Source organism: Aeromonas diversa CDC 2478-85 (genome assembly GCF_000819805.1).
In the GTDB taxonomy this organism is placed as follows: domain Bacteria; phylum Pseudomonadota; class Gammaproteobacteria; order Enterobacterales; family Aeromonadaceae; genus Aeromonas; species Aeromonas diversa.
The window spans coordinates 171,638-282,035 of the sequence record NZ_CDCE01000029.1; the positions used below are offsets into that span (position 1 = coordinate 171,638).

Annotated in this window: 114 protein-coding genes and 2 riboswitches (2 of these 116 cut by a window edge); of the genes, 57 read left to right on the forward strand and 57 right to left on the reverse strand. The window is 63.5% G+C overall.

Going from position 1 to position 110,398, the window contains the following annotated elements:
- Positions 1-487: the 3' portion of an alpha/beta fold hydrolase gene (locus BN1121_RS10235; protein ID WP_005355518.1), read on the forward strand. It extends 314 nt beyond the left edge of the window; the window shows 487 of its 801 coding nt (coding positions 315-801); its start codon lies off the left edge, out of view; it ends in the stop codon at positions 485-487.
- 75 nt (positions 488-562) lie between these two features.
- Here the strand turns inward: BN1121_RS10235 and BN1121_RS10240 are convergent, their stop codons facing one another.
- The 3 genes from BN1121_RS10240 to BN1121_RS10250 all read right to left on the reverse strand — a co-directional run bounded on the left by BN1121_RS10240 (position 563) and on the right by BN1121_RS10250 (position 2,718).
- Positions 563-1,357: a MipA/OmpV family protein gene (locus BN1121_RS10240; protein WP_005355516.1), complete on the reverse strand. Its 795-nt coding sequence runs from the start codon at positions 1,355-1,357 to the stop codon at positions 563-565.
- 62 nt (positions 1,358-1,419) lie between these two features.
- Entirely contained in the window at positions 1,420-2,484 is a 1,065-nt protein-coding gene (locus tag BN1121_RS10245; RefSeq protein ID WP_005355513.1) for an AI-2E family transporter, read from the reverse strand.
- A complete protein-coding gene (locus BN1121_RS10250; protein ID WP_005355511.1) occupies positions 2,485-2,718 on the reverse strand; it encodes a sulfurtransferase TusA family protein in 234 nt (77 codons plus the stop codon). It abuts the gene before it with no gap.
- A gap of 113 nt (positions 2,719-2,831) precedes the next feature.
- Between BN1121_RS10250 and bepA the strand changes: the two genes are divergently transcribed.
- Positions 2,832-4,289 (forward strand): beta-barrel assembly-enhancing protease, encoded by a 1,458-nt coding sequence (gene bepA, locus BN1121_RS10255; protein WP_005355504.1) that lies wholly within the window; start codon positions 2,832-2,834, stop codon positions 4,287-4,289.
- A 43-nt stretch (positions 4,290-4,332) separates the two neighbouring features.
- On the opposite strand, the gene BN1121_RS10260 is transcribed toward bepA, so the two are convergent.
- Positions 4,333-4,824 (reverse strand): TlpA family protein disulfide reductase, encoded by a 492-nt coding sequence (locus tag BN1121_RS10260; RefSeq protein ID WP_043597762.1) that lies wholly within the window; start codon positions 4,822-4,824, stop codon positions 4,333-4,335.
- Positions 4,825-4,891: 67 nt separating this feature from the next.
- Between BN1121_RS10260 and arsC the strand changes: the two genes are divergently transcribed.
- Together arsC and BN1121_RS10270 are read left to right on the forward strand one after the other, a co-directional pair.
- Entirely contained in the window at positions 4,892-5,242 is a 351-nt protein-coding gene (arsC, locus tag BN1121_RS10265) for an arsenate reductase (glutaredoxin) (RefSeq protein WP_005355499.1), read from the forward strand.
- Positions 5,239-5,622 carry a DUF2069 domain-containing protein gene (locus BN1121_RS10270; RefSeq protein WP_005355497.1) on the forward strand — a complete coding sequence of 128 codons (384 nt, stop codon included), beginning with the start codon at positions 5,239-5,241 and terminating at the stop codon, positions 5,620-5,622. The genes arsC and BN1121_RS10270 overlap by 4 nt, the downstream gene beginning before the upstream one ends.
- A 14-nt stretch (positions 5,623-5,636) precedes the next feature.
- On the opposite strand, the gene BN1121_RS10275 is transcribed toward BN1121_RS10270, so the two are convergent.
- A complete protein-coding gene (locus BN1121_RS10275) occupies positions 5,637-6,230 on the reverse strand; it encodes an acyl carrier protein phosphodiesterase (RefSeq protein ID WP_005355495.1) in 594 nt (197 codons plus the stop codon).
- Between the two features lie 343 nt (positions 6,231-6,573).
- On the reverse strand, positions 6,574-7,020 hold the full coding sequence (locus BN1121_RS10280) for a CBS domain-containing protein (protein ID WP_043157725.1): 447 nt from the start codon (positions 7,018-7,020) through the stop codon (positions 6,574-6,576).
- Between the two features lie 224 nt (positions 7,021-7,244).
- Here BN1121_RS10280 and queA point away from each other — a divergent pair, with 224 nt between their 5' ends.
- The 7 genes from queA to nlpI all read left to right on the forward strand — a co-directional run bounded on the left by queA (position 7,245) and on the right by nlpI (position 14,167).
- A complete protein-coding gene (queA, locus tag BN1121_RS10285; RefSeq protein ID WP_005355491.1) occupies positions 7,245-8,294 on the forward strand; it encodes a tRNA preQ1(34) S-adenosylmethionine ribosyltransferase-isomerase QueA in 1,050 nt (349 codons plus the stop codon).
- Positions 8,295-8,365: 71 nt separating this feature from the next.
- Positions 8,366-9,502: a tRNA guanosine(34) transglycosylase Tgt gene (gene tgt, locus BN1121_RS10290; protein WP_005355490.1), complete on the forward strand. Its 1,137-nt coding sequence runs from the start codon at positions 8,366-8,368 to the stop codon at positions 9,500-9,502.
- Positions 9,503-9,555: 53 nt separating this feature from the next.
- The gene (yajC, locus tag BN1121_RS10295; protein ID WP_005355489.1) at positions 9,556-9,891 is read left to right on the forward strand and encodes a preprotein translocase subunit YajC; all 336 of its coding nucleotides are present in this window, start codon (positions 9,556-9,558) and stop codon (positions 9,889-9,891) included.
- Positions 9,892-9,909: 18 nt separating this feature from the next.
- Positions 9,910-11,754 carry a protein translocase subunit SecD gene (secD, locus tag BN1121_RS10300; RefSeq protein WP_005355488.1) on the forward strand — a complete coding sequence of 615 codons (1,845 nt, stop codon included), beginning with the start codon at positions 9,910-9,912 and terminating at the stop codon, positions 11,752-11,754.
- An 11-nt stretch (positions 11,755-11,765) separates the two neighbouring features.
- Positions 11,766-12,713, forward strand: coding sequence for a protein translocase subunit SecF (secF, locus tag BN1121_RS10305; protein WP_043597769.1), 948 nt, complete (start codon positions 11,766-11,768; stop codon positions 12,711-12,713).
- Between the two features lie 54 nt (positions 12,714-12,767).
- Entirely contained in the window at positions 12,768-13,136 is a 369-nt protein-coding gene (locus BN1121_RS10310; protein ID WP_005355482.1) for a rhodanese-like domain-containing protein, read from the forward strand.
- 89 nt (positions 13,137-13,225) lie between these two features.
- Complete coding sequence (nlpI, locus tag BN1121_RS10315; protein WP_005355479.1) at positions 13,226-14,167, forward strand: lipoprotein NlpI; 942 nt, start codon at positions 13,226-13,228, stop codon at positions 14,165-14,167.
- A 16-nt stretch (positions 14,168-14,183) separates the two neighbouring features.
- Here nlpI and BN1121_RS10320 read toward each other — a convergent pair whose 3' ends face one another.
- Together BN1121_RS10320 and ubiU are read right to left on the reverse strand one after the other, a co-directional pair.
- Positions 14,184-15,053, reverse strand: coding sequence for a U32 family peptidase (locus BN1121_RS10320; RefSeq protein ID WP_005355477.1), 870 nt, complete (start codon positions 15,051-15,053; stop codon positions 14,184-14,186).
- 9 nt (positions 15,054-15,062) lie between these two features.
- Positions 15,063-16,058, reverse strand: a complete 996-nt coding sequence (gene ubiU, locus BN1121_RS10325; protein ID WP_005355475.1) for a ubiquinone anaerobic biosynthesis protein UbiU — start codon at positions 16,056-16,058, stop codon at positions 15,063-15,065.
- A 182-nt stretch (positions 16,059-16,240) separates the two neighbouring features.
- Here ubiU and ubiT point away from each other — a divergent pair, with 182 nt between their 5' ends.
- On the forward strand, positions 16,241-16,768 hold the full coding sequence (ubiT, locus tag BN1121_RS10330; protein WP_005355474.1) for a ubiquinone anaerobic biosynthesis accessory factor UbiT: 528 nt from the start codon (positions 16,241-16,243) through the stop codon (positions 16,766-16,768).
- Here ubiT and BN1121_RS20040 read toward each other — a convergent pair.
- Positions 16,709-17,140 (reverse strand): hypothetical protein, encoded by a 432-nt coding sequence (locus BN1121_RS20040; RefSeq protein WP_005355473.1) that lies wholly within the window; start codon positions 17,138-17,140, stop codon positions 16,709-16,711. The two genes, ubiT and BN1121_RS20040, sit on opposite strands and share 60 nt — an antisense overlap.
- A gap of 175 nt (positions 17,141-17,315) precedes the next feature.
- On the opposite strand from BN1121_RS20040, the gene trmJ reads away from it, so the two are divergent.
- From trmJ to pepB (BN1121_RS10385), 10 genes are all read left to right on the forward strand, one after another.
- A complete protein-coding gene (trmJ, locus tag BN1121_RS10340) occupies positions 17,316-18,041 on the forward strand; it encodes a tRNA (cytosine(32)/uridine(32)-2'-O)-methyltransferase TrmJ (RefSeq protein WP_005355470.1) in 726 nt (241 codons plus the stop codon).
- Positions 18,042-18,133: 92 nt separating this feature from the next.
- Positions 18,134-18,640 carry a Fe-S cluster assembly transcriptional regulator IscR gene (iscR, locus tag BN1121_RS10345; RefSeq protein WP_043597776.1) on the forward strand — a complete coding sequence of 169 codons (507 nt, stop codon included), beginning with the start codon at positions 18,134-18,136 and terminating at the stop codon, positions 18,638-18,640.
- A gap of 56 nt (positions 18,641-18,696) precedes the next feature.
- Positions 18,697-19,911, forward strand: a complete 1,215-nt coding sequence (locus tag BN1121_RS10350; protein WP_005346689.1) for an IscS subfamily cysteine desulfurase — start codon at positions 18,697-18,699, stop codon at positions 19,909-19,911.
- A 34-nt stretch (positions 19,912-19,945) separates the two neighbouring features.
- Positions 19,946-20,332 (forward strand): Fe-S cluster assembly scaffold IscU, encoded by a 387-nt coding sequence (gene iscU / locus BN1121_RS10355; protein ID WP_005346692.1) that lies wholly within the window; start codon positions 19,946-19,948, stop codon positions 20,330-20,332.
- A gap of 10 nt (positions 20,333-20,342) precedes the next feature.
- The gene (gene iscA / locus BN1121_RS10360; protein WP_005346695.1) at positions 20,343-20,666 is read left to right on the forward strand and encodes an iron-sulfur cluster assembly protein IscA; all 324 of its coding nucleotides are present in this window, start codon (positions 20,343-20,345) and stop codon (positions 20,664-20,666) included.
- A gap of 12 nt (positions 20,667-20,678) precedes the next feature.
- Positions 20,679-21,197, forward strand: coding sequence for a co-chaperone HscB (hscB, locus tag BN1121_RS10365; RefSeq protein ID WP_005346699.1), 519 nt, complete (start codon positions 20,679-20,681; stop codon positions 21,195-21,197).
- A 6-nt stretch (positions 21,198-21,203) separates the two neighbouring features.
- Positions 21,204-23,042, forward strand: a complete 1,839-nt coding sequence (gene hscA / locus BN1121_RS10370) for a Fe-S protein assembly chaperone HscA (RefSeq protein ID WP_005346702.1) — start codon at positions 21,204-21,206, stop codon at positions 23,040-23,042.
- Between the two features lie 2 nt (positions 23,043-23,044).
- The gene (fdx, locus tag BN1121_RS10375) at positions 23,045-23,383 is read left to right on the forward strand and encodes an ISC system 2Fe-2S type ferredoxin (protein ID WP_005346705.1); all 339 of its coding nucleotides are present in this window, start codon (positions 23,045-23,047) and stop codon (positions 23,381-23,383) included.
- Between the two features lie 146 nt (positions 23,384-23,529).
- Positions 23,530-24,813, forward strand: a complete 1,284-nt coding sequence (gene pepB / locus BN1121_RS10380; RefSeq protein WP_005346707.1) for an aminopeptidase PepB — start codon at positions 23,530-23,532, stop codon at positions 24,811-24,813.
- Between the two features lie 2 nt (positions 24,814-24,815).
- Positions 24,816-26,090, forward strand: a complete 1,275-nt coding sequence (gene pepB, locus BN1121_RS10385; RefSeq protein ID WP_005346710.1) for an aminopeptidase PepB — start codon at positions 24,816-24,818, stop codon at positions 26,088-26,090.
- Between the two features lie 45 nt (positions 26,091-26,135).
- Here the strand turns inward: pepB (BN1121_RS10385) and BN1121_RS10390 are convergent, their stop codons facing one another.
- The 3 genes from BN1121_RS10390 to asnS form a co-directional block, all read right to left on the reverse strand.
- Positions 26,136-26,453, reverse strand: a complete 318-nt coding sequence (locus BN1121_RS10390; protein WP_005346711.1) for a hypothetical protein — start codon at positions 26,451-26,453, stop codon at positions 26,136-26,138.
- Positions 26,454-26,696: 243 nt separating this feature from the next.
- Complete coding sequence (locus BN1121_RS10395) at positions 26,697-28,040, reverse strand: anaerobic C4-dicarboxylate transporter (RefSeq protein WP_005346714.1); 1,344 nt, start codon at positions 28,038-28,040, stop codon at positions 26,697-26,699.
- A 446-nt stretch (positions 28,041-28,486) separates the two neighbouring features.
- Entirely contained in the window at positions 28,487-29,887 is a 1,401-nt protein-coding gene (asnS, locus tag BN1121_RS10400; protein WP_005346717.1) for an asparagine--tRNA ligase, read from the reverse strand.
- 157 nt (positions 29,888-30,044) lie between these two features.
- Here asnS and BN1121_RS10405 point away from each other — a divergent pair, with 157 nt between their 5' ends.
- Positions 30,045-30,392 carry a hypothetical protein gene (locus BN1121_RS10405; protein WP_005346719.1) on the forward strand — a complete coding sequence of 116 codons (348 nt, stop codon included), beginning with the start codon at positions 30,045-30,047 and terminating at the stop codon, positions 30,390-30,392.
- Here the strand turns inward: BN1121_RS10405 and BN1121_RS10410 are convergent.
- Positions 30,342-31,172, reverse strand: a complete 831-nt coding sequence (locus BN1121_RS10410) for a HAMP domain-containing protein (RefSeq protein WP_005346722.1) — start codon at positions 31,170-31,172, stop codon at positions 30,342-30,344. The genes BN1121_RS10405 and BN1121_RS10410 overlap by 51 nt on opposite strands.
- A 96-nt stretch (positions 31,173-31,268) precedes the next feature.
- Positions 31,269-32,543, reverse strand: coding sequence for an adenosylmethionine--8-amino-7-oxononanoate transaminase (gene bioA, locus BN1121_RS10415; protein ID WP_005346724.1), 1,275 nt, complete (start codon positions 32,541-32,543; stop codon positions 31,269-31,271).
- Positions 32,544-32,654: 111 nt separating this feature from the next.
- Here bioA and bioB point away from each other — a divergent pair, with 111 nt between their 5' ends.
- The 5 genes from bioB to htpX all read left to right on the forward strand — a co-directional run bounded on the left by bioB (position 32,655) and on the right by htpX (position 37,364).
- Entirely contained in the window at positions 32,655-33,719 is a 1,065-nt protein-coding gene (gene bioB, locus BN1121_RS10420; protein ID WP_005346725.1) for a biotin synthase BioB, read from the forward strand.
- Positions 33,716-34,870 carry an aminotransferase class I/II-fold pyridoxal phosphate-dependent enzyme gene (locus tag BN1121_RS10425; protein WP_005346727.1) on the forward strand — a complete coding sequence of 385 codons (1,155 nt, stop codon included), beginning with the start codon at positions 33,716-33,718 and terminating at the stop codon, positions 34,868-34,870. The genes bioB and BN1121_RS10425 overlap by 4 nt, the downstream gene beginning before the upstream one ends.
- The gene (gene bioC / locus BN1121_RS10430; protein WP_005346729.1) at positions 34,867-35,658 is read left to right on the forward strand and encodes a malonyl-ACP O-methyltransferase BioC; all 792 of its coding nucleotides are present in this window, start codon (positions 34,867-34,869) and stop codon (positions 35,656-35,658) included. The genes BN1121_RS10425 and bioC overlap by 4 nt, the downstream gene beginning before the upstream one ends.
- Before the next feature lie 49 nt (positions 35,659-35,707).
- Positions 35,708-36,388 carry a dethiobiotin synthase gene (gene bioD / locus BN1121_RS10435; protein WP_005346731.1) on the forward strand — a complete coding sequence of 227 codons (681 nt, stop codon included), beginning with the start codon at positions 35,708-35,710 and terminating at the stop codon, positions 36,386-36,388.
- 103 nt (positions 36,389-36,491) lie between these two features.
- Positions 36,492-37,364, forward strand: a complete 873-nt coding sequence (gene htpX, locus BN1121_RS10440; protein ID WP_005346732.1) for a protease HtpX — start codon at positions 36,492-36,494, stop codon at positions 37,362-37,364.
- Positions 37,365-37,421: 57 nt separating this feature from the next.
- On the opposite strand, the gene BN1121_RS10445 is transcribed toward htpX, so the two are convergent.
- Positions 37,422-39,230 carry a hybrid-cluster NAD(P)-dependent oxidoreductase gene (locus BN1121_RS10445; protein WP_005346734.1) on the reverse strand — a complete coding sequence of 603 codons (1,809 nt, stop codon included), beginning with the start codon at positions 39,228-39,230 and terminating at the stop codon, positions 37,422-37,424.
- 106 nt (positions 39,231-39,336) lie between these two features.
- On the opposite strand from BN1121_RS10445, the gene BN1121_RS10450 reads away from it, so the two are divergent.
- The 3 genes from BN1121_RS10450 to nifJ all read left to right on the forward strand — a co-directional run bounded on the left by BN1121_RS10450 (position 39,337) and on the right by nifJ (position 45,489).
- Positions 39,337-40,098 carry a substrate-binding periplasmic protein gene (locus BN1121_RS10450; RefSeq protein ID WP_005346735.1) on the forward strand — a complete coding sequence of 254 codons (762 nt, stop codon included), beginning with the start codon at positions 39,337-39,339 and terminating at the stop codon, positions 40,096-40,098.
- A 175-nt stretch (positions 40,099-40,273) separates the two neighbouring features.
- A complete protein-coding gene (locus tag BN1121_RS10455) occupies positions 40,274-41,911 on the forward strand; it encodes an NAD(P)-binding protein (RefSeq protein WP_043597781.1) in 1,638 nt (545 codons plus the stop codon).
- Positions 41,908-45,489: a pyruvate:ferredoxin (flavodoxin) oxidoreductase gene (nifJ, locus tag BN1121_RS10460; protein ID WP_005346738.1), complete on the forward strand. Its 3,582-nt coding sequence runs from the start codon at positions 41,908-41,910 to the stop codon at positions 45,487-45,489. The genes BN1121_RS10455 and nifJ overlap by 4 nt, the downstream gene beginning before the upstream one ends.
- 109 nt (positions 45,490-45,598) lie before the next feature.
- Here nifJ and BN1121_RS10465 read toward each other — a convergent pair whose 3' ends face one another.
- From BN1121_RS10465 to BN1121_RS10550, 18 genes are all read right to left on the reverse strand, one after another.
- The gene (locus BN1121_RS10465) at positions 45,599-45,826 is read right to left on the reverse strand and encodes an HP1242/YdcH family protein (RefSeq protein ID WP_005346739.1); all 228 of its coding nucleotides are present in this window, start codon (positions 45,824-45,826) and stop codon (positions 45,599-45,601) included.
- A gap of 87 nt (positions 45,827-45,913) precedes the next feature.
- On the reverse strand, positions 45,914-47,362 hold the full coding sequence (locus tag BN1121_RS10470; protein ID WP_005346741.1) for an ATP-binding protein: 1,449 nt from the start codon (positions 47,360-47,362) through the stop codon (positions 45,914-45,916).
- Positions 47,359-48,030 (reverse strand): response regulator, encoded by a 672-nt coding sequence (locus BN1121_RS10475; RefSeq protein WP_005346742.1) that lies wholly within the window; start codon positions 48,028-48,030, stop codon positions 47,359-47,361. The genes BN1121_RS10470 and BN1121_RS10475 overlap by 4 nt, the downstream gene beginning before the upstream one ends.
- 80 nt (positions 48,031-48,110) lie before the next feature.
- Positions 48,111-48,716 (reverse strand): tetratricopeptide repeat protein, encoded by a 606-nt coding sequence (locus BN1121_RS10480; protein ID WP_005346744.1) that lies wholly within the window; start codon positions 48,714-48,716, stop codon positions 48,111-48,113.
- A gap of 2 nt (positions 48,717-48,718) precedes the next feature.
- Positions 48,719-49,516: an SDR family oxidoreductase gene (locus BN1121_RS10485; protein ID WP_005346746.1), complete on the reverse strand. Its 798-nt coding sequence runs from the start codon at positions 49,514-49,516 to the stop codon at positions 48,719-48,721.
- 10 nt (positions 49,517-49,526) lie between these two features.
- Positions 49,527-50,180, reverse strand: coding sequence for an iron-containing redox enzyme family protein (locus tag BN1121_RS10490; protein WP_005346748.1), 654 nt, complete (start codon positions 50,178-50,180; stop codon positions 49,527-49,529).
- Positions 50,177-51,655: an AMP-binding protein gene (locus BN1121_RS10495; protein WP_005346751.1), complete on the reverse strand. Its 1,479-nt coding sequence runs from the start codon at positions 51,653-51,655 to the stop codon at positions 50,177-50,179. Before BN1121_RS10495 ends, BN1121_RS10490 begins: the two co-directional genes overlap by 4 nt.
- On the reverse strand, positions 51,652-52,293 hold the full coding sequence (locus BN1121_RS10500; RefSeq protein ID WP_005346755.1) for a thermostable hemolysin: 642 nt from the start codon (positions 52,291-52,293) through the stop codon (positions 51,652-51,654). Before BN1121_RS10500 ends, BN1121_RS10495 begins: the two co-directional genes overlap by 4 nt.
- Before the next feature lie 120 nt (positions 52,294-52,413).
- The gene (locus BN1121_RS10505; protein WP_005346758.1) at positions 52,414-52,995 is read right to left on the reverse strand and encodes a hypothetical protein; all 582 of its coding nucleotides are present in this window, start codon (positions 52,993-52,995) and stop codon (positions 52,414-52,416) included.
- Positions 52,995-54,341 carry an MATE family efflux transporter gene (locus BN1121_RS10510; protein WP_005346761.1) on the reverse strand — a complete coding sequence of 449 codons (1,347 nt, stop codon included), beginning with the start codon at positions 54,339-54,341 and terminating at the stop codon, positions 52,995-52,997. The genes BN1121_RS10505 and BN1121_RS10510 overlap by 1 nt, the downstream gene beginning before the upstream one ends.
- A gap of 70 nt (positions 54,342-54,411) precedes the next feature.
- Entirely contained in the window at positions 54,412-56,178 is a 1,767-nt protein-coding gene (locus tag BN1121_RS10515) for a SulP family inorganic anion transporter (protein WP_005346764.1), read from the reverse strand.
- Between the two features lie 68 nt (positions 56,179-56,246).
- Positions 56,247-56,816, reverse strand: coding sequence for a nucleotidyltransferase family protein (locus BN1121_RS10520; protein WP_005346767.1), 570 nt, complete (start codon positions 56,814-56,816; stop codon positions 56,247-56,249).
- Positions 56,803-57,063, reverse strand: coding sequence for a GNAT family N-acetyltransferase (locus tag BN1121_RS10525; protein ID WP_005346769.1), 261 nt, complete (start codon positions 57,061-57,063; stop codon positions 56,803-56,805). Before BN1121_RS10525 ends, BN1121_RS10520 begins: the two co-directional genes overlap by 14 nt.
- 62 nt (positions 57,064-57,125) lie before the next feature.
- Complete coding sequence (locus BN1121_RS10530) at positions 57,126-57,425, reverse strand: DUF134 domain-containing protein (protein ID WP_005346770.1); 300 nt, start codon at positions 57,423-57,425, stop codon at positions 57,126-57,128.
- Between the two features lie 59 nt (positions 57,426-57,484).
- Positions 57,485-58,675 carry an iron-containing alcohol dehydrogenase gene (locus BN1121_RS10535; protein WP_005346772.1) on the reverse strand — a complete coding sequence of 397 codons (1,191 nt, stop codon included), beginning with the start codon at positions 58,673-58,675 and terminating at the stop codon, positions 57,485-57,487.
- Between the two features lie 10 nt (positions 58,676-58,685).
- A complete protein-coding gene (locus tag BN1121_RS10540) occupies positions 58,686-59,195 on the reverse strand; it encodes an SCP2 sterol-binding domain-containing protein (RefSeq protein ID WP_005346774.1) in 510 nt (169 codons plus the stop codon).
- Positions 59,192-59,764: a TetR/AcrR family transcriptional regulator gene (locus BN1121_RS10545; RefSeq protein WP_005346776.1), complete on the reverse strand. Its 573-nt coding sequence runs from the start codon at positions 59,762-59,764 to the stop codon at positions 59,192-59,194. Before BN1121_RS10545 ends, BN1121_RS10540 begins: the two co-directional genes overlap by 4 nt.
- Positions 59,765-59,772: 8 nt before the next feature.
- Complete coding sequence (locus BN1121_RS10550; protein WP_005346779.1) at positions 59,773-61,191, reverse strand: coniferyl aldehyde dehydrogenase; 1,419 nt, start codon at positions 61,189-61,191, stop codon at positions 59,773-59,775.
- Positions 61,192-61,425: 234 nt separating this feature from the next.
- Here BN1121_RS10550 and BN1121_RS10555 point away from each other — a divergent pair, with 234 nt between their 5' ends.
- The gene (locus BN1121_RS10555; protein WP_005346781.1) at positions 61,426-61,716 is read left to right on the forward strand and encodes a hypothetical protein; all 291 of its coding nucleotides are present in this window, start codon (positions 61,426-61,428) and stop codon (positions 61,714-61,716) included.
- Positions 61,717-61,756: 40 nt separating this feature from the next.
- Here BN1121_RS10555 and BN1121_RS10560 read toward each other — a convergent pair whose 3' ends face one another.
- A complete protein-coding gene (locus tag BN1121_RS10560) occupies positions 61,757-62,845 on the reverse strand; it encodes a ketoacyl-ACP synthase III (protein WP_005346782.1) in 1,089 nt (362 codons plus the stop codon).
- A gap of 145 nt (positions 62,846-62,990) precedes the next feature.
- Between BN1121_RS10560 and BN1121_RS10565 the strand changes: the two genes are divergently transcribed.
- The 3 genes from BN1121_RS10565 (at position 62,991) to BN1121_RS10575 (ending at position 66,630) form a co-directional block, all read left to right on the forward strand.
- Positions 62,991-63,923: a LysR family transcriptional regulator gene (locus tag BN1121_RS10565; protein ID WP_005346784.1), complete on the forward strand. Its 933-nt coding sequence runs from the start codon at positions 62,991-62,993 to the stop codon at positions 63,921-63,923.
- A 160-nt stretch (positions 63,924-64,083) separates the two neighbouring features.
- The gene (locus BN1121_RS10570) at positions 64,084-64,686 is read left to right on the forward strand and encodes a LysE family translocator (RefSeq protein WP_005346785.1); all 603 of its coding nucleotides are present in this window, start codon (positions 64,084-64,086) and stop codon (positions 64,684-64,686) included.
- 111 nt (positions 64,687-64,797) lie between these two features.
- Positions 64,798-66,630 carry a peptidase U32 family protein gene (locus BN1121_RS10575; protein ID WP_043157039.1) on the forward strand — a complete coding sequence of 611 codons (1,833 nt, stop codon included), beginning with the start codon at positions 64,798-64,800 and terminating at the stop codon, positions 66,628-66,630.
- Positions 66,631-66,707: 77 nt separating this feature from the next.
- Here BN1121_RS10575 and BN1121_RS10580 read toward each other — a convergent pair whose 3' ends face one another.
- Positions 66,708-67,166, reverse strand: a complete 459-nt coding sequence (locus BN1121_RS10580; RefSeq protein ID WP_005346789.1) for a GNAT family N-acetyltransferase — start codon at positions 67,164-67,166, stop codon at positions 66,708-66,710.
- A 171-nt stretch (positions 67,167-67,337) separates the two neighbouring features.
- On the opposite strand from BN1121_RS10580, the gene BN1121_RS10585 reads away from it, so the two are divergent.
- Entirely contained in the window at positions 67,338-68,174 is an 837-nt protein-coding gene (locus BN1121_RS10585) for a class I SAM-dependent methyltransferase (RefSeq protein ID WP_043157043.1), read from the forward strand.
- Here the strand turns inward: BN1121_RS10585 and BN1121_RS10590 are convergent.
- Both BN1121_RS10590 and BN1121_RS10595 read right to left on the reverse strand, forming a co-directional pair.
- Complete coding sequence (locus BN1121_RS10590) at positions 68,124-68,645, reverse strand: methylated-DNA--[protein]-cysteine S-methyltransferase (RefSeq protein ID WP_005346794.1); 522 nt, start codon at positions 68,643-68,645, stop codon at positions 68,124-68,126. The two genes, BN1121_RS10585 and BN1121_RS10590, sit on opposite strands and share 51 nt — an antisense overlap.
- Complete coding sequence (locus BN1121_RS10595) at positions 68,632-70,086, reverse strand: AlkA N-terminal domain-containing protein (protein WP_005346796.1); 1,455 nt, start codon at positions 70,084-70,086, stop codon at positions 68,632-68,634. The genes BN1121_RS10590 and BN1121_RS10595 overlap by 14 nt, the downstream gene beginning before the upstream one ends.
- A 137-nt stretch (positions 70,087-70,223) precedes the next feature.
- Between BN1121_RS10595 and BN1121_RS10600 the strand changes: the two genes are divergently transcribed.
- Positions 70,224-70,622, forward strand: a complete 399-nt coding sequence (locus BN1121_RS10600; protein WP_005346799.1) for a VOC family protein — start codon at positions 70,224-70,226, stop codon at positions 70,620-70,622.
- Positions 70,623-70,668: 46 nt separating this feature from the next.
- Here the strand turns inward: BN1121_RS10600 and BN1121_RS10605 are convergent, their stop codons facing one another.
- The 4 genes from BN1121_RS10605 to BN1121_RS10620 form a co-directional block, all read right to left on the reverse strand.
- Positions 70,669-72,150: a carboxypeptidase M32 gene (locus BN1121_RS10605; protein ID WP_005346802.1), complete on the reverse strand. Its 1,482-nt coding sequence runs from the start codon at positions 72,148-72,150 to the stop codon at positions 70,669-70,671.
- Between the two features lie 145 nt (positions 72,151-72,295).
- On the reverse strand, positions 72,296-72,877 hold the full coding sequence (smrA, locus tag BN1121_RS10610) for a DNA endonuclease SmrA (RefSeq protein WP_005346805.1): 582 nt from the start codon (positions 72,875-72,877) through the stop codon (positions 72,296-72,298).
- A gap of 90 nt (positions 72,878-72,967) precedes the next feature.
- Positions 72,968-73,117 (reverse strand): DUF3149 domain-containing protein, encoded by a 150-nt coding sequence (locus tag BN1121_RS10615; protein WP_005346809.1) that lies wholly within the window; start codon positions 73,115-73,117, stop codon positions 72,968-72,970.
- Between the two features lie 90 nt (positions 73,118-73,207).
- Entirely contained in the window at positions 73,208-74,086 is an 879-nt protein-coding gene (locus BN1121_RS10620; RefSeq protein ID WP_005346812.1) for a TraB/GumN family protein, read from the reverse strand.
- A gap of 57 nt (positions 74,087-74,143) precedes the next feature.
- On the opposite strand from BN1121_RS10620, the gene BN1121_RS20045 reads away from it, so the two are divergent.
- Complete coding sequence (locus BN1121_RS20045; protein WP_005346816.1) at positions 74,144-74,476, forward strand: DUF1904 family protein; 333 nt, start codon at positions 74,144-74,146, stop codon at positions 74,474-74,476.
- A gap of 4 nt (positions 74,477-74,480) precedes the next feature.
- Here BN1121_RS20045 and BN1121_RS10630 read toward each other — a convergent pair whose 3' ends face one another.
- On the reverse strand, positions 74,481-75,311 hold the full coding sequence (locus BN1121_RS10630) for an SDR family oxidoreductase (protein WP_005346817.1): 831 nt from the start codon (positions 75,309-75,311) through the stop codon (positions 74,481-74,483).
- 90 nt (positions 75,312-75,401) lie between these two features.
- Positions 75,402-76,826, reverse strand: a complete 1,425-nt coding sequence (locus BN1121_RS10635; RefSeq protein ID WP_005346820.1) for an OprD family outer membrane porin — start codon at positions 76,824-76,826, stop codon at positions 75,402-75,404.
- Between the two features lie 530 nt (positions 76,827-77,356).
- Between BN1121_RS10635 and phoB the strand changes: the two genes are divergently transcribed.
- The 9 genes from phoB (at position 77,357) to BN1121_RS10680 (ending at position 84,753) form a co-directional block, all read left to right on the forward strand.
- Positions 77,357-78,046 carry a phosphate regulon transcriptional regulator PhoB gene (gene phoB, locus BN1121_RS10640; RefSeq protein ID WP_005346826.1) on the forward strand — a complete coding sequence of 230 codons (690 nt, stop codon included), beginning with the start codon at positions 77,357-77,359 and terminating at the stop codon, positions 78,044-78,046.
- A gap of 9 nt (positions 78,047-78,055) precedes the next feature.
- Positions 78,056-79,363 (forward strand): phosphate regulon sensor histidine kinase PhoR, encoded by a 1,308-nt coding sequence (gene phoR, locus BN1121_RS10645; protein ID WP_005346828.1) that lies wholly within the window; start codon positions 78,056-78,058, stop codon positions 79,361-79,363.
- A gap of 172 nt (positions 79,364-79,535) precedes the next feature.
- Complete coding sequence (locus BN1121_RS10650; protein WP_005346832.1) at positions 79,536-80,510, forward strand: PstS family phosphate ABC transporter substrate-binding protein; 975 nt, start codon at positions 79,536-79,538, stop codon at positions 80,508-80,510.
- Between the two features lie 121 nt (positions 80,511-80,631).
- Positions 80,632-81,444 carry a M48 family metallopeptidase gene (locus BN1121_RS10655; RefSeq protein ID WP_005346835.1) on the forward strand — a complete coding sequence of 271 codons (813 nt, stop codon included), beginning with the start codon at positions 80,632-80,634 and terminating at the stop codon, positions 81,442-81,444.
- Complete coding sequence (locus BN1121_RS10660) at positions 81,432-81,926, forward strand: GNAT family N-acetyltransferase (RefSeq protein WP_005346838.1); 495 nt, start codon at positions 81,432-81,434, stop codon at positions 81,924-81,926. Before BN1121_RS10655 ends, BN1121_RS10660 begins: the two co-directional genes overlap by 13 nt.
- A gap of 95 nt (positions 81,927-82,021) precedes the next feature.
- Complete coding sequence (locus BN1121_RS10665; RefSeq protein WP_005346841.1) at positions 82,022-82,930, forward strand: ROK family protein; 909 nt, start codon at positions 82,022-82,024, stop codon at positions 82,928-82,930.
- 25 nt (positions 82,931-82,955) lie between these two features.
- Complete coding sequence (locus tag BN1121_RS10670) at positions 82,956-83,675, forward strand: copper homeostasis protein CutC (RefSeq protein WP_043157052.1); 720 nt, start codon at positions 82,956-82,958, stop codon at positions 83,673-83,675.
- A 67-nt stretch (positions 83,676-83,742) separates the two neighbouring features.
- Positions 83,743-84,354 (forward strand): BamJ family beta-barrel-assembly machinery protein, encoded by a 612-nt coding sequence (gene bamJ, locus BN1121_RS10675; RefSeq protein WP_005346845.1) that lies wholly within the window; start codon positions 83,743-83,745, stop codon positions 84,352-84,354.
- A 93-nt stretch (positions 84,355-84,447) separates the two neighbouring features.
- Entirely contained in the window at positions 84,448-84,753 is a 306-nt protein-coding gene (locus BN1121_RS10680; RefSeq protein ID WP_005346848.1) for a DUF2845 domain-containing protein, read from the forward strand.
- Between the two features lie 15 nt (positions 84,754-84,768).
- Here BN1121_RS10680 and BN1121_RS10685 read toward each other — a convergent pair whose 3' ends face one another.
- The gene (locus BN1121_RS10685) at positions 84,769-84,975 is read right to left on the reverse strand and encodes a DUF1107 family protein (protein ID WP_043157072.1); all 207 of its coding nucleotides are present in this window, start codon (positions 84,973-84,975) and stop codon (positions 84,769-84,771) included.
- A gap of 162 nt (positions 84,976-85,137) precedes the next feature.
- Here BN1121_RS10685 and yfcD point away from each other — a divergent pair, with 162 nt between their 5' ends.
- The 3 genes from yfcD to BN1121_RS10700 all read left to right on the forward strand — a co-directional run bounded on the left by yfcD (position 85,138) and on the right by BN1121_RS10700 (position 87,171).
- A complete protein-coding gene (yfcD, locus tag BN1121_RS10690) occupies positions 85,138-85,647 on the forward strand; it encodes an NUDIX hydrolase YfcD (RefSeq protein WP_005346854.1) in 510 nt (169 codons plus the stop codon).
- The gene (locus tag BN1121_RS10695) at positions 85,644-86,117 is read left to right on the forward strand and encodes a peroxiredoxin (RefSeq protein ID WP_005346857.1); all 474 of its coding nucleotides are present in this window, start codon (positions 85,644-85,646) and stop codon (positions 86,115-86,117) included. Before yfcD ends, BN1121_RS10695 begins: the two co-directional genes overlap by 4 nt.
- Positions 86,118-86,205: 88 nt before the next feature.
- Positions 86,206-87,171: a calcium/sodium antiporter gene (locus BN1121_RS10700; protein WP_005346859.1), complete on the forward strand. Its 966-nt coding sequence runs from the start codon at positions 86,206-86,208 to the stop codon at positions 87,169-87,171.
- A 58-nt stretch (positions 87,172-87,229) separates the two neighbouring features.
- On the opposite strand, the gene BN1121_RS10705 is transcribed toward BN1121_RS10700, so the two are convergent.
- A complete protein-coding gene (locus tag BN1121_RS10705) occupies positions 87,230-88,381 on the reverse strand; it encodes a type III PLP-dependent enzyme (RefSeq protein ID WP_005346861.1) in 1,152 nt (383 codons plus the stop codon).
- A 328-nt stretch (positions 88,382-88,709) separates the two neighbouring features.
- Positions 88,710-88,789: riboswitch (glycine riboswitch) on the forward strand.
- 5 nt (positions 88,790-88,794) lie between these two features.
- Positions 88,795-88,898: riboswitch (glycine riboswitch) on the forward strand.
- Positions 88,899-89,001: 103 nt separating this feature from the next.
- Here BN1121_RS10705 and BN1121_RS10710 point away from each other — a divergent pair.
- On the forward strand, positions 89,002-90,378 hold the full coding sequence (locus tag BN1121_RS10710) for an alanine/glycine:cation symporter family protein (protein ID WP_043157054.1): 1,377 nt from the start codon (positions 89,002-89,004) through the stop codon (positions 90,376-90,378).
- A 130-nt stretch (positions 90,379-90,508) separates the two neighbouring features.
- Positions 90,509-91,627 carry a GGDEF domain-containing protein gene (locus BN1121_RS10715; protein WP_043157055.1) on the forward strand — a complete coding sequence of 373 codons (1,119 nt, stop codon included), beginning with the start codon at positions 90,509-90,511 and terminating at the stop codon, positions 91,625-91,627.
- 3 nt (positions 91,628-91,630) lie between these two features.
- On the opposite strand, the gene BN1121_RS10720 is transcribed toward BN1121_RS10715, so the two are convergent.
- Together BN1121_RS10720 and BN1121_RS10725 are read right to left on the reverse strand one after the other, a co-directional pair.
- Positions 91,631-91,879 carry a YciN family protein gene (locus BN1121_RS10720; RefSeq protein WP_005346866.1) on the reverse strand — a complete coding sequence of 83 codons (249 nt, stop codon included), beginning with the start codon at positions 91,877-91,879 and terminating at the stop codon, positions 91,631-91,633.
- A 66-nt stretch (positions 91,880-91,945) separates the two neighbouring features.
- On the reverse strand, positions 91,946-93,322 hold the full coding sequence (locus BN1121_RS10725; RefSeq protein WP_043157056.1) for an MATE family efflux transporter: 1,377 nt from the start codon (positions 93,320-93,322) through the stop codon (positions 91,946-91,948).
- Between the two features lie 127 nt (positions 93,323-93,449).
- Here BN1121_RS10725 and BN1121_RS10730 point away from each other — a divergent pair, with 127 nt between their 5' ends.
- On the forward strand, positions 93,450-94,307 hold the full coding sequence (locus tag BN1121_RS10730; RefSeq protein ID WP_005346870.1) for a helix-turn-helix transcriptional regulator: 858 nt from the start codon (positions 93,450-93,452) through the stop codon (positions 94,305-94,307).
- Between the two features lie 41 nt (positions 94,308-94,348).
- Positions 94,349-96,043 (forward strand): NAD-dependent malic enzyme, encoded by a 1,695-nt coding sequence (locus tag BN1121_RS10735; protein ID WP_005346872.1) that lies wholly within the window; start codon positions 94,349-94,351, stop codon positions 96,041-96,043.
- Positions 96,044-96,114: 71 nt separating this feature from the next.
- On the opposite strand, the gene BN1121_RS10740 is transcribed toward BN1121_RS10735, so the two are convergent.
- The 6 genes from BN1121_RS10740 to BN1121_RS10765 form a co-directional block, all read right to left on the reverse strand.
- Entirely contained in the window at positions 96,115-97,080 is a 966-nt protein-coding gene (locus BN1121_RS10740) for an alpha-L-glutamate ligase-like protein (RefSeq protein WP_005346875.1), read from the reverse strand.
- 1 nt (position 97,081) lies between these two features.
- Complete coding sequence (locus tag BN1121_RS10745) at positions 97,082-98,617, reverse strand: inactive transglutaminase family protein (RefSeq protein ID WP_005346878.1); 1,536 nt, start codon at positions 98,615-98,617, stop codon at positions 97,082-97,084.
- 3 nt (positions 98,618-98,620) lie between these two features.
- Complete coding sequence (locus BN1121_RS10750; protein ID WP_442853266.1) at positions 98,621-99,403, reverse strand: ATP-dependent zinc protease family protein; 783 nt, start codon at positions 99,401-99,403, stop codon at positions 98,621-98,623.
- A 61-nt stretch (positions 99,404-99,464) separates the two neighbouring features.
- A complete protein-coding gene (cmoB, locus tag BN1121_RS10755) occupies positions 99,465-100,442 on the reverse strand; it encodes a tRNA 5-methoxyuridine(34)/uridine 5-oxyacetic acid(34) synthase CmoB (RefSeq protein WP_005346882.1) in 978 nt (325 codons plus the stop codon).
- Entirely contained in the window at positions 100,439-101,170 is a 732-nt protein-coding gene (gene cmoA, locus BN1121_RS10760) for a carboxy-S-adenosyl-L-methionine synthase CmoA (protein ID WP_005346885.1), read from the reverse strand. Before cmoA ends, cmoB begins: the two co-directional genes overlap by 4 nt.
- Before the next feature lie 179 nt (positions 101,171-101,349).
- The gene (locus tag BN1121_RS10765) at positions 101,350-102,201 is read right to left on the reverse strand and encodes a DUF72 domain-containing protein (protein WP_005346887.1); all 852 of its coding nucleotides are present in this window, start codon (positions 102,199-102,201) and stop codon (positions 101,350-101,352) included.
- A gap of 97 nt (positions 102,202-102,298) precedes the next feature.
- On the opposite strand from BN1121_RS10765, the gene BN1121_RS10770 reads away from it, so the two are divergent.
- From BN1121_RS10770 to BN1121_RS10780, 3 genes are all read left to right on the forward strand, one after another.
- On the forward strand, positions 102,299-102,550 hold the full coding sequence (locus BN1121_RS10770) for an FmdB family zinc ribbon protein (protein WP_005346888.1): 252 nt from the start codon (positions 102,299-102,301) through the stop codon (positions 102,548-102,550).
- A gap of 32 nt (positions 102,551-102,582) precedes the next feature.
- Positions 102,583-104,349 carry an aspartate--tRNA ligase gene (gene aspS / locus BN1121_RS10775; RefSeq protein WP_005346891.1) on the forward strand — a complete coding sequence of 589 codons (1,767 nt, stop codon included), beginning with the start codon at positions 102,583-102,585 and terminating at the stop codon, positions 104,347-104,349.
- An 87-nt stretch (positions 104,350-104,436) separates the two neighbouring features.
- The gene (locus tag BN1121_RS10780) at positions 104,437-105,177 is read left to right on the forward strand and encodes a YebC/PmpR family DNA-binding transcriptional regulator (RefSeq protein WP_005346893.1); all 741 of its coding nucleotides are present in this window, start codon (positions 104,437-104,439) and stop codon (positions 105,175-105,177) included.
- 68 nt (positions 105,178-105,245) lie between these two features.
- On the opposite strand, the gene BN1121_RS10785 is transcribed toward BN1121_RS10780, so the two are convergent.
- The 4 genes in view from BN1121_RS10785 to BN1121_RS10800 are tightly spaced (at most 20 nt apart) and all read right to left on the reverse strand, a layout consistent with a single transcriptional unit that may run on beyond the window.
- Positions 105,246-105,692 carry an ester cyclase gene (locus tag BN1121_RS10785; protein ID WP_005346895.1) on the reverse strand — a complete coding sequence of 149 codons (447 nt, stop codon included), beginning with the start codon at positions 105,690-105,692 and terminating at the stop codon, positions 105,246-105,248.
- A 20-nt stretch (positions 105,693-105,712) separates the two neighbouring features.
- Positions 105,713-108,265 carry an alpha-amylase family glycosyl hydrolase gene (locus BN1121_RS10790; RefSeq protein ID WP_005346897.1) on the reverse strand — a complete coding sequence of 851 codons (2,553 nt, stop codon included), beginning with the start codon at positions 108,263-108,265 and terminating at the stop codon, positions 105,713-105,715.
- A 13-nt stretch (positions 108,266-108,278) separates the two neighbouring features.
- Complete coding sequence (locus BN1121_RS19030; RefSeq protein ID WP_005346898.1) at positions 108,279-110,282, reverse strand: hypothetical protein; 2,004 nt, start codon at positions 110,280-110,282, stop codon at positions 108,279-108,281.
- Positions 110,283-110,292: 10 nt separating this feature from the next.
- Positions 110,293-110,398, reverse strand: the 3' end of a protein-coding gene (locus BN1121_RS10800) for a type 1 glutamine amidotransferase domain-containing protein (RefSeq protein ID WP_005346901.1). It continues 731 nt past the right edge of the window; the window shows 106 of its 837 coding nt (coding positions 732-837); the start codon falls outside the window, past its right edge; it ends in the stop codon at positions 110,293-110,295.

Here is a 110,398-nt window from a genome sequence, read left to right on the forward strand (position 1 = left end):
CAATATGGCGCCAGCGCGCATCAAAGGCCTGGTGCTGATGGATACCTTCGTCGGCCTCGAGCCCCAGATCACCTGTGAGCGCTACCTCGGCATGCTGGGGGCGATCGAGCAGGTGGGCACCATTCCGGCACCCATCATCGAGCAGGTGGCGCCGCTGTTTTTTGCCAACCAGGCCGAGCCGGCCCTGATGGTCGATTTCAAGGCTCGGCTGGCCAGCTGGCCCGCCACCAAGGTCGCGGCCATGGTGGCGGTGGGGCGCAGCTTCGTCACCCGCGCCGATCGCATGGAGTGGCTCGAGAGCCTCACCTGCCCGACCCTGGTGATGACCGGCTGCGAGGACAAGGCGCGTCCGGTGCTGGAGGGCTATTTGATGGCTGAGGCGTGCGGTTGCCGCTTTATCGAGATCCCGGGAGCCGGCCACATATCCACCCTGGAGAACCCCGCCTTCGTCAACGCCGCGCTGGGGGAGTTTCTGGCCGGCCTGTGAGATGCTGGCGCTGCCGGATAACAAGAAAAGGAGCCATGGGCTCCTTTTCTCTTTGGTGCGGGTGTGGTCTGGGCGTTACCAGATATAGCCGAGACCCAGGCCTGCATAGAGCTCGCCCCTGTGCTGAACGATGGGGCTGTCCGCTATGCCGTCGTCGTAACGCTCGTAGTTGACGCCAAAGCCGCCAATCCAGTGGGCATTGAAACGATAGCTGCCGATGAGGGAGACCATGGGAGAGAGCGTCGTCCCCGTGTTCCACGCCGCTCGCCCGGCCCTGGTCTCCTCCTGTGAGACACCGCCAAAGTAGTAGTTGGCGAGGTTGTGGCTGCGCAGCATCACCCCGGCCCCAGGCATCAGCAGCAGCGGGCCACGGATGATGGGGAAGTTGGCCCACAGCATCACCTCCTGGCCGTCGCTGGTGCCGGTCACGTCAGTGGCGGCGCGCATGCTCAGCAGGGCATAGGGAGTGATGAGATCAGCCCCAAGGCCCGCCTCAACCTCGCCTTTGCGCCTGTTCATGCCGTGCAGGAAGGGATCATCGTCCGGGTCCAGGTTGCCAAGGCGTACCCGGCCGAAGGCATAGGTCGACAAGCCCCCCTCCCGGCTGAGGTAGTAGCGGGCCCTGTCCCCCAGATACATGAGATCGTCACCAAAATAGAGGGCGCCCGGAATGGGTAGCAGGGCGTCGTCCTGGTGCTGGTAGCGTGCCTGACCGCCGATGAGAGCACCGCCCAGCACCAATCCTTTGGGGATGGGGCTGCTGGGGCTGTCGCTGGAGAAGGCGCTGAGGGCACCGAGATCGATATCGGCCCGGGCCGGGCCGATCAGGATAAGGGAGAGTAACAGGAGAAGACGCTTGCTGAGGGTCATGGGCCACTTCCTTGGGCTGGGCAATGCCCCAGTGTATCGGGGCATAGAGCAGGGGGGAAGGTTCACTCCTGGGGCTGCTCGTCGCGCTTGGGCCAGACGTTGAGCACGGCCTTCACCAGGGTGGCCAGCGGGATGGCGAAGAAGACGCCCCAAAATCCCCACAGGCCGCCGAAGAAGAGCACGGCGACTATGATGGCGACCGGGTGCAGGTTGACCGCCTCGGAGAAGAGCACAGGCACCAGCACGTTGCCGTCGAGCCCCTGGATCACCAGATAGAGGATCATCAACCAGGCGAACTCCGGCGTCAGCCCCCACTGGAACAGTGCCACCATGGCGACGGGCACCGTCACCACCACGGCGCCAATATAAGGGATGAGCACCGAGAAGCCGACGGCCACCGCCAGCAGAGCCGCGTAGCGCAGGCCGAGAAAAGCAAACGGCAGATAGGTGGCGACGCCGACGATGAGGATCTCCATCACCTTGCCGCGGATGTAGTTGACGATCTGGTCGTTCATCTCGAGCCACACCTGACGAACCAGGGCCCGGTTGCGCGGCAGGAAGCGCTGCAAGCCGCTGAGCAGAGTCTGCTTGTCTTTGAGCATGAAGAAGACCAGCAGGGGCACCAGGATGAGGTAGATGAGCAGGGTGACTATGCTCACCAGCGAGCTTAAGGAGGCCGCGACCAGGCTCTCGCCGAGGGCGAGGATGCGTTGGCGTATGGTGTCGATGACGCTCTCGACCAGCGAGATGTCGATAAGCTCAGGGTACTTCTCCGGCAGGTTGCGAACAAAGTCCTGGCTGTGGCCGAGCATGGTGGGCGCCTCTTTGGCCAGATTGATCCCCTGCACGACCAGGGTCGGCACCAGGCCCAGCAAGAGCATGATCATGCAGGCGAGAAAGAGGGTCACCACCAGCGCCGTCGCGAGGGTACGCGACAATCCCAGTCGTTGCAGCCTGGCCACCGGCCACTCCAGCAGGTAGGCCAGCACCAGTGCCACCAGGAAGGGGCCGAGCAGGTTGCCAAACCACCAGAGGACGGCAAAGCCGCTGAGCAGCAGCAGGAAGAGGGCGACCGCATCCGGATCGGAGAAGCGGGACTTGTACCAGCGCCTGATGACATCAAACATTCAGAGCAATTCCTTGTGACAGACCTGCACTCTCAAGTGCAGATGTTCGGCAGACTCTTCGCAAGTCTCCCAGTGGTGTCCCATTCGGGTGAGGTAGCGGGGGATATCCCGGCGTGAGCCCGGATCGCAGAGCAGCAGCTCGCGCTCATCCCCCGTGGCTGCCTCGCGCAGCCAGAGCTTGACCCGGATCAGGGGCTCGGGGCAGCGCAGGGCTCTCAGATCCACTCTCTCCATCGTCTCTCCCTCCTGCGGCCCCGTATTATTGCCCTGTGACGACGGTTAAACAACGCTTGTGGGGGCCAGATGGCAAGGTTATCCTGCGCAGGCCCATCCGAAGGAGAGAGATCGTGGCCAGAAAGTCCCCCGCCGCAGCCTGTATTCCCCTGCTGGTCGCCGCCCTCTGCGGTGCGACTCAGCCGGTATTTGCCAATAATCAACTGCCCGACATCGGGACCGCCGGTGTGGTGGCATTGCCCATCGAGCAGGAGGTGCGTTACGGGGATGCCTTCATGCGCTTTGCCCGCGCCGGTCTGCCCATCATCGACGATCCCGTGCTGAGCGAATACCTCGACAGCATAGGGCAGCGCCTGCTCGCCAACGCAGAGGGGGTGCGCTTTCCCTTTACCTTCTTCCTCATCAACGACAGCAGCATCAACGCCGCCGCCTTCCTCGGCGGGCGGGTCAAGGTGCACACCGGGCTGTTTCTCTACGCCGATAACGAGAGCGAGCTCGCCTCTGTGTTGGCTCACGAAATCACCCACGTGACCCAGCGTCACATCGCCCGCTATCTCGAGGCCCAGGCCAGCAACACACCCATGACCCTGGCCGGTCTGGTCGGCTCGATTGCGCTCGCGGTGATCAACCCCACCGCCGGTATCGCGGCCCTCTCGACGACCATGGGGCTCTCCATGCAGTCGGCCATCAACTATACCCGCGACAACGAGTTCGAGGCCGATCGCATCGGCATGAAGACCCTGTATGACGCCGGTTTCGAGCCCATGGGGATGGCCAACTTCTTCCAGAAGCTGGCGGCGGAATACCGCTACACGAGCAAGCCGCCCGAGATGCTGCTCACCCACCCCCTGCCCGAGACCCGGATCTCCGAGGCGCGGGCGAGAGCCGCCAGCTACCAGGCCAGGCGGGTCGACCCCAGCCTCGATTTCCTGATGGCCAAGGCCCGCATCCAGGTGCGCTATGGCAACGAGAGTGCCGCCGGCATGCTGAGCTACTTCGATGCCCGTCTGGCCAAGGGAGACTATGGCCTCAAGGACGCGGCCCTGTACGGCAAGGCGTTGGCCCTGGTGCAACTCAAGCGCTATGACGAGGCCGACACCATCATGAAGGAGCTGGCGAGCCGCCATCCGGAAGATCTCTTCGTCATCGATACCCTGACCGACATCGATCTGGCCAAGGGGCGCAACAAAGACGCGATCGCTCGCCTCGAAGCGGCCAAGCGTCGCATGCCCGACAACGAGGTGGTCATCATCAACCTGGCCAATGCCCTGCTCGAGAGTGGCCAGACCAAGCAGACCATAGCCCTGCTCGATCCCTATGTGCGCAGCCACGGGGATAACAGTCTGGCCTGGAGCATGTTGGCCGATGCCTATCGCAAGGCGGGACGGGTGACCGATCTTCACCTCTCCCGGGCCGAGCAGCTGGCGCTGCGTGGTGACTACCAGGCCGCCATCGACGAGATGATCGTCGGCCGCGGCACCACCAGTGACAAGCTCACTCTGGCCCGGATCGAGGCGCGGATCACCCAGCTCGAGCAGGCCCAGAAGGAGCTTGAGGCGCTCAAGCGCTAACCCGACGTGAATAGAGAGGCGGCCCCGTGAAGGGGCCGCATCGTTACTGTTTGGAGCTGTAGATGACCCAGGGCTCCGGGCGGGGGAGCGGGGTGAGCATGCTTGCCACCAGCTCATCGACCTTCTGGGGAGAGAGTTCACCCGTGATGGTCTCTTTGAGGCGTCCACTCGCATCGAGCAGGTAGCTGGTGGGCAGTGCCTGGGGCCTGGCATAGGGGAGTCTGGCGTCGGGCAGTTGCCGAATCAGAGGCAGCTGAGGGGGAAGGGGCGCGCCCTGACGGACGAGCTCCTCCCGGGTTGTCGCATCATAGCTGACCAGCAACACCTGCAAGCCGTGCCGGGTGACCATCTCCTGCAGAAGGGGCAACTCCTTCTGGCAGGGGGCACACCAGGGAGCGTAGTAGTTGATCAAGAGGGGGCGGCCATAGAACTCGCTGAGGGCGACAGGTTCACTCGACTGCTTCTCAAACTGGGTGATCTTGCCACAGCCACCGAGCAGCAGGCTGGCCACAACTGCCCAACAAATTCGTTTCATTCAGTTATGTTTCTCCACGTGTTTCCCCTACAATGGCGGCCGTTAATTAGCTGCCACGGGAGGCCTCATGAGCCGAGTCAGAATTTACCACAATCCGCGCTGTTCCAAGAGCCGAGAAACCCTGGCCCTGCTCTCCGAGCAGGGGATTGAGCCCGCCGTTACCCTCTATCTGGAGCAGGCTCCCGGCGAGGCGGAGATCCGCGAGCTGCTGACCCTGTTGGGGTTTGACGACCCGCGTCAGCTGATGCGTACCAAGGAGGAGCTCTACCGCGAGCTGGGGCTGGCCGAGCAGTCGGGGGATGCCCTGATCCGCGCCATGGCCGAGCATCCCAAGCTCATCGAACGCCCCATCGTCGTCTGTGACGGACGTGCCCGCATCGGTCGCCCGCCCGAGCAGGTGCTGGAGATCATCAAGTGACGAGTACTGTTGCCCGTTGGCTGGCCCTGAGTGGCTATCTCGGATTACTGGTGTGGGTCGTGCTGTGGCATGGTTGGCTCTCCCCTCATCCGGAGATCAGCAGCGCCCTGCTGCTGACTATCTGGGTCGTGCCCCTGCTGTTTCCCCTGCGCGGCATTCTGGCGGGTAAACCCTATACCCACGCCTGGGCCAACTTCGTACTGATGTTCTACTTTCTGCACTCGCTGACCCTGGTCACCGCGGACGAGGGGGAGCGCACCCTGGCACTGGTCGAGTTGCTGCTCACCAGCATCGCTTTCGTGGGTTGCACCTACTACGCCCGGCTACGCGGCCGGGAGTTGGGGCTCGGGATCAAGAAAGAGAAACAACAGGCGAAATAAGAGAAAGAGGTGGGTTATCCCGCCTCTTCCCGTTTCAAGCGCTCGGCCTCCTCGCGTGCAAACCCCATCAGTGTGGGATAGAAGCGCAAGAATCCCTGCTCCATGTGCTCCCGGCTGACCGCCGCCAACTGACGCGCGCCATCCCCCAGGGGGAGCGGTCTTCGCAGTCGCAGCCCTATTCCGTCCAGAGCACGGGCTATCCCGTCCCACTCCATATAGCTGCCCAGCCACTGCTGCTCGGCCATGCGCCTGAGGGGGGGCGGCAGTGGATGCCGGCTCGTCAGCAGCCCTTGATAGTGCTTGGCGAGAAAGGGGGAGAGCCCCCCGGGTTCGAAGCGGGTCCAATGGCGGCTCAGCCAGTGGTCGTAGAGCATGTCGACCAGGATCGGGCCATAGCGGCGCCAGGGCGGTGGGAGAGTGGCAACCGCCGCCCTGTGTTCGGGGTGGCGGTCGGTGAACACGTCGATGGCGCGATGCAGGCGGATGCCCAGCCTGAGCTCGGGCGGGAGATCGCCCGGCAGGGGGCCCTTGACGAAGTCCCCCAGTAGGTTGCCCAGCGGGGAGGTATGGGTGTGGTCAGCGAGATGGAGGTGGGCGAGATAGTTCATGGGAGGCTCTCGTGCGGGATCTCTTGAGCCTAATGGAACCAGGGGCAAAAAAAAACCGGCCAGAGGGCCGGAGAATCAACAAGGAATGGCTTTAGAAAGTGCTGCCAGTGGCAGCAAAGACAAACTATGGGGTGTCGCAAACTTGCACACGGGAAGGAGACGCAACGGGAGCACACTCCGCAGCCCCCCCTTCAGCAATCTTGCGGTAGAGATAATAGTGTGAGCTGGGTCGCATTTCAATTGTTTTTTGTAATAAAACACTAAATTGAAATGCTTTCAGCTGACATCTCGTTTTTTAGTACAAATAACCCACGCTGTGTAATTTTATTACGTAATTGTTGGATCATGCGTCGCTGTCCGGCTCCCGCTCCTCCATCACTTCGAGCAGGTTGATCGCGACGCCGATGAAGTCGCTGTCGGTCACAATGCCGACAAGCTTGCCACGCTCCACCACGGGCAGGCAGCCGTACTTGTGGCGTTGCAGGTAGAGCGCCGCCTCCTTGATGCCGGCATGAGGATCGACCCAGGCCACGTTGCGGGTCATGATCTCATCGAGCCGCACGCTGTCGGTAAATTCCGCTTCCCGCTCCTGCGTAATGACGAAGAGCTTGGACTCTCGACTGGCCAGCACATCGCTCAGGGTCACCAGCCCCAGCAGCTGATGTTCGTGGTTGACGATGGGGATGTGGCGGATCTTCTCCTGGCTCATCAGCTCGACGGCCTGTTTGAGGCTGTTCTCCGGGCCAAGAGTGAAGGGGTTCTCGGTCATGATTTCGGATAGGGTGATCATGGTGTTCTCCTCGCGGCGGCCTTCTTCTTTCACCTTACTCGCGGCGCCGTGGCGCCGATTGATCAAGGTCAAGACAATTTGTTAAAGCTTGCGCAACCAGCCCGGCATCACAAAATCGGCCGGTAACGGTTGTCACGGGCCGAAAGATGGTGAGTCGGGGCCATTTTGAGTTGCCACGGCGGGGGGGGATAACTAGACTAGCCGCCGGTTTTCCGAGGTGTGTGATGCAAGTATCCGATTTCCATTTCGACCTTCCCGATGAACTGATTGCCCGTTATCCCACCGCCGAGCGTACCGCCAGCCGCCTGTTGCAGCTGGACGGTGAGAGCGGTGCGCGCCGCCATGGCCAGTTTGTCGATGTTCTCAATCTGCTCAATCCCGGCGATCTGCTGGTGTTTAACAACACCCGCGTCATTCCGGCCCGCATGTTTGGCCAGAAGGCGAGCGGCGGCAAGCTGGAGGTCCTGGTGGAGCGGATCCTGGGTGAGCACGCTGTGCTTGCCCACGTGCGCGCCTCCAAGGCGCCCAAGCCGGGCACTCGTCTGATCCTGGATGGGGGCGTGGAGGCCGAGATGCGTGCCCGTCACGACGCCCTGTTCGAGATCCACTTCCTCGACCCGCGCCCTGTGCTGGAGATCCTGGACGCCATCGGCCACATGCCGTTGCCCCCATATATCGACCGCCCCGACGAGGACGCCGACAAGGAGCGCTACCAGACCGTCTATAACGCCAAGCCGGGCGCGGTGGCCGCGCCCACCGCCGGCCTGCATTTTGACGAGTCCCTGCTCGAGGCGATCCGCGCCAAGGGCATCGAGACCGCCTTCGTGACCCTGCACGTGGGGGCGGGCACCTTCCAGCCGGTGCGCGTCGACAAGATCGAAGATCACCATATGCACTCGGAGTATGCCGAGGTGCCCCAGGAGGTGGTGGACGCCATCGCGGCGACCCGTGCCCGCGGTGGCCGGGTGATCGCCGTTGGTACCACCTCGGTACGCTCTCTCGAGAGCGCGGCCAGGGTGACCCTGGCTCAGGGCCAGCCACTGGCGCCGTTCTTCAGCGATACCGATATCTTCATCTATCCGGGTTTCGAGTTTCAGGTGGTGGACGCCATGGTCACCAACTTCCACCTGCCCGAATCGACCCTCATCATGTTGATCAGCGCCTTCGCCGGCTATGACAACGTGATGGCGGCCTACCGTGAGGCGGTGGCCGAGCAGTATCGTTTCTTTAGCTACGGGGATGCCATGTTCATCACCCGTCGCCGCGGCCGCTGATCGACGGCGGCCGCTATCGGGGCAAGGCCCCACACCGTCAGACTGTTTCTCTGGCTTTATCGAGGTAAATGATGAAATTTGAACTGAAAACCACCGATGGCCGCGCTCGCCGTGGCCAGCTGGTATTCGAGCGCGGTACCGTACAGACCCCGGCCTTCATGCCGGTGGGTACCTATGGCACCGTCAAGGGGATGACCCCGGAAGAGGTGCGCCAGAGCGGTGCCGAGATCCTGCTGGGTAACACCTTCCACCTCTGGCTGCGTCCGGGCCAAGAGGTCATGCGCCTGCACGGGGATCTGCACGATTTCATGAACTGGCACGGTCCCATTCTGACCGACTCCGGTGGCTTCCAGGTATTCAGCCTCGGCGACATTCGCAAGATCACCGAGGAGGGAGTGACCTTCCGTCACCCCATCAACGGCGACAAGATCTTCCTCTCCCCCGAGAAGTCGATGGAGATCCAGTACGATCTCGGCTCCGATATCGTGATGATCTTCGACGAGTGCACTCCCTATCCCGCGACCTATGAAGAGGCGCGCAAGTCCATGGAGATGTCCCTGCGCTGGGCCAAGCGCTCGCGCCAGCGTTTCAACGAGCTCGGCAACAAGAATGCCCTGTTTGGCATCATCCAGGGCTCTGTCTATGAGCCCCTGCGCGACGTCTCCCTCGACGGCCTGCTGGAGATCGGCTTCGACGGTTACGCCGTGGGTGGCCTGGCCGTGGGTGAGCCGAAAGAGGACATGCATCGTATCCTCGAGCACGTCTGCCCGAAGATCCCGGCCGACAAGCCGCGCTACCTGATGGGGGTGGGCAAGCCGGAGGACCTGGTGGAAGGGGTGCGCCGCGGTATCGACATGTTCGACTGCGTGATGCCGACCCGCAACGCCCGTAATGGTCATCTTTTCACCACCGACGGTGTGGTCAAGATCCGCAATGCCAAGCACAAGGATGACACCAGCCCCCTGGATGCCGAGTGCGACTGTTACACCTGTCAAAACTACAGCCGTAGTTACTTGCATCACCTGGACAAGTGTAATGAAATCCTCGGCGCTCGACTGAACACCATCCACAACCTGCGCTATTACCAGCGCGTGATGCAGGGTTTGCGGGACGCGATCGAGCAGGGTAAATTAGACGACTTTGTAACTGAGTTTTACCGTCGGCAAGGGAAGCCCGTTCCCCCCCTGGCAGAAGCGGCCACCGAGTAAGGCCCTTCGTTGTTGTGAACTCACGGATTATTACTGACCAGAGAGGTTTTTAAATGAGCATTATCTCCAAGGCTTATGCTGACGCCGGTGTTGCCGCTCCCCAGGGTGGCGGCATGGAAATGATCATCATGCTGGCCGTGTTCGGCCTTATCTTCTACTTCATGATCTACCGCCCGCAGGCCAAGCGCGTGAAGGAGCACAAGAACCTGATGGGCTCCCTCACCAAGGGTGACGAAGTGCTCACATCCGGCGGTCTGGTCGGCAAGATCACCAAGGTCTCTGCCGAGAATGACTACCTGGTCCTGGCCCTGAACGATCAGACCCAGGTCACCATCAAGCGTGATTTCGTGACCGCCGTTCTGCCCAAGGGCTCTATCCAGTCCCTGTAATCTCCCGAGGAGCACAGCGTGTTAAACCGCTTCCCGCTGTGGAAGAACCTGATGGTGATCCTGGTGATCGCCATCGGTTTTCTCTATGCAGCCCCCAATCTTTACGGTGAAGATCCGGCTTTGCAGGTCTCTGCCAGCCGTGGAGCCGAGGTGCAACTGAGCACCCTGGAACAGGTTAAAGGCATCATCGATGAGGCCGGCATTCCGATCAAGCATGCCGCCTTTGAACAGGGCCAGATCCTGATCCGTTTCACCAACACCGAAGCCCAGCTCAAGGCGCGCGATCTCGTGGCAGCCAAGCTGGGCGACGACTTTGTGGTCGCCCTGAACCTGGCTCCCTCCACGCCGGCCTGGCTGGAGAGCGTCGGTGCCGCCCCGCTCAAGCTCGGTCTCGATCTGCGCGGTGGTGTGCACTTCCTGATGGAAGTGGACATGGACGAGGCGATCGCCAAGCAGCAAGAGCAGATGGTGCAGGATTTTCGCAGTGAACTGCGCAACCAGAAGATCCGCTACTCGGGTGTGAACCGCGGTGGCGATCAGGTGTTGGTGCGTTTCCGCGACCAGGAGAGCCTGGATAAGGCGGTCTCCCACCTGCGCCGCCTGAACCCGGACATCACCTTCAACAAGGAGTCTGCGGACGGTCAGTTTGTGCTGCGCGCCGCCATGAGCGAGCAGAAACTCAAGGAAGTACGCAAGTACGCCCTCGAGCAGAACATCACCATCATCCGTAACCGGGTCAACGAGCTGGGTGTTGCCGAGCCGCTGGTTCAGCAGCAAGGTGCCGATCGCATCGTGGTCGAACTGCCGGGTATCCAGGACACAGCGCGCGCCAAGGAGATCCTGGGCGCCACCGCGACACTGGAGTTCCACATGGTGGACGAGACCGCGGACGCCCAGTCCGGCCGCGTACCGCCGAGCTCCAAGCTCTACGCGGATCGCAACGGTCGCCCCGTGGTGCTGCAAAAGCGCATCATCCTGACCGGTGATCATATCGTCGGCGCCCAGTCGGGCTTTGATGAGTACAGCCGTCCCCAGGTGAACATCAAGCTCGATGGCCAGGGTGGTAACAAGATGGCCGCCTTCACCAAGGACAACGTCGGTAAAGGCATGGCCACCGTCTTCATCGAGTACAAGCCGGTCGGCGAGCCGGGTCCGGATGGCAAGCGCAAGTTCCGCAAGAATGAGGAGGTGATTAACGTCGCCACCATTCAATCGCGCCTTGGTAGCCAGTTCCGCATCACCGGCATCGACAACGCCAACGAAGCCCACAACCTGGCTCTGTTGCTGCGCGCCGGTGCCCTGATCGCCCCGATCCAGATCGTCGAAGAGCGCACCATAGGCCCGAGCCTGGGGCAGCAGAACATCGACAGCGGTCTGCAGGCCATGATGTGGAGTATGGTGGTCATCGTCCTGTTCATGGGCATCTACTACCGAACCTTCGGCTGGGTGGCCAACCTGGCGCTGTGCCTCAACCTGGTGTTGCTGGTGGGCGTGATGTCGATGATCCCGGGGGCGACCATGACCCTGCCGGGGATCGCCGGTATCGTGCTGACCCTGGGCATGGCCATCGATGCCAACGTGCTTATCTATGAGCGGATCCGTGAGGAACTGCGAGCAGGGCGCGGTGTGCAGCAGGCGATCCATCTGGGCTTCGACCGTGCCTTCTCCACCATCGCCGACTCCAACATCACCTCGCTGATTACTGCGGTGATCCTGTTTGGCATCGGCACTGGCCCCATCAAGGGCTTCGCGCTGACCCTGGGGATCGGTCTGACCATCTCCATGTTCACCGCCATCACCGTCTCGCGCGCCATCATCAACCTCGGTTGGGGTGGTCGTCGCCTCGACAAGTTGCCCATCTGAGGGGAGTTGCGATGTTTCAGATTCTGCATTTTGAAAAGCCGATCCCCTTCATGCGGTATGCCAAGCCGGGGGTGATCTTCTCCCTGGCGCTGGTGGTGCTCTCCATGGTTGCCCTGGCTCAGAAGGGGTTGAACTGGGGGCTGGACTTCACCGGCGGTACCATCATCGAAGTGGGCTTCCAGCAGACGGTCTCCCTCGATGAGGTGCGCTCCGCCCTGGAGTCGAACCGGATCGAGGGGGCAACCCTGCAGCACTTTGGCTCGAGCCAGGATGTGCTGATCCGCCTGGCGCCCCACGAGGGCATCAAGGTCGACGAGCAGGGCCGTCAGGTGTTGGCGGCGGCGCAGACCCTCAACCCGGCCGCGGCGCTCAAGCGGGTGGAGTTTGTCGGTCCTTCGGTGGGTGAAGAGTTGGCGACCGATGGTGCCTTGGCCATGCTGGCCTCCATCATCTGTATCCTCATCTACGTGGCGTTTCGTTTCGAGTGGCGTCTGGCCATGGGGGGCATCATCTCCCTGGCTCACGACCTGGCCATCACCCTCGGCATCTTTGCCTGGTTCCAGATCGAGTTCGATCTGACCGTGGTGGCGGCGCTGATGACGGTAGTGGGTTACTCGCTCAACGATACGATCGTGGTGTTTGACCGCCTGCGGGAGAACTTCCGCAAGATCCGTAAGGGCGATACCCCCTACATCCTGGATCTCTCCATGACCGAGACCCTGAGTCGTACCATCATCACCTCGGGTCTGACCCTGGTGGTGGTGCTGGCCCTCTTCTTCAAGGGGGGCCCGCTCATTCACGGGTTTGCCACCGCCATGCTGGCCGGTGTGGCGTTCGGTACCTACTCATCCATCTATGTGGCGAGTGCGTTCGCCATGTACATGGGGGTGCAGCGTGAACACATGCTGCCTCCCCAGGTGGAGAAGGAAGGGGCTGATCAGCAGGAGATCATGCCGTAAGATGAAGAGCGCCCTTCGGGGCGCTCTTCTCATTTCATGCCCAAGGAGTGACCCATGCAGCACAGCCCCCGTTTTCTGGCCCTGGTCAATGAGGCCCGCCGCCACGTCGAGGAAACCGATGTCCACGCCATCCGCCGCTGGCAGGAGGCCGGACGCGACTTCATCCTGGTGGATGTGCGTGAGGAGAGCGAATGGGCCCGAGGGCACCTCCCCGGCGCCGTCTATCTGGGGCGCGGCATCGTCGAGCGCGACATCGAGACTCGCTTCCCCGATCCCGATACCGAACTCTACCTCTACTGTGGCGGCGGTTTTCGGTCCGTGCTGGTGGCCGAGAGCCTGCAAAAGATGGGATATGGCAAGGTGATCAGCGTCGATGGCGGATTTCGTGGCTGGTGCGAGGCCGGCTATCCCGTCGAGGCATGAATTATTTTGTGCCGGCACTGTCATCCACATGACAAACCCGATCCGGCCCTTTACCATAGGCGGGTAAAGCTAATGCGGCGGAGTTTTCGTTGAGCAACTGGAAAGGAATCAGGTACCTGTTAGGTATCCTGTTGGCACTACCCCTCCTGGGATGCAGCAGTGTAGGTCAAAATGACGCTCCCAAAGCCCAGCCCAAACCGGAGCCTGCCTCTCTCATCCTGGCCACCCCCCTTCAGGTCTCCTATCAGAGTGAGCTGGCCCTGGCTCGTCTCGGACAGATGCTGAGCGAGATGGAGCTGACCAAGGAGCAAAGAGCAGAGCTCTTCTATGAGCGGGCCGTGGTGTTCGACAAGGTGGGGTTACGCTCGCTGGCGCGACTGGATTTTACCCGTGCTCTGCGGGAGAAACCGGACTTTGCCGAGGCCTATAACTTCATCGGCGTCTATCTGGTTCAGCAGCAGAACTACGATGAGGCCTATGAGGCGTTCGATTCGGCCCTCGAGCTGGCGCCTGACTATGACTACGCCTACTTGAACCGCGGCATTGCGCTCTATTATGGCAATCGCTCCGATCTGGCGGCGGCCGACATCAAGCGCTTCTATGAGGCACAGCCGGAAGATCCCTATCGTCAGCTCTGGCTCTTCATGGCCGAAGCCAAACTCGATCAGGGCAAGGCCAGACGCAACCTGCGCGAGCGCTTCAACAGTGGTCACGATGACAACTGGAACTGGGATCTGGTGCGCCTCTACCTGGGGGACATCAACCCGACCCAGTTGATGGGGAATGTGGTCAAAGGGGTGAAGGATAATCGCGAGCTGGCCGAGCGCCTGTGCGAGACCTATTTCTACCTCGGCAAGCTGGAGCTGGCCAAGGGTAATCGCAAGGAAGCCATCAGCTACTTCAAGCTGGCGCTGGCCAACAACGTCTACGACTTTATCGAGCATCGCTACTCCTTGCTGGAGCTGGAGCTGATGTCTCGCAAGAAGCAGAGCGGCGCTGACGCCAACGCAAAAAAACAGGCCTCGATTTGAGGCCTGATTTTTTTGGTCAGGAGACCAGCTTCATGCCGGGGATCTGCCGCCAGTAACCGTTGCAGTCGTGGCCGGTGAGGGGCTGAGGGGCCTCTCCCTGCCGATTGGCCGCAAAGCGATCCAGCCAGAGCAGGGTGTCGTCCCCCTGAGGGCTGAGGCGGACCACGTCGACCAGCTCCTCCATGGAGGGGAGATCGTTGACCAGGTTGTAGCAGTAGCCGGACTGGGTCTGGATCCCGTTCAGATTGAACACGCTCTGCCCCTCCCGGCTGTTGGCCTGGCGACCGGTGGGATAGTCGATGCAGGCCAGCTCACACTGATCCTTGGGGCGGTCGAGAGAGCGAGCAGTGAAGCAGCGTGCCGAATAGGCCAGCGGCAGATAACCATAGCCGAACAGCTCCACCTCAAACTGCTCCCGCTGCGGGCTGCACTCCTCGCGCAGGGCCAGCAGCCAGTCGCGGGAGAGCTCCACCGGCATCACCCAGCGTTTCATCCCCTGGCGCAACAACAGGCGCAGCACATCGGCGTTGTAGGCGTTGATGGCCGGGCCACAGACAAACGGCACGCCGGCCTCGGCGGCGAGCTGCACGGCGCCGAGATCGTTGGCCTCGATCATCCACTCCCCGTTGTCCACCATGCGCTTGACCTCCTTGAGTTCGGAGGGCGCGCTGATGAGGGCCAGGGTCGAGAGCACGACCTGCTTGCCGGCATCGCTCAATCGGCGCGCCTGCTCCAGCCAGTCATCGACTTTCATCTCCCGGCGCTTGCTGCACACCGTTTCACCCAGATAGACGATGTCGGCTTGGCTCGCGGCGACTTGGTCATAGAAGGCCTGGGTATCTGCCTTGGGCCAATAGAAGAGCAGGGGCCCGAGTGAAAATTGCATGTGACCTCCTTACTGCCACTGACGATGGTAGGCGCCGAGGGTGGTCTGGCTCCCCTCGGAGACGCGCGCGAGTTGGGCATCCCACTCGGGTCTGACGCTGTAGCCCTCGGGATTGGCCAGGTAGGCATCGATGGCGGCGCGCCACACCCGGGTCACCTGCTCCACATAGGCGGGGCTGCGCTGGCGCCCTTCGATCTTGACCGACTGGATGCCGGTCTGGAACAGCTCGGGCAAGAGCCCCAGGGTGTTGAGACTGGTGGGTTCTTCCAGGGCGTGATAGAGCTGGCCGTCGACCTCGAAACGCCCCTTGCATAGGGTCGGGTAACCGGCGTTTTCACCCGGACCATAGCGATCGATGAGCACCTCGCTCAGGCGTGATTCAAGGCCCATGGGGGTCTCTTCCCAGCGTACATACTTGGCCGGTGAGCAGGCGCCGACCGTGTTGGGGCTCTCGCCGGTCAGGTAGGAAGAGAGGTAACAGCGCCCCTCGGCCATGATGCAGAGGCTGCCGAAGGCGAACACTTCGAGCCCGACGTCTGTCTCCCGGGCCAGTTGTTTGACCTGATGCATCGAGAGCACCCGGGGCAGCACCACCCGTTTGACGTTGAAGTGCTGCTGGTAGAAGCGGATCGCCGCCGCGTTGGTGGCCGAGGCTTGCACCGAGACGTGTAGCTCCAGGTCAGGATAGCGCTTGCTGGCGTAATCGAGCACGGCGAGATCGGCGATGATGAGCGCATCGGCCCCGAGAGCGGCGCCCCTGTCCACGGCCGACTTCCAACGGGTATCGGCGCCGGGATGGGCGAAGGTGTTGATGGCGATGTGCAGCTTGCGTCCGTGATCGTGCACATAGTTGGCCGCCTTCTCCAGCTTGCCGCCGTCGAAGTTGAGACCGGCGAAGTGACGCGCATTGGTGTCATCCTTAAAGCCGATGTAAACGGCATCGGCACCGTTATCCACCGCGCTCTTCAGGGCCGGCAGGCTTCCCGCCGGGCAGAGTAGTTCCATCAGTGGGCTCCCTGATCGTGAAAATGGAGGGATTGTAGGCAGGGGGGCGGCGGCAGTTATTGACCTGAGGCAGCTTATAGGTCCTTTTACTCTTTGGAGTTAGGCATCATAAGTTTGATTTTCAACAGGATCTGCGTCAGAACCCTGTGCTTGAATGCCTCCATCACAAGAGGAGAAGCACAGTGTTGATCGAATTGCAGCGCCGCCTGGTCGAGAAGGCCCCCGCATTTTTGCGTCCCCCCCTGAAGTGGGTTCCCTTCACTGTGCAGCAGAGGGTAATGGAGACGCTGCTGACCAGGGCCTTTCATGAGGCAATTGCCGACGGTGACTTCGACTTTCTGGCGGGGCGTTGGCTGAAGGTTGCGGTGACCGATCTGGAGCTGTGCTGGTATATCACCCAAGAAGAGGGCGTGCTGAGAGTGGCTCACACTGCTCCTCAGGTTGATGTGAGCTTCAGCGGTGAGGCCAACGATCTCATTCTGATCGCGGGTCGTAAAGAGGACCCTGACGCTCTCTTCTTCCAGCGTCGTCTCAAGATAGAGGGGGATACCGAGTTGGGGTTGGAGGTCAAAAACCTCCTCGACAGCCTGGATATGAGCGCGCTGCCAGCCCTGATCCGGCTTCCCTTGCAGGATCTGGCTGAGCTGGTCTCACGAGTGCGTGCCGCTCCTGTGACTGACGCGGCGCACGGGAACTCGGTGGCGCTTTAACTGCTCGCCGGCAAACTCGCGCCTGTGATGGCGCGAGCGCAGGCGCATGCGTAGGCAGTAGATGGCCCAAAGGGTGGGCAGCATAGCCAGCCAGGGCCCCATCGGGTGCAGTCGGGCGATGATCACGGCGGTGGCCAGCAACACGAAGGGTTGCAACTCATAGAGCCATTCGGGTTGGAACCAGCGCTTGTCGGGATAGATGACCAGATCGGTGCGCCGATAGCTCGAGCGCATCACCCAGAGCAGGGCGCCACAGCCAAAAAGCATGCCACCGGCAAACCAGAGCAGGGGAGAGTGCCCGAGTCCGGCGACCAGAGTGCCCAGTGTGAGACAGCCAAACGGCATGGACTCATAGAGGGGACGGGGTAGCATGGCAGTTTCTCCGAAGGGGCTTCTCTGCTCCAGTCTAGCCAAGAGGGCGGGTTAGATAAGATCGTTTGGCGATAACCGCCCGTCATTTCTGTGTTGCATCGCACCTTTCCCATGCCCAATTTCACCTTTCTTATGCTACAATTGCCGCCCTATTTTGAGACAAGATTGACGGCTCATGTTGGATCAGGTTCGCATCGTTCTGGTTAACACCTCCCACACCGGCAACATGGGGTCGGCGGCTCGCGCCATGAAAACCATGGGGCTGAGCAACCTGGTGTTGGTCGACCCCCAGACACTCCCGGATGGCAACGCCAACGCGTTAGCGGCAGGGGCGAGCGACATTCTTGCCAGTGCCCGTATCGTGCCGACCCTGGAAGAGGCTGTGGCCGATTGCGGTCTGGTGATTGGTACCAGTGCGCGTTCCCGGACCCTGAGCTGGCCCATGCTGGATCCCCGCGAGGCGGGTGCGAAGCTGGTGGCAGAAGGGGCGCGTCAGCCGGTTGCACTGGTGTTTGGTCGTGAGCGCACCGGCCTTACCAACGAAGAGTTGCAGCGTTGTCACTTCCACGTTGCCATTCCGGCCAACCCCGAGTACAGCTCCCTGAACCTGGCCATGGCGGTGCAGACCCTTTGCTACGAGGTGCGCATGCACTGGTTGGCGGGTCAGCAGCCGGTTGCCGAGGTGGATGACACGGATTACCCCAGCAGTGAACTGATGGAAGGATTCTACAGTCATCTGCAACAGACCCTGTTGCAGACCGGTTTCATCAGTGAGGGGCATCCGGGACAGGTGATGAGCAAGCTGCGTCGCCTCTTTAATCGAGCCCGGCCCGAGTCGGCCGAACTCAATATACTGCGCGGTATCCTGACCTCGGTGCAGAAGCCTCATCCCCCCAAGTAATTCCTACTGTGGCACTCAACTATTATTCTTGACTAAATTAGTCGGGTATGTGAGCATTCACCGCAACGAATTAAGGGATACGGTAAAGCACCATGAGACTGACTTCGAAAGGACGTTATGCAGTGACCGCTATGCTGGACGTAGCATTACACGCTGAAACCGGGCCGGTACCCTTGGCAGATATTTCAGAACGTCAGGGCATCTCTCTCTCCTACCTCGAGCAGTTGTTTGCCCGTCTGCGCAAGAATGGTCTGGTACAGAGCGTGCGCGGTCCCGGTGGCGGCTACCGTCTCGGTATGGATCCGGATACCATCTCGGTCGGCCAGGTCATCTCTGCCGTCGACGAGTCGGTGGATGCCACCAAATGTCTCGGCAAGGGTGACTGCCACGGCGGCACCCAGTGCCTGACTCACTCCCTCTGGCGAGACCTGAGCGAGCGCATTTCCAGTTTTCTCGGCGAAATTACCTTGGGTGAGTTGGTCCGCCAAGCCGACGTTCGCCGCATCGCCGACAAGCAAGATCATCATTTGAAAAGTGTTGTCACCCTGGGCGACCGTGGTGAACAGCACAGCAATCTGAGCCTGAAAGTCCAACTATAAAAGCGTGCTTTCAACAACCCATGACCAGTGGGGTCCCGGTTGTAACGGAGAAAAACATGAAACTGCCAATTTACCTTGATTATTCGGCCACCTGTCCGGTAGATCCGCGCGTCGCTGAGAAGATGATGCAGTGTCTCACCATGGACGGCCTGTTCGGCAATCCGGCCTCTCGTTCCCACCGTTTTGGTTGGCAGGCGGAAGAGGCGGTCGACCTGGCGCGCAATCAAGTGGCAGAGCTGATCGGTGCCGATCCCCGCGAAATCGTCTTCACATCCGGTGCGACCGAGTCCGACAACCTGGCCATCAAGGGCGTTGCTCACTTCTATGCCGGCAAGGGCAAGCACATCATCACCTCCAAGACTGAACACAAGGCGGTGCTCGACACCTGCCGTCAGCTGGAGCGTGAAGGGTTCGACGTGACCTACCTCGAGCCGATGCCAAACGGTCTGTTCACCCTCGCGATGATCGAGAACGCCATGCGCGACGACACCATCCTGGTGAGCATGATGCACGTGAACAACGAGATCGGCGTGATTCAGGACATTCAGGGGATTGGCGAGCTGTGCCGTGCCCGTAAGGTGCTGCTGCACGTTGATGCGGCCCAGAGCGTGGGCAAGGTCGAGATCGACGTCGAAGCAATGAAGATCGACCTGCTCTCCCTCTCCGCCCACAAGATTTACGGTCCCAAGGGGATCGGTGCCCTCTATGTGCGCCGTAAGCCGCGTGTGCGCATCGAGGCCCAGATGCACGGTGGCGGTCACGAGCGTGGCATGCGCTCCGGCACCCTGGCGACTCACCAGATCGTCGGCATGGGTGAGGCATTCCGCATCGCCCGTGAAGAGATGGCCAGCGAAGAGGCTCGTATCCGCGTCCTGCGCGATCGCCTCTGGAATGGCATCAAGGATATGGAGGAGGTTTATGTCAACGGTGACATGGAGCACCGGGTGCCTGGCAACCTCAACGTGAGCTTTGCCTATGTTGAAGGGGAATCCCTCATCATGGCGCTCAAGGATCTGGCGGTCTCCTCTGGCTCGGCCTGTACCTCTGCCAGCCTGGAGCCCTCCTATGTGCTGCGTGCACTGGGCATGAATGACGAGTTGGCCCACAGCTCCATCCGCTTCACCATCGGTCGCTTCACCACCGAAGAAGAGATCGATTATGCGGTCGAGCTGATCCGCAACTCCATCGGTCGTCTGCGTGAAATGTCCCCTCTGTGGGAGATGTTCAAGGACGGGGTGGACCTGAATACAGTCGAATGGGCCCACCACTGATCGGTGGCTTGACGGAATCTGCAGGAGTTAAGTTATGGCGTACAGTGAAAAGGTCATCGACCACTACGAAAATCCCCGCAACGTCGGCGGTTTTGACAAGAACGACCCGAGCGTGGCCACCGGCATGGTGGGCGCCCCGGCCTGCGGCGATGTGATGAAGCTGCAGCTGAAGATCAACGAGCAAGGGGTCATCGAAGACGCCAAGTTCAAGACCTACGGTTGTGGCTCCGCCATCGCCTCCAGCTCCCTGGTGACCGAATGGGTCAAGGGCAAGACCCTGGACGAGGCGGCCTCCATCAAGAACACCGAGATCGCCGAAGAGCTGGCGCTGCCGCCGGTGAAGATCCACTGCTCCATCCTGGCCGAGGATGCCATCAAGGCCGCCATCGCCGATTACAAGCAGAAGAAAGGGCTCGCCTGAGGTTAGTCATATGGCCATTACCATGACAGATGCCGCTGCGGCGCGAGTTGCTTCTTTCCTGACCAACCGGGGCAAGGGCATCGGCCTGCGCCTCGGCGTCAAGACCACCGGCTGCTCCGGTCTTGCCTATGTGCTGGAGTTCGTCGATGAACTCGGCGACGAAGATCAGGTCTTCGAGCAGAAGGGAGTCAGGATCATCGTCGATGGCAAGAGCCTTCCTCATATCGACGGCACCGAGCTCGATTTCGTGAAAGAGGGGCTCAACGAGGGCTTCAAGTTCAACAACCCCAATGTCAAAGGGGAGTGTGGCTGTGGCGAGAGCTTCAGCGTCTGATTGGAGCATTGCATGAATCACTTCGAGCTGTTCGGCCTGGTCCCCGGGTTTGCCCTTGACGGGGCCGACCTTGCACAAACCTACCGTCGGCTGCAATCCCAATTCCACCCCGATCGCTTCGCCGCTGCCCCGGAAGGGGAGCGGCTCGCCGCCGTTAGCCGCGCCGCCCTCATCAACGAGGCGTATGCGGTCCTGAAATCTCCACTGCGCCGAGCCGAATACCTGCTCTCCTTGCATCAACACGACATTCGAGGCGAGTCCCGCACCCTGCAGGACACCGCCTTCCTCATGCAGCAGATGGAGTGGCGCGAGGCCCTCGACGAGTTGCGACAGGCCGAGGAACCCGAAGGGGCCATCGACGCCTTCCGCCGCGAGATCAAGGATGAGCACAAGGGGCTGATGAGCCGACTCGAGCGTCTGCTCGAGGAGGGGGCCTGGGAGCTGGCGGCCGACACGGTGCGCAAGCTCAAGTTTGTCGACAAGATGCTCGAGGAGCTCGAACGCCTCGAGGATTCCCTGCTGGAACTGTAATTACCCATGGCATTACTGCAAATTGCCGAGCCGGGCCAGAGCGCCGCGCCTCATCAGCACAAACTCGCCGTTGGCATCGATCTCGGCACCACCAACTCCCTGGTTGCCACTGTGCGTAGTGGCCAGGCCGAGACGCTGGCCGATCACGACGGCTTCGATATTCTCCCCTCTGCCGTCCACTATCTGGCCGAAGGGGTGCGCGTCGGTCGCGACGCCAAGCGCGAGGCCGCCCAGGATCCCGAGAACACCATCATCTCGGTCAAGCGTCTGATGGGCAAGGCCCTGGCTGACGTGCAGCGCGACCATCTGCCCTATCGCTTCGCCGATGACGAGCTGCCCAATATTCTTACCCGTCAGGGGCCGGTCAATCCGGTGCAGGTCTCTGCCGAGATCCTCAAGGCCCTGGCCAACCGCGGTCGCGAGACCCTGGGCGGCGAGCTCGATGGGGTGGTCATCACGGTTCCCGCCTACTTCGACGATGCCCAGCGTCAAGGCACCAAGGATGCGGCCCGCCTGGCCGGCCTGCATGTGCTGCGCCTGCTCAACGAGCCGACTGCGGCCGCCATCGCCTACGGCCTCGACTCGGGGCAGGAAGGGGTGATTGCCGTCTACGACCTCGGCGGCGGTACCTTCGACATCTCCATCCTGCGGCTGCATCGCGGCGTGTTCGAGGTGATGGCGACCGGTGGTGACTCCGCCCTCGGCGGGGATGACTTCGACCACCTGCTGGCGGACTGGATCCGCTCCCAGGCCGGTGTCTCGGCCCTGACCGCGGGCGAGCAGCGCGCGCTGCTCGATCTCGCCTGTGACACCAAGCAGCGCCTGACCGACGACGCAGCCGTCACCATCGCCTTTGCCGGCTGGCAGGGTGAGGTGACCCGCGATCTGTTCAACGAGCTGGTTCAACCCCTGGTCAAGCGCACCCTGCTCGCCTGCCGCCGCGCCCTCAAGGATGCCGGCGTCGAGGCGATGGAGGTGCTCGAGGTGGTGATGGTGGGCGGCTCTACCCGGGTGCCCCTGGTGCGCGAGAAGGTGGGCGAGTTCTTCGGCCGTACCCCGCTCACCAGCATAGACCCGGACAAGGTCGTCGCCATCGGTGCCGCCGTACAGGCCGACATCCTGGTGGGCAACAAGCCCGATGCCGAGATGCTGCTGCTCGACGTCATCCCCCTCTCCCTGGGCCTCGAGACCATGGGGGGATTGGCCGAGAAGGTGATCCCGCGCAACACCACCATACCGGTGGCCCGCGCTCAGGAGTTCACCACCTTCAAGGACGGTCAGACCGCCATGATGATCCACGTGGTGCAAGGGGAGCGTGAGCTGGTGGCGGACTGCCGCTCACTGGCGCGCTTCACCCTGACCGGCATCCCGCCCATGGCGGCCGGTGCGGCCCACATCCGCGTCACCTTCCAGGTGGATGCGGACGGCCTGCTCTCGGTGACCGCCATGGAGAAGTCCACCGGCGTGCAGGCCGAGATCCAGGTCAAGCCCTCTTATGGCTTGGCCGAGGGCGAGATCCTCTCCATGTTGCAGTCTTCCATCGAGCATGCGGAAGGCGACATGGCCGCCCGCATGCTGGCCGAGCAGCAGGTCGAGGCCGACCGTGTAGTCGAGAGCCTCAACGCTGCCCTGGCCGCCGACGGGGAGGCGCTGCTCGATGCAAACGAGCTGGCCGCCCTGCGCGAGCAGGTGGCCAAACTGGCGGCCACCCGCCTGAGTGGCAGCGCCGACGAGATCAAGGCCGCCATCGAGGCAACCGATGGGGCCAGTGCCGAATTTGCCGCCCGCCGCATGGATGCCTCCATCCGCAAGGCGCTGGCCGGCCAGAACGTAAACAAGGTTTAACCATGCCGAAAATCGTAGTATTACCCCACGCCGAGCTCTGCCCCGAGGGGGCGGTTCTCGAGGCCAAGGAGGGGGAGACCATCCTCGACGTGGCCCTGCGTAATGGAATTGAGGTGGAGCACGCCTGCGAGAAGTCCTGCGCCTGCACCACCTGCCACTGCGTGGTGCGCGAGGGGTTCGACTCCCTCGATCCGAGCGACGAGCTGGAAGATGACATGCTGGACAAGGCCTGGGGCCTCGAGCCCGAGTCCCGCCTCAGCTGCCAGGCCAAGGTGACCGACGAGGATCTGGTGGTGGAGTTCCCCAAATACACCCTGAACCTCGCCTCCGAGCGCCACTGAGCACAGCTGCGGTGACGGCGTTGCAATGATATGGTGAAAGGCCGTGGCCCTCTGGGCACGGCCTTTTTATTTGTCGCAGCAATCAAATCATGATGGATTAAACGCCGGCCCGGCCGGCGATCACAAGAAGAAGGAAGCAAACCAAGATGGCTGAATTGATGAACGTTCTGCTCACCACCACCCCGGCGCCTGCGGTATGGGGCTCGGGGGCTCTGCTCAGTTTCGAAGGGGAGACGGCCCGCATCCACCTCGAGGGAGATGTGCTACGCGCCGTGCAGCGCGCCGCCCGTCGCCTCGAGTCCTCCGGCATCCGCCAGGTGCGTCTGGCCGGGCAGGGGTGGGATCTGGAGCGCCGCTTCGCCTTTGCCCAGGGCTTCTATGCCGCCAAGGGGGATCGCGAGCTCGACTTCGGTGAGCAGAGTGAAGGGGATGCTCGCGAGCTGGGTGCTCTGCTCAAGGCGACCCAGTGGGTGCGCGACGTGACCAACGCCTGCCCCGAGGAGATCTACCCCATGGCTCTGGCCGAGTCGGCCCTGCTGCTGATCCGCGGTCTGGCCGGCGACAAGGTGACCGCCCGTATCACGGCCGGCGAGGCCCTGCGCGAAGCCGGCCACATCGGCATCTGGTCGGTGGGCCGTGGTAGCGAGCGCGAGCCTGTGCTGCTGGAGCTTGACTACAATCCGACCGGCCGTGACGACGCGCCTGTGGTGGCGGCTCTGGTCGGTAAGGGGATCACCTTTGACTCCGGCGGTTACTCCATGAAGTCCTCCGACAACATGCTGCCGATGAAGTCCGACATGGGCGGTGCCGCCATGGTGACCGGCGCCCTGGCGCTCGCCATCAGCCGTGGCCTCGACCAGCGGGTCAAACTCATTCTCTGCTGCGCCGAGAACCTGGTGTCAGACCATGCCTTCAAGCTCGGCGACATCCTCACCTATCGCAACGGCCTGTCGGTGGAGATCCAGAATACCGACGCCGAAGGGCGCCTGGTGCTGGCCGATGGGCTGCTGACCGCCGTCGAGAGCGGCGCCGCCCGTATTCTCGACGCCGCCACCCTGACCGGTGCGGCCAAGATGGCGTTGGGGCGTGACTACAACGCCGTGTTTGCCCTCGACCAGAGCGAGTCCAGCCGTCTGCTGGCCGCCGCCCGCCGTGAGAATGAGAAGGCCTGGCAGCTGCCGCTCGAGCCCTGGCATGTTGGCCAGCTCACCTCCTCGTTCGCCGACATGGGCAACGTGGCGAGTGCCGAGGGCACCGCCGGTGCCACCACGGCTGCCGCCTTCCTGTCGCGCTTCGTGCGCGAGGGCGGCGAAGGTTGGGTGCACATGGATCTTGCCGGCGCCTATCAGAAGGCGGGCAACGATCTCTGGGCTGTGGGTGCCAAGGGCCATGGCCTTCGCACCATCGCCGCCTGGCTGCTGGAGGTGTGATCATGAATATCTGGTTGAGCCGCGACGCAGCCGATCCCCAATGGGGTGAGGGGGCTCTGCTCTCCTGGCGTCAGGAGGGGATGGCCATCCACCTGGGGCTTGATCCTCTGGGCGATATCCAGCAGGCGGCCCGCCGCCTCTGCTGTCAGGGGATCCAGCAGGTTGCCCTGGCGGGCCACTGGGAGCGCGAACAGCAGTGGGCCTTCGCCCAGGGCTTCCAGACCCCCAAGGCCGAGGTGCAGGTGCAGTGGGCGACCTGCGAGGAGAGCGACCGCGCCGAGCTTGAGGCGCGCTGGCTGTGCGGGCGCTGGGTGCGCGAGATGACCAATGCGACCCCGGAGCAGATCGGCCCGCTGGAGCTTGCGGTGGAGGCGGCTGCCTTCATCACCGAGCTGGCGCCGGACAAGGTGAGTCACCGCATCCTCAAGGGGGAGGCGCTGCAACAGGCGGGCTGGACCGGTCTCTGGTCGGTGGGACGCGGCAGTGCGCGTGAACCCGTGCTGCTCGAGCTCGACTACAACCCGACCCGGGATCCCAAGGCGCCGGTGGCGGCGGCCCTGGTGGGCAAGGGGATCACCTTCGATTCGGGCGGCTACTCCATGAAGAGCTCCGAAGGGATGCTCACCATGAAGTGTGACATGGGCGGGGCGGCCATCGTGACCGGCGCGCTGGGGCTGGCCATCGCGCGTGGTTTGACCAAGCGGGTCAAGCTCATTCTCTGCTGCGCCGAGAACCTGGTGTCGGGCAATGCCTACAAGCTCGGTGACATCCTCACCTATAAGAACGGCACCACGGTGGAGATCGTCAACACCGACGCCGAGGGGCGTCTGGTGCTGGCCGATGGCTTGCAGCTGGCCGGGGAGTCGGGGGCGCCGCTCATCATCGATGCCGCGACGCTGACCGGCGCCGCCGTGATGGCGCTTGGCGGGCGTTACAACGCCCTGTTCGGTCTCGACAAGGCCCTGGTGGCCCGGGCCCAGCAGATTGCCGATACCGAGCAGGAGCCGGCCTGGCCACTGCCACTGGAGCGCTGGCACCGGGGCATGTGCCCCTCCCATTACGCCGATACGGCCAACAGTCGTCCGGTGAAGGGGGGAGGACCGGGCGGTGCCTCCAATGCGGCCGGTTTCCTGTCGCGCTTCGTGCCTCGTGAGGGAGAGGGGTGGTTGCACATCGATCTGGCCGCCTGTTTCTGCGATAACGGCGACAGCCTGTGGGCGCCGGGGGCGACGACCCTCGGCATGCGGACCGTGGCGCGGCTGCTGGCCGACGCCTGATAAACAAAAAACCACCTCGATTGAGGTGGTTTTTTCATGGGGCGATCACTGGGGCTGGGCGGGCCAGGGGTGATCGAAGATGCGGGCTCGCTCCCAGGGCGCATCGGGCTGGGCCGAGGTGAGCCCCTGATACTTGCCCACGTCGTCCACCACCAGGGCAGAGAGGATCGGCAGCTGATGCTCGGTACAATGCATGCGGATCCGTTGCAGCAGGGTCCTTAGCTCGTCCTGACACTCTTCGAGCCCGGCCAGCTTGGCCAGCTTGGAGTAACGAATGGTTGCCCGATCTCGAGCCAGTCCGGTCAGAATGGCCCAAAGGGTGGCATCGCACACGCCATGCGCTTGAGTGGATTGACTGGTCATAGTTTTCTCCGATGCGACAGTTCGCGGGATCTCGGTCCGCATAGTGGGCGCCAGGGGGGCTGGCAGCCATGATCTGGCGCAAAAGGGGGCTCATTATTCGGCCTGGCATCAACAATGGTTGAACATACCCTGCATCTCCCCCCCAGTGGCAGTGCATTCTCTGGTCACAGATGGCGATGATTGAGGGTGCGAGGACAAAAAAGAACGCCCCCATATTGGGGGCGTTGACCGAGTGAAAGCGGTTTAGAGCAGTACTGTGGTGAGCAGATAACCGACAGTACTGGCCACGCTCACCCCGATGAGGCCCGGGATGATAAAGCTGTGGTTCAGTATGTACTTGCCGATGCGGGTGGTACCGGTACGGTCGAAGCCGATGCAGGCCAGATCGCTCGGGTAGGTCGGCAGGATGAAGTAGCCGTAGCTGGCCGGCAGGAAGGCGATCAGCAGCTTGGGATCGACACCCAGGGCCAGCCCCATGGGGGCGATGGCGGTCAGCGCCGCGGCCTGGCTGTTCACCAGCTTGGAGATGAGGAACAGCACCAGGGCGTAGGTCCAGGGCTGGGCTTGCACCACGTGCGCCAGGTTTTCCTTGAGCAGCGGCATGTGGGCCTGGAAGAAGGTCTCGCTCATCCAGGCGACGCCGAAGACCGAGAAGATGGCGACCATGCCGGCCTTGAACACGGCCCCGTTGGAGATCTCTGAGGCCTTGACCTTGCAGCTCATCAGGATCACGGCGCCGGCGATCAGCATCATCATCTGGATCACCAGGTTCATGGAGAGGGGCCCGGTCTTGCCGCCCATCTCGAACACGGGACGCAGGGAGGCATCGGCCCCCAGCACGACCACGGCGGCGATGGCGGCAAAGAAGATCCAGGTGGAGCGATAGGCTTCTTTCGGGAACTTCTTGTCCAGCAGGGTTTCGCTACCGCCGTAGATGAACTCGCGCTGATGGGGATCCTGCAGCTTGGCCTGGAACTCCTCATCCTTGTCGAGATCCTTGCCGCGACGCAGGCTCCACAGGGCGGCGGTCAGCACACCACACAGGGAGGCTGGCACCGAGACCATCAGGATGTCGAGCAGGCTGTAGGCGTGGCCGATGCCGGCCTTGGCGCCCAGGATGGAGACCAGGGAGACCACGGCAACCGAAACCGGGGAGGCGCAGATCGCCATCTGGGAGGCGACCGAGGCGACCGCCATCGGGCGCTCGGGACGGATGTTCTTCTGCAGCGCTATGTCGGCGATGATGGGGAACATGGTGTAGACCACGTGGCCGGTGCCGCACAGGAAGGTCAGCGTCCAGGTGGTCAGGGGGGCCAGTATGGTGATGTACTGGGGATGGCGGCGCAGCAGGCGCTCGGCGATCTGCATCATCAGGTTGAGGCCGCCTGCGGTCTGCAGGGTGGCGGCGCAGCCGATCACCGCGAGTATGGTCAGCATCACCTGTACCGGCGGCTCACCCGGGGTGAGGCCGAAGATGAAACTCAGAACAAAGAGGCCGATGCCACTGATGAGGCCGAGCCCCATCCCACCAAAGCGGGTACCAAGCAGCAGACAGCCCAGCACCACGAGAAATTCCATCAGGATCATATCCTGTATCCTCCAGTTACGTAGTGTATGTCTCCGCTGTGATGAAGAAACATACTCCCTTCGTTAATGTTGTTATTAGCCCTTTAGGGTTAGTTTCATTATCCGGGCAGAGCGGGCATGAAAGGGTGAGCCGCCTCAATAAGAACTTAAAAACCACGAAAAATACGCTAATAGCATTTTTGTCACTGAGGGAACTTGTCAAGTTGCGGTCGGAATTCCCGCGCCACTCTGAAGAGGTCGGGCGCTGCAGCCTCTTATCTAAGTAGGCAATGGGAGTCCTTCAGTGGGGACCCTGGCGTCGGGAGGCGCTGGCCAGCTCTACCGTGGTGCAGCCGGTCAGGGGAAGATGAGGAGAGTAAGAACATGCTCTCTGCCCGTATGGGCCTATTCCTGTGGCCTGCCTAGAAAAAAGCCGCCCAAGAGGGCGGCTTGTCACCAGGGTTCGATTAGAACTCGGCGGTGCGGGGGGTACGCGGGAAGGGGATCACGTCGCGCACGTTGCCCATGCCGGTCACGTAGACCACCAAGCGCTCGAAGCCCAGACCGAAACCGGAGTGGGGCACGGTGCCGTAGCGACGCAGGTCGCGGTACCACCAGTAGTCTTCCTTGTTCAGGCCCATCTCGGCCAGACGCTGATCCAGCACCTCGAGACGCTCCTCACGCTGGGAGCCGCCGATGATCTCGCCGATCCCCGGGGCCAGCACGTCCATGGCGGCAACGGTCTTGCCGTCGTCGTTGAGGCGCATGTAGAAGGCCTTGATGTCCTTCGGGTAGTTCTTCACCACCACAGGTGCCTTGAAGTGCTCCTCGGCCAGGTAACGCTCGTGCTCGGAGGAGAGATCGATGCCCCAGGAGACCGGGAACTCGAAGGTCTTGCCGCAGTTCTCCAGGATGGTGATGGCGTCGGTGTAGTCCACCTGGGCGAAGTCGGAGGCGACGAAGCGCTCGAGGCGGCCGATGGCATCCTTGTCCACGTGCTGGGCGAAGAACTCCAGATCGTCGCGGCGCTCGGCCAGCACGGCGTTGAAGACATACTTCAGCATGGCTTCGGCCAGGGCGGCGTTATCGTTCAGATCGGCGAAGGCCACCTCCGGCTCGACCATCCAGAACTCGGCCAGGTGACGGCTGGTGTTGGAGTTTTCGGCGCGGAAGGTGGGCCCGAAGGTGTAGACCTTGGAGAGGGCGCAGGCATAGGTCTCGACGTTGAGCTGGCCAGACACGGTCAGGAAGGTCTCCTTGCCGAAGAAGTCCTTGTCGTAGTCGACCTTGCCTTCCGGGGTGCGCGGCAGGTTTTCCATGTCGAGGGTGGAGACACGGAACATCTCGCCGGCGCCTTCGGTGTCGGAGGCGGTGATGAGCGGTGCCGCGATCCAGAGGTAGCCCTGTTCGTGGAAGAAGCGATGAATGGCCTGGGAGAGGCAGTTACGCACCCGGGTCACGGCGCCGACAATGTTGGTACGGGCGCGCAGGTGACCCTGCTCGCGCAGGTACTCAATGCTGTGGCGCTTGGCGGACATGGGATAGGTATCCGGATCTTCGACCCAGCCCACCACCTTGACCTCGGAGGCCTGCAGCTCGAAGGCCTGGCCGCTGCCTTGAGACTCGACCACTGTGCCGGTCACTTCGACGGAGCAGGCGGTGGTCAGACGCAGCACTTCATTCTCGTAATTGGCCAGGGAATTGGGGACGACGGCCTGCACCGGATGGAAACAGGAGCCATCGGTAATGGCCAAAAACGAGATCCCCGCCTTGGAATCGCGGCGGGTCCGGATCCACCCCTTGACGGTCAGGGTGGTGCCAACCGCATACTTGCCGGTCAGCACATCAACTACGGATGCGTGCGTCATTTGAAATATTGTCTCCAGCTTGTTCTTGCAACGCTTTATTGTGCAAAGTTCTGACGGGCTGGGCGCCGGGCGCCAGCCGAAGGCATAATCTTACCCGCGCCGGATTGATAAACAAGCAAAAATATGGGTATAGGCGCTACCCGGGAGTGGTATTGAAATGGAGAGGGATCGTCGTCGAGGACCGGATCTCTGGGTGCGTCTCACCCAGTGGCTGACTCTGGTCTGTTGGGGCCTGCTGTTGGTGGCACTGGCCCTCTTTCACTTTGCCAGGCCAGAGATGGATTTTGGCTTCCTGCGCTATGGCGGGGTCGAGATCCGCAGTGAATGGCTGCCCGAGCTGACCCTGTGGCTGCTGATCGCGCTCTGGTTCAACTGCCTGTTGACCCTGGCGACCCTGGTCATCGGATGGCGGCGTAACCGGCGGCTCGAAGATACCCGCCAAACCCAGTTGTGGCTACTGATGATGGTGCTGCTGGGAGGGCTCGGCGCCTACTATCTGGGCTGAGGCCTGCTGCATGGCCAGCTGCTGCTCGACGCTGTCGAGCATCTGGTTATAGGCCACCGCGACCCGCCCAATCTCATCGGTATCTTCATAGTCGAGGCGATGACCGAAGTCGTGACGGTCGGTTGCCTCTTCCATGGCACGGGTCAGCTGTGCCAGGGGGTTGACCACCCAGGTGCGCAGCACCCAGAGGGTGAGCAGCAGCCCCAGGCCGAAGATGGTGGTGAGGATCAGGGTCGAGCCGAGAATGCTGCGCTCGACCTGGGCAAACAGGGGATCGAGGGAGTAGTCGATGCGTACGGCGCCGAGTATGGTCCCCTCGGGTACCCGATGGCAGGCGGTGCAGTCGGTGCCCCGATACTCCTTGCTGGCGCGCAGTGGCAGGGTCGCCACCAGGCGGCTGTGGATCCCCTCCTGCACCACTTCCAGACTGGGCTGGCCCGCCAGGGCTTGCCGGTCAAACTCGTCGCGCGCCTGCTCCTTGTCTCGCCCGGGCCCAAACTGGGCACTGACCGCGGGCCCGCGGATCACCCGGGCATCTTCCACATGGCTGTGCTTGAGGAATTTCTCCTGAAGGGTGTCCCGTGCATTCATCTTGCCGGTCAGCATCAGTATGTTGAGGCTGTCGAAATAGGCTTCGGTCTGCTCTTGGCTCTGCTCCTTGACGAGATCGAGGATCAGGCCGCGCTCGCGCACCGCCTGATAGGCGGCGGAGAAGACCAGCACCATGGAGAAGATGAAGAGCAGGAAAAAATTGAGCTTGGCGGCGATGGAGAGGCGCATGACGATGGGGGTTCGTTGGGTAAAACCGCCCCAGTCTACGCCTCTTCATGGGGCGGGTCTGATGTTTTGCTCACAAAGTTGCAAGAAAATCGGGATTCAACCGGTGCAGATTTTCTCCTCCAGCACGGTTGCGATCGCACGGGTCAGCACCCTCAGCTCATCGGAGGTGATGACAAACGGCGGCATCAGGTAGACCAGCTTGCCGAACGGGCGGATCCAGGCGCCAAGCTCGACGAAGCGGCGCTGGATGAGGGCCACATCGACCGGCTTGTGCAGCTCCACCACCCCGATGGCCCCGAGCACCCGCACATTGGCCACCGCCGCGTGGGCCTTGAGGGGCAGCAGCTCACCGCGCAGCTGGGCCTCGATGCCCTTGACCCGCGCCTGCCAGGGGGAACTCAGCAGCAGATCGATGGAGGCGCAGGCCACCGCGCAGGCGAGCGGGTTGCCCATGAAGGTGGGCCCGTGCATAAAGACCCCGGCCTTGCCTTCGCAGATGGTGGTGGCGACCTGCTCCGTGGTGAGGGTCGCCGACAGGGTGAGGTAGCCCCCGGTGATGGCCTTGCCGAGGCACATGATGTCGGGGCGGATACCGGCCCAGTCGCAGGCAAACAGCTGGCCGGTGCGGCCAAAGCCGGTGGCGATCTCATCGGCGATCAGCAGCACCCCGAACTCGTCGCACAGGGCGCGCACCCACTGCAGATAGCGGGGGTGGTAGAAGCGCATGCCACCGGCCCCTTGCACTATGGGCTCGAGCACGATGGCGGCGATTTCCTCATGGTGATCCGCCATCAGGGTCGCCAGCTCTACCACGCACTGCTCGTCCCACTCGTCGTGGAAGCGACAGCTCGGGGCCTCGACGAAATAGTGCTCGGGCAAGAAGCCCTTGTAGAGCTCGTGCATGCCGCCGTCCGGATCGCACACGCTCATGGCGCCGAAGGTGTCCCCATGATAGCCCCGGCGCAGGGAGACAAACCTGGTTCTGGGCGTCCCCTTGGCGTGCCAGTACTGCTGCGCCATCTTGAGCGCCACCTCCACCGCCACCGAGCCCGAGTCCGCCAGAAACACCCGATCCAGCCCCTTGGGAGCTATCTCCACCAGCTTCTGGCACAGGCGAATCGCCGGCTGGTGGGTGATGCCGCCAAACATGACGTGGGACATGCGCCCGAGCTGGTCGGTGGCGGCGGCGTCGAGCTCGGGGACCCGGTAGCCGTGGATACAAGCCCACCAGGAGCTCATGCCGTCCACCAGTTGGCGGCCATCCGCCAGGGTGAGGTGTACGCCGCTTGCCTCGGTCACTTCGTAACAGGGCAGGGGGCGGGTGAGGGAGGTGTAGGGGTGCCAGATGTGGCGCAGGTCGAATTCGTTCACAAAATAAACCGATGTCAATGTAGTTCAACTGGTTGGTGTTGACAGGATACCGACAATCCCTACACTGGCCAACCATTAACGGCCCGAGAGCCTTACAACGAGAAGCACTCCATGAGCATCGAACCGCGCCACGACTGGACCCTGACCGAGGTCCAGGCCCTCTTCGCCCTCCCGTTCAACGATCTCCTGTTCCGCGCCCAGAGCGTGCACCGCACCCACTTCGATCCGAACGAGGTGCAGGTGAGCACCTTGCTCTCCATCAAGACCGGCGCCTGCCCGGAAGATTGCAAGTACTGCCCCCAGAGCGCCCGCTACCAGACCGGCCTCGAGGCGGAGCGACTGATGGAGGTGGAGAAGGTACTGGAGCGGGCTCGCGAGGCGCGAGAGAACGGCTCGTCGCGGTTTTGCATGGGCGCCGCCTGGCGTAACCCCAAGGAGCGCGACATGCCCTACCTCATCCAGATGATTGAGGGGGTGCGCGCCATGGGGATGGAGACCTGCATGACCCTCGGCATGCTCACCGCCGATCAGGCCGGCCGGCTCGCCGAGGCGGGGCTCGACTACTACAACCACAACCTCGACACCTCGCCGGAGTTCTACGGCGACATCATCACCACCCGCACCTACCAGGATCGGCTCGATACCCTGGAGCACGTGCGCGGCGCCGGCATGAAGGTGTGCAGTGGCGGCATCGTCGGCATGGGCGAGCAGCCAAGCGACCGGGCGGGCCTCTTGATGGCCCTGGCCAACCTGCCGCGCCACCCGGAGAGCGTGCCGATTAACATGCTGGTCAAGGTGAAGGGCACGCCGCTCGAAGACGAGGCGAACCTCGACCCATTCGAGTTCGTGCGTACCATCGCCGTGGCGCGCATCATGATGCCGCGCTCCCACGTGCGCCTCTCCGCCGGCCGGGAAAAGATGAACGATCAGCTGCAAGCCCTCTGCTTCATGGCCGGCGCCAACTCCATCTTCTATGGTTGCAAGCTGCTCACTACTCCCAACCCGGACGAGAGCAGCGACATGCAGCTGTTCAAGCGCCTCGGCATTCGCCCCGCCCAATGCGCCCAGAAGCCCGACGCGGTGCAGGAAGAAGAGCTTAACGCCACCCTGGCGCGTCAGGCCGCCAGTGCGCCGGCGAGCGGCGATCTCTTCTACGACGCCACGGCCCGCCGATGAACTCTCCGTTTGATCTCGCCGGCGCCCTGGCCGCGCGGCGCGAGGCGGCCTTGCTGCGCGCCCGCAGCGCGGTCTGCCTTGATGGGTTACGGCTGCGCGTGGAGGGACGAGACTACCTTCATTTCGCCGGCAACGACTACCTGGGGTTGGCCCGCGAGCCGGTGCTGGCCGAGGCGTTTGCCGACGGGGTCGCCCGCTTTGGTGCCGGCAGCGGCGCCTCGCCCCTGGTCACCGGCTACCAGGAGGCACACCGGCGCCTCGAAGAGACCCTGTGCGACTGGCTCGGGGTGGAGGCGGCGCTGCTCTTTAACTGCGGATTTTCCGCCAATCAGGCGGTGCTCAAGGCCCTGCTCGGCAAGGGCCATCGCCTGTGGCAAGACAGGCTCAACCACGCCTCCTTGCAGGAGGCGGGCAGCCAGCTCCCCTGCACCATGCGGCGCTTTGCCCACAACGACATGGGGGCTCTGGCGCGCCAGCTTGAGCCGGCTGCCGGCCTCATCGTCTCTGAGGGGGTGTTCAGCATGGACGGGGATCTCGGTGCCTGGCCGGCCCTGTGCGAGCTCGCCGCCGAAACGAACAACTGGTTGATGATCGACGACGCCCACGGCCTCGGCGTGCTGGGGCCCGAGGGGCGCGGTACCCTGGCATCGCTCGGCATAGCGCCGGGCCGGGTTCACATCCATATGGGGACCTTCGGCAAGGCGCTCGGGGTGGCCGGCGCCTTTGTGGCCGGCAGTCGCGAGCTGGTGGAGTACCTGACCAACTTCGCCCGTACCTATGTCTACAGCACTCACATGCCGCCGGCCCAGGCCCACGCCATCACGGCCGCAATCGGCCTGGCGCGGGACGGGGAGGGGCACCGCGAACAGCTGGCTCGCCTCATCGATCATTTTCGGTCCGGGGCCCTGGCCCAGGGGTGGCAACTGGGGCAGAGCCACACCCCGATCCAGCCGCTACTGGTGGGGGAGAGCGAGGCGGCCCTGCGGCTTGCGATGCGGCTGCGTGCGCGCGGCATCTGGGTCAGCGCCATTCGCCCGCCCACAGTGCCGGCCGGCACGGCGCGCCTTCGCATCACCCTGAGCGCCGCTCACGGCGAGGCGGACGTGGATGCCCTGCTGACGGCGCTGGATGCCTGCCGGGAGGGGGCATGAGCGAGTTGCAGCCGTTTCAGCGGGTCGACAAGGCCCAGCTGGCCCGCCGCTTCGGGGCGGCGGCCCGCCATTATGATGCCCACGCCGCCTTCCAGCGCGAGGTGGGGGAGGCGCTGCTGGGCTGGCTGCCGGCGCGAAGCGAGCGCCTGCTCGATCTGGGTTGTGGCACCGGCTATTTCCTGCCCGCATTGGCGGCGCGCAGCCACACCCTCACGGCGCTCGATCTCTCCCCCGGCATGCTGGCCAGGGCCGATGAACGCCACAGCGGTGCCCAGCTGGTGTGCGGCGATGCGGAGGCGTTGCCCCTGGGCGATGGCTCGCAGGATCTCATCTTCTCCAGTCTGGCCCTGCAGTGGTGCGAGCGTCCCGAGCAGGCCTTTGCCGAGGCGCGCCGGGTGCTGGCTCCGGGCGGTCGGCTCTGCTTCTCGACCCTGTTGTCGGGCTCGCTGGCCGAGTTGAAGGCCTCCTACCAGGCCCTCGATGAGGCCCCGCACGTCAATCGCTTCCTCGAGCAAGGGGCGCTCGACGCCGCCATCACGGCCGGCGGCCTCAGCATAGCGCGGCTCGAGGTGCATCCCTGGCGCCTCTATTACCAGGGGATCGAGGCGCTGCTGCGCGATATCAAGGGGATCGGGGCCAGCCAGGTCAACGACGGTCAGGGCGCCGCTGGCCTGGGTGGACGAGCACGCCTGAGGCAATTGGCGCAGGCCTTTGAGACAAGGCGAGAGCCGCAGGGGTTGCCGCTCACCTATCAGGTGGCGCTCTGTGTGGCGACGCGCGTCATATAATCATCCTAATTCCGATCGACGCAGGGTCGATCCAGAGCCAGGAGTCGTTATGGCCAAGACATTCTTTATCACAGGTACCGATACCGATGTGGGCAAGACCCAGGTGGCGTGCGCCCTGCTCAGGGAGCTGGTGGCGCTCGACTACAAGGCGGTGGGCTACAAGCCCATCTCGGCCGGCTGTGCCCGCACCCCGCAGGGACTGCGTAATCTCGACGCCCTTTTGCTGCAAGAGGCGGGCAACGTCGAGATGCCCTATGAGGCGATCAATCCCATCGCCTATGAGCCCCCCATCGCCCCTCACATCGCCGCCGAGGAGTCCCATAGCCCGATCTCGCAGGAGACGATCACCAAGGGCCTGCACCAGTTACAGCAGAGCGAGGCCGATGTGGTGCTGGTCGAAGGCGCCGGTGGCTGGTATTTGCCCCTGGATCGCCAGCACCTCCTCTCGGACTGGGTGCGCGAGCAGAATCTGCCGGTGATCCTGGTGGTGGGGGCCAAGCTCGGTTGCCTCAACCATGCCCTGCTCACCTTCGAGGGGATCCGCCGCGCCGGGCTGCCGGTCGCCGGTTGGGTGATGAATCGCATCACCCCCGAGATGAGCCACTATCGGCAGAATCTCGATACCCTGCGCGGCCTGCTGCCGGCCCCCTTCCTCGGTGAGATGCCCTGGTTGCCCGAGCACAAACGGCATGAAACCGCAGGGCTGCTCGATGTTTCCCCCTTGCTCTGATTGTTAACATTCAGCAATCATTCATTGGTTTTTGCGATAGTGGCGCCATGAAGTGGCCGAGGCGCCACTTTGAGAGATGGCGTAGTCCAATGAGGAGTAAAGAATGAAGCGCATCCTACTGTTCCTGGTTACCAACCTCGCCGTGATGCTGGTGCTGGGGGTGGTACTCAACATCCTGTTCAGCGTGCTCGGCATCAACAAGTCGAGCATCGCCGGCATGCTGGTATTCTGTGCCGTGTTCGGCTTCGGGGGATCCTTCATCTCCCTGTTCATGTCCAAGTGGATGGCCAAGCGCAGCTACGGCGTGCAGGTGATCGAGCAGCCCCGCAACGAGATGGAGCACTGGCTGGTCAGCACGGTAGCCCGTCAGGCCCGTGAGGCCGGCATCCAGATGCCGGAAGTGGGGATCTACGACTCCCCCGAGATGAACGCCTTCGCCACCGGTGCGAGCCGTGACGCCTCCCTGGTCGCCGTCTCCTCTGGCTTGCTCTATACCATGAGCCGCGACGAGGCCGAGGCCGTGCTGGCCCACGAGGTGAGCCACGTGGCCAACGGTGACATGGTGACCCTGACCCTGATCCAGGGGGTGGTGAACACCTTCGTCATGTTCTTCGCCCGCATCGTGGCCGGCGTCATCAGCAACTTCTTTAGCAACAACAACGATGAAGAGAGCAGCAGCACCGGCGGCCTGGCCTATATGGCGACCGTGTTCGTGCTGGAGATGGTGTTCGGCATCCTGGCCTCCATGATCGTCATGTGGTTCAGCCGTCAGCGCGAGTTCCGTGCCGATGCCGGCGCCGCCAAGCTGGCCGGTCGCGACAAGATGATCGCCGCCCTGCAACGCCTCTCCCGTGGCCCCGAGTCCCAGATGGAGGGGACCATGATGGCCTTTGGCATCAATGGCAAGCGCTCCATGAGTGAGCTGTTCATGAGCCACCCGCCCATCGAGCAGCGCATCCAGGCCCTGCGCGGCTAACCGCATCCCCATGAAAAAAGGGCTGGAGTGATCCAGCCCTTTTTGTTTGCCCGCGCCTTAGCGCGGGGCGACCACCAGGTCGGTCAGCGGCACGGCGCAGCAGGCGAGGATCTCGCCGCGAGCCCGGGCCGCTTCGTCCAGCGCCGGCGCTGCCGGGTGATCCACCTCTCCCTCCAGCAGGGTGCAGCGGCAGCTTCCGCACAGGCCAGCGCGGCACGACCAGGGGATCTCTATCCCCTGTTTGCCCGCCTGCTCGAGCAGGGCCCCCTGGTTGTTGCCGAGAAACTCCCGCTCACCGACCCGGATCCGTACCGGCTTAGGCTCTCGCGTCCCCCCAATGAGGGGACCACCGAATGACTCGTGATGCAGCCGCTCGGCCGGCACACCGAGCGCTTCGAGCCAGCCCTGCGCCAGCTGCATGAAGCCGCTGGGGCCACACAGGTAGACGTCCCGCGCCTCGATCTCCGGCACGGTCGCCAGCAGCTCGCGGCTGAGGTGGCCGCTGTGTCCCTGCCAGTGGGCGTCGGGGCGGCTTAGCACCAGCTGCAGTTGCATGCCCGCCTGGCGCAGGGCCAACAGCTCGTCGCGAGCCGGGATGTCGACCTCGCTGCGGCACTGGTGCAGGAAATGCACCTCGCCAAGCTCATCCCGGTCGGCCAGGAAGCGCGCCATGGAGAGCATGGGGGTGACCCCGGAGCCGGCCGACAGCAGCAGCAGCTTGCGTCGCCCGCCCAGGTGAAACTGCCCCTCGGGTGCGTGGGCGAGCAGGGTCTGCCCCACTTGCAACTCCTGGTGCAGCCAGGGGGAGGCACGGCCCTCCTCGAGGCGTTTGACGCTGATGGCGAGGCGATCCGGGCGCGACGGGCTGGAACTCAGGGTGTAGCGGCGCAGGATGCGCTGGCCGTCCAGGTCGATGGCGATCGGCAGGTGCTGGCCTGGCAGGTAGTCGGGCAGGGGCAGGTCATCGTCGGCCTCCAGCCAGAAGGTCTCGAGATCCCGCGCCAGCGGCTCGCGTGCCACGCAGCGCAGGCGGCGACGCGCCGGGGCGGCATTCGGGTAGTGGGCCGGACGACGGCGCTCCAGCACCTCGATGGGGGCGCCCACTTCGATGGTGCCCTCGTTCAGGGCGATGAGATTCATGCCGAAGTAGACGTCACCCCCTTCGCCGCTGCGATAACGACTCAAGGTGGCGAGCGGCTCCTTGAGGGGATTAAAGCGCTCGCTGCCCGGCTCGATCGTGGTCATGACGCAGCGGCTACACGGGGTGGCCACGCGAAACTCCACCTCGCCGATGCGGATGCGCTCCCAGCCATCCTCGGCAAACGGCGTCGTGCCGCTCACTACCAGATTGGTGCGAAACTGACTCATGCGGTGCAGTGCATCGGATCTCAGGTTGAGATCGCTCAGAGAGGCTTCTGAGATGAGCAGCAACGGATAGGCGTCGGCGAAGCTGACCCGGGTGCCGATCTTCTCCCGGTAGCGACCGGAGACGGCGCCGAGCCACAGCAGGCGAGCCGGCTCGCCGAGCACGCGGCTTATCCAGGCATCGGCCTCGGCCGTGGTGGTGAAGGCGCTGAAGTCGTCGCTCCAGACCCGGGTAGCGAAGGGGGCGCGTTCAAAGTCGGTTTCGGCAAGGCGCAGGAGGGGCTCCCCCTCATGCTCCAGGCTGAGCCCTGCCTCTGACGCAGTGGCGCGGATCTGCTGCAATCTGGGATGCGTTCTGGCCGTGATAAAGCGGCCATCGGGGTGGACCACCATGTAGCGGCGATCGCCCGCCAGTCCCTCCGGCGTCACCCTGGCGTGATCCGGCGAGAGCGCGGCACAGGATTTGACGGGGTAGAGGTGTAGGGCGGTGAGGGTGATCATGGCAGGCTCCTTGCTCGTATGCAGCCCCGAGCATACCGGTTTCGCTATCTGGACTCCATCGACCGTTCTGGGTCTATGTTTGTAGGGGCTGACGAGGAGGTGGAGTATGAGAGCGCTCTTTCTGTGGTTGTTGCTGTGGAGCTGTACCTGTTACGGCGCCACCTCGCTGGTGCTGAGCACCGGAGAGTACCCACCCTACTGCTCGGAGCGGCTCAAGTATCAGGGGCTGATCCCCCACATCATCACTCGCGCCTTTGCCAAAGAGGGGATCCGCGTCCACTTTGACTTCTATCCCTGGAAGCGGGCCTATCGTCTCTCCGAGGAAGGGGTGGTCGATGGTACCGCCCACTGGTACGAATCGGCCGAGCGGCGCAAGACCCACCTCTACAGCGATCCGATTCTGGCCGAGACGTATGTCTGGTTCTACCTCAAGTCGGCGCCAGTCGAGTGGCAGGACTACCCGGATCTGGCCCATCGCGCCCTGGTGGCCATCAGCGGTTACACCTACAACGAGGCCTTCTACAAGGCGGTCAAGTCGGTGCCCCTCAACGTTCAGTTTGTGACCCGGTTGCGTCAGAGCTTCGATCTCATCCTCTCGGGGCGTGCCGATCTCACCCTCGAGAATCTGGACGTGGGCTTCTACTCCCTGCGTCAGTTTTATCCGGCGAGTACAGTGGATCTCTTCACCACCCATGGCAAGCCGGTGATGAGGGTCGAGGGGCATCTGCTCATCAGCCGCAAGCGCCCCGACGCCGCCGAGCTCATCGCCCGCTTCAACCACGGCCTGAAGGCCTTGCGTGAGAGCGGTGAGCTGGAGCAGATGCTGTTGGCTTCCCGCTCTGGTCAATATGAGCTGGATAAACCCTGACCTGATTGCGTCTTTTTTGATCTGGATTGCATCCTGGTTTAAACGTTTGCCTCACACTGGAGCCAGTTCCAGTTTTTAACGCTTTTGCTTTTCCCCGCCTGCCACCGGCCACTCAGGGTGATCCGGTTTCAAGTGCACAGGGCGGTTGGTTCACCCACAAGCAGAAAGCAATGTTATGAGCAGACCACTGGATATGACATCGCCACCGGATCTCTCCCGCAAGACGGGCACGGGTCCGGTGCGCAGTCGGGTGCCTGTCTGGCGCCCGGCGCTGCCCCCCTGCAACCACGCCTGCCCGGCCGGAGAGAACATTCAGGCCTGGCTGTCGCTCGCCCAGTCCGGCCACTTCGAGGCCGCCTGGCGGCGGCTCATCGAAGAGAACCCCTTTCCCGCCATCCATGGCCGGGTCTGTTATCACCCCTGCGAAAGCGGCTGCAACCGCGCCGCCGTCGACGAGGCCGTCTCCATCCACGCTATCGAGCGTTTTCTCGGGGATGAGGCGCTGCGTCTGGGGTGGCGCCCGGCGCCGGTCTCTTGCTCCGGCGGCAAGCGGGTGCTGATCGTCGGCGCCGGCCCCTCCGGCCTCTCCTGCGCCTGGCATCTCAATCGCCTCGGCCATCGGGTGGAGATCCGCGAGGCGGGGCCCCTGGCCGGCGGCATGCTGCGCTTCGGTATCCCGGCCTATCGCCTGCCCCGGGAGGTACTCGATGGCGAAGTCGCCCGGCTGGTGCAGGCCGGCGTGACGCTGACTCTCAACCACAAGGTGGAGGATGTGCTGCGCGAGCGCGACGAGGGGGGCTTCGACGCCGTCTTCATCGCCATCGGGGCCCATCTCGCCAAGCGGGTCGATATCCCGGCCCGGGAGGCGGGGCGGATCCTCGATGCGGTGAGCTTCCTCGAGCAGGCAAGCCTCAGTGTCGAGCAGGGGCTGCCGCCGCCCAAGCTGGGGCGCCGGGTCGCCATCTACGGGGGTGGCAACACGGCGATGGATGCGGCGCGCACCGCCCGCCGCCTCGGTGCCGAGGAGGCGATGATCATCTACCGGCGCGACCGGGAGCATATGCCGGCCCACGCCTTCGAGGCCGATGAGGCCGAGGAGGAGGGGATCAAGATCAACTGGCTGCGCTCGATCCGTCACATGGACGAGAGTCGCATCGAGGTGGAGGAGATGACCCTGGATGAGGGGGGGAGGCCGGTCCCCACCGGCCGCATCGAGACCCTGGAGGCCGACTCCCTCATCCTGGCGTTAGGGCAGGAGGTGGATCTGACCGTGCTCGAGACCATACCGGGAGTTCGGGTCAACCAGGAGGGGGTGGTGCAGGTGGGAGAGAGCCTGATGACGGACGTGCCCGGGCTCTTTGCAGGGGGGGACATGGTTCCCTCACAGCGCACCGTCACCATCGCCACCGGCCACGGCAAGAAGGCGGCGCGCCACATGGATGCCTGGCTGCGTGGTGAGCATTACCAGAAACCGCCCTCGCACCCCCTGATCGGTCATGAAGGGTTGCACCTGTGGTTCCAGACCCGGGCGCCGGCCAGCGATCAGCCCGTGATGGCGGCAGAGGTGCGTCGGGACTTTAGCGAGATTGTGGGCGGGCTCTCGGCCGGCGAGGCCCGTTATGAGGCGAGCCGATGCTACTCATGTGGCAACTGCTTCGAGTGTGACGGCTGTTACGGCAGCTGCCCCGAGCAGGCGATCGAGAAGCTGGGGGCCGGGCTCGGTTACCGGGTCGATCCGGCCCGCTGCACCGGTTGCAGCGCCTGCCACGATCAGTGCCCGTGCAATGCCATCGAGATGGAGGAGGCCAGATGAGCGACCAGATGATCATGGTGGACGGCAACGAGGCCGCCGCCCGGATTGCGTACCAGCTAAGCGAGATCTGCGCCATCTATCCCATCACCCCCAGCTCCACCATGGCGGAGCTGGCGGATGCCTGGGCCGACGAGGGGCAGACTAACCTGTGGGGCAACGTGCCGACCGTGGTGGAGATGCAGAGCGAAGGGGGCGCCGCCGGCTCGGTGCATGGCGCCCTGCAAGGGGGGGCGCTCGCCACCACCTTCACCGCCAGCCAGGGGCTGATGCTGATGCTGCCCAACATGTACAAGATTGCGGGGGAGCTTACTCCGGCGGTGTTCCATGTGGCGGCTCGTGCCTTGGCGGCGCAGGGGCTCTCCATCTTCGGCGACCACCAGGATGTGATGGCGGCGCGCACCACCGGCTTTGCCATGCTGGCCTCAGCCAGCGTACAGGAGGCCCAGGATCTCGCCCTGGTCGCCCACGTGGCCACCCTTCAGTGCCGCGTCCCCTTCATTCACTTCTTCGACGGTTTTCGTACCTCCCACGAGGTGAACAAGATAGCGGCCATCGATAAGGCGACCATTCGGGCCATGATCGATGACGACTGGATCCGCAGCCACAGGGCGCGCGCCCTCAACCCGGACAGGCCAGTGATGCGCGGCACGGCGCAGAATCCCGACACCTATTTCCAGGGGCGTGAGAGCGTCAATCCCTTCTACGAGGCGGTGCCGGCCCGGGTGCAGCAGGCGATGGACGAGCTCGCCCGTCACACAGGTCGACCCTACCGGCTGGTGGAGTATCGGGGGGCGCCGGATGCCAGCGAGGTGGTGATCCTGATGGGCTCGGGGGTGGCGGCTGCTCGCGTCGCCAGCGACTGGCTCAACGCCCGGGGGGGCAAGACGGGGGTGCTGCAGGTGCGCCTCTATCGGCCCTTCCCGAGCGTCGCCCTCATCGCGGCGCTGCCCAAGACGGTGCGGCGCATCGCCGTGCTCGATCGCACCAAGGAGGCGGGGGCCGGCGGCGAGCCGCTGCTGCTCGACGTGCAGAGCGCGCTCATCGATGCCTTGCAGCGGGGGCTTATCGGGGCGCTGCCCTGGCTCTCGGGAGGGCGTTATGGCCTCTCCTCCAAGGAGTTCACCCCGGCCATGGGGTTGGCCATCTTCAACGAATTGCGCGAGCCCACCCCACGCCCGCGCTTTACCGTGGGGATCCTTGATGACGTGACCGGACTGAGTCTGACGGTGCCGACCCTGCCCAATCTGGAGCCGGCCAACCGGGTGCAGGCGCTCTTCTATGGCCTCGGGGCCGACGGCACGGTCGGGGCCAACAAGAACAGCATCAAGATCATCGGGGAGGGGGGCGATCTGCACGCCCAGGGTTATTTTGTCTACGACTCCAAGAAGTCGGGATCGCGCACCGTCTCCCACCTGCGCTTCGGCCCCGATCCCATCGATGCCCCCTGGCTCATCGAGGCGGCCAGCTTCATCGCCTGCCATCAGTGGTCCTTCGTCGAGAGCGTCGATCTGCTCGAGCACGCGGCACCCGGTGCCACCCTGCTGCTCAATGCCCCCTGGCCGAGAGATCAACTCTGGCAGCAGCTTCCGGCGCGCCTGCGCGCTCGTATCCGCGACAAGAGGATCGCCCTGTGGGCCATCGATGCGGATCGGGTCAGCGAGCAGACCGGCATGGGCAAGCGCATCAACACCATCATGCAGACTTGCTTCTTCGCCCTCGCCGGCGTCCTCCCCAGGGAGGAGGCCATTGCGCTGATCAAGAAGAGCATCGCCAAGAGTTATGCCAAGAAGGGGGAGGCGGTGGTCGAGCGCAACTTCGCGGCGGTCGATGCGACCCTGGCCGAGCTCTATCCCATTCCCTGGCCCGAACAGGGGGAGGAGAGGGAGTCCCCCTATCCACAGCCCATGGCCCTGCCCGAGGGGGTGAGCCAGGAGGGGCGCGCCTTCCTGGAGCGGGTGACCGGCCCCATGCTGGCGGGTCAGGGGGATCGCATCCCCGTCTCCCTGCTGCCCTGTGACGGCACTTATCCCACCGGCACCAGCCGGGTGGAGAAGCGGGCAATTGCCCGGGAGATCCCCATCTGGCGCGCCGATCTCTGTATTCAGTGCGGTAACTGCTCCTTCGTCTGTCCCCATGCGGCCCTGCGCGCCAAGTTCTACCACGCCAAGTGGCTCGCCAGGGCGCCCGCGGCGGCGCGCTCGGTTCCGGTCACGGCGCGGGGCTTCCCCGATAGCCGCTACACCCTGCAGGTCTATCCGGAGGATTGCACCGGCTGCGGCCTCTGTGTCCAGGCGTGTCCGGTACGCGCCGAAGGCGGCGAGCGGGCCATCGTGATGGAGGAGATGCGCGCGCACCTCGAGGCCGAGAAGGAGGGGCTCACCTGGTTTGAATCGCTCCCCTGGCCAGAGCGGGACAAGGTGGATTTCTCCACCGTGCGCGGGGTGCAGTTCCTCGAGCCCCTGTTCGAGTTCTCCGGCGCCTGTGCCGGCTGCGGCGAGACCCCCTACCTGCGTCTGCTCACCCAGCTCTTCGGCGATCGCATGCTGGTGGCCAACGCGACCGGCTGCTCTTCCATCTACGGGGGCAACCTGCCCACCACCCCCTGGAGCCAGAACGGTGAGGGGAAGGGGCCGGCCTGGTCCAACTCTCTGTTTGAGGACAACGCCGAGTTTGGTTTCGGCTTGCGCCTGAGTGCCGACCAGCACAGGCGCCAGGCTGAGCAGGCCCTGCGGATCATGGCCCCGACGCTGGGTGAGGAGGCGGTGGCCGCCATTCTCGGCGCGCCCCAGCGCCTGGAGTCCGAGATCCGCGACCAGCGTCAGCGCCTCGCCAGGGTGCGTGAGCGGCTGGGCGAGCACCCCGACGAGGCCGGATTGGCCCTGCTGTCGCTGCTCGATCAGCTGGTGCGCCGCTCGGTCTGGATCGTGGGGGGGGATGGCTGGGCCTATGACATCGGCTCGGCCGGGCTCGATCACGTGCTGGCCTCCGGGCGTGATGTCAACGTGCTGGTGATGGACACCGAGGTCTACTCCAACACCGGGGGGCAGATGTCCAAGTCCACGCCGCTGGGGGCGGTTGCCAAGTTTGCCGCCGGCGGCAAGACCCTGGCCAAGAAGGACGTGGCCCTGCAGGCCATCGCCTACGGCAACGTCTATGTGGCGCGCATCGCCTTCGGGGCTCATCCCCAGCAGGCCTTGCAGGCCCTGCGCGAGGCCGAGGCCTATCCCGGGCCGTCCCTCATCATCGCCTACAGCCACTGTATCGCTCATGGCATCGACATGGAGCAGGGGCTGGCGCAGCAGAAACGGGCGGTCGATTCGGGTCACTGGCCCCTGATGCGCTATAACCCTGTGCTGCGTGGCTCGGGCCACAACCCCTTCAGCCTCGACAGCCTGCGCCCGAGCATCCCCCTTAGCACCTACCGGGAGCAGGAGACCCGCTATCGGGTGCTGGCCCAGAGCCATCCACAAGAGGCCGAGCGGATGATGGCGATCGCCCAGCAGGTGGCCTGGCAGAAGTGGTCCATCTATGAGGAGATGGCGACCCGGTCGGCCGAGCAGTTCCATCCGGTGCTGTGATGGTTGCACCAGAGTAAGAAGGGGCCCTGCGGGGCCCCGTTTCATGGCACTGATTGGCCCATAAAAAACAGCGACCCGGGCCATGCCCGGGTCGCTCTGGTCGATGGCGTCACTGGAGTGACGTATCTCGCGCTTGGTAGTCTTGCAGGATCTCGTAGAGATCTTCTTTGAGTTTCAGCTTTTTCTTCTTCAGTTCACGAACCTGATCGTCGCTTGCGTACTCTTTTTCCAGTTGCTTGATCTCGTCATCCAGCTGATTGTGCAGATCAAATTTCCTCTGAAAGTGGGCATTGGTGGTTTTCAGCCGGGAGATAAGGTCACGGTACTCTGGAAACATGTCGCCTCCTTTCTTGGTGGGTATGAGTCCAAACTAGCCTATCTATTCCCCCCGTAACGTGACCGTCATCACTTTAACCACAAATTGTCATACAGGGGTCGCAGGGGCGTCGTTATCGAGCAGATGGCCGAAGTAGACGCTCACCTGGAGCCCCCCTTGGGGGCGATTGTGCACGCTGATGTCGGCCTCGTGCAGGCGGGCGATGCGGCGTACTATGGCCAGCCCCAGACCGACGCCGTTCCCCTCCTGGGGATTGACCCGAAAGAAACGCTCGCTCAGACGCGGCAGCAGAGCCTCTGGCACACCGGGGCCGTTGTCGCAGATATGGACGACCGCCTGGGTTCCCTCGCGCTCGACCCTCACCTCTATGGTGCCGCCACAGGGGGTGTAGCGAAGGGCATTATCGATGAGGTTGGCAAAGAGGATCTCGAGCAGCGTCTCCTGCCCCTTGAGGGTGACCCGGTCGACCACCTCGAGGGAGATCTGCAGATCTTTTTGCAAGGCGAGGGGCGCCAGGTTGGCGATGGCCTCGCGCACGCATTCATCGAGCCGCATGGGGCTGGCCTCGATCTGCTGGCGGTTGTCGAGTCGGGCCTGGGTGAGCAGCTGGCGCAGCAGCCGATCGCAGCGATCCAGGGCGCTCACCATCTTGCCGAGGGCGTGGCGCCGGCTCTGCTCGTCTCCGGCGGCCAGGGCATTGTCGCTATAGAGGCGCAGCACCGCCAGCGGGGTGCGTAGCTCGTGGGCGGCCTCGTCGGTAAATTGCCGCTCCCTGGCCAGGGTCTCCTGCAGGGTGTGCATCAGGCGGTTGAGCTCACCCATCAGCAGGGCGACCTCCTTGGGGGGGGAGGGGATCGCGAGCGGCGTCAGGTTGGCCGGATGGCGTTGCCCAATCTCGCGGGTCAGCTCGGTGAGGGGTGCCAGGCCCCGGGTCATCAGCCACCAGAGCAGTGCCAGCAGCAGGGGCAGGGTGATGATGAGGGGCAGCATGGAGACGGTGGCTATCTTGCCCGCCAGCTCTCCCCGCTCGTCATCGCGCTCGGCGACGATGAGCCAGGTGCCCTGCTGGGCATTGTGCAGGGTGAAGGAGCGCCAGGTGTGCGGGCCCTCCTGGCGTTGGCTAAAGCCGGGCTCCAGCGCACCGAGCGGGCGCTCGGGGGCACTCGGGGAGCGCAGCATCAGCTCTCCGTCGTCGGCGATAAGCTGGAACGAGAGATTGCGCTCGAAGTCGTGTCCATAGGGGGTGTACTCGTCATCGCCTTCTTTTTGCGGCGGTTCATTGGTGGGGGCGTGCTGCAGCTCCCACTCCTCATAGATGGCCCCCTGGGCGCGATGATCGGGTAACTGGGCCAGATAGCCGAGCAGCAGCTTCTCCGTGATGCGGGCCGACTGGGCCAGGCGGGCATCGAACAGCTCCTCCATCTCATGGCTGGCGGAGAGGTAGCCGAGCAGGGCGCTGATGGTCAGGCTGGCACTCACCAGCAGCAGGACGGCGCTCAGCAGGAAGCGGCGCAGGGAGTGACGGACCTGGGTCAAGAGAGTGACTCCAGGCGCGGGACTATGTAGCCGACCCCACGCAGGGTCCGGATCAACTCGGGAAAGAGCTTCTTGCGCAGGTGGTGGATGTGTACCTCCACCGCATTGCTCTCGGCCCCCTCATCCCAGCCATAGAGCCGCTGGTGCAGCTGATCCCGGCTCAGCACCCGCCCGGTCTGAGTCATCAGCTCATAGAGCAGTCGGTACTCATGGGGGGTGAGGCGCACCACCTCTCCCTGATAGGTGACCTGCTGGGCGTCCGGGTAGAGGATCACCTCGCCATACTCCAGCATGGGCTGGGCCTGACCCTGGCTGCGCCGCAGCAGGGCGCGCAGCCGTGCCTCCAGTTCGGGCAGGGCGAAGGGTTTGGTGAGGTAGTCGTCGGCTCCGGCATCGAGCCCCTGTACCCTGTCGTCCAGGGCATCGCGGGCGGTGAGGATCAGCACCGGCAGGGTGTGTCCCTCTCGACGCAGACGGCGCAGCAGACTGATGCCGTCGATGTCGGGCAGGTTGAGGTCGAGAATGAGGGCGGCAAACTCCTCGCACTGCAAGGTGGTGAGGGCTGGTAGCCCAGTGGTGAGCCAATCCACCGTATGGCCGGCCCCCTTGAGGGCATCCTGCATCCCCTCGCCCAGCATCACATCATCTTCTACCAACAGAATGCGCATCCTCACTCCCCTCGTTCGGCTATTCGGGTTCCAGTATGCCCCGCCCGGGGGAGTGGCTCCAGTGGGCGGGGCCCGGGTGGTCAGAGTTTGGCCAGTCTGGCCTTGATCTCGCCGCGTCGCCCCTCGTCGGCCAGCTCCCGCCCCGGTCGGGCCGGGGCGGCCAGTGCCTTCTCAAGATAGCGCTTGGCCTCGGCCTTCTTCCCCTTCTCGAGCAGGAAGTCGCCATAGAAGTAGTTGGGGTCGATGCCGGTCGGATTGATGGCGAGCGCCTGCTTGAGCAGCTCGTCCGCCTTGTCGTCATCGCCAAAGCCGATGGGCCAGCCGGGCACCTGATAGTAGAGCGAGCCCAGGCTGGTATAAGCCGAGCCGTCGAGCGCCCTGGCATCCTGCTTGAGGGCGATCTCGAGGCGGGCCTTGGCCTCCTTGACCAGGGGCAGGGCGCCGAGCCCCCCCTTGGCGCCGGCCCAGGTGCTCTTGACGATGGCCGACCAGATCAGCAGGTCGGTGCGAAAGGCCTCCTTGCCACTGGCCGCGTCGGCGCGCTGGCTTAAGGACTCAAAGCACGACTCTTTCTGTTTCTCCGGGGTCTGATACTGACAGACGGCCCAGGCGGACTGGATGTCGGCGAGAGGGTCGGCGGCGAAGGCCGGAGTGGCCGCCAGGGCGGCGAGAAGAAGCATCTTCATGGTCAACCTTCCTTGTGAAAGAGGGTGTGGGCGAAACGGGAGATGGTGGCATGTTGCTTGGCCAATGCCTTGTCGACCAGGCCAGGCAGCAGGGCGTTGAGGCGAACAAAGAGTTTCTCGGGCCAGCCGACCCAGGTGCGTAGACGCTCTTGCTCCAGGCTCTCGATGGCGAGCTCGGCGACCTCCTGCGGGCTGTCGGTTTGGGTGCCGAGGGCCGCATTCATGGCGTACACCTCGGGGGTATTGAGGTGGGTGCGGGTGGCGCGCGGGGCAAAGTGGAGCACCCGGATGCCGCTCCCCTCCAGCTCTCGCCCCAGGGCTTCTGAGAAGCCACGCAGGGCAAACTTGCTGGCGCAGTAGGCGCTGTAACCCGGGTAGCCGATCGCGCCGAAGCTGGAGCCTATGTTCATCACTATGCCGGGGCGGCGCAGCCTGGGTAACAGCAGGCGGGTCAGCAGCATGGGGGCCAGGGCGTTGAGTTCGAACTGGGCCCTTATCTGCTCCTCGCTCTGATCCTCCAGCCAGGCGAAGTGGTTGGTGCCGGCGTTGTTGATGAGGATGTCGATGCCGCTTCCCAGCAGCGGATCCTGGGCCAGCTGGCGGTAGCCGTGGGCCAGATCGGCGCAGAGCCACTGGTGGCGTTCGGGATGGGGGAGGCGCTCCCTAAGCTGCTTGAGGGGGGCCTCGCGGCGACCATGCAGCAGCAGGTGGGCGCCGCGCTCGGCCAGTTGTTGCGCCAGTGCCTCACCGATGCCGCCGCTGGCGCCGGTGAGCAAAACTCGTTTGCCATCGAGATTCATCGGGTGCTCCTTAGGCCTGGGGCAGCAGGGTACGCAGCATATCCCCGTAGAGGCGATAGACTACCCGCGCACTGTGGACGATGGCATTCCGATCGGCCGGGCTCTCGACCCGGTTCATCAGCCCTTCGAAGAACTTCAGGTGCTCCTGGTCCAGCGCCCCGTGGGAGCTCAGGTAGCTCATGGCCTGGGCCGGCAGCGCCAGCCCCTGCTTGAGCTGATCGGCCACGGTCAGGGCGATGGCGACGCTGGTTCCCTCCAGCACCTGGACCATGCCGAAAAATCCCATGGGATTGCCCCGCTGGATCTGGTCGTAGAGGAAGGCGACCATCAGCTCTATCGGCAGGCAGGGGGTTCCGCCGCGCAGCGCCTCGGCATCCCCGCCGCAGGCCCGGATGTCATTCAAGATCCACTCCTGATGGCCATACTCCTCATCGATGTACTCGGCAATGGCGGCGCGCACCCACTCGTACTCCTGAGGCAGGCGGCCGCCGGTCGCCATCAGCAGGGGGACGGTATGACGCACGTGATAGTAGGCCTGGGTGAGGAAGGCGATGTAGGTGTGGCTGGTGATCTCGCCGCGTTGGCAGGCTTGGATCACGGGGGCGCTGAGCAGGTACTCGCGCTCGCTGGCGGTCTCGGTTTGCAGGGTTTGATAGAAGCTCACAGTGTCTCTCCTTGGCAGAGTTGTTCGATTCGGGTGCGGTAGGTGGCGAAGATCTGCTCCCGGCGCGGTCGACCGTTGGCGGTCAGCAGTCCGGCTGCCTCGGTGAGAGGGGCCACAAACCAGTGATGAATACGGGCATAGTCGGGCAGACGCTGGTTGAGTCGCTCCACCTGCAGTGGCAGTGCGCTCTCCATGCCGGGCATGGGTTGCAGCAGGGCCACGTTGTGGGTGAGCCCATCGCCGAAGACCACGCAGCGGGCGATGGCGGGTTCAAGCTGGGCCTCGGCCTCGATCCATTCGGGGGAGAAGTTGCGGCCAAAGGCGGTGATCTGCACGTTCTTCTTGCGCCCCGTGATGGAGAGAAAGCCCTCTTCATCCAGCTGCCCCAGATCCCCGGTGGCGATGGGGCCGCGCTGGGGCGGCTCCCCCAGATAGCCCAACATGGCGGCGCCTTCGACCAGCACCTCCCCATCGGGTGCCAGGGTGACGCGGCAGTGGCGGAGCACCCGGCCGACGCTGCCGATGCGATCGCAACCCGGCTCGCTCAAGGCGACCACAGAGCCGCATTCGGAGAGGCCATACCCCTCATAGACCGGGAGTCCAAGTTGGCGCGCCGACATCAGCAGGGCAGGGGAGACCTTGCCGCCGCCGACGGCCACGAAGCGCAGGCTCTCGGCCAGATGGCTGGCGAGCGCCGGCTGCTGGCGACACAACCCGACCAGCAGGCGCAAGAGTTCTGGCACCAGCACCAGGCTATGGGGGCGCTCTTGCATCAGCAGGGCGGCGAAACGGCTCGGGTCCAGGGTGCTGGAGCCGGTAAAACCCACGTCACTCAGTGACGGTAGCGTGCTCTGGGCCCCCATCAGCAGCGGCACATAGAGGCCGGTGAGGTTCTCCAGCAGGGTGGTCAGCGGCAGCAGGGTGAGGTGGCGCACCACCCCGCTCGGGGCGACCCGACCGGCCAGGGAGGCGCAGACCGCCTCCAGCAAGGATTGGGAGAGGCAGACCCCCTTGGGTTGGCCCGTGGTGCCCGAGGTGTAGGTGATCTTGGCCGTGCCGTCAGGCACCGCTGGGGCCGAGATGGTCCGGCGCAGCAGGTGATAGCCCTCGCACGGCTCGAGCCGCCAGTCGGCCCCATGCTCGGTGAGCTGCGACTCGGCTTGAGCGCCGCTCACCGCCAGGGCATCGGCACCGCTGCTCTCGAGCAGCCAGGCCTGCTGGCTCTTTGAGAAGAAGCCCGGGACCGGTATCGACAGTATGCCGGCCTGCAGACAGGCGAGATCGATCAGGGCCCAGGGCAGGCCGTTGTCGAGGGCGATGGCCAGGCGGCGCACCCCCGCCCGGCTCAGTGCCTCGGCCAGGGTGGTGATCCCTTGCTCCAGCTGACGGTAGGTGAGGCTCTGGCCACCACCGCACAGGGCGATGCGATCGGGATGGGCCAGTGCGGTGGCCCGGATCTGGGTCAGCAGGGTCATGAGAGGGCACTCCTGGCCAGGGGGAAGAGGGCCGGCATGGGGTCAAACAGACCCAGCAGCAGGGAGTGATTGGCCAGCACCCGGCGACCGAGGCCGAGATCGCCGACCATCACCTTGGGCTTGCAGTGGTAGTAGTGACCCCAGGCGTGGGCATCCTCACCCACCCGCTCGGGCAGGGCCGTGGCGAGTTCGATCGGGTTTAGCTGCAACCGGGCAAAGCTGTTACGAAGGCGCGCCGTACCGGTGAAGACCACATAATCGAGGGCGTTCTCGCACAACAGTCTGCACAGGGCTGCAAACATGATGCGGGCGTGGCCCGGCTCGGCGCAGGCGAAGTTACCCACTTCGATCAACCTGTCGCGGTGGGGCGTAACGCCGAGGTGCTCGGCGATCACCGTCTCGATGGGGGCATCGAGGTAGCGCTCAAGGTAGAGGGGGGTGGTGGCCAGGCTCAGGCCGCAGGCACCGGCCAGGGTACCGTCGGCCCGATAGAGGCCGAGCAGGATGGGCAGAAAATGGGGAATGGTGGCGCCGAACTCGCGGCGATAGGCCGCCTGAATGTAATGCTGAAAACGGCCTACCTCGTCGCTGTTGCTGGCGATAACGAGGCGATAGGGGGCCTGGATCTCTGAAGCCATGGGGAGCTCCTCACTGGGACTATGGCGTGAGGATGACAAGCCTGTCTTAAGAGAGACTTAAGAGGAGTGAAGGTAGTTGGGGTGGTCAAAGAGGAAGGGGCGCCATGGCGCCCCTTCTCGTTAGCTCTCTTTTTTCTCTTTCTTCTTGCGCTCGGGCAGCGGCTTGCCGTCGCGAGCGATCACCTTGCCCGCCTCGAAGCAGAGTTGGGCGGCCAGCTCCTCGAGATCGGCCGCCTTGGCCTCACTGCCGATGGCATAGCGCCAGTTGACCACGGTGATCTTCTCGGCGATCGGGGTATTGGGGGCCATGGGCTCGCGCCATCCTTGACCCATATGGGCCACTAACACGCCGTCCCGCAGCAGCTCACCGACAATCTCTCTGGTCGGCTCGCCCTTGCCGTAGGTCATGCCCTGAGGATGCTTCTTGCCGGCCAGAGGCGCATCGCTGGCATTGATGAGCCGGGTGCGCAGTACCCACTTGGGCTGTTTCTGCTCCTTGCCGAGCGGTTTGCCCACCTGGTACTCGTTGATCTTGATCGCCTTGATGAGCTGGTTGGTGAACTCCTTGGTCAGCGCCGCCTGCTCGGGGGCGTTGGCGTCGGTCTGGATCGGCGCCAGATACCAGGTGGCCGCCTGGGCCGGTTGGCCCAGCAGCAGAGTGGCCAGCAGCAGGCCGAAGAGAGTCTTAATCGGGTTTCGCATCATGATTCCACCAAGAGTTTGTTTTGCCAGCGGCGGCTGCGCCAGCGCCAGTACATGGCCAGGCCGCGAACCCACTCGTCGCAGGCCAGTGCCAGCCAGATGCCGACCAGTCCATGACCCAGCATGATACCGAGGAAATAGGCCAGAGGCACGGCAATCCCCCACATGGAGATAAGACCCATGAGCAGAGGGAAACGGGCATCCCCGGTGGCGCGCAGGGCGTTGATCACCACCAGGTTGAAGGTGCGCCCCGGCTCGAGGATGAGGCTCACCAGAAAGAGTTGCGCCACCTGGTTGACGATATCCGGGTCGTCGGTAAAGAGACCGATCAGCTGACGCCCGCTGAGGGCGGCGGCCAGCGCGATGAGACAGGTGACGATAAGGCCCAGCTTTAGGCTCTTGAGCAGCTGCCCATAGGCGCGCTCGAACTGCCGGGCGCCGGCCAGATGGCCGATGATGATCTCGTTACCCAGGCCGATGGAGAGGCCAAACAGCAGGATAAACAGGCAGATCTGGAAGAAGTAGGAGTGGGTCGCCAGTGCCTTGTCACCGAGCAGGCCGACAAAGGCGGTGACCACCATGAATTGCAGCATCCAGGAGAGGTTCTCGCCGGCGGCGGGCAGGCCGATGTGCAGCACCTTGTCGAGCATGGCCCGGCTTGGTTGCAGGATGTCGCGCGGGATGAGGCGGATGCCGGTTTTGCGGGCCACCAGCCAGATCAGCAGGACCACCCCGACCAGGCGGCCGACGACCGTGCTGATGGCCACGCCGGCGACCCCCATCTCGGGCAGGCCGAACCAGCCGTAGAGCAGCAGCAGATTGCCGGCGAAGGTGATGAGGTTGACCAGCAGGGTGACGTACATGGCCTCCCGGGTGTGGCCGTGGGCGCGCAGGGTGGCGGCCAGACAGAGGGCCGCCGCCTCGGGCAGCAGACACAGGCCGATGATCTGCAGGTAGAGCATGCCGTCCCCCATCAGATCGGGGGGTAGGTTCATCATGGCCAGCAGGGGGCCGGCGCCACCCATGACCCCCAGGGCGGCCACCAGCCCCACCAGCAGGTTGAAGGCGATGGCGGTGTGGATCACCACGCGGGCCTTCTCCCTGTCACCGGCGCCGAGATACTGGGTGATCACCACGCTGGTCCCTATGCTGACGAAGCTAAACAGGGTGATGGCGAGGTCAAACACCTGGTTGCCGACCGCCAGGGCCGCGACGCCACGGTAGGAGACGTGTCCCACCATGAAGGTGTTGAGGGCCCCGGTCAGAAAGTGCAGGGCGAGATCGATAAAGAGAGGCCAGGTGAGGGAGAAGAGGGTTCCCGGGCCCCGCTCGGAATGGTGTTGCATCGGTGTTCCACGGCTACGGGGCGACCGGTAGGGCCGCCCACGGTGCGCCATTTAACACCAAGGGCCCGGGTCACGCAATCGTGGTGGCCAGACTCACCTCGCGCTCCTCCTGCTCGGGATCTCGCTCGGCCAGAGGCAGCTCCTCCTCGGCAGAGCGGTAGCAGCGGGTCATGCGCAGGGCCTGATAGATATCGGGGCAGAGCAGGATCCCATCCTCGCCCACACGCACCCCGGCCTGGCGGAACCAGTGGCTCAGCTGACCGTGGCGGCCCGCCATCACCATGTGGATGCCGCGCCGCTTCAGCTCCAGGTGCAGTTCGCCGACCATGCTCATGACGCTGATGTCCTGATGGGTGAAGCAGGCCACCGCATCGATCACCAGGCAGCGGGGGCTGTGGGGATCCTGTACCAGCAGCGCCAACACCCGCCGCTTGAAGTAGGGGGCATTGAAGTAGGTGAGCGGCGAGTTGAAGCGATAGACCAGGATGCCGGGCACCCCCTTGACCTGCTCGTTGTTTCCTATGGTTCGCACCACCCCATCGTCATCGGTGCCGAGCAGCTGATCGGTCGGGCGCATCACGTTGCGCAGGAACTGGAACAAGCCGAGCAGCACCGCCAGGGTGATGCCGGGGATGACCCCCATGGTGAGCACGCTGAGGAAGGTGGTGAGCGCCAGCCAGAAGGCGGAACGGTCTGAATGGCGCAGGGCCCATAGGCCGCGAAAGTCGGTCAGTGACAGGGAGGCCATCACCAGCACCACCCCGAGCGCCGCGGTGGGGATGTACTGTAACGGCTCGGTCAGGGTAAAGGTGACCAGGGCTATGATGGCGGCGGCGATGAGAGAGACCAGCTGACTCTTGCCGCCGTTGGCGTCGTTGACCGCGGTGCGCGAGTCGGCCCCGCTGATGGCAAATCCCTGAGAGACAGCGGCGGCGAGGTTGGCGAGCCCCAGCGCCCGAAACTCCTGATCGGCGTCTATCTCATAGCCGTTCTTGGCGGCGAAGCTGCGGGCGGTGAGCATCATGGAGACGAAGCTTACCATGGCGAGGTTGAGGGCAGGCAGCACCAGCTCGCGCAGCAGGCCGGGGGGAAACTCGGGCATCTGCAAGTCGGGAATGCCGGAGGGGACCTGGCCTATGGTCTTGATCCCAAACTGTCCGAGCGTCCCCGCCCACACCAGCAGGCCGGCACCGGCCAGGGCCAGCATGGTCGCCGGCCAGTGCGGGCGCAGCCGCCGGCAGACGAGCAGCAACAGCAGGGTGAAAAAACTCATGGCCAGGGTCGGCAGATGGCTTTGGGCCAGATAACCCAGGCTGCCCGCCAGTCGCTCGATGAGGTACTTGTCGCTGAAGGTGAAGCCGAAGATCTTGGAAAGTTGTCCCACCATGATGGTGATGGCCACGCCGTTGAGCAGCCCCATCAGGATGGGGCGCGACAGGAAGTCGGCCAGCACCCCCAGCTTGAAGCGGCTGGCCACCAGGCACCAGACGCCGGTCATGGCGGTCATGGTCATCACCAGCTGCCAGTGCTTGGTGGGGTCCCCGGCGGCCAGCGGGGTCACCACGGCGGCGATGACGGCGCAGGTGGCGGCGTCGGGCCCGACGATGAGCTGGCGTGAGGTGCCAAACAGGGCGTACACCATCATCGGCAGGATGCAGGAGTAGAGCCCCACCACGGCACCGACGCCGGTCAGCTCGGCGTAGGCGATGGCGACCGGCAGGGCGACCGCAGCCACCGAGAGACCTGCGCGAAGATCGGGGGCGAGCCAGCTGCGCTCGTAACGCAGCAAGGCGGCGAGGCCAGGCATCCAGCGGGCCAGAGAGAAGAAATCGCGCATAGTGAACCCTTTGAAACTACAGCTTTTTCAAGTGTGCCTAAAGATGTAACAGAAATGCAATGCTGCCCTCACTGGGCGGGCCAGAGGATCTGCAAGTTTGGCCACAGTGCCTGCCAGCGTTTTTCTGTGACCCGCGCGGTGAAAACGGCGGGATCCTGGCGGCAGAGGGGGTTGGGCGCCACGTCCAGGCTCCAGTTGTGGGCGATGCCATGGGGGGCCACCAGGGTCAGGCTATCGTCCTGCTCCAGCCGGGCGCCGATGCAGGTGGGCAGCTCGACCCAGTGGGCGAGGGCATCGAGACTGCTCGCGAAGGGGGGCACGCCCTGACGATGGTGCATCCGCGCCTGGTTACGCACCTCCCAGTGTTCCGTGGGCAAGAGGGTGCGAGCATGGGCCTCATACTCGGCCTCACGCCGTCCCTCGGGGTCGCTGGGGTCGAGATAGATGAGATCGATATCCTTGAGGGGGGTGGCGATGGCGTTATGGTGCAGGTGATCCCAAATCAGGTTTCGCACAAAGCCGGCACCCAGATACCAGTCGGGCAGGGCCAGGGTGCGAGCCACCCGCAGACACTCCAGATGCAAGGGGGAGGCGAGCAGCAGGTCTCGGGTGAGCGTGACGAGCTTACTGCTTGGCATAACGACTGAGCCACACCTCGATATAGCTGCAAGTGGGCACTATCTTGAGTCCCTCGCTCTGGGTCCAGTTGTAGAAGGCGCGGGCCAGCTGGTCGGCAACACCGGCGCTGCGGGCCTCGGGGGGAACGAAGGTGTTGAAGGCCTCCACCGTCTGCCCGTCAATACGGCGGTAACGCAGCCGCGACTCCTGGCCATCGACGATACAGATAAACTGGCGTTGATCCTGCTGATGGACGATCTCGTTCATGGGGTTTCCCTCGAGTTGGCTCGGTTATGAAAGCATGGCCGCTTGATGCGGGCAAGTCCATCTCAGAGCGGGTCTGGTTCACTCTCCTGGCGCTGCATCATCAGGGCCTTGCCCTCGGAGAGACAGCTCACCACCTTGAAGCGGGCGCTCTTGAGCATGTTGGCCAGGGTCTGGCGTGAAACCCCCATGGCCACGGCGGCATCCTGCTGCTGCATTCCCTGCAGATCCACCAGCCGCAAGGCCTCGTACTCGTCATCGGCCAGGGTGACCCGTTCCAGTTGGCTAAGGGGCGTGCCACTTGGCTTGAAGCAGGGATGGGCCGGCTGGCCACAGATAAGACGGGGTATGCGGGGTCTGGGCATGAGGCCTCCTTCGATGAACGTGCCTATTTAACCCGACCCCGCGGCTCGGTGCAAACCGCTTACCAGCAGCGCTCCAGCAGCGCCAGTAACTCCTCTCTGTCGGCGTCCTTGCGATTGAACAGCAGGGCGCCGTCATTGATGGCGAGATCCCGGATCTCCCCGAGCAGGCTCTGGTCGGTCAGGCCCGCCTCGCGCAGGGTGCGCGGCAGCTTGACCCGCTCCCAGAGCAGATCCCGCAGCTTGCAGAGGGCCGCGATGGCGGCGCGGGGGCGCTCGGAGGGGGGCGTGCCGGCGTAGTGCTCGGCATCGGTCAGAGCCAGCAGCAGGCGGGTCAAGGCCGGGTCTATGCCGGGGCGGTTGTACTCGAGCACCCTGGGCAGGAACAGGTTCATGCACAGGCCATGGGGCAGGTGGCAGCGCGCGCCCAGGCTGTGACCGAGGGCGTGTACCAGCCCCACCATTGAGTTGGAGAAGGCCATGCCGGCCAGGGTGGCCCCCTCGGCCAGGGCCAGGCGAAGCTCGGCATCGTCGGGCTTGTCGAGGATGGCGGGCAGCGCCCTGGCTATCTTCTCGACGGCCATCAGGGCCAGCCCCTGGCTCACCGGATTGGCGCTGTTGCCGATGAGGGACTCGATGGCGTGGGTCATGGCGTCCATGGCGGTGGCGGCCGTGATCGGCAGCGGCAGTGACAGGGTCAGGCGTGGATCGAGCACCGCCAGATTGGGGATGAGAAAGGGGGAGGTGAAAGGCACCTTGCGCCCACTCTTCTCGTCGCGGATCACCGCCACCAGGGTCACCTCGGAGCCGGTACCGGCCGTGGTGGGCAGCACTGCCAGGGGACGCAGGGGGCGGGTCAGCAGATCGGCCCCCGACCAGGCCAAGAGATCGTTCTCCTCTCCCATGGATACCAGGATGTTGACCGCCTTGGCGGTGTCGATGACAGAGCCCCCGCCGAGGGCGATGAGGGAGTCGCAACCGAGGCGGCGATAGCGCTCGGCGATGCGCTCGACCACCTGAGTCGACGAGTCGGGAGGGACCTCATCCTCGATGGCCAGGGCGACCAGGGCGCCGGCGCCCAGAATGTCGTAGACCTTGTCGGCCAGCCCGCTGGCGCGGATCCCCTTATCGGTGATGAGCAGGGGACGCTCGGCACCGAGGGCGGCCATGGCGGCGGGAAGTTGCTCGATGGCGGACTCGCCCACCAGCAGTTTGACCGGACAGAAGAACTCGAAATAGCGGCTGTGATCCATGGTGAACTCCTCAGGCGATAAGCAGGCCGGCGCAGATGTTGAGGGCGCGAGGCAGTTTGCGCTCGGGGGCGCGGTATTGACGCAGCAGGGGACGGGCCAGGAAGGCGGGCAGCAGCAGTGACTCCAGGGCCTCCAGGGCGCGCACTAGGTGCATGGCGGCGGTGAGATCTCCCTCCACGCTCACCCGCCCTTCACAGAAACTCTGGTTAATGCCCAGACGAAACCCCAGCACTCGCAGTGCCGTCTGGGGGTGTTTGAAGGTCATGCAGAGGGTGGGGGCTGCCCGGCTGGCGCGCCAGATTGCCCCCTGTTTTTGCAAGGTGAGGTGGCAGCCTAGCCCCCGGACCTTGAGTTGAAAACAGAAGCCGTCGGGCAGGGGGGCCAGTTCCCGGGCGACCACGGGATCGACCCGGGCGGCGCGTGAGAGGGTTCGCCCCATGCCCCACATCAGGAGCGTGATCAGGGTGCGCTTCCCCTGCCAGGCCAGGGTGGAGAGGGGGAGGGTCAGGGCTTTGCTCATGATGCACTCCTTGCTATGGCATGCCAGAAGAGGTCGAAGGCCGCCTGATGCCACTCGGGATCGCCGGAGCGCTCGGGCTCGGCGACGAACAGGGCGGCGCAGGCGAGAAACTGTCCCTGGCACGCCTCCATCAGCAGCGGCAAGGGGCAGGGACGCACCACCCCCTGCCGCATCCCCTCCGCGAGGAGAATGGGCAGGAAGGTGAGGGTTTCGTTGATGATGCGGCTGCGCAGTGCCAGAGGCAGGGCCGCCGAGTGAAAGAAGCCGAGCAGAAAGCGCAGCTCCCTCGGATGGGCCAGCAGCCAGTTCATGGTCCCTTCCCAATAGTGATAGGCCTGCGCCTTGAGCGGAAGCGCCCCCTCGGGGGGCTGCAGGGCGGCGGCGAGCCTCCCCTTGATCTCCTGATAGAGGCAGAGGATGAGTGCCTCCTTGTTGGGGAAGTGGTGGAACAGGGTACCGTTCGCCACCCCGGCCGCCTTGGCGATGCGGGCGGTGGCGGCGCCTGCCGTACCCTCTTCGGCACACAGGGTGAGGGCGGCATCGAGGATCTGGCTGCGCTTGTCCAGCATGGCGCCTCCTAGCGCATGAAGAAGCGCAGCATCAGGCGCTGCACCCAGCCATAGGGGGGGTGAACCAGGCCACCCGTGCTGAAGCGGCCGCGGCGCAGCACCGTCTTGGCCTTGGAGAAGGTGAGAAAGCCCTCGTGGCCGTGGTAGTGGCCCATGCCGGAGGGGCCGATGCCGCCAAATGGTGCGTCGTCGGCCGCCACATGAAAGACGGTCTCGTTGATCGCCATGCCGCCGGCGTGCACCTCTTCCACCATGCGCCGGGTCAGCTTCTCATCCAGGCTCATCAGATAGCAGGCCAGCGGGCGCGGGCGCGCTCGAATGTAGTCGAGCGCCTGCTCCAGCGTGTCGTAGGGAATGATGGGGAGCAAAGGACCGAAGATCTCTTGCTCGAGCAGGGCACAGCGTTCGGGCAGGTTCCACAGCAGGTGCGGCACCATGCGGTGGAGATCGGGGTCCACACCTGGCTCGGCCATGCTGGCGACCTCGGCACCGGCAGCGCTGGCCTCTTCCAGCCAGGCGGTGAGACGTTGGTAGTGGGCCTGATTGATGACGCTGGTGTAGTCGGGGCTGGCCAGCCCCTCGGGGTAGCGGCGCCGGAACGCGCGGCGAAACGCCTCCACCAGCGCCTCTTCCTGGCCACGGGGCAGCAGCAGGTAGTCGGGGGCGACGCAGATCTGGCCTGCATTGAGGCACTTGCCATAGATGATCCGCTCCACCGCCAGATCCAGCGGCATGTCGGGGGCGATGAGGCAGGGAGACTTGCCGCCGAGCTCCAGGGTCACCGGGGTGAGGTGCTGACTCGCGGCGGCCATCACCTTGCGCCCGACCGCGGTCGAGCCGGTGAAGATCAGGTGATCCAACGGCAGGGCGCTGAACGCGGCCGCCACCTCGGGTCCCCCCTCAACCACGGCCACTTCATCTTCGTCGAAGCGCTCGGCCAGCAGCTGGCGCAGCACGGCGTTGGTGGCCGGCGTGAACTCGGAGAGCTTGATCATGGCCCGGTTACCGGCGGCGAGGGCGGTAATGAGCGGACCGATGGAGAGCATCACAGGAAAGTTCCAGGGCACCATGATGCCCACCACGCCGAGCGGCTGATGGTGCACCCTGACCGAGGCGGGGGCCAGCAACAGGCCGGCATGGCGGCGGCTCGGCGCCATCCAGCGGCGCAGGCGGTGGCGGGTATAGTTGATCTGCAGCACACAGGGCAGCAGATCAGAGATGCGGGTATCGAAGGCGCTGCGCTGGCCATAGTCCTGATTGAGGGCAGCTTCGATGCGCTCGCCCTCACTGAGCAGCCCCTCCTTGAGTCGGGCGAGGGCGTCGAGACGGTGCTCGAGAGAGGGGTAGGGGGAGGCGGCAAAGGCCTGGCGCTGGTGTTCCAGCAAGGTGTCGAGAGGGGCCGTATTCCACACTGGGGCCTGAGTCATGGTCGTCTCCTGCAGTCAAACCGACTGATTGGTCGGTTGAAATCTAGACAAGGGTCTTTCCTTTGTAAAGGCGGGTGAGGATTTTATTCAGCTAGCATCAAGCGAAGCCTGTTTGCGGGGCCTGGTCCAAGCGGTGGAAGTGTGGGGTGAAACACAATTCTGTTATTAATGGCTGTGCTGCCGTCCCGGGAGGGGGTAGCTTGGAGTGAGTTGATACCTATAAGGAGATAGATTATGACAGTGGAGCGATTGCTGACCCGATTGGATGAGGTGATTGACCGCATGCCCGAGAGTTTCAACACCTACGAGTTGGTGCAGCGTCTGTCGGCCCTCTATCCCGCCGACTATTTTGCGGCAGGGCATACTCTGGCCCAGGGGGCCGAGCCAAATGCCCTGCGTGCGCTCCATGCTGTGGTGGCCGAACACCTGGCCCACGGGGAGCGGGTGATCGAGGGGGCGCACCTGCCCTGTACGACCCCCTGGGGCGAGCGCAGCAGCTCGCCGCGCTGGCACCGCAAGCACTAAACGACGAGGCCCCGCAGTGCGGGGCCTCGTGTTTTGGGGGTTAACCCTGATTGGCGGGGGCGGCCTTGCACCCTTCGACGGCGGCGCGGATGAGATCCAGCGCGCTCGCCTCGCAGGGGGGCAGCTCGTCGTCGCAGGTGGCGATCGGGGTGACCCGCTCACCCCACTTTATGAGGCCGGCGCCCCAGGTCAGCCCGGCGCCGAAGGCGGCAGTCAGCAGGTAGTTGCCCGGCTTGACACGCCCTTGCTCGAGCGCCTCGCACAGGGCGATGGGCACGGTGGCGGCCGAGGTGTTACCGTACTGCTCGATGTTGACCATCACCTTGTCCATGTCGGCGTTCATGCGCTTGGCGAGGAATTCGATGATGCGCACGTTGGCCTGGTGCGGCACCAGCAGATCGATTTGCTCGGGGGTTATGCCGGCCTGGGCCAGCACGGTGGCGGTGGCCTCGCCCATGCCGCGCACGGCGCGCTTGAAGATCTCCTGACCCTCGAAGTTGAAGATGTAGTGGCCGTCGGTGTCGGCGAAGCGGGCGCGATCCGAGCCGAAGTTCGGCACGTGCAGGATCTCGCGTGCTTCGCTGTCGCTGCCGAGCTTGTTGGCGATGAGACCGGATTCGAGGTCGCTTGCCTCCACTACCACTGCGCCGGCGCCGTCACCAAACAGCACTGCGGTGTCGCGGCGTGCCCAGTCCAGCAGGTAGGTGAGACGCTCGGCGCCGATCACCAGGATCTTCTTCATCATGCCGCTCTGGATGAGGGAGGTGGCAACCGACAGGGAGTAGACGAAGCCGGTGCAGGCGGCGTTGAGATCGAACACGGCGGCGCGGTGGGCACCGAGGGCCTGCTGCACGGCGGAGGCGCTGTTCGGCACCAGGGTGCCCGGGGTGGCGGTGGCCAGGATGATGGCGTCGAGCTCAGTGGCCTCGAGGCCGGCGCAGGCCAGGGCGCGGCGGGCAGCCAGGGTGGCCAGCTCGCTCTGGCTCACATGGGAGACGCGGCGCGCCTTGATGCCGGTGCGCGGATAGATCCACTCATCCGAGGTGTCCATGATGGTGCCGAGATCGTCGTTGGTCAGCACGGCGGGCGGGAGGCACTTGCCCCAGCCCGTGATAGAGGCGTAAGTCATCGAGTTACCGCTTGTGTGAGGCCCGCGGGCGGGAAATTGGCCGATTATGCCGCAAAGCTCCGCCCCTGTCACAGGCGCCTGGCCGACTTCAGCGCCGGCTCACGAACTGGTAGGCTCAGGGCATTGTCGCCTCGCCGGAGTCCCCATGCCCAATCTCAACCTGCTGCCGACCCTCAAGGTGCTGCTGGAAACCCGTAACGTGAGCCGCGCCGCCGAGCTGTTGCACCTGAGCCAGCCCTCCATCAGCAAGCAACTGGTGCAGCTGCGCCGCGAGTTTGGCGATCCCCTGCTGGTGCGCGAGGGGCAGCGTTGGTTGCTCACCCCGCGTGCCGAGCTGCTGGCGGCCGAGCTGGACGGCTCCCTCGGTGCCCTCGAGCGGCTCTATGCGCCGCCGGCGTTCGAACCGGCCGCTTGCAACCGGGTGTTTCGCCTCGCCTCGTCCGACTACGTGGCCCAGCACATACTGCCGGAGATCTGCGCCGCCCTGGCCGAACAGGCACCGCTCGCCTCCATCGATTACCAACTGTGGGACAAGCGCAAGCTGCCGCGCCTGTGGGAGCTGGAGCTGGATCTGGTCTCCACCATCACCGAGGAAGTGCCGGATCTCATCCGCGGTCGGCTGCAGGGGGAAGACAGCCTGGTGGTACTGATGGGGGCACACCACCCCCTGGCCGGCCAGGCGCTGACCCTCGACAACTACCTCGCCTGGCCCCACCTGCAGGTGAGTGGCGGAGGCGACAAGGACAGCCCGGTGGCCCAGGTCCTCGCCCCCCTCGGGCGAGCCCGGCGCTGGTTTGCCCAGGTGCCCTTCTTTCAGGCGGCGGTCGAGATCTTGCTGCGCACCGACTGCCTGCTCACCACCCCGGCCCACATCGCCTGGCTGCTGGCCGAGCGCCACCCGCTCGCCTTCACCGCCCTGCCGTTTGACACCCGTCCCCAGCGCTACCACCTGCTGTGGCACCAGCGTCACCATCAGGACCCGGCCCACCGCTGGCTGCGCGAGCTGGTGTGGCCCATCCTGCACGGCCACCTGCAGCGCGGAGTGACAGAAAGCGCCCGAGCCCTGGCGCGGCGCTAGCTGCACCGCCATCGGCAGGGTGGCCATGCGGCCAGTGATCGACACGGTAGGAATGACCTGACTATAGCCACTGGTGATGGTATGTATTCTTGAGTTTCATTTTGTGCATACACAGACGCGGCGCAGACTGTGCCCATCACCTTGCAGACGGAGCATCATCATGGAGTGGAGTAGCTGGTTTGCCCTGGCCGCCATTTGTGTCATGGGGGCCGTGAGCCCCGGGCCGAGCCTGGCCTTGATTATTCGCAACACGGTCGGCGGCGGGCGCGGCAACGGGGTCGCTACCGCGCTCGGCCACGGCCTCGGGGTTGGCCTCTATGCCCTCATCACCGCCATGGGGCTGGCGCTGCTCATCACCAAGACCCCCCTGCTGTTCGACGGGATCCGTTATGGCGGGGCGGCGTTTCTCGCCTGGCTCGGGGTCAAGGCACTGCTCGCCAAGGGGGGGCCGGCGGCCGCCGCCGAGCACCAGGGCGGCACCCGGCGCGGTGCGCTGGAAGGCTTCATGGTGGCGTTTCTCAACCCCCAGCTCGCCATCTTCTTCGTGGCGCTGTTCAGCCAGTTCGTGCATCAGGAGACCGGCTGGCGCGAGGGGGGCATCATGATGCTCACCGCCGGCGGCATCGACGCCCTCTGGTACGTGCTGGTGGCCCTCGGCCTCTCCCACGGTCCTGTGCTGGCCTGGCTGCACCGCAAGGCCTCGATGATCAACAAGGCGAGCGGTCTGGTGCTACTGGGGCTCGCGGTCAAGGTGGTGGCCTAACAAAGTTGCCTTTACAAGGCATCTTCACGCCCTGACCTTACGCAGGATCAAGGCGGGCTAAGGGAGGGGGCGCTAGACTGGCGCCCCCTTTTTTTCGGTCCGATTTCGTTCATGCACAGTCATCGACTCGAGTTGCTCGCTCCGGCCAAGACGCTGGAGTACGGTATGGAAGCCATCAATCACGGCGCCGACGCCGTCTACATCGGCGGGCCCGCCTTCGGTGCCCGCAGCGCCGCCGGCAACTCGGTGGCCGACATCGCCGCGCTGGCGCGCCACGCCCACCGTTTCGGAGCCCAGGTGTTTGTCGCCTGCAACACCTTGCTGCACGACAGTGAGCTCGAGGGGGCGAGCCGCATGGCCCACCAGATCTACGAGGCGGGGGCCGACGCCCTCATCATTCAGGATCTCGGCCTGCTGCAGTGCGACCTGCCTCCCATCGCGCTGCACGCCAGCACTCAGACCGATAACCGCACCCCGGAGAAGGTGAAGTTCCTGCAAGACGTGGGCTTCTCCCAGGTAGTGCTGGCGCGCGAGCTCTCCCTGGAGCAGATAGGCGCCATCCGTGCCGTCACCAGCGTTCAGCTCGAGTGCTTCATTCACGGCGCCCTGTGCGTCTCCTATAGCGGCCAGTGCAACATCAGCTATGCCCGCACCGTGCGTAGCGCCAACCGGGGCGAGTGCGCCCAGCTCTGCCGCTTGCCTTGCACCCTGCAGACCCCGGCGGGCGAGGTGCTGGTGGCCGACAAGCATCTTCTGTCTCTCAAAGACATGGATCAGAGCGACAACCTGGAGGCCCTCATCGATGCCGGCGTACGCTCGTTCAAGATAGAGGGGCGCCTCAAGGAGCTCGGTTACGTGAAGAACGTCACCGCCTGGTATCGCCAGAAGCTCGACGCCATCCTGGCGCGCCGCTCCGATCTCGCGCCGGCCTCCGCCGGGCGCTGTACCTACGCCTTCACTCCGAATCCGAAGAAGAGCTTCAACCGGGGCAGCACCGACTACTTCCTGCATGGTCGCAAGACAGACATCGGCTCGCCAGATTCGCCCAAGTCACTCGGTGAGGCCATCGGTCGGGTCAAACGGGTGACCCGCAATGGCATCGAGCTCGACTCCGGCGTGGTGGTCAACAACGGTGACGGGGTGGCATTTTTCACCCCCAGGGGGGAGCTGGTGGGGGCCCGGGTCAACGAGGTGAGCGGCGGCGAGCTGCGCTTTAGCGATCCGCTGCGCGGCCTCAAGCCCGGCAGCGCCCTCTATCGTAACCACGATCAGGCATTCAGCCGGCAGCTCGAGAAGGCCAGCAGCGAGCGGCGTGTCGCCCTCGACCTGACTCTGACGGTGACGGCCGACCGGCTCACTCTCAGGGTCACCGACGAGCAGGGTTTTAACGCGACTGGCGAGGTGCTGGGGGCGTTTGCCTTGGCGGAGAACCCGGAGCGGGCCTCACAGCAGGTGCGCGATCAGCTCGCCAAGCTCGGCAATACCCTGTTTGTCGCCCGCGCCATCGACGTGATGTGGGATCAACCCCGCTTCGTGCCGGCCGGGCTCTTGAACGGCCTGCGCCGGGAGGTGGCCGAACGGCTCGAGGCGGCACGCATCGACGGCTGGCAGCGCCCGGCGCGGCGAGTCGCCATGCGAGAGGCGGTCTATCCCGCCAAGCGGCTCAACTACCTCGGCAACGCCCTCAACCAGGCGGCGGTGGCGTTTTTCCAGCAGCACGGGGTGGGGCGCGTGGCCCCCGCCTATGAGGCCGGCGAGGAGCAAGGAGAAGCCGTGCTGATGATCACCAAGCACTGCATCCGCTTTAGCCAGCACCTCTGTCACAAGCAAAACCCGGAGATCAAGCCCGAGCCCCTCGAGCTCAAGATGGGCAAGGACGTGTTTCGCCTGCGCTTTGACTGTGTGCGCTGCGAGATGCAGGTGCTGGGCAGCCTGAAGCGTTGACTCATCACCCCTTTGCTCGTGAGCATGCAGCCTGGCCGCATCAGAGGTGCCGGTTTATTGAATGAAGATACGTATTGTCATCGGGTTCGCGGTGGGCGAGTCAGCTTGACCTCGGTGGCCGCCGCGCCGCAGGGAAGGATAAAGATCGCCGACTCGCCGCGCCAGACAGGCTGAAAGCCGAGGGCGTCGAAGATGGCCAGGTTGCCGGTCTGCTCGACACACCAGAGTGAGGCGCCGAGCTCGGGCGCCAGGTGGGTATGAACCGCGTCGATCAGCGCGCGAGCCAGGCCGCGACGGCGATATGCGGGCTCAACCGCCAGAGCGCTAAGCTCCAGATACCCGGCGTTGACTCGCGCATCGATCACCGCCAGTAGCCGCCCCTCTTCCACTGCGCCCCAGCTTTGCCACCCTTTACTGCCACGCCCCGTCACGCCTGATCTCGGTCGATACACTTCGCGCAGGGCCACGAAGCAGCGCCGAGAGAGATCGAGCGCGGGAGGATAGGAGCCGGGGATGGGCTGAAACTGAAGTGGCATGGGGATCATCCGGGGAGCGGCGAGGCTCGCAGCATAGCATGCAGCCGGTGACCCCGCCTCCTCACAAGATGGACGAACTGAGAGTCCCCTGCGCGCTATCCACCCACGGGTCGGCTATACCCAAGGAGAGTGTCACAGGAGGCAGTGAGATGGCCGAGCAGCAACCCTTCGATGCCGCGCAGTACAAGCGCGCAGCGCGAGCAGTGGAACCGGGATGGCGCCGCGTGGCGGCGCTGGAACCCCATGCTGGATCGCTGGTACGGGGAGGTGACGCGCCTGATGCTCGATAGCGCCGGGATCCGTCCCGGCCAGCGCATCCTCGACATCGCCGCCGGTGCCGGGGAGCCGGCGATCAGCGCCGCCGAGCGGGTCGGGCCCGATGGCTATGTGCTCGCCACCGATCTGTCCGAGGGGATAGTGGCGCTTGCACAGGAGGAGGCGCACGGGCGCGGTCTGCGTCAGGTGCACACCCGGGTGATGGACGGGGAGCGGCTCGATCTGCCGGATGCCACATTCGACGCCGTGATCTGCCGGCTCGGCTTGATGTACATGCCACACCCGCTCGATGCGCTGCGCGAATGGCGCCGGGTGTTAAGTGCGGATGGCCGGGTCGCGCTGGTGGTCTTCTCCACCCCGGATCGCAACGACTGGGGGGCGGTGCCGGCCGCTATCATCCGGCGTCACGCCGGCCTTGCTGCGCCTGTTCCCGGGCAGCCCGGCCCGTTTAGCCTGGGGGCGCCGGGCCGGCTCGACGCCCTGCTGCGCGAGGCGGGGTTCGAATTTCCTGTTGTGCGCGCCGTGCCGGTGCCGCACCGGGCGACCCGTGCCGAGCAGTTTGTGCAGGTCGCGCGGGAGGCGTTTGGCGGGCTCAATGCCATGATGGCGCACCTGCCCGAGGCGGCGCAGCGCGCCGCGTGGGACGAGATCGCGCTGGACATGCGCCGCTTCGAGTCGGCGTCAGGGTTTGAGGTCGGCGGCGAGTGCCTGCTGGCCAGCGCCAGCAAGTGAGCCGATCCCTTCGAGTTGCAGCAGGGTCTGCTTGATGCCGAGCCCGCCCGCATAGCCGGTCAGGCTGCCGTCTTTGCCGATCACCCGATGGCACGGGATTATGACTGACAGCGGATTACGCCCGTTCGCGGCGCCCACCGCGCGGCTCGCGTTCGGCTTGCCAAGGGCGGCGGCGAGCTCCCCATAGCTGCGGGTCTGGCCGTAGGGGATGTCACACAGGGCCTGCCACACCGCGCGCTGAAACGGCGTGCCACTCGGCGCGCACGGCATGCTGAACGTGCGCAGGCGCCCGGCGAAGTAGTCGTCAAACTCTTGCAGGTAGGGGGCGAGCGCCGTGCTGTCGCGCCGCCAGGTACTGCGATCGGGCAGCGGACGCAGACCGTGCAGAAAGTCCACGTGGGCCAGCCCCTCCCGGTTGATGGCGACGAGCAGAGGGCCGCATTGGGTATCCATCACATCAAAGCAGATCATCGGGTGCTCCTTGTCGTGCATCCATCACTGAAAATGGCAGCTTATGGGCGGCCCCATGCCACAGCCAGCTTGCGGCGTACGCACGCCACGGGCGCCATGGCTCGGCCAGCGCCGTGAGCTCGGCAACCGACAGGCGGGTGCCCGGGATCGGGGCCTTCTGCAGCACCAGATCGCTGGCCGGGAACGCATCCGGATCCTGGCCGCAGCGCAGGCGCCAGTAAGCGACCGTCCAGGGGCCTATGCCGGGCAGTGCGAGCAGCTCACCATCTTGCGCCGTCTCCAGGTTCAAGCCAGCTATCAGCGCTTCGGCCAGTGCCTTGAGTGTGCGCACCCGGCTGCCGGTCAGGCCCAGGCCGTCCAGACTCATCGCCTGCAACTCGGCCGCGTCGGGCAGTCGCGGCGCACCAAACAGTTCGGCGCGGCGCGCCACCAGACGACCGAGCATCGTGATGGCCCCCTTCACCGAGATCTGCTGACCTATGATGGCGCGCAGCATCACCTCAAGCGGGTCCCACCCGCCCGGCAAACGCAGGCCGGGTGCCGCCGCGACCCAGGGGGCAAGCTGACCCTGTTGGAGTCTTGCTGCGATGGGGGCCGGATCGGCGTCGAGATCCCACTGGCGCCGCACCTTGTGCAGCAGGGCAGGCAGCGCTTTAGGCGCGATGCCGTAGAACGTGACCGCGAGCTGGTGGCCATCGCCTTCACGCACCTCGACGCGCGCCGGCGCCCCGTCATCGCCTGCCGGCAAGTAGCGCACGTAGCAGTGCGCACTCACTTCCTCGAGGCCCTGGATTGCCCGCACCCGAAAGAACGCGAGCAAGGCCGCAAAGTCATACGGGGGGCGGTAAGCAAGGCGCAGCGTCAAGCCCTCGCCGGGCGCCACCGGCGCCAGGCTTTTACGCAGTGCACTCGGGGGCAGGCCATACGCCGCCAGCCAGGCGTCGTTGAAACGGCGCAGGCTCTGAAAGCCGGCCGAGAACGCCACGTCAGTGACAGAAAGGCGCGTGTCAGTGAGCAGTTGCTTCGCCAGCAGCAGACGGCGTGTCTGCTCCAGCTTGTGCGGGGCGAGCCCGAGGTGCTGCTCGCATTGGCGGCGCAACGTGCGCGCCGTCGTGCCGTAACGGGCCGCTAGCTCATCGAGCGTCACCTCGGCCAGATCGCCGCGCTCAATCGCGTGCAGCGCCCGCGCCAACTGCTCTGGCAGTCGCTGGCGCTCACCGGGTGCCAGCTCGGGGCGGCAACGTAGACAGGGGCGCAGCCCCGCTTGCTCGGCGGCCGCGGCGCAGAAGAAATAACGCACGTTTTTTTCAAGCGGCGGCCGGGCCGGGCACACGGGCCGGCAATAGATGCCGGTCGAGAGCACGCCGGTAAAGAAGCGGCCGTCGAAGCGCGCGTCGCGAGCAAGACGGGCGGCGCGGCACTGCTCTGGGGTCAGCGTCATGGAGTCTCCTTGGGTCATGCCCAGAGAGTAAGGAGGCGGCGAGCCGGTGACTAGCCAAAATCGGACAGCAATCGAAAGAAAAATCGTCGCCCCTGGGCTCGGAGTGTGGGAGGGTAGGGGGAAACCAGGAGGAGCCTATGACCAAAGCAGCGCGCGCAGGCGCACTCATATATGTGTCCGATCTCGGCAAACAACTTCACTTCTACCGGACACTGCTCGGCATGGACGTGCTGCATCAAGACGCTGAGTACGCCGTGCTCGACCATGCCGATGCCCAGCTCGTACTGCACGTCATCCCGTCCGCCTATGCCGATAACATCGCTCTCACCACGCCGCCGACGCTGCGCGAGCAGTGCGCCATCAAGCTGTTTTTCTCAGTGCCAAGCCTAGCCCGCGCCGAGATCATGGCGGCCGATCTCGGCGGCGGCGTGCTCGCGCAGCAATGGCGCGGTCCCGGCTTCGTGGTCCGTAACGCGTTTGACCCGGAAGGCAATGTGCTGCAACTGCGGCAATGGCTCGACGACGCGCCGCTATGACATGAAAAAAGGCCGCAAATGCGGCCTTGTTAACGAGCAAGACAGTTTAACGCCCCAGATAACGCTGCTCCAGGTGACGGCGCAGCCAGTGGGGCGACAAGGTTTCGCCAGTGGCCTGCACCATCAGGGCGTCGGTCGACAGGAAGCTCGCCTGTTGCCAGATCTTCTGCTTCAGCCAATCGAAGATCGCCGGCAGCTTGCCCGCCTCGATCACCGCACCCATCTCGCCGAGATCGCGCTCCAGCGCGAAGCGCAGCTGCGCCGCCGTCATGGCGCCCAGGGTGTAACTCGGGAAGTAACCGAACGAGCCGTCGGTCCAGTGGATGTCTTGCATGCAGCCATCGCGGTAGTTGCCGGCCGTGCTGATCCCGAGCCAGTGGCGCATCTTCTGATCCCACAGCTCAGGAATGTCGCGCACCTCGATGCGCCCCTCCATGAGATCGCGCTCCAGCTCGTAACGCAGAATCACGTGGGCCGGATAAGTCACCTCGTCCGCGTCGACCCGGATAAAACCGGGCTCGACCCGGTTATACAGCCGCTCCAGATTGGCCGGTGCCAGCGCCGGCTGATTGCCGAAATGGGTACGGATGTGCGGCGCGATCAGCGACAGGAACGCCGGGTGATGACCGAGCTGCATCTCGCAAAACAGGCTCTGGCTCTCGTGCACACCCATGGAGCGCGCCTCGCCGGCCGGCTGGCCCAGCCAGTCGCGTGGCAGCCCCTGCTCGTAACGGGCGTGGCCTGTCTCGTGGATGATGCCCATCAGGCTCGAGACGAACTCGTCGTCGTTATAGCGGGTGGTCAGGCGCACGTCGGTCGGCACGCCGCCACAGAAGGGGTGGGTGCTCACGTCCAGGCGGCCGTGGTTGAAGTCAAAGCCGATGAGCCCCATCACCTCGAGGCCGAGCGCCTTCTGTTGCTCGACGGGGAAGGGGCCGACCGGGGTGAGTATCGCCGCCCCGCGCTGGCGTTCGGTCACCTCGGTGATGAGCCCGGGCAGCCAGGTGGCGAGATCCTCGAACACCTGATCCAGCTTGGTGACGCTCATGCCCGGCTCATACAGCGCCAGCATAGCGTCGTAGGGACGCACCCCGAGCGCCTCGGCACGCAGCCGGGCGACCTCTCGCGACAGGCGCACCACCTCCTCGAGGTTCGGGGCAAAGCCGGCCCAGTCGTTCTCTTTGCGCTGACGGCGCCAGGCGTGTTCGCACTTGCTGCCGGCCAGGGAGAGGGCCTCGACCAGATCGGCCGGCAGCAGGCGCGCATCCTGCCAGTGGCGGCGGATCTCGTGCAGGTTCGCCTGCTGTTGTGCGCTCAGGGTCTCCCCTTCGGCCGCGGCAATCCAGTCGCCCACTTCGGGGGCGGTTTGCTTCTCGTGCAGCAGCACCTCAAGCTCTGCCATGGCCTCGGCACGGGCATCATTGCCCCCCTCCGGCATCATGGTGGCCTGATCCCAGCCGCAGATGGCGGCCAGGTGTTGCAGGCGGTGGATCTGGCGTTGATGGGCTTCCAATTGTTGGTATGACATGTGTAGTTCTTTCCTTGTCGATGCTTTCCTGGCCCCGGTAAAACCGGGGGAGCTAGCCTATCACGGGGCGTGGCCCTTGCCGAGATGCCGTTCTGGGGGGAGGCGCGGGCGTGCCGGTGAGCCGCGAGGTGGGCGGGATGAGACCTCAGGCCTGCCTTCTGAGATGACGCTCGCGGTTTTCGGCCTTCTTGCGCTCGCTCTTTCGCAGCAGCACATAGAGGGCGCCACTGCCGCCGTGGCGGCGATCGGCGCTGTGGATCGCCATCACCTCGGGGATCTGGGGTAGCCAGGCGCTCACATAGCTCTTGAGCAGCGCCTGGGGCTGGCTGCGCTCCCCTTTGCCGTGCAGGACCAGCACGGAGCGGATGTCCCGTTCGAGGCAGTCGCGCACGAACTGCAGCAGGGCCATGCGCGCCTCGCGCAGGGTGTGCTGATGCAGATCCAGGCAGGCCTGTAACTCGTATTTACCGAGGCGCAGCTTCTTGTAGACCCCCTCCTGCACGCCGTCGCGTTTAAAGCCGACAGGATCGCCTGGGCGCAGCATCTCGACGGCCTCCATGGAGAGGGCGTCGAGTTCGCCGCCTTGTTCTTTCATCGCGGCTTCGCGTCGCGCGAGCTGGGCGTCGCTGGGGTGGTGCGGAGTCTTGGCTGAATGGACGCGGTCGGAGTGGATCGGCTTGACGCCGCTCATCTCCGCCATAAACAGATGATGCTCGTCGTGGTGCACGGCGCTGGTTCCTGGCAGTGTTTGCCGGATTATAACCGCCCCGTCCTTCGAGAAAAAACCGTGGCGGGCAGGGAATCCTGCCCGGGGTGACTAGTTGTCCTGTCCCTTGGGTACGTCATGGTTGATCTTGTAGATGAAATAGCCGGCGTAGAAGCAGACCAACAGTATGGTGAAGATGATGACCAGCATGGACATCAGGCCCACATCGTTGCCAAACATCAGTTGCATCCAGAATTCCATGATTGACTCCTCTCCTTGGGTGATGAGAGGCATCATGAATGCATCTTAATGGTGAGGAACTGATCTCGATCAAGGGGCAAAGCCCCTTATTTAATCGGCAATCGGATTTGTGATCGGCTTCACTTGGTAACCTATTTTCTTTGCACCTTCCAGCAATCCGTCTGTGCCATACAGGTGCAGCGCTCCCACGACCACCAGGCTCTGTGCTGGCAGGCTGGGTAGCTTGGCCAGCCAGCGATGATTGCGCTCGGCCAGCAGTTTTTGTTCGAGCCAGGCTTGCAGCTCGGCAGGTCCCATCTCTTCACGCAGCAAGGTGGTGAGCGTCTTCTCATCCCCCGCCTGCCAGGCCTTGAGCACTTTATCGAAGGCGGCCCGAAATCCGGTCAGCTCATCCAAGGTACTGGAGAGCATGACTTCCTGATACTTGGCCACGCTGGCAAGGTAGCCGAGCTGCTCGGCGAAGCCTTCCAGCCCTATCACAGGTTTACCCTCGTGACTTGCCAGGGCAAGGAAGTGGCTGTCGATGCCGAGGGCGGGATCGAAACCGTGACGGGTGAGGGCCGCCTGAGTCAGGGTGAGGGCGGCAAACCAGGGTTGCAGCCCTTCCAGGCTCTCGGGCGAGATCCCCAGCTCGTGCGCGGCGCTCACCAGCCTCTGATAGAGGGGGGCGGGCAGCATCCGACTCAGGGTCTGCGGGGGCGAGAGGCGGGTCAGCGGCCCCATGGCGGCCAGCTCTTCGGGGGGGATGCGAGTGAGATCCACCTCGACCACCAGTTGCCGGCTCTGGCGCCAGGCCGCCTCAATGGGTGCCGGCAGGGGATAGAGGGCCGGGGTGCCCGCATGGACCGAGCCGAGCAGCCAGAGGGTCTGCTCTCCCTTCTCGAGGCGGTAGAAGGCGGGGTCGGCCAGCAGCAGATGGGACCAGGCCAACAGGGGCAGCAGCAGCCAAAGACGCAGAGATTTGATCATGAAAAACCTTATGTTGCACACTGGGGGCGCCTCACACTAACACAAAGGGAAGTTTGTATGCCTCACCTGCGTTGTCGCGCCATGTCCCAGCCGGATGTGGAGCGTCTGAGTCTTACCCTCATCGGCGAGCTGGCCGCCTTGCTGGGATCGGACCCTGCCCACTTCACCCTGGAGCGCCTCGAGAGCACCTTCGTCGCCGACGGCTGGCCCGTTCATGGCTCCCCCATGATAGAGGTGCACTGGTTTGCCCGCAGTCAGGAGCAGCAGGATGCGGCAGCGCGCCTCATCACGGCGCGGGTGCGTGAGATAGTTGGGGAGGGGAACAAGATAGCCGTGCTCTTCTTCGCCCTCGAGCGCCACGCCTACTACAGCGATGGCGCCCACTTCTGAGGCATCAGGCCGCGTTGGCCAGCAGCCGATCCAGTAGCCGGGTCGGCAATATGCGCCGCAGCAAGGCGAATAGTCGGGTCGGGAAGGTGACTGGATAACGGGCCCTGGGGCGACGACTCGAGAGGGCATGCACCAGGGGGGGGATGCAGGATTCGGGGGGCAGGGTGAAGCGCCCGCTCGGCCCCTCGCGCTCCAGCCTTTCCAGGGTCTGGCGATAGGCTTGTCTGTGGCGGCTCTGCTTCACATCCACGTTGCGCAGGAAGGCGTCACGGGCGTGTTCGCGAAAACGGGTGTCGATAGGGCCCGGCTCGATGAGGCTCACGTGGACGCCGCTGCCGGCCAGCTCGAGGCGCAGGGTGTCGCTGTAGCCCTCCAGGGCGAACTTGCTGGCGTTGTAGGCACCGCGAAACTTCATGGCCACCAGCCCCAGCACCGAGCTGTTTTGTACGATACGCCCCTCTTTGGCCTCCAGCATGCCCGGCAGCACCAGGCGGATCAGATGGTGCCAGCCGATGAGGTTGGTCTCGAGCTGATCGCGCAGGGCCTCGGTCGGCAGATCCTCAAGCGCGCCCGGTTGACCGTAGGCGCCGTTGTTAAATAGCCCATACAGGCGGCCACCGGCGAGGTAGAGAGCCTCGGCAGCCCCCTCTTCGATGCTGGCGGGATCGCTCAAGTCGAGGCGCAGGGCGGTGAGCCCCTCCTTACGCAGGCGAGCGGCATCCTCTTCGCTGCGGGTCGAGGCGATCACCGAGAAGCCGTGAGCGCGCAGGGCTCGGGCGGCGGCCAGGCCAATGCCGCTGGAGCAGCCGGTGATGAGTACGTAACGGTTGGCCATCTTGGCATCCTTGATATGAAGAGGGCACAGGGTAGCGCAAAATGAAACCGGGCCACAGGGGCCCGGTTGGATTGCATCGCGTTAGCGCTATTACATGATGGTGAACGGGGCGACGATGTGGAACTTGACGTCGCGCTCGGAGGCGAACATGTTCGGATAGTACCAGCTGCCCTTCTCATCCTGCTCGTTGTTGTAGTCGGTGAAGTGCAGTTTGAACATGGTGCCCTTGAGCTTGCCGTCTTGCAGCGTGTAGATCACGTCGAAGTTGCCAGCCCACTCTTTACCACCTGTTCTGGTACCGTCACCGTTCTCTGCGTCCCAACCATAGGCGCCGGAGACACCCACGGTCCAGCCCGGGGCTCCGACCACATCATCCAGGGTACGAGTCACGCCGGCAAACAGGGCCTTCTCGTTGTTGTGGTTCCAGTCGGAGCGGGAGTCCCACCAAATCTCGTTGGCGCCTTGAGAGTTACCATAGCCACGGGTCAGACGGGGCAGATAGTTACCCAAGTCACCATCAGCCTTGGTCCACAGCCCTTCCATGCGGAAGCCGTAGGGACCGGCAGCCCAGGCGGCAGTCAGCGCCTGCTGCCATGCGAGGCCGTCGTAGTCATTGTTGTCGGTGTCAGAGCCATAGAACTGATAGCTGGTGGAGAGGCCGCCCAGCACATCAAACTTGTGGGCCAGCTTGAAGTGGTAGCTGTCCATGTACCCTTCGGATTGACCGAAGGAGCCGGTCACTGCGGTACCATTGGCGAAGGTGTAGCGGGCCGCCAGGCCGTGGATGTAATCAATCTTGTTTTCGTCAGAGAACTGGGTGGTGGCGCCAGCATAGGTGCCTGCGCTGGAGAATCTCTGGGTATCACGGAACCAGGGCGCCTTGTACTCGTCGGCGATGGCGTAGGTGAGGTAGAGACCGCCGAAGTTACCTTCGATCTGGCCACCACGGTAGGTACCGGGTTGATAGGACCAGTTCACACCCAGAACGCCGGGCACATACAGCTGGGTCAAGCCGCCTTTGGCGGTCAGCGCGCCGTCGAGGAACTTGAACTTCAGCGCAGCGTTGGAGAGGCTGGCGCCTTTCTCTGACAGGCCGTCGGTATCAGCCCAGCTGTTGCCCCAGAAGGAGAATTCGTTTTCTTCGTTGACGCCGTTGGACTCGTCGACCGAGAGGTCATAGGCACCGAAGCCGCCCAGATCCAAACCAACGACGTCCCAGGCATAACCTGAGGTGAAGTTGAGTGCCAACTGGGCAGTGGCATGGCTGAGGTTGGTCTTATATTGACCCGCGTCCGGATTCGGTTTGTCATCTTTCATCGGGCCTTCCACGCGCTGACGAGCACGCTGGAAGTAGAAGACACCGCCGGTGAGTTTGGCATCATCCACGAACGCTTCGTAGGACTTGCCATAACCCGGGCCCATGGCGTCCTGGGCGGCCATGGCGAGACTCGGGGCGACCAGTGCGGCAACGACAGCGGCGCTCAAGGCGGCACGCTTGAAGATTACTCTTTCCATTGATAATGCTCCTGATTTTATGGACTTAGCTTTTTTCGACCGGTCGGATCGCAGCCCGCCGCTCGGTTATGGCATCTGGCCTGACGGCCTGCTCTTTACTCTTTCTTGTACCGCTTTCCCGGGTCTTGGCCCCCGTGGCGCAGGTACTTCATCGACTCTCTTTAATCTTGTTCCGAACTTGGCCTTCGGACATCCATAGAGTACTTTCGCACCGCGAAATATCAATCGCTGTCGGGACTCAATTTTCAAAAGTATGACAGAGTGCAAAAAAATCTGACCTTAACCGGGAACTTTCAGAAAAAGGCCGTGAAAGTGAGGCTGAGAACGTTTTCTTGGTGGGTGGGTGCCGCGTTTGTGGTCATATCGTCGGCTGTTTTCGGCCAGCGAGGTGGGCAGAATAATTTGCACTCAAAAAAAACAATGGCATGGGAGGGGCGCCCAAATGGGGAGCTTGTCCCCCAAGTCATAAAAGTGTCATAAAAGGTTCCAATAATTGGCGCACGTTTCTTAACGCGGGAGAGTAAAGGGAAATGGCAAAGCGAATTCTGGTGGTCGAGGATGAGGCCCCAATCCGCGAGATGCTCAGCTTTGTGCTGGAGCAAAAGGGATATGATGTCATCGAAGCCCAGGATTTTGACGATGGGCTGGTCAAGTTGAAAGAGCCCTATCCCGAGCTCATCCTGCTCGACTGGATGCTGCCCGGAGGCAGTGGTATCCAGTTCCTCAAGCAGCTCAAACAAGAGGAGCTGACCCGGCAGATCCCCGTGGTGATGCTCACCGCCCGTGGTGAGGAAGAGGACAAGGTGCGCGGCCTGGAGGCCGGTGCCGACGACTACATCACCAAGCCCTTCTCTCCCAAAGAGCTGACGGCCCGCCTGCATGCGGTGATGCGCCGCGTCTCGCCCACCTCGATAGAGGAGGCGATAGAGGTGCAAGGATTGCGACTCGATCCGCTCTCTCACCGGGTCAGTGTGGAGGAGAAGCCGCTCGATATGGGTCCGACCGAGTTCAAGTTGCTCCATTTTTTCATGACTCATCCGGAACGGGTTTACAGTCGTGAGCAGCTACTTAACAATGTGTGGGGCACCAACGTCTATGTGGAAGACAGGACGGTTGATGTGCATATCCGCCGCCTTCGCAAGGCCATCGAAGAGACGGGCCACGACCGCCTCATCCAGACAGTGAGGGGGGCGGGCTACCGCTTTTCGACCCGGCTGTAGGAACACGCCATGTTGCAACCGTACAGTTGGCGCCGCCAGCTCTGGCGCATGATAGGGTTTTACATCCCTTTTGCCCTGCTTGGCTGGCTGCTCGACCATGTGGCCGCGACCCTGTTGGTCGCGACCACCCTTCATCTTGTCTGGCACTATCAACAGCAGCACAGGCTGGCTTACTGGCTGTGGCACGATCGTAGCCTGGTTCCCCCCTCCGGCAGCGGCAGTTGGGAATACATCTTCAACGGTATCTACAAGTTGCAGCAGCGTCAGCGTGGTCGCCGCCGGGAGTTGGCCGGTCTTATCCGCCGCTTTCGCGAAGGGGCCGAAGCCTTGCCCGATGCCGCCGTCGTCTATCGGGAGGATGGCTCCATCCTCTGGTGCAACAAGCTGGCGGAGAAGATGCTCGGCTTTCGTTGGCCAGAAGATGCCGGCCAGCATATCGGCAACCTGATCCGGGCTCCGGCGTTTACCACCTATTTGGCGAAAGGGGACTACGAAGAGCCTCTGGAGCTCCACTCGCCGATCAACGATGACAAGACTCTCGAGTTTCGCATCATGCCCTATGCCCTGGAGCAGGCGATTCTGGTGGCGCGGGATGTGACGCGGCTGCGCAGTCTCGAGAAGACCCGCAAGCACTTTGTGGCGAATGTATCTCACGAGCTGCGTACCCCGCTGACCGTGCTCAAGGGATACCTCGAGATGACGGAGGAGCTGCCTGCCCCTGGCATGTGGGATAAGGCTCACCGAGTGATGTTCGAGCAGACCCAGCGGATGGATAACCTGGTCAACCAGTTGCTGACCCTGTCACGCATCGAGGCGGCGAGCGAGGTGGATCTGGCCCGGGTGGTGGATATGCCCGCCATGCTGGCGCTGTTGGAGCAGGAGGCGAACGCCCTCTCAGGAGAGCGGGCGCACACCATCAAGTTCCAGGTGCAGCCTGACTTGAGGGTACACGGCGATCCGGACTTGCTGCGCAGTGCCGTCTCCAACCTGGTCTACAATGCGGTGCACTATACCCCCCCCGGTAAGGGGATCCTGGTGGAGTGGCGGCGTCAGGGAACCTATGCCCTGTTTGCCGTGACCGACGAGGGGGAAGGGATCGCCCCCGAGCACCTGTCGCGTCTCACAGAGCGCTTCTATCGTGTCGATCGGGCGCGCTCACGCCACACCGGCGGCTCGGGGCTGGGGCTGGCTATCGTCAAGCATGCCCTGAGCCATCACGATACTCACCTCGAAATAGAGAGCCGTCTCGGCCGGGGGAGCCGTTTTAGCTTCCTCATGCCTCCCCAGCTCATCGCCGATCAGCGCAAGAGCGCCTGATGAACCACACAGAGGGCTGCCCAGGCAGCCCTCTCTCTTTGGTACATGGCGCACACCGATAATGCGGCCGGCATGTCATGAAAGTGTCACAGATTGTCCATATCTTTGTCATGGCACGGCCAGATACTGGCGCCGTCTTGGAACAGACCCTCGTTACTTTTGGAGAGATTGGATGAAACTCAACAAATTGGCTGGCGTTATTGCTGTCTCTGCCGTTGCCCTGTTTTCTGCCCAGAGCATGGCTGCCTCCATCGATAAGAACTTACCCGAGTACCAGCCGGTTAGCGGCATCTCCGGTAACCTCTCGTCGGTCGGATCGGATACCCTGGCCAACATGATGACCCTGTGGGCCGAAGAATTTAAGCGCATGTATCCGAACGTCAACGTTCAGATCCAGGCCGCCGGCTCCTCCACCGCCCCGACCGCCCTGACCGAAGGCGTTGCCCAGTTCGGCCCCATGAGCCGCGAGATGAAGGCTGGCGAGATCGAGGCCTTCGAGAAGCGTTTTGGCTACAAGCCGGTCGGTATCCCGGTCGCTGTGGATGCCCTGGCGGTCTTCGTTAACAAGGACAACCCCATCAAGGGGCTGACCATGGCGCAGCTGGATTCTATCTTCTCCAGCACCCTCAAGTGCGGTGGCGACAAGCAAGCCTCCCGTTGGGCCGATGTGGGCCTGGACGGTGGCTGGGCTGCCAAGGATATCCAGCTCTACGGTCGTAACTCGGTTTCCGGCACCTATGGCTACTTCAAAGAGCACGCTCTGTGTAAGGGTGACTTCAAGAGCGGTGTGAACGAGCAGCCGGGCTCCGCCTCCGTGGTGCAGTCTGTCTCCTCCTCCCTCAACGGCATCGGCTACTCCGGTATCGGTTATGTGACCTCAGGCGTGCGTGCCGTGCCCCTCTCCAAGGATGGCAAGAGCTTTGTCGAGGCGACCGAGATGAATGCCCTGACCGGCAAGTATCCGCTCTCCCGCTTCCTCTACGTTTACGTGAACAAGCATCCCAACAAGCCGCTTTCCCCCATGGAGCAAGAGTTCATCAAGATGATCCTCTCCAAGAGCGGCCAGGGCATCGTCGCCAAGGACGGTTACATTCCGCTGCCGGCCAAGGTGGTTGAGCGTGACCTCAAGACCCTGGGTCTGATGTAAGATCTGCGCTTTCAGAAGCGGGCCCATCGGGCCCGCTTTTTATTTATCCATTCCTTGATGACTTGCACTGCGCTCCCCCTTTTTTGACAATAGAGTGAAGTCGTTTCCCAAAGGATGCTTCATGTCGCTCACTACCCTTTCTATGCGCCTGCTTGGCTTGCTCTGTGGTGCCAGCCTGTTGGCTGGTTGTGTCCAGTCCCCCACCGGGCGAAGCCAGATGCTGCTCTACTCTCCCCAGCAGATGAACCAGCTGGGGGCCAGCTCCTTCGAGGAGATGAAGAAGCAGGAGAAGATCAGCCAGGATGCCAAACTCAATGCCTATGTGCAGTGCGTTGCCGGCGCGGTAACGGCCGAGGTGCCTGACCACTACGGCATCGAGAGCTGGGAGGTGGTGGTGTTTGACGACAAACAGGTCAACGCCTTCGCCTTGCCCGGTGGCAAGATTGGGGTCTATACCGGTCTGCTCAAGGTAGCGGTCAATCAGGATCAACTGGCGACCGTCATCGGCCACGAGATCACCCACGTGTTGGCCCAACACTCCAACGAGCGGCTCTCCCGTAGCCAGCTGGCCGGCATCGGCATGGCGGCGGCCGACGTGGCCCTGGGCTCCAGCGAGTATGGCGGTGCTACCATGGCGGCACTGGGGCTGGGGGTTCAGGTGGGCTATCTGCTCCCTTATGGCCGCGTGCAGGAGAGTGAGGCCGACAAGATGGGGCTCGATCTGATGGCGAGCGCCGGCTTCAATCCCGCCGAGGCAGTTACACTGTGGCAGCGTATGAGCGCTCAGAGTGGTGGCAACAAGCCCCCCCTGTTGCTCTCGACTCACCCGAGTGACACCCAGCGTATCGAGGCGCTGCAGGCCGATCAGGCCAGGGTCGAGCCCATCTATCAGCAGGCCCGCGCCTCAGGTCGGAGCCCCCAGTGTCGGAGGTAACCCTGCGCATTGCCCGTCTCGATGACGTGGCGGCCATGGTCCAGTTGCAGCGCGCCAGTTGGCGCATGGCCTATGGCAGCGTGCTGGGCGAGGATCTGCTCGAGCAGATGGATGAGGGGGCTCACCGTCGGGTATGGGAGCGCCGCCTCACCGAGACCGACCCCCGTCCCATGCTTATCTGCCATCAGGAGCGGCCGGTCGGCCTGCTCTATTGGCAGCAGGAGGGAGAGCAGGCCTGGCTACGGGCCTTCTATCTCGATCCCGATTATTGGCGCCAGGGGCTGGGCCTGCGTCTGTGGCAGGTGGTGATGGTGCAGATGCGCCGTGCCGGCTGCCGTGAGGCCTGCCTCTGGCTGCTCGGTGGCAATCGCATCGGTGCCGGGTTCTACTTCAAGCACGGCTTTCGTCCCACCGGCGAGCGTCGCACCCTGCAGACCCTGGGGCGCGACTGTGTGCAACATCAGCTTACTCGCCCCCTGTGACCCCGTTTTACGTCCCTCGTCACTTTATTTTTTTTGCGAATTAATACAATGGAGCCTCATTGAGGATTGGGTTGCTCCATGTCAGGGAGGAAGGCATGTATTACGGATTCGATATCGGTGGCACCAAGATTGCGTTTGCCGCTTACGATGGGGCCTTGAGCCTGCGCCATGAGCTGCGTCTGGCAACCCCTAAGGACGACTATGAGGGGCTGCTGAGTCTGCTGGCCGATCAGGTGCGTCAGGCCGATGTACGCTTCGGGATGCGTGGCTCGGTGGGCATAGGGTTTCCCGGTATCATCAACGCCCAGGATGGGAGCGTGGTGGCCGCCAACCTGCCGGCCATCAATGGTCGCCACCTGGGGCGAGATCTGGCGGCCAGGCTGGATCGCCCGGTGGCCGTCGATAACGATGCCAACTGTTTCCTCTGGTCCGAAGTGCAAGGCGGTGCCGCCGACGGCGCCGCCTCGGCCCTCGGCATGACCATAGGCACCGGCATCGGCGGCGGCATCTATCTCAATGGCCGCATCCATCAGGGCCGCAACTGGCTGGCTGGCGAGATTGGCCACTACCCCTTGCCGGGTACCCTGTTGCTCAAGTACCCGGACCTGCCTCGTCTGCGCTGTGGCTGCGGGCGCCTCGTCTGCTTCGAGACCCTCGCCTCGGGCAACGGTCTGGAACGCCTCTATCACCACTACACGGGTGAGCGCCAAAGCGGCCAGCAGATCGTGGCTCGCCTGGAGGCCGGGGAGGAGAAGGCCCGTGCCGCCGTCGACTGCTGGCTCGACGTGCTTGCCGCCGGGCTTGCCTGCGCCCTCTCCACCCTGGATCCGGAAGTGGTGGTGCTGGGCGGCGGCTTAAGCGCCTTGCCAATCCTCTATGAACAGTTGCCCGTGCGCCTGCCCGGCCATCTGTTGCCCGGGGTGGCGCTGCCCGCCATCCGCCAGGCTCGCTTCGGTGGCGCCGGTGGTGTGCGCGGTGCGGCCCTACTCAACCTGACTACCTGAGAGCGGGCCACGCCCGCAAAGAGGCATGATGAAGCTCGAAGTTTGCGTCGACAACCTGGAATCCCTGCACACGGCCCAGGCGGCCGGTGCGGATCGCATCGAACTGTGCAGTGCCTTGGGGCTCGGGGGGCTGACCCCCTCCTGTGGCTTCATGCAGCTGGCGGCCCGCCATGGCCGTATTCCGATCTACGCCATGATCCGCCCGCGCGCCGGGGATTTTTGCTTCTCCGACGAGGAGATGGCGCTGATGGAGCAGGACATAGCCGCGGCCCGCTCGGCCGGCCTGCAAGGCGTGGTGGTGGGGCTGCTCGACGAGAATGGACGAGTGCCGGGCGACAGGCTCAAGCGCCTGGTTCAGGCGGCGGGTCCGCTCGGGGTGACGTTTCATCGTGCCATCGATCTCTCCAGTGACTGGCGCGCCGATCTTGAGACCATCATAGCCGCCGGCTGTGAGCGTATCTTAAGCTCGGGACAGGCGGCCAGCGCCGAGTCGGGGCTGGCGACCTTGCGCGAGATGCAGGCGCGGCTCGCCGGGCGGGCCAGCCTGATGCCGGGGGCCGGGGTCAATGAGGGCAACGTGCTGCGGATCCTGGCCGAGAGCGGGGCCCGAGAGATGCACATGTCCGGCATGGGGTGGCGTGGCAGTGCCATGGCGGGCGGCGTCTCCATGGGCAGCGCCGATGATGGCCGTATCAATGTGACCGATGCCGGCAAGATCGCTGCCGTGCGCCGCCTGCTCGGTTGACACGACAGGGGGCGCCGGCTCTGTTATCATCGGCCCCTCATTTACCCTCGAGACAAGCGAGAGCAACATGTCCCAATACAACACCACCGAACAGAAGGCCAGCTACGGCGTAGGCCGTAACATGGGTGAGCAACTGGCTCAGCAGGCGTTCAGCGGTCTGGATATTCCTGCCCTGCAACAAGGCCTGGCCGATGCCCTGAACGGTGTCGATTTTGCCGTCAGCCGCGACGAGATCAACGAAGCCTTCGGCATCATCACCGAGCGCATGCAAGCCGAGCAGGAAGCCGTTGCCAAGGCTGCCGCCGCCGAGGGTGAAACCTTCCTGGCCGATAACGCCCAGCGCGCCGAAGTGCAGGTGACCGACTCCGGCCTGCAGTACGAAGTATTGGTCGAGGGTAACGGTGAGAAGCCGGCTGCCGGTCAGTCCGTGCGTGTTCACTACCACGGCACCTTCACCGACGGTCGCGTGTTCGACAGCTCCGTCAGCCGCGGTCAGCCGGCCGAGTTCCCGGTGACTGGCGTCATCAAGGGCTGGGTTGAGGCGCTGCAGCTGATGCCGGTTGGCTCCAAGTGGAAGCTCTTCATCCCGCAGGATCTGGCCTATGGTGCTCGCGGTGCCGGCTCCATCCCGCCTTACTCTGCACTGGTCTTCGAAGTCGAGCTGCTGGATATCCTGTAATTCGCTCATCCGTGATGACCCCGACGGCGGCCCCTGTGGCCGCCGTTCTTTTTGGCGTTATAGTGTGAACAGTCGAAAAGGGGAGGCGCGGGTATGAGAGAGGCGTTGTTGGGGATCTTGCTGCTGGGGTCGGTGCCCCTCGCCCTGGCCGATACGGTGCGTTGCAAGGACACCCTGATCACCGAAGGAGACAGCACGGCCCTGCTGCTTATCAAGTGCGGCGAGCCGCTGCTTAAAGAAGAGTTGACCCGCTTCGAGGAGAATGGCTTCGGGGCGCGTATCACGGTGAAATACGGGGAGCGCTGGACCTACAATTTTGGCAAGCAGCGCTTCATGCAGATGGTCACAGTGGTCAATGGCACTGTGACCGAGATTGAGAATGGCCCCCCGGGCGAGTAGTGCCAGGGTCACGCCTTAGCAAGACGCCAGGTCTGGGCGCAGGGTTCGCAGCAACTGGTTGACCTGGCCTGCCAGCGCCCGTTGCTCACTCAGCCCCTCCAGCCGGACACGGCCGTCGTAGAAACGAAATTCCCCCACTGACTCCACGGCAAAGGCACCACGATGGAAGCTTTTTACATAACGTGCGATTTGAACCGGGGAGAAGCGTTTGAAGATTTTCATCTGTTCCTCGTCCTGTTGTTTGGTCATTATCACTATACCGAGCTCGTATGACGGTAAGATGAACGCTTATTTGCCCTTTGTTAATCAATCATGGTGACGTTTTTCCTGCAGGATAATCGCTTTATACTGCAACTCTTTTCATGCAGTCAGGAATGAGCAGGGATGGAGCTGGTCGAGGTGGTTGATGAGCAAAACAACATAGTGCGTATTGCTCCCCGGGCCGAAATCCGGCGGGATAATCTGGCCCACAGAGCCACTTATATACTGGTGTGTCGCAGCGATGGGCGGGTCGTGGTACAGCGCCGGACTCTTTGCAAGGATTTTTGCCCCGGCATGCTCGATGCGTGCTGCGGTGGCGTTGTGAGTGCCGGCGAACAGTATGACGAAAGCGCCCTGCGCGAGCTGGCCGAGGAGCTGGGGGTGTCCGGCATCCCTCTGCGCGGATTTGGCACCTTTTACTCGCGCAGCGACCTCTACCATGTTTGGGGGGGGCTGTATCTGTGCACCTATGACGGTGAACTGGTTCTACAGGCCGAAGAGGTGGAGGCCGTGGAGGAGCTCACCCTCGAGGAGATCGCCGCCCGTGCCGACGAGTTCACCCCGGATTCCCTGATCGCCATCGCCGAGCTGCGCCAGCGCGGCGCCTTTTCCCACCACAGGAGCCACCGATGATCACCATTGGAAGCAAGCTACCGGACCATGAATTCACCTTCATTACCCCAGAGGGCAAGGTGACCCGCACCAGCGCCGAAATCTTCGGTGGCAAGCGCATCGTGCTGTTTGCCGTTCCCGGCGCCTTTACTCCCACCTGCTCCAACGCCCACCTGCCGGGCTATGTGGTCAAGGCGGACCAGTTCGCTGCCGGTGGCGTCGACGAGATCTGTTGTCTCTCGGTCAACGATGCCTTCGTGATGCGCGCCTGGCAGCGGGAGCAGAATGCCGAGGCGATCACCATGTTGGCCGACGGGGACGGCACCTTCGTCAGTCAGTTGGGACTGGCCAAGGAGACGGGGGCATTCGGTGGTCTGCGCGCCCAACGCTTCGCCCTCATCGCCGAGGACGGGGTGGTGACCGCCCTGCGCGTCGAGGCACCGGGTAAGTTTGAGGTTTCGGATGCAGGCTCCATGCTGACCCTGCTGTAATTTAAACGCTGACCGTTTACACTAGCGCCGTTGTGTGTGGCCTGCAGTGATGCAGGCCGTTTTGTATCTATTGAGGAAGCGACAAGAGATGACCTTGCCCCTGTTGGCCATCGTGGCCGGGCTGGCACTGCTGGTGTGGAGTGCCGACAAATTTGTGGATGGGGCGGCCGCGACCGCCCGTTATGCGGGCATGCCGCCGTTGCTCATCGGTATGGTGATCATCGGCTTTGGCACGTCGGCCCCCGAGATGGTGGTGTCGGCCCTTGCCGCCTCCCAGGGTAATCCCGGGTTGGCCCTCGGTAACGCCTACGGCTCCAACATCACCAACATCGCCCTGATCCTGGGTCTGACCGCCTTGATCAGCCCCATTGCCGTGGCCTCTCAAGTGGTGCGCAAAGAGATCCCGATCCTGCTCGGCATCACCCTGCTCTCGGGTGCCCTGCTCATCGACGGTCATCTGGGCCAGGGTGATGCCCTGATCCTGCTTGCCGTCTTCTTCGTGCTGATGGGCTGGTCCATCTGGCAAGGGATGCGTGGCCGTGGCGACCCCCTCGATGCGGAGGTGAGCGAGGATATCGACAGCGAAGGGATGAGCCTGAAGAGCGCCCTGTTCTGGTTGGTGCTCGGCCTGGTGCTGCTGGTGGGGGCCTCGCGCCTGCTGGTATGGGGAGCGGTCGAGGTGGCGCATAGCCTCGGTATCAGCGATCTCATCATCGGCCTGACTATCGTGGCGGTGGGCACCTCGTTGCCTGAGCTCGCGTCGTCGCTCATGGCCATCAAGAAGAAGGAGCACGATCTGGCCCTTGGCAACGTGCTTGGCTCCAACCTCTTCAACACCCTGGCGGTGGTCGGCATCGCCGCCGGCATCAGCCCGTTGGCGGTGGATCCGGCCGTGCTTTCGCGCGACTGGAGCGTAATGATGGGGCTGACCCTGGTGCTGCTCGTCATGTGCGTCGGCCGCAAGGGGCAGGGGCGCATCAACCGGGTCGAAGGGGGCCTGCTGCTGGCCGCTTATGTGGGCTACACCCTCTGGCTCCTGAGCACTCAGTTCTAAGCCATCGAGACAATAAAAAGGGGAGCCATACCGGCTCCCCTTTTTGTTCGATTCAGGCTCAGGCGACGGCCGTCAGCCGCTGCTCTTGCTGGCTCGAGTCGATCACCAGGATGTCGGCCTTGGGGAAGAAGTTGAAGGTGGAGGCGGAGGCCCAGGTGTAGGCGCCCATGACGCGGCCCACCACCAGATCGCCGATCTCCAGCTCGGGCAGTGCGATGTCGTCACGTATCACGTCCACGCTGTCACAGGTGGGGCCGGCCAGCACGCTGCGGTGAGCCTCGCCGTTGGCGTAGGGCACGCTCACCGGGTAGGTGACGTGATCGTACATCTGGCCGTTATAGCTGCCGTAGAGGCCATCATCCAGGTAATACCAGATCTTGTCGCCGCGATGGGCCTTGCCCATGACGCTGGCCACCGAGGTCATGGCCGGTGCCGAGATGAAGCGGCCCGGCTCTGCGATCTTCTGCACGGTGGCGGGGAGATCGGCCAGGGCCTCGCGAATTGGGGCGCAGAAGCTGGCGATATCGACGTCGCCCCCCTCATAGTCGACCGGGAAACCGCCGCCGATATCCAGCACCCAGGGTTTCAGACCGAGATCCCAGGCCTGCTCCAGGATGGCGCGGCAGGCGTCGATGGCTTGCACGTGGCGTTTGGGGTTGGGCACCTGGGAGCCGACGTGGAACGATAGCCCCATCACCTTGAGCCCCTTGGCCTGGGCCAGCTGCATCAGCGGCAGGGCCTGCTCCGGGGTGCAGCCGAACTTCTTGGAGAGATCCACCTTGGTCTCTGGATTGGGGAAGCTCACCCGCAGCAGCAGTTTCACCTCGTCCTTATAGGGGAGGAATTTGTCGAGTTCCCAGGGGTTGTCATAGACAAACACGGTGCAGCCGTACTCCAGGGCGTGGCGGATGTCGCCGTCACGCTTGATGGGGTGGGTATGGATGCAGCGCCCGGGACGCACCCCCTGGCTCTTGACCAGATCCACTTCGCCATTGGTCGCGAGATCGAAACAGGCTCCCTCTTCCTTGAGCACCTCGACCAGTGCCGGGTGGGGCAGGGGCTTGAGAGCATAATGGAGACGGACATCGGGGAGGGCGGCGGCCAGAGCCCGGTATTGCTTGCGGACGGCGGCCTTATCGAGGAGCAGCAGGGGAGAGCCGTGTTGTTCAACCAGTTGGCGGTAATCCAGAGCCTGAGAGGTCTCGTTCATCGTCGTATTATCATCCTTAGGGGGCAGGAGCCCAGTCCAGTCACAGTGAACCGGCGGCGGCCGGCTCAGGCGCGAACCAAACAGCTTGTGATGCTTGGTTATGCGCGTGATTATGGGCTTATTGCATTTTTGTGCAACATGGGTGGGTGGTTATATTGTTGAGATTTTCTGATTGAGACGACAGAGGAAACTGCATGGTTTTTGCTGAACAAGTCGTTTGTTTGCGGGTTGTTAAAAGAGGTTAATGAGACGAAAAAGCCGAGATGAGTGGGAGACAGCTCACAATTTTTTGATTAACATGCCCCGGCCTAATCCAAAATTAGTTCGGATGAAGGTGGCAGGAGAGCGATGGGTAACCATCCACCGAAGAAGTAAATCTTTCAGGTACCGGGTAACCGGTGTGGACTGCCACTGGACGATACTCTGGAGAGACCCGTTGAATCGGGCGCCGAAGGAGCAAGGCTGCCGACCCGTGCGGCAGCCGGAAACTCTCAGGCAAAAGGACAGAGGGGATGGGATGGTTGTACCCGGGCTCGCGCCCTTTACATCGCCTCTGCGATCGTGTTGCTATTGGGAAGATCATCCTTCTCCTCCTTAATTTTTCTGTTTAAGGAGGATGCATGTCATCAATTCAAGTGGCCTTACAGGCTATCGATAGTTTCGTTTGGGGTCCGCCCCTGCTCATTCTGCTGGTCGGTACCGGCGTCTACCTCACCGTCCGTCTCGGGCTGTTACAGGTCTTGCGGCTGCCGCTCGCCCTGCGTCTGGTGTTTGGCCGCGATCAGGGACAGGGGAAGGCGGGGGATGTGTCGAGCTTTGCGGCGCTGTGCACCGCGCTCTCTGCCACCATAGGCACCGGCAACATAGTCGGGGTCGCCACCGCGATTAAGCTGGGTGGACCCGGAGCCCTGTTCTGGATGTGGATGGCCGCCTTCTTCGGCATGGCCACCAAGTACGCCGAATGCCTGCTGGCCGTCAAATACCGGGTGACCGATGCCAACGGTCAGATGGCCGGCGGTCCCATGTATTACCTCGAGCGTGGCCTCGGCTCCAGGCCGCTGGCCAAGCTGTTCGCCCTGTTTGGTATCGGCGTGGCCTTCTTTGGTATCGGCACCTTCCCCCAGGTCAATGCCATCAGCGACGCCATGACCCTGTCGTTCTCGGTGCCGCGCGAGGTGACCGCTGTGGTGCTGACCCTGATCGTCGGTCTGGTGACCCTCGGCGGGATCCAGTCGATCTCCAGCGTCTCGAGCAAGGTGGTGCCCTTCATGGCCCTCTTCTATATCGTCTCCTGCCTCGGGGTGCTGGTGGCCAACGCCTCGGCCCTGCCGGATGCGGTCGCCCTGGTGTTGAGCTCGGCCTTCACCGGCCAGGCGGCCACCGGTGGCTTCGTCGGCGCGGGCGTGCTGCTGGCGATCCAGTCCGGGGTGGCGCGCGGGGTCTTCTCCAACGAGTCGGGCCTCGGCTCGGCCCCGATTGCGGCGGCGGCGGCCAAGACCGACTCCTGCGTCGAGCAGGGGCTGGTCTCCATGACCGGCACCTTCTTCGACACCATCATCATCTGCACCATGACCGGCCTCACCCTGGTGGTGACCGGGGTGTGGAGCGGCGATCTGAGTGGCGCGGCCATGACCAGCGCGGCGTTTGCCCAGGGGCTCAATCCCCATGTCGGTCAGTACCTGGTGAGCATCGGCCTGCTGTTCTTTGCCTTCACGACCATCCTCGGCTGGAACTACTACGGTGAGCGCTGCACCGAGTACCTGTTCGGCGTCCGCGCCATCAAGCCCTATCGCCTCATCTATCTGGCGCTGGTGGCGTGTGGGGCCTTCCTGCACCTGGACATGATCTGGCTGCTGGCAGACATCGTCAACGGCCTGATGGCGGTACCCAACCTCATCGGCCTCATCGGGTTGCGCCACGTGGTCGTGGCCGAGACCCGGGCCTTCTTTGCTCGCAACGAGGACACTGAGCCCGAAGGTGAGACTCAAACGGCCTAAGTGCTACGGCGGGCCCGGCCCAGGCCGGGCTCGCTTCATGACCTGACTCTCGGTTTATTGACTCCCTGCATGATAATCTGGCCTGACCGGATTAAAATGACCCCTTACAAAGAGTGGGGTGAGGATAGTTGTGCTGAGGATGTCCGAGATATGGAGTGCCAAGAACCACTCCGAAGACTTCACCATGACGCGTATCGAGTTCATGACGGTGCGCTTTCGTTGGCTGGTTTGTCTGTTAATGGTCGGGTTACCGGCCTGGTCGATCGTGGACTGGCTGACCCTCAGCGCCGAGCAGTACGCCATCTTGCTCAAGATCAGAATGACCACCTTTCTGGCGCTCTCTCCCCTGATCCCGTTCTCGTTTTTTATTAACTACCGCCTGGCCCGAATGCGGGTCGCGCTCGGCTATCTGATGGGGGTGATCCTCACCTTCGCCCTGGCTTGCATGGCCGAGTTGGGTCAGGTCGAGGGGCTGCAGATGGGCTATACCGTCTTCCCCTATCTGATGATCAGCCTGTTTGCCGTCTTTCCCATCCCTCTGGTGATCGGTTTCGCCGTCGCACTGCTTATCTTCTGCGTGCTGCTACTGGGGCGCAGCATACTGCTGAGTCAGCCAATCTTCGGCATGGATACCTTCAACCAGCTGTGGATCCTGCTGCTCTTCACCTTCACCTCTGCCTGGGTCCAGGCGGGTCAGCTCAACATGTTGCTGCGCCTCTATCGTGAGTCCACCACAGACGAGCTGACCGGCATGATGAATCGTCGCCTGTTGATGAAACAACTGGAGCAGGCCAGGGCGGCGCTGATGGGGCGGGATCGCCCGTTTGCCGTGCTGCTGCTCGATCTCGACCGCTTCAAACGGATCAACGATAACTACGGCCATCTGGCGGGGGATGCGGTACTGCACACGGTAGCCACGACGCTGGGAGAGCAGCTCGAGAAGCACCATGTGCTCGGCCGCTACGGCGGAGAGGAGTTTGCCATCTTGCTGCCACGCTGTGCCACGCTGGAGCAGGCACGGCAGATAGCCGAGCGCCTGCGTCTGTCTATCGAGGCGCGGGCGGTCAAGAGTCCGGCGTCCGAAGAGCTGATCGAGGTCACGGTGAGCATAGGCGTGGCGCTGGCCAGACGTGGGGAAGGGGTGCAGAGCCTCTTGAATCGGGCGGACGAGTGCCTCTATCAAGCGAAAATCAACGGGCGCAACTGTGTGGTGGTGGCACCGCCATCGACGCAGGCGATGGCGGGCTGAGGATCAGACTAGGCGATACTTGTCCGAGAGCTGGTGAGCCAGCAACTTGAACATGTTGAACACGGCCATGGTCTTGGGGGTCGGCGTGCCATCTTCGGCGAGGAAATACTCCCCCTTGAACACCAGAACGTCGCCGCGCTGCTCGACGGCGTCTGCCTGCATGCCGTGAATGAAATCTTCGTGCTCTCGGATCATCTTGTTCGCCATCGCGAGCAGCTCGGTCTGATCGATGAGGATACGCTCTGTCTGCATGGTGATCTCCTTGGGTGGATAGACCCGCCTATCATACCTCAGCCGCTCGGGTTATTGTGACCCCGATCACTCCATAACCAGGTTGCGTAGCCAGCGGCGGCGACCGATCCTGTGCCAGACCAGCAGAGACTTGGACACCTCTTCCAGCAGCACCAGGGCGACGACCACCGGGAGTGCCCAACCGAGCCAGACGGCCATCGCCGCAAGGGGGAGCCCGATGCACCACATGCCGACGATGTCGATCAGGATGGTGTAGTTCACATCGCCCCCCGAGCGCAGCACCCCGACGATCCCCACCATGTTGAACACCTTGACCAGCATGCCGAGGCAGACGATGGCCAGCACCTGGCTCGCCATGGTATCGAGCCCCGCCGGCAGGTTGCCGACGGCCGAGAGCAGGGGTGCTTGCAGGGCCCAGACCAGGGCCCCGGTCAACATGGCACCGACAGGTGCGAGCAGCAACAGCAAGCGGGACTCCATCCAGGCACTCTCATACTCCTCGGCACCGAGCCGGTGGCCGAGCAGGGTGGCGCAGGCCACGGCCAGACCGAAGAAGAGGGAGATGAGGATCCCCTCCAGGGCGCCCAGGGTGGTCATGATGGCGAGCTCATCGACCCCGAGGCGGGCATAGAGGAAGCCGTAGAGCATCATGCCAAAGGCCCAGATCCCGTCGTGCAATAGCAGCGGCAGGGCGATGAGGCCAAAACGCACGCCCTCTTTGCGAGTGAGGGCCTGGCGCCAGTCGGCAGCCGCGGGCAGCAGGCGGCGCTGGTAGCGTGACACATAGGCCAGCAACAGCAGGGTCTGCAGGATGCGTGACAGGGTCGTGCCCCAGGCCGAGCCGGCCACCCCCATGGCCTCGAATCCGCCATGGCCGAAGATCAGGAGGTAGTTCAGCACCACGTTGGCCAGGATCGCGACCAGACCGATCCGGGTGGGGGCGGCCGCCTGACCCACGGCTCGCATGGCCGACTCCAGGGGAACCACGATCGCGGTACAGAGTACCGAGCCACCGGTGATGAGCAGATACTCCACCGCCAGCGGGGTGAGGGTGGCGTCGGTGGTGGCTTGTGCGATCACCGACTCGGGGGCGAGCAGGTAGAGCAGGGCGAAGGGGGTCGTCACCAGCAGAGAGCCTAACAGGGCCAGCGCCAGAGAGCGGCGTACCCCGGCCAGTTCGCCCCGGCCGAAGTATTGAGCCGCCAGTACCGACACCCCGCCGCACAAACCGGCGATCACCAGCAGGTTGAAGAAAAAGACCCGGTTGCCAAGACCCACCGCCGCCACCTCCGTGGTGCCGAGCTCGCTGACCATCATGATGTCGATGAGCCCCAGCAGGGAGAACATCATGGATTGCAGCGACACCGGTAGCGCCAGTTGCCACAGGCGACGCATGAAGTGGCGGTCGGTGGTTTGTTTTAAAATTGCTTGCCAATGAGTCATTAAGAACAACCGGATCGAAGAAAGTCATTTTCAGTGCTTACATAGTAAGGTGGTGTCTGCTCGGGGGCGCTGTGGCAGACTATCGAGTTGTTTGTTCAAAACTAGCATTGTGAGCGAGGGGGCCAGGATGTTTCCACAGGAGTGTCTCGACATAGCTCCGACCTGTGTCGAGCAGATGGCGGGGCGTGAAGGGTATCCCTTGCTGGGGGAGGCGGGGGTGTTTCTGACCGGGCTGTCCGAGCTTCGGGATCACTACCTCATCCGCCGTAATCGACCCGATTTTCACATCCTGCTGATGAGCCATGACGAGGGGGGGGCCCTGCTGCTACCCCAGGGCGCCGTGCCCATTCCCGCCGGCAGCATGGTGTTCTTACCGGCCCGGCTACCCGGTGGGTTGGCCCTGACCGATACCCGTTGGCAGACCAGCTGGGTGCTGCTCGACGATGTGCCCCGCTGGCATCATCTGCACCGGCTCGGGCATCTGGTGCGCCACAGCGATCAGGTCGAGACACTTCATCATCTCCTCTCCCTGCTGCATGGGGAGAGACCCGACTCCCCGCTGTTGCCAGACTTGCTCACCTTGCTGCTGAACGTCATCGAGCGTGCCCTCAAGGAGGAGGGGAAAGAGGCGCCCGAACGCCGCTTGCAGCATCTCTTTCGTGTGGTGGAGGGGCGCCTGGCCGAGCCCTGGAGTGTGCGTTCCCTGGCGGCGCTGCATCCCTGCTCTGTGCCTCATCTGCATCGCCTCTGCCAGCAGTGGCTCGGGTGTGGTCCCATGGCCCATCTCACCCGGCTGCGGATGGAGAAGGCCAAGCAGTGGCTGCTCTACACCGACTGGTCCTTAAGCGAACTGGCGGCCCGGGTCGGATACAGCGATGGGGCCAATTTTGCCAACCGCTTTCGCCGTCATACGGGTGTGACGCCGGGCGAGTTTCGCCGCAGTGGTCGCCTCCCGGTCTGCAAACCCTTTGAAATTGAGGAGTGAAATCCCTAGGATCGGCGGGCAACCACAGCAAGGTGAACACCATGTTTGAAGATAATAATCAAAAACGTCCCCTCTATATTCCCTACGCCGGACCGGCGCTGCTCGAAACCCCCCTGCTCAACAAGGGCAGTGCCTTCACCGCAGAGGAGCGTGCCTCCTTCAACCTCGAGGGGCTGCTGCCCAACAACATCGAGACCATAGAGGAGCAGACCGAACGCGCCTATCGCCAGTATCAGGCGTTTGGCAACGACATGGACCGTCATATCTATCTGCGCAACATTCAGGACACCAACGAAACCCTCTTCTACCGCCTGCTGCAAAACCACCTCAAGGAGATGATGCCCATCATCTACACCCCGACCGTGGGTCAGGCGTGCCAGGAGTTCTCCAACATCTATCGCCGCGCCCGTGGCCTGTTTATCTCCTACCCGGACCGGGATCGCATCGACGACATGCTGCAAAACGCCACCAAGCAGAACGTCAAGGTGATCGTGGTGACCGACGGGGAGCGGATCCTGGGTCTGGGGGATCAGGGGATCGGCGGCATGGGCATCCCCATCGGCAAGCTCTCCCTCTACACCGCCTGTGGCGGCATCTCGCCGGCGTACTGCCTGCCGGTGGTGCTGGACGTGGGCACCAACAACCAGCAGCTGCTCAGCGATCCTTTCTACATGGGCTGGCGCAACCCGCGTATCACGGGGGAAGAGTACGCCGAGTTCGTCGACGCCTTCATCCAGGCGGTCAAGCGCCGCTGGCCGGACGTGCTGTTGCAGTTCGAAGACTTTGCGCAAGGCAACGCCATGCCGCTGCTCAACCGCTACAAGGACGAGCTGTGCTGCTTCAACGATGACATCCAGGGCACCGCCGCCGTGACCCTCGGTAGCCTCATCGCCGCCTGCAAGGCCTCCGGTGCCAAGCTCTCCGAGAAGCGGGTTGCCTTCCTCGGCGCCGGCAGCGCCGGCTGTGGCATCGCCGAGCAGATCGTGGCCCAGATGAAGGCCGAGGGGCTGACCGACGCCCAGGCGCGCTCCCGTGTCTTCATGGTGGACCGCTTCGGCCTCATCACCGACAAGATCCCGAACCAGCTGGAGTTCCAGCGCCGCCTCTCCCAGCCGCTGGAGCGGGTGGCCGACTGGCCGGTGGGGGATAACATCTCCCTGCTCGAGGTGATGGAGCACGGTCACCCGGATATCCTCATCGGGGTGTCGGGGCAACCGGGGCTGTTCACCGAGGAGGTGATCCGCACCATGCACAAGCATTGCGCGCGCCCCATCGTGTTCCCCCTCTCCAACCCCACCTCCCGGGTCGAGGCGACCCCGGCCGATATCTTGCGCTGGACCGACGGCCAGGCCCTGGTGGCCACCGGCAGCCCGTTCGCACCGGTCGAGGTGAAGGGCAAGCTCTACCCCATCGCTCAGTGCAACAACTCCTACATCTTCCCGGGGATCGGGTTGGGTGTGCTGGCAAGCGGCGCCAAACGCGTGACCGACGCCATGCTGATGTCGGCCAGCCGTGCCCTGGCCGAGTGCTCACCGCTCGCCAAGGGCACCGGCGAATCCCTGTTGCCGGATCTGGCGGATATTCAGCAGGTCTCTCACCATATCGCCAAGATGGTCGCCAAGACCGCCATGCTGCAAGGCAAGGCGGTGCAGACGCCCGACGAGGTGATCGACAAGGCGATCGAGGCCAACTTCTGGCGCCCCGAGTATCGCCGTTATCGCCGCACCTCCTTCTAAGGGTGGCATAAAGAAAAAACCGAAACCCATCAGGGTTTCGGTTTTTTTATGGGCGGCAGTCTGCGGCGGGATCAGTCGTCGAAGACGCCGAAGTGTTCCTTGGAGAAGGCGATACGCTGGGCCACGTTCATCTTGCTGCTGCCCAGGCGCTCCACCGCCTTCAAGTTCGGCACCAGGCCACGTCCGTTGGCGATCTGAATGGAGAGACCGGGGCGGGCGTTGAGCTCGAGCAGCATGGGGCCGCGATGCTTGTCGAGCACCATGTCGGTGCCGATGTAGCCGAGCCCCGACATCTCGTAGCAGGAGGCCGCCAGGGTCAACAGGGTATCCCAGTGGGGCACCTTGAGCTCATACAGATCGAGGCCGGTGTCCGGATGGTGGCGGATCGGCTGGTTGAACTGCACGGCGCGCAGGGCCCGGCCGGTGCGCAGGCACAAGCCCACCCCGACGGCGCCCTGGTGCAGGTTGGCCTTGCCGTCCGAGGCGGCGGTGGAGAGGCGCATCATGGCCATCACAGGGAAGCCCTTGAAGATGATGACCCGCGAATCGGGCACCCCTTCGAAGGAGTAGCCGTCGAACACGTCATCGAAGTTGATGAGGTCTTCGACCAGCACCTTATCGGGCTTGCCACCCAGGGAGTAGAGGCCGGCCAGGATGTTGGAGATGTGACGCTCCAGATCCTGCACCGTCTCGGCCTTGCCGTTGGGCTTGTAGTAGAGGCCATCTTCGTGACGCAGGATCACCAGGATCCCCTTGCCGCCCGAGCCGCGGGCCGGCTTGATACAAAAGCCTGGCCACTCGCGCACCATCTCGGCGATCCGGGTGACTTCGTGCTGCTCGCGGATGGTGCCAATCAGCTTGGGCACCGTTACCCCGGCATCGAGGGCGATGCGCTTGGTCTGCAGCTTGTCATCCACCAGGGGGTAGAGACGGCGCGGGTTGTAGCGGCTGATGTAGGAGTGGTTGCGCTTGTTCATGCCGAGGATGCCCGCTGCCGAGAGCGTCCAGGGCCAGGTGTACTTTTCCCAGAAGGCCATCTTAGTGCTTGCCCTCGTTGTCCTTACCGGCATTCATCTCGTCCACCAGCGGCTTGAAGCGCTTGAGCTCGCTCAGCTTGTAGCCGGTGTAGTTACCCATCAACAGCACGGTCGCCATCAGCACCAGCTGCAGGCCGAGGAAGTTGAAGGTGAGATGACGGATGAGCTCGTTATCCATGGCGAGGTAAGCGATGACCGCCACCAGCAGGGAGCCGCCGCCTTGCTTCATCACCTCTTTCGGACCCTCTTCCTCCCACAGGATGGACATCCGCTCGATAGTCCAGGAGAGGATGATCATCGGGAAGAAAGTGATCTTCATGCCGTCGGTCAAGCCCAGCTTGAACGCGAATGCCGAGAAGATGCCGATCATCGAGATCACCATGATGATGACCGCCGATATTCGCGCCACCAGCAGCAGGTTCAGCCTGGAGAGATAGGAGCGGATGATAAGACCCGTGCCGACGATGAGCAGGAAGCCCACCAGACCGGTGAAGAGCTGGGTCTGAATGAAGGCCACGGCGATCAGCACCGGCATGAAGGTACCGGAGGTCTTGATACCGACGAGGACGCGCAGGAACACCACCATTAGCACGCCGATGGGGATGAGCAGCAGCCCCTTGAACAGGGTTTGCTCTTCCAGCGGCAGGCTGTGGATAGAGAAGTTGAGCCAGTCCGATTTTTCGAACTTCTTGGCCAGGGCCACGCTGACCGGCTGCTCCTGCTCGATCATGGAGAAGGTCACCCGGGAGTTGTGACCGCCGGTCACATCCAACAGGGCGCCAGAGTTGTACTCCCACAGCAGCAGGTTATCCGGTTGCCCCTGCTGGCCGTTCTTGGGATCGAACAGTTGGAAGTCTTTGCCCTTGAATACTTGCAGATATTCCACCAGCTCCTGGCGGCGGCGACCGTCTTCCAGCTTCAGGGCGTGTACCACCCGGGCCGGCACGTCGGCGTTGTTGAGCAGCTGGGCGACCAGGATGGCGCGGCGCTTGTGGTTTTTCAGCAGCTCGGCGTTCTGGGTCTGGTTGTCCATCTCCTTGATGATTTCGCGGGTCAGGGTATAGGCGTCGGCGGAGCGCTCCTGGGCACGCTCGAGGATCTGGGCCATGGCGGTGGCGTAAGGCTCGCTCTCGATCTCTTTTTCGATGGCCGGGGGTTGGGAGACCGCCGCCGGTTTGGCGAAGCTGTCGGCCATCATATCGACGCGGTAGTAGAGCTCCTGACGACCGGTGGCCGAGCGAATCGACCACTCGGCGCGGGCATCCCCGTTCTTCTCGACAAACGAGAGACCATAGCCGGGACTTGCCGCGTTCTCATCCATCAGGGTGAAGCCCTTCTGGGTGCCCGGTATCGCCAGGGAGGCGATCACCGGCTCGCCGTTGGCCTCAAACTCCAGCTTGGCCTCGATAGACCAGATCTGACGCTTCTCACCCGGGGTGAGGGGGACATCCAGCGCAATGTGGTGATAAATGGTCATGCCCAGGCCGACCAGATAGAGCAGGGCGACCAGCAGATAAAACGGCTTGCGAGAGACCATGGATTACTTCACATCCTTGAGCTGGGGTTTGGGCTGGATATATTCGCGGGCCACGTCGACCACGGCGATATCTTTGAGGAACTCACGACCCAGCAGCACGGGGAAGGTCATGTCGCTGCGATCCTTGAGGGTAAATTCGGCTTTCTCGGTCATGTCACCCAGGCGCACGGCCAGGCGCACCACGGGGCGGCGATCCAGCTCATCGGCGGAGGCCTGACGCACGCGCACATGACGTACCAGCGGCGCCTCGATCTGGATACGGTCGTCCATATCCTGATGGCTCAGGTAGAAGCGAACCCAATTCTTGCCGTTGCGCTCGAAGATGGTGATGTCCTGGGCGCTGATGGAGGAGGTGGTGGCGCCGGTGTCGACCCGGGCCTGGAAGGCGTCGTTGGCGGCGTCAACCCAGAGCCACTCGGCTTCACCGACCAGCAGTTTGCCATCCAGGGCATGGCCCTGGGCGGGTGAGGGACACTTGGCAGTGGGGATCACCACCGGCTTGGGTTCGGCACCCGGCAAGTTATCAAGCTTGCCGTCCACCTTGCTGACGGTTTGTTTCATACGCTTGAGATCATTGGTCAGCTGAGCAATGAGATCAGACTGGTGCTGGATCAACTGCTTCTGCTGCTGCATCAGGTTGGTCTGGAGCCGCTGTTCACTGAGGGAGAGTTCGTTTTTGAGCTCGGCCAGTGTGGCAGGCGGCGTTTCGGGTGCCTTGTCCATGGCCACACAACCACCCAAGGTGAACAGGGATAGCAGGGTCATGCCTTTGAGTGTGCTGTTCATGTGCTTCATTTTATTGGGCTTCCAAGAATGGAGTCAGTGTAACTGTCCTTGAGTTTATCGGCTAGTCTCTGGCCTTGCGGGCGATCAGCACGGCACGCTTGGGGGCCGGATACCCCTCCACGGTCAGTGCCGGATCGGCAGGGTCCAGATAGTCGTCGAGAGACTCATTAATCATCCAGTCGGTGCGACGTTGCTCGTCGGTAGTGGTCCTGTTTTCGTCGACGATGCGCACATCGACAAAACCGCAGCGTTCGACCCAGCGTTTCAGTGCCCGGCTCGAGGGAATAAACCAGACGTTGCGCATCTTGCCGTAGCGATCTTCGGGCACCAGCACCTGATGCTCGTCGCCATCGATGACCAGGGTCTCGAGCACCAGCTCGCCGCCGTCGACCAGCTGGCTACGCAGCTGCTCGATGTGTTCGATAGGGGACTTGCGGTGATAGAGCACCCCCATGGAGAAGACGGTGTCAAAGGCGCGCAGGGGCGGCAGCTCCTGAATGCCGAGCGGCAGCAGGTGGGCGCGTTGGTCGCAGCCAAGAAAGTGGCGAATGGCCTCGAACTGGCACAAAAACAGCGGGCTCGGATCGATGCCGACCGCCAACTTCGCCCCTTCGCCCACCATGCGCCACAGGTGATAGCCGCTGCCGCAGCCCACATCCAGCACGTGACGGCCGGCCAGCGGCGAGAGGTGCGGTAGCACCCGATCCCACTTCCAGTCGGAGCGCCATTCGGTGTCGATGTGGATGCCGTGCACCGTGAAGGGTCCCTTGCGCCAGGGCATGAGCTGGCGCAGCAGGCTCTCGACCTTCTTGCGCTCCCCGTCTGCGAGGCTCTCGTGGCTGCCGACACTGACTGCATGGGTCAGGTCGATGGGGGTCGCCGGCAGCTGGGGCAGCTTGGCCAGTGCACGCTCCCAGCGCGGCAGATCGCCATGCTGGTTATCGTGGCGCCAGGCGTGAAGTTGGGCCGGCAGTGTGTGCAGCCAGTGGCTGAGGCGGGTCTTGGCGATCAGCTGATAGAAGTTGGCAAAGTCGATCATGATTGCTTGATGGCTACCAGAGAGCCGAAGTTGAAGCATTGGAACCAGAGATCCACATGGCTGAAACCGGCCTCCTGGAGGCGGGCCTTGTGGGTCGGAATGGAGTCGGTGCGCATCACGTTCTCCAGCGCCGTGCGCTTTTGGCTGATCTCGAGTTCGCTATAGCCGTTGGCCCGCTTGAAGTCGAGATGCAGATCGATGAGCAGCTCGTTGACCGGCGCGTCTTCGAAACGGAACTTCTCGCTGAGCACCAGGATGCCACCGGGTACCAGGCCGTCGTGGATGCGCTTGAGCAGGGACAGTCTGGCCGCCGGCTCGAGAAACTGCAGGGTAAAGTTGAGCACCACCACGGAGGCGTTCTCGATAGGGGTCTCGCAGATGTCCCCCTGCACCAGCTCCACCGGCAATCCCTTGAAGGCGGCCAGGTGTTTGCGGGCGCGCTCTATCATGGCGGCGGAGAGATCCACCGCCGTGATGGTACATCCCTCGGCCGTGACGTGGCGACGCATGGACTGGGTCGCGGCCCCGAGGGAGCAACCCAGATCGAAGAGCCGTGTATTGGGACGGGCATAGCGGGCGGCCATCATGCCGATGGCGGAGATGATGTTGCTGTAGCCCGGAATGGAGCGCTGGATCATGTCCGGGAAGACCTCTGCGACCTGTTCGTCGAAGCAGAAGTCTCCCAACCGGTCGATCGGGGCAGCAAATATCTGATCTTTGGAGTGCATGTCGTGCAGCCTGGTTGCCGCCGCGGGCAACCCATGTTCGGGAAATATGTGCAGTCCTGCCCACCTCGGGTTCAATTCCCGTTCAGGATGGGCAACGGGGCGCATTTTAGAGGATTGGGCCCCGTTTGTCTTGAGAGGTGACCGGGCTCACAGTAAAAAAAGTGGCGTCAGAGAGCCGATTACCCCAGGTCGAGTGTTCCTTGGCGCGCCGAATCGTTTTCCCCGATGAAAGGGGGCAGTGAATGACCCAATGCCTGAGCCACCTCACGAGCCAATTGAGGTGCATGGGCGTTGTCGGCGGTGTGAATAAAGAGGTAGAGATGCTTTCCCTCATCGAGCCACCGGCGCCAGTGTGGCAGCCAGGGTTGCAGGAAGGGGTGATTGTCTGCCGGGTTGGGCAGGCCGATGAAGCGCACCACTGGGGTGTGGGCGGTGGCCAGCAGGTGTACCGGCAGCTGCGGCTTCTTGCCCTGGGCGTCGATCATGGCCGCACTCTTTGCTGTCACCGAGAAGAGCGGACGGCTGTCGAGCATGATGCGGTTGACCCCACGCGCCATCAGCAGGTGGTTGAGGGCTCGCTCGGCCTCACCCTTGGCGAAGAAGTCCGGGTGGCGCACCTCGACCGCGTAGGCAAAGTCGGCCGGTAAGCGTTCGAGAAAGGCCTCGAGGCGCGCCAGCCCCGCAGGTCCGAAGCTTGCCGGCAGTTGCAGCTTGAGCAGGCCGATCCGTTCGTGCAAGGGAGCAAGCAGCGCGACGAAGGCGCTCACCTCCCGATCCATGCCGAGCAGATCGCTCTGGTGGCTGATGGTCTTGGGAAATTTGAAGGTGAAGCGGAAGTCGTCATCCGTGGCGTCACGCCAGCGCAGTACCGTCTGCGGGGTGGGGCTGGCATAGAAGGTGGTGTTGCCCTCGATGGCGTTGAACACCTGTGCGTAGTCTGCCAGATGATCGACCGGGCGGGTGGCGCGGCCAAGCAGCTGGCCGGGCCAGGCGGGGTGACTCCATTGGGGCAGACCGAGATAGAGTGGCATGATGCGATTTACGTAGAGAGGTGCATCGGGCTATTTTACCCGGGGCGGGCTTTTCCTCTATAATGTGCCCCCTTTTGTTACCAAATTCTTGTGACCCATGCCTATCTACGAATATCGTTGCGATGACTGTGGCCATGAATTGGCGAAACTGCAAAAGCTCTCCGATGCGCCCCTGACCGATTGCCCCTCTTGTCACAAGAGCGCCTTGGTCAAACAAATCTCGGCGGCCGGTTTTCGGCTCAAGGGATCGGGGTGGTACGAGACCGACTTCAAACCGGGTAAGAAAAAGAATCTGGCCAGCTGCGAGACAGACGGTGCTTGCCAGTCGTGCCCGGCGGCTCAGGGTTAATCGTCTCTCATTATTTCCGAAGGAAGAAGTCCATGCGCACACATTATTGCGGACAGGTCAACGAGGCCCATGAAGGGCAGACCATCACTCTCTGTGGCTGGGTGCACCGCCGTCGCGATCTTGGCGGTCTCATCTTTATCGACATGCGTGACCGAGAGGGTCTGGTTCAGGTCTTCTTCGATCCGGACAAGCCCGAGGCGTTTGCCCTGGCCTCCGAGCTGCGCGGCGAGTTCTGTATCCAGGTTAAAGGCGTGGTCCGTCTGCGCCCCGAGTCCCAGCGCAACGTCGAGATGGCCACCGGTGCCATCGAGGTGTTCGGCCACGAACTGACCATCATCAACCGCGCCGAGCCCCTGCCGCTGGACTTCAACCAGGTCAACAGCGAAGAGGTGAGCCTCAAGTACCGCTACCTGGATCTGCGTCGCCCCGAGATGGCAAAGTTCCTGAAGACCCGTGCCAAGGCCAGCGCCTTCGTACGCCGCTTCATGGACGAGCACGGCTTCCTCGACATCGAGACCCCGATGCTGACCAAGGCCACCCCGGAAGGCGCTCGCGACTACCTGGTACCGAGTCGTGTGCACAAGGGCAAGTTCTACGCCCTGCCGCAGTCCCCGCAGCTGTTCAAGCAGCTGCTGATGATGTCCGGCTTCGACCGCTACTACCAGATCGTCAAGTGCTTCCGTGACGAAGACCTGCGTGCCGACCGCCAGCCGGAATTCACCCAGATCGACGTGGAGACCTCCTTCATGACCGCACCGCAGGTGCGCGAAATCATGGAAGAGATGATCCGCAAACTGTGGCTGCACATTCTGGACGTGGATCTCGGCGACTTCCCGATCATGACCTTCGACGAAGCCATGCGTCGCTACGGCTCCGACAAGCCGGACCTGCGTCTGCCTATGGAGCTGGTCGATGTGGCAGATCTGCTGACTGCGGTCGACTTCGCCGTATTCGCCGGCCCCGCCAAGGATCCGAAAGGCCGCGTAGCTGCCCTGAAGGTACCGGGCGGCGCCGAGCTCTCTCGCAAGCAGATCGACGACTACACCAAGTTCGTCGGCATTTACGGTGCCAAGGGACTGGCCTGGATGAAGGTCAACGAGGCGGCCAACGGTCTCGAGGGCGTGCAGTCCCCGGTGGCCAAGTTCCTCTCTGACGCCATCGTGCGCGAGATCCTGGCCCGTACCGGCGCAGCCGATGGCGACATCATTTTCTTCGGTGCCGACACCAAGAAGGTGGTCTGTGACGCCATGGGCGCCCTGCGCCTCAAGGTGGGTCGCGATCTTGGCCTGCTGGAGAACAGCTGGAAGCCGCTGTGGGTCATCGACTTCCCTATGTTCGAGGAAGACGGCGAAGGCGGTCTGGCGGCCATGCACCACCCCTTCACCTCCCCGCGCGACATGAGCGCGAGCGAGCTCAGGGCCAACCCGCTGGCGGCTTATGCCAACGCCTATGACATGGTCATCAATGGCTACGAAGTCGGTGGCGGCTCTGTGCGTATCCACAACGGCGAGATGCAGTCCACCGTGTTCGACATCCTGGGCATTGCCCCGGACGAGCAGCGTCAGAAGTTCGGCTTCCTGCTCGACGCGCTCAAGTACGGTACTCCGCCCCACGCGGGCCTGGCGTTCGGCCTGGACCGCCTCAGCATGCTGCTGACCGGCACCGAGAACATTCGCGACGTCATCGCCTTCCCGAAAACCACGGCGGCCGCCTGTCTGATGACCGACGCCCCGAGTTTTGCCAACCCGGCCCAGCTGGGCGAACTGGCCATCGCCAGCACGGCCCAGGCCGACGAGTAAGGCACGAGGCCGCGCATTGCGCGGCCCGTTCAGTTATTGCTGAGCGATTAAATCATTGAAATTAAAAGAGTATAACGGAGAGTTTATATGGCAGGTCACAGTAAATGGGCCAACATCAAACACCGTAAGGCGGCTCAGGACGCCAAGCGTGGCAAGATCTTCACCAAGTTGATCCGTGAGATCACCACCGCGGCTCGCCTGGGTGATGCCGACCCGGCCAACAACCCGCGTCTGCGTGCCGCAGTGGCTGCCGCCCTGACCAGCAACATGACCCGTGACACCATCAACCGTGCCATCCAGCGCGGCGCCGGTGGTGGCGACGGTGAGCAGCTCGAGACCATCATCTACGAAGGTTACGGCCCGGCCGGCTCCGCCTTCATGGTGGAGTGCCTGACCGACAACCGCAACCGCACCGTTGCCGAAGTGCGTCACGCCTTCAGCAAGTGCGGCGGTAACCTGGGTACCGACGGCTCCGTGGCTTACCTGTTCACCAAGAAGGGCGTACTGACCTTCGTGGGTGCCGATGAAGATGCCCTGATGGAAGCGGCTCTGGAAGCGGGTGCCGACGACGTGGTGACCGAAGAGGATGGCACCATCGAGGTGTACACCACCCCGAACGACTTCGGTACCGTACTCGATGGTCTGGAAGCCGCCGGCTTCAAGCCCGAGAGCGCCGAAGTGACTATGATCCCCTCCACCGAAGCCGAGCTGGACGCCGAGACTGCGCCCAAGCTGATGCGCCTCATCGACATGCTGGAAGATCTGGACGACGTGCAGGAGGTGTACCACAACGGCTCCATCTCCGACGAGGTCGCAGCGACCCTGTGATGCAATAACGGCGGCCAACTGGCCGCCGTTCTTTTTTCCCACCCGGTGCGGGCCAGGCCGCACCTGCTCTAGACCCTGATGGGGTCATCGCCGCTGGTGGCACTCAGTTGCTCGATGGCGGTCGCCCAGTTCTCGGCATGATACAGGGCGACTATCTTGCCATCGCGGATCTGGTGGATGTCGATGGTCATGATATTGAATGATCGACCGCCGTAGGGAACGCCCATAAAGGTGTCACTCGGGGTGCCCGTGAGGGCGCTGCGTACCGTCACAAACTCACCGTTGACGAACAGCTGGCGGATCTCCACGTCTATGTCCGGGATCAGGTTGAACAGGCGGCGCAGGAAGGTTGCCGTGTGCTCCTTACCCAGATAGTCGTCATTGTTGTAGTAAGACCGCCAGTCGTCGGCCAGTACGGCCAATCCCTTGTCAAAATCGCGCCGCTTGGCGCTGAACAGGTCATAGAAGGGGGTGATGATGCGGCGTGCCGCGTGTTCGTCGAGTTGGGTGTTCATGGTGTTTTCCTCCGATGGAATCAGTGTCTGGCCTGCAAAACCACGAAGCCGGCATGGGGGACGACCACACGGATATCGCCGCCCCGCGCAGCCAGCATGCCGCCCAGATTGCCGATGTTGTCGCCGCCGTAATGGGACGAGTCGCTGTTGAATACCTCTTGCCATTCGCTGTCACCGATGGCGGGATGGCTCAGGTTGTAGCCATCGTCATAGGGGTGGTCGGCCAGGCTCGCCACCACCAGGAAACGTTGGTCGTCATCCCAGCGCAGGAAGGCGAGCAGGCGGTTGTCGTTGTGCACATGCACCAGCTGAAGCTGACGGCTGCGCAGTCCACTGCGACCCAGCCGCAGTCCGTTGATGTCCTGATAGAAGCGATACAGGTTTTGCCCCGAGCTCCGGCGCATGCCGTGGATGTCCTCCTTGTTGGCGATCACGGCGTTGTATTTGAAACGCTGGCGAAAACCGACCTCTTCACCGAACAGAAACATGGGTACGCCGGCAGAGAGGGCGGTGATCCCCCAGGCGAAGCGGCAGCGAGCCTCGGCGTAGCGCCGGGTCTCGTCCACCAGAGGGGCGCCGTTGACCGCGACGACTATGGTTCGCTCCGAGGTGAACCGCTTGTCCTCTTCGTTGGCCTCGGGATCGAGGAAGGGCCCCTTGCTGTTGCCGGCCTCGTCATGGGACTCGCTGTAGACGACTTTGCGATCCCCTGAGGCACTCAGGGCGCCGGCGAACCAGTCCATCTGCAGCGGGCTGTCGCTGCCGTCGGTGGCGGCCCGATACAGCAGCTTGGCCTTGTCCCCCTGCTCGGTGTCACCGGCAAGGTGATGGTAGAAGTCGGCATACCAGCGGGCGTCGAAGCCCATGCCACCGCGCTCGACCGGCAGCGTGACCTGATCCCAGTCGGAGTGGTCTTCGGCCATCAGGAAGACGCCGGGACGCACCAGGCGCAGGGTGTTACCCAGTTCACGCAGCAACTTGGCACCGAACTGGTTGGCCGCCGGAACGGGGCGCCCATCGGCGTGGAGCACGTTGTAGCCATGGATAGAGGTGGTCTGATCGACCCGCAATCCATCCACATGGAACTCGGTCAGCAGGGCCACGGCGCTGCTGATGAACATCTTGCGTACGTACTCCTCGTGGTAGCGGGGGGCCCAGCCGGAGGAGAGGTTATCGACGTAACCACCGTCCGCAGTGGCGTAGTCGCCCGGATTGCCTTCATACCAGTAGTAGAGGTTGTGGCGAGGATCTCGGGAGTCATAGGCGAACTCTGCCCGCTCGGCGTTCGCGGCATAGTGGTTGAACACCACGTCGACGATCACCGCCAGGCCGCGGCGGTGGCACTCGCGCACGAAGAACTTGAATTGATCCCGCCCACCGCCGCTGTACTCGATGGCGAAGTAGTGGGAGGTCTGGTAACCCCAACCATCGGTCTGACCGCCAAACTCGGCCAGGGGGAGCAGCTCGATGGCATTCACATTCAGTTCGACCAGGTGATCGAGCAGGGCGATGGCGTCTTCCAGCGTACCCGGCCCAGGCTTGCCAAAGCCCAGAGCCCCCAAGTGCAACTCGTAGATGATGAGATCTTCGATCCGCTCCGGCAGGGGGCGCGCGCCAAACTCATCGCTCCAGAAGGTGTCGGCAGGGATAAAGTGGCGCTCCGGCCAGATGCGTTGGCTGGGTGGCGTCGTGACCAGATAGGGCGACTCTTCGGCGAAGTAGCGGGTCACCAGTTCGGGATCCACCGTCACCGAGCAACTGACCGGGCCGGCAAGATCCTGCACCAATCCCAGATAGGTGCCATCGGGGTGCTGTGCCCCCGAGCCGACCTGGCAGCGAGAGTAGAGATCGGTACGCCAGGCTATGCTGCCGTCCTCCAGAGTGACTCGGTACATGTAGGGCCTGTGGTTCAGCACCGGAGCCGACACCGCCAGAGCCGGGTGGTCCAGAGGCGTGACCCAGACCCCGTCGGGCTCACGCACCAGGGTAATGAGCCCAATCTCAGGGTCCATGCCGCTGCCGTCGTCGGCGATATAGCCGCCGGCGATGTCATTCATGGGGAGCGGATTACGGGTTGGCCTGCGTTTCGAGTCCTTGCTGTCCCACAGGGTACCAAACGCCAGCTCTACCTGGCGGGCATAGGGAGCCCAGACGGCGAAGCGGACTCCCAGCTCACCATCGGGTCGGCGAAACTTGTTGGCACCGAGGCGACGGCAGTGGGTCAGGTAATAGCACTCCGTTTGCGGGGCATCCCCCAGGGTCAGGCTGCGATAGCGCTCTGTGGATTGCCCATCGTGCAGCTCGGTCGGGATGGCCCATACCTGGCGCCCGTCCGGGAAGTGGGCGCGAACCCCCCAGTGAAAGCGATCGCCTGCGTTACCGCGCAGGTCCAGCTCGGCCTGGTAGCAGGCGCCACCGTCGTCCCCTGGCAGGCGAGTCATTAATTGGGCCTGCCATTGATCGCTGTAGCCGCCGTCGGCGTTCCAACTGCCTTCAAGCACCAACTGGGCTTCACCGAAGATGTCGGTATAGGTGCCGGGGTAGTATCGAAAAGTGACTCGGTTCTTGACCATGTCGGGTTCCTCGTCAGGCCTCGCCGATGGCCGATAGCACGGCCTCGACGTTGGCGGGGGGGAAGGTCTCGGGATCCTGGCGAGCCGCCAGCGCCAGGGCTCGCTGGGTCTGGCCCGTATGGTCCGGCATATCCAGACGGGCACCGCGAGCCAGCATCCAGCGGATCTGCGCCAGGTGGCCTTCGAGCTTTTCTGGCGGTGAGGTCAGGGCGCGGTGGATGGCGTCGTGCATGGCGGTCAGGCCGTTGACTGCCGGGCTGGTGTTCATCTCGGCGGCAAAGTCGGACGGCGTCATGTAGTCGGCCAGCAGCTGCAACAGGGCAAACTGGTTGAGTACCGAGGCCCGGATCACGGCGCCGATGGCCATGGGGTGGTGCTCGCGCACTCTGGGGTCGGCGCCCTTGTCCAGGAGCAGCTTAACCAAGGCATGGCGTCGATCGGCCTGGGCCTGATCGTTGTCGACGCCAGTGATGGCAAAAACCAGAGGGGGTTGTTGCAAGGGGCCACCGAGTCTGTCTATTTCCAGCTCGGGTTGGGCCAAGATGGCCTCCACCCTGTGACGGGCCAGCTCGCCGCTTGCCCCACCGTCCTGGAGGTGCTGCTCAATGGCGGAGATCAGCCGCTCGGTGAGTGCCTGGGGATCGGCTATGGCGAGTAGCAGCTGCTCGTAATAGTCCTGCTGCTGGCGCGCCATGGCCTTGGCCTCGGCGGGATCGCTCGGGTAGTAGGGTGTCAGCAGGGCGATCATCTGCTGGTTATGCCACAGATCCTGCATGGAGCGGGCCGAGTAGCCGCGCACATTGGTGGCGCACAGCAGCCTGGCCCGTTTCTGGGTCAGGGTGAGGCCGGGCGTCGTGTCCAGGGTGTCGGCCTGCTCGAGCAGAAAACGGGCCAGGACCTGATGGACCTCTCGTCCATAGAAGGCGGCTTGTAACAGCACGGTGTGGCCATTGACGCGGCTGATGGCGTGCAGATGGGCCGGGTTGGCCCGCAGCAGGCGGCGTACTGTGGCCAGATCGCCGGATTGGCCAGCCAGGTAGATGGGCAGGGCGTCGGCGGCGACCAGTCTGAGCTCGGGATCGGCCGGATGCGTGGCATGGCTCAGCAGCAAGTCGACGGCGCCGCTCTGGCCATGAGCTGCGGCGCCGAGCAAGGGGGTCCAACCATCGGCATCATAGGTGTTGGGATCGCCCCCCTGATCCAGCCAACGGCGCAGACCGTCCAGATCGCCACACCGGGCCATCTCGACCGGTTGACGCTGCAACTCGGCGAGCCAGTTTCGAATGCTGAGCACCTGGTAGATGGCGCCGGCACTGGTGGGGCCCCGTCCGTCGCCATAGCCGTCGGGTGTGGCCAGGTTGGCCAGGTAGTGGTTCAGGCGGGCACTGTCCGGCATGTGTCCCGTCAGGGCAGCCAGCCGCATCACACAGTAGGTGGAAAACAGGTTGCTTGGTTGGCCGTATCCGCCGTCTGTCCCCTGCTCACGAAGCAGACGGTTCGGTTGATCGTGCAGGGCTGGCGCGCTGCGGCCAGCCCGCAGCAGGGAGGCACAGGCGATGGCGGCGTCCGGCAAGGCGTCCAACCGTGCCGCATCCTGGAAGAAATCGGTGGCCGCCGATGGCAGGGGCTCGGTAAAGCCGCACTCGTCGTAGGCGGCAATCAACATGAAGAAGTCGTACTGGTTGGCGGCACGCTCGGCCATGAAGGCCTGGGCCTTGGCCCGATAGCGCTCGAGCAGGTCGCGGCGCCCCAGCGCGTGCAGGGCGATCAGGCCCACGGCCGTGTCGAAGGGGCTCGGCGCTTCTCCGGGGTGCAGGGCGAAGCCTTCGCCACTCCAGCAGTCTTGAATGTAGTCACACAGGGCATGATCCTCGGCGCAGGGCTGGCCAAGCATGGCCAGCCCCTTGATTGCGCTGAGACAGGCCCTGAGATCGGTTGCGCTGTCCTGGGTGTCGGCATAGCCGCCGTCCGCACGGTGCAGGGTGCGAAAGAAGCGCACCATTGTCAGGTTGTCCATGGCATGCTCCCTACCAGCCGAAGCGTCTGAGGCCGCGTTGCAGCACCTCGACCAGCTTCTGGCCGCACAGATCAGATTCCCCAACAGAGCGGCTGGTGATGAAGGGATAGTCGACG

Excerpts from the sequence above, each read along its gene's own strand:
- pepB (WP_005346707.1), top strand. The coding sequence starts at position 23,530 with ATGGCTGAATTGATGAACGTTCTGCTCACCACCACCCCGGCGCCTGCG.
- BN1121_RS10580 (WP_005346789.1), bottom strand. The coding sequence starts at position 67,166 with ATGCCACTTCAGTTTCAGCCCATCCCCGGCTCCTATCCTCCCGCGCTC.
- BN1121_RS10570 (WP_005346785.1), top strand. The coding sequence starts at position 64,084 with ATGGAGTGGAGTAGCTGGTTTGCCCTGGCCGCCATTTGTGTCATGGGG.
- BN1121_RS10740 (WP_005346875.1), bottom strand. The coding sequence starts at position 97,080 with ATGGCCTTCTGGGAAAAGTACACCTGGCCCTGGACGCTCTCGGCAGCG.
- BN1121_RS10510 (WP_005346761.1), bottom strand. The coding sequence starts at position 54,341 with ATGCAACACCATTCCGAGCGGGGCCCGGGAACCCTCTTCTCCCTCACC.
- iscU (WP_005346692.1), top strand. The coding sequence starts at position 19,946 with ATGGCGTACAGTGAAAAGGTCATCGACCACTACGAAAATCCCCGCAAC.
- bioB (WP_005346725.1), top strand. The coding sequence starts at position 32,655 with ATGAGCATCGAACCGCGCCACGACTGGACCCTGACCGAGGTCCAGGCC.
- BN1121_RS10250 (WP_005355511.1), bottom strand. The coding sequence starts at position 2,718 with ATGGAGAGAGTGGATCTGAGAGCCCTGCGCTGCCCCGAGCCCCTGATC.
- yfcD (WP_005346854.1), top strand. The coding sequence starts at position 85,138 with ATGGAGCTGGTCGAGGTGGTTGATGAGCAAAACAACATAGTGCGTATT.
- BN1121_RS10630 (WP_005346817.1), bottom strand. The coding sequence starts at position 75,311 with ATGGCCAACCGTTACGTACTCATCACCGGCTGCTCCAGCGGCATTGGC.
- BN1121_RS10725 (WP_043157056.1), bottom strand. The coding sequence starts at position 93,322 with ATGACTCATTGGCAAGCAATTTTAAAACAAACCACCGACCGCCACTTC.
- BN1121_RS10770 (WP_005346888.1), top strand. The coding sequence starts at position 102,299 with ATGCCTATCTACGAATATCGTTGCGATGACTGTGGCCATGAATTGGCG.
- BN1121_RS10405 (WP_005346719.1), top strand. The coding sequence starts at position 30,045 with ATGGAGAGGGATCGTCGTCGAGGACCGGATCTCTGGGTGCGTCTCACC.
- BN1121_RS10605 (WP_005346802.1), bottom strand. The coding sequence starts at position 72,150 with ATGTCATACCAACAATTGGAAGCCCATCAACGCCAGATCCACCGCCTG.
- htpX (WP_005346732.1), top strand. The coding sequence starts at position 36,492 with ATGAAGCGCATCCTACTGTTCCTGGTTACCAACCTCGCCGTGATGCTG.
- BN1121_RS10730 (WP_005346870.1), top strand. The coding sequence starts at position 93,450 with ATGTTTCCACAGGAGTGTCTCGACATAGCTCCGACCTGTGTCGAGCAG.
- BN1121_RS10520 (WP_005346767.1), bottom strand. The coding sequence starts at position 56,816 with ATGCCAAGCAGTAAGCTCGTCACGCTCACCCGAGACCTGCTGCTCGCC.
- BN1121_RS10695 (WP_005346857.1), top strand. The coding sequence starts at position 85,644 with ATGATCACCATTGGAAGCAAGCTACCGGACCATGAATTCACCTTCATT.
- ubiU (WP_005355475.1), bottom strand. The coding sequence starts at position 16,058 with ATGGAACTACTCTGCCCGGCGGGAAGCCTGCCGGCCCTGAAGAGCGCG.
- BN1121_RS10555 (WP_005346781.1), top strand. The coding sequence starts at position 61,426 with ATGACAGTGGAGCGATTGCTGACCCGATTGGATGAGGTGATTGACCGC.
- bioD (WP_005346731.1), top strand. The coding sequence starts at position 35,708 with ATGGCCAAGACATTCTTTATCACAGGTACCGATACCGATGTGGGCAAG.
- BN1121_RS10485 (WP_005346746.1), bottom strand. The coding sequence starts at position 49,516 with ATGAATCTCGATGGCAAACGAGTTTTGCTCACCGGCGCCAGCGGCGGC.
- BN1121_RS10550 (WP_005346779.1), bottom strand. The coding sequence starts at position 61,191 with ATGACTCAGGCCCCAGTGTGGAATACGGCCCCTCTCGACACCTTGCTG.
- arsC (WP_005355499.1), top strand. The coding sequence starts at position 4,892 with ATGAGCCGAGTCAGAATTTACCACAATCCGCGCTGTTCCAAGAGCCGA.
- BN1121_RS10745 (WP_005346878.1), bottom strand. The coding sequence starts at position 98,617 with ATGGTCTCTCGCAAGCCGTTTTATCTGCTGGTCGCCCTGCTCTATCTG.
- fdx (WP_005346705.1), top strand. The coding sequence starts at position 23,045 with ATGCCGAAAATCGTAGTATTACCCCACGCCGAGCTCTGCCCCGAGGGG.
- BN1121_RS10680 (WP_005346848.1), top strand. The coding sequence starts at position 84,448 with ATGAGAGAGGCGTTGTTGGGGATCTTGCTGCTGGGGTCGGTGCCCCTC.
- BN1121_RS10735 (WP_005346872.1), top strand. The coding sequence starts at position 94,349 with ATGTTTGAAGATAATAATCAAAAACGTCCCCTCTATATTCCCTACGCC.
- tgt (WP_005355490.1), top strand. The coding sequence starts at position 8,366 with ATGAAATTTGAACTGAAAACCACCGATGGCCGCGCTCGCCGTGGCCAG.
- bamJ (WP_005346845.1), top strand. The coding sequence starts at position 83,743 with ATGTCCCAATACAACACCACCGAACAGAAGGCCAGCTACGGCGTAGGC.
- BN1121_RS10395 (WP_005346714.1), bottom strand. The coding sequence starts at position 28,040 with ATGATCCTGATGGAATTTCTCGTGGTGCTGGGCTGTCTGCTGCTTGGT.
- BN1121_RS10310 (WP_005355482.1), top strand. The coding sequence starts at position 12,768 with ATGCAGCACAGCCCCCGTTTTCTGGCCCTGGTCAATGAGGCCCGCCGC.
- cmoA (WP_005346885.1), bottom strand. The coding sequence starts at position 101,170 with ATGCACTCCAAAGATCAGATATTTGCTGCCCCGATCGACCGGTTGGGA.
- BN1121_RS10615 (WP_005346809.1), bottom strand. The coding sequence starts at position 73,117 with ATGGAATTCTGGATGCAACTGATGTTTGGCAACGATGTGGGCCTGATG.
- phoR (WP_005346828.1), top strand. The coding sequence starts at position 78,056 with ATGTTGCAACCGTACAGTTGGCGCCGCCAGCTCTGGCGCATGATAGGG.
- BN1121_RS20040 (WP_005355473.1), bottom strand. The coding sequence starts at position 17,140 with ATGCTACCCCGTCCCCTCTATGAGTCCATGCCGTTTGGCTGTCTCACA.
- BN1121_RS10575 (WP_043157039.1), top strand. The coding sequence starts at position 64,798 with ATGCACAGTCATCGACTCGAGTTGCTCGCTCCGGCCAAGACGCTGGAG.
- BN1121_RS10455 (WP_043597781.1), top strand. The coding sequence starts at position 40,274 with ATGAGCAGACCACTGGATATGACATCGCCACCGGATCTCTCCCGCAAG.
- BN1121_RS10530 (WP_005346770.1), bottom strand. The coding sequence starts at position 57,425 with ATGCCCAGACCCCGCATACCCCGTCTTATCTGTGGCCAGCCGGCCCAT.
- BN1121_RS10465 (WP_005346739.1), bottom strand. The coding sequence starts at position 45,826 with ATGTTTCCAGAGTACCGTGACCTTATCTCCCGGCTGAAAACCACCAAT.
- BN1121_RS10515 (WP_005346764.1), bottom strand. The coding sequence starts at position 56,178 with ATGCGCGATTTCTTCTCTCTGGCCCGCTGGATGCCTGGCCTCGCCGCC.
- BN1121_RS10390 (WP_005346711.1), bottom strand. The coding sequence starts at position 26,453 with ATGACCAGTCAATCCACTCAAGCGCATGGCGTGTGCGATGCCACCCTT.
- BN1121_RS10505 (WP_005346758.1), bottom strand. The coding sequence starts at position 52,995 with ATGCGAAACCCGATTAAGACTCTCTTCGGCCTGCTGCTGGCCACTCTG.
- BN1121_RS10425 (WP_005346727.1), top strand. The coding sequence starts at position 33,716 with ATGAACTCTCCGTTTGATCTCGCCGGCGCCCTGGCCGCGCGGCGCGAG.
- BN1121_RS10560 (WP_005346782.1), bottom strand. The coding sequence starts at position 62,845 with ATGACTTACGCCTCTATCACGGGCTGGGGCAAGTGCCTCCCGCCCGCC.
- cmoB (WP_005346882.1), bottom strand. The coding sequence starts at position 100,442 with ATGATCGACTTTGCCAACTTCTATCAGCTGATCGCCAAGACCCGCCTC.
- BN1121_RS10635 (WP_005346820.1), bottom strand. The coding sequence starts at position 76,826 with ATGGAAAGAGTAATCTTCAAGCGTGCCGCCTTGAGCGCCGCTGTCGTT.
- BN1121_RS10600 (WP_005346799.1), top strand. The coding sequence starts at position 70,224 with ATGACCAAAGCAGCGCGCGCAGGCGCACTCATATATGTGTCCGATCTC.
- BN1121_RS10720 (WP_005346866.1), bottom strand. The coding sequence starts at position 91,879 with ATGCAGACAGAGCGTATCCTCATCGATCAGACCGAGCTGCTCGCGATG.
- BN1121_RS10710 (WP_043157054.1), top strand. The coding sequence starts at position 89,002 with ATGTCATCAATTCAAGTGGCCTTACAGGCTATCGATAGTTTCGTTTGG.
- BN1121_RS10545 (WP_005346776.1), bottom strand. The coding sequence starts at position 59,764 with ATGCTGGACAAGCGCAGCCAGATCCTCGATGCCGCCCTCACCCTGTGT.
- iscA (WP_005346695.1), top strand. The coding sequence starts at position 20,343 with ATGGCCATTACCATGACAGATGCCGCTGCGGCGCGAGTTGCTTCTTTC.
- BN1121_RS10590 (WP_005346794.1), bottom strand. The coding sequence starts at position 68,645 with ATGATCTGCTTTGATGTGATGGATACCCAATGCGGCCCTCTGCTCGTC.
- BN1121_RS10665 (WP_005346841.1), top strand. The coding sequence starts at position 82,022 with ATGTATTACGGATTCGATATCGGTGGCACCAAGATTGCGTTTGCCGCT.
- BN1121_RS19030 (WP_005346898.1), bottom strand. The coding sequence starts at position 110,282 with ATGGACAACCTGACAATGGTGCGCTTCTTTCGCACCCTGCACCGTGCG.
- BN1121_RS10245 (WP_005355513.1), bottom strand. The coding sequence starts at position 2,484 with ATGTTTGATGTCATCAGGCGCTGGTACAAGTCCCGCTTCTCCGATCCG.
- BN1121_RS10790 (WP_005346897.1), bottom strand. The coding sequence starts at position 108,265 with ATGGTCAAGAACCGAGTCACTTTTCGATACTACCCCGGCACCTATACC.
- BN1121_RS10700 (WP_005346859.1), top strand. The coding sequence starts at position 86,206 with ATGACCTTGCCCCTGTTGGCCATCGTGGCCGGGCTGGCACTGCTGGTG.
- BN1121_RS20045 (WP_005346816.1), top strand. The coding sequence starts at position 74,144 with ATGCCTCACCTGCGTTGTCGCGCCATGTCCCAGCCGGATGTGGAGCGT.
- BN1121_RS10765 (WP_005346887.1), bottom strand. The coding sequence starts at position 102,201 with ATGCCACTCTATCTCGGTCTGCCCCAATGGAGTCACCCCGCCTGGCCC.
- BN1121_RS10525 (WP_005346769.1), bottom strand. The coding sequence starts at position 57,063 with ATGAACGAGATCGTCCATCAGCAGGATCAACGCCAGTTTATCTGTATC.
- BN1121_RS10495 (WP_005346751.1), bottom strand. The coding sequence starts at position 51,655 with ATGACCCTGCTGACCCAGATCCGGGCCACCGCACTGGCCCATCCCGAT.
- BN1121_RS10445 (WP_005346734.1), bottom strand. The coding sequence starts at position 39,230 with ATGATCACCCTCACCGCCCTACACCTCTACCCCGTCAAATCCTGTGCC.
- queA (WP_005355491.1), top strand. The coding sequence starts at position 7,245 with ATGCAAGTATCCGATTTCCATTTCGACCTTCCCGATGAACTGATTGCC.
- BN1121_RS10275 (WP_005355495.1), bottom strand. The coding sequence starts at position 6,230 with ATGAACTATCTCGCCCACCTCCATCTCGCTGACCACACCCATACCTCC.
- BN1121_RS10450 (WP_005346735.1), top strand. The coding sequence starts at position 39,337 with ATGAGAGCGCTCTTTCTGTGGTTGTTGCTGTGGAGCTGTACCTGTTAC.
- BN1121_RS10260 (WP_043597762.1), bottom strand. The coding sequence starts at position 4,824 with ATGAAACGAATTTGTTGGGCAGTTGTGGCCAGCCTGCTGCTCGGTGGC.
- BN1121_RS10655 (WP_005346835.1), top strand. The coding sequence starts at position 80,632 with ATGTCGCTCACTACCCTTTCTATGCGCCTGCTTGGCTTGCTCTGTGGT.
- BN1121_RS10595 (WP_005346796.1), bottom strand. The coding sequence starts at position 70,086 with ATGACGCTGACCCCAGAGCAGTGCCGCGCCGCCCGTCTTGCTCGCGAC.
- aspS (WP_005346891.1), top strand. The coding sequence starts at position 102,583 with ATGCGCACACATTATTGCGGACAGGTCAACGAGGCCCATGAAGGGCAG.
- BN1121_RS10650 (WP_005346832.1), top strand. The coding sequence starts at position 79,536 with ATGAAACTCAACAAATTGGCTGGCGTTATTGCTGTCTCTGCCGTTGCC.
- BN1121_RS10320 (WP_005355477.1), bottom strand. The coding sequence starts at position 15,053 with ATGCAATTTTCACTCGGGCCCCTGCTCTTCTATTGGCCCAAGGCAGAT.
- BN1121_RS10785 (WP_005346895.1), bottom strand. The coding sequence starts at position 105,692 with ATGAACACCCAACTCGACGAACACGCGGCACGCCGCATCATCACCCCC.
- BN1121_RS10750 (WP_442853266.1), bottom strand. The coding sequence starts at position 99,403 with ATGAACAGCACACTCAAAGGCATGACCCTGCTATCCCTGTTCACCTTG.
- iscR (WP_043597776.1), top strand. The coding sequence starts at position 18,134 with ATGAGACTGACTTCGAAAGGACGTTATGCAGTGACCGCTATGCTGGAC.
- secF (WP_043597769.1), top strand. The coding sequence starts at position 11,766 with ATGTTTCAGATTCTGCATTTTGAAAAGCCGATCCCCTTCATGCGGTAT.
- BN1121_RS10620 (WP_005346812.1), bottom strand. The coding sequence starts at position 74,086 with ATGATCAAATCTCTGCGTCTTTGGCTGCTGCTGCCCCTGTTGGCCTGG.
- trmJ (WP_005355470.1), top strand. The coding sequence starts at position 17,316 with ATGTTGGATCAGGTTCGCATCGTTCTGGTTAACACCTCCCACACCGGC.
- BN1121_RS10410 (WP_005346722.1), bottom strand. The coding sequence starts at position 31,172 with ATGCGCCTCTCCATCGCCGCCAAGCTCAATTTTTTCCTGCTCTTCATC.
- hscA (WP_005346702.1), top strand. The coding sequence starts at position 21,204 with ATGGCATTACTGCAAATTGCCGAGCCGGGCCAGAGCGCCGCGCCTCAT.
- BN1121_RS10535 (WP_005346772.1), bottom strand. The coding sequence starts at position 58,675 with ATGGATCACAGCCGCTATTTCGAGTTCTTCTGTCCGGTCAAACTGCTG.
- hscB (WP_005346699.1), top strand. The coding sequence starts at position 20,679 with ATGAATCACTTCGAGCTGTTCGGCCTGGTCCCCGGGTTTGCCCTTGAC.
- BN1121_RS10670 (WP_043157052.1), top strand. The coding sequence starts at position 82,956 with ATGATGAAGCTCGAAGTTTGCGTCGACAACCTGGAATCCCTGCACACG.
- BN1121_RS10350 (WP_005346689.1), top strand. The coding sequence starts at position 18,697 with ATGAAACTGCCAATTTACCTTGATTATTCGGCCACCTGTCCGGTAGAT.
- pepB (WP_005346710.1), top strand. The coding sequence starts at position 24,816 with ATGAATATCTGGTTGAGCCGCGACGCAGCCGATCCCCAATGGGGTGAG.
- BN1121_RS10685 (WP_043157072.1), bottom strand. The coding sequence starts at position 84,975 with ATGAAAATCTTCAAACGCTTCTCCCCGGTTCAAATCGCACGTTATGTA.
- BN1121_RS10500 (WP_005346755.1), bottom strand. The coding sequence starts at position 52,293 with ATGGCTTCAGAGATCCAGGCCCCCTATCGCCTCGTTATCGCCAGCAAC.
- BN1121_RS10780 (WP_005346893.1), top strand. The coding sequence starts at position 104,437 with ATGGCAGGTCACAGTAAATGGGCCAACATCAAACACCGTAAGGCGGCT.
- phoB (WP_005346826.1), top strand. The coding sequence starts at position 77,357 with ATGGCAAAGCGAATTCTGGTGGTCGAGGATGAGGCCCCAATCCGCGAG.
- BN1121_RS10475 (WP_005346742.1), bottom strand. The coding sequence starts at position 48,030 with ATGCGCATTCTGTTGGTAGAAGATGATGTGATGCTGGGCGAGGGGATG.
- BN1121_RS10585 (WP_043157043.1), top strand. The coding sequence starts at position 67,338 with ATGCCGCGCAGTACAAGCGCGCAGCGCGAGCAGTGGAACCGGGATGGC.
- BN1121_RS10240 (WP_005355516.1), bottom strand. The coding sequence starts at position 1,357 with ATGACCCTCAGCAAGCGTCTTCTCCTGTTACTCTCCCTTATCCTGATC.
- BN1121_RS10540 (WP_005346774.1), bottom strand. The coding sequence starts at position 59,195 with ATGAGCAAAGCCCTGACCCTCCCCCTCTCCACCCTGGCCTGGCAGGGG.
- yajC (WP_005355489.1), top strand. The coding sequence starts at position 9,556 with ATGAGCATTATCTCCAAGGCTTATGCTGACGCCGGTGTTGCCGCTCCC.
- BN1121_RS10705 (WP_005346861.1), bottom strand. The coding sequence starts at position 88,381 with ATGAACGAGACCTCTCAGGCTCTGGATTACCGCCAACTGGTTGAACAA.
- BN1121_RS10480 (WP_005346744.1), bottom strand. The coding sequence starts at position 48,716 with ATGAAGATGCTTCTTCTCGCCGCCCTGGCGGCCACTCCGGCCTTCGCC.
- BN1121_RS10280 (WP_043157725.1), bottom strand. The coding sequence starts at position 7,020 with ATGATCACCCTATCCGAAATCATGACCGAGAACCCCTTCACTCTTGGC.
- BN1121_RS10565 (WP_005346784.1), top strand. The coding sequence starts at position 62,991 with ATGCCCAATCTCAACCTGCTGCCGACCCTCAAGGTGCTGCTGGAAACC.
- nifJ (WP_005346738.1), top strand. The coding sequence starts at position 41,908 with ATGAGCGACCAGATGATCATGGTGGACGGCAACGAGGCCGCCGCCCGG.
- bioC (WP_005346729.1), top strand. The coding sequence starts at position 34,867 with ATGAGCGAGTTGCAGCCGTTTCAGCGGGTCGACAAGGCCCAGCTGGCC.
- asnS (WP_005346717.1), bottom strand. The coding sequence starts at position 29,887 with ATGACGCACGCATCCGTAGTTGATGTGCTGACCGGCAAGTATGCGGTT.